The sequence below is a fragment of the Christiangramia fulva genome (assembly GCF_003024155.1).
Classification (GTDB): domain Bacteria; phylum Bacteroidota; class Bacteroidia; order Flavobacteriales; family Flavobacteriaceae; genus Christiangramia; species Christiangramia fulva.
The window spans coordinates 2709046-2824388 of sequence record NZ_CP028136.1 but is presented as its reverse complement, the minus strand read 5'-3'; the positions used below and the strand labels follow the sequence as shown (position 1 = coordinate 2824388).

General features: G+C 41.0%; 78 protein-coding genes and 3 tRNA genes (2 of these 81 only partly in view). 56 read left to right on the top strand and 25 right to left on the bottom strand.

The genetic code is table 11. The annotated features are described in order from the left end of the window. From C7S20_RS12490 to C7S20_RS12470, 5 genes are all read left to right on the top strand, one after another. Positions 1-2104 carry the 3' portion of an efflux RND transporter permease subunit gene (locus C7S20_RS12490; protein WP_107012780.1) on the top strand. Its footprint begins 1121 nt before the window's first position, so the window shows 2104 of its 3225 coding nt (coding positions 1122-3225); its start codon lies beyond the left edge, outside the window; the stop codon is at positions 2102-2104. Between the two features lie 31 nt (positions 2105-2135). Beyond that, positions 2136-2441 carry a hypothetical protein gene (locus C7S20_RS12485; RefSeq protein ID WP_107012779.1) on the top strand — a complete coding sequence of 102 codons (306 nt, stop codon included), beginning with the start codon at positions 2136-2138 and terminating at the stop codon, positions 2439-2441. A 67-nt stretch (positions 2442-2508) separates the two neighbouring features. Then, the gene (locus tag C7S20_RS12480; protein WP_107012778.1) at positions 2509-2694 is read left to right on the top strand and encodes a YgaP family membrane protein; all 186 of its coding nucleotides are present in this window, start codon (positions 2509-2511) and stop codon (positions 2692-2694) included. A 94-nt stretch (positions 2695-2788) separates the two neighbouring features. Then, positions 2789-2869, top strand: a tRNA-Leu gene (locus C7S20_RS12475). A 204-nt stretch (positions 2870-3073) separates the two neighbouring features. Next, positions 3074-3529, top strand: coding sequence for a hypothetical protein (locus C7S20_RS12470; RefSeq protein WP_107012777.1), 456 nt, complete (start codon positions 3074-3076; stop codon positions 3527-3529). A 7-nt stretch (positions 3530-3536) separates the two neighbouring features. On the opposite strand, the gene C7S20_RS12465 is transcribed toward C7S20_RS12470, so the two are convergent. Further along, entirely contained in the window at positions 3537-3950 is a 414-nt protein-coding gene (locus tag C7S20_RS12465; RefSeq protein WP_107012776.1) for a hypothetical protein, read from the bottom strand. 228 nt (positions 3951-4178) lie between these two features. Between C7S20_RS12465 and C7S20_RS12460 the strand changes: the two genes are divergently transcribed. The 8 genes from C7S20_RS12460 (at position 4179) to C7S20_RS12425 (ending at position 11856) form a co-directional block, all read left to right on the top strand. Beyond that, on the top strand, positions 4179-5327 hold the full coding sequence (locus C7S20_RS12460) for an FAD-dependent oxidoreductase (RefSeq protein ID WP_107012775.1): 1149 nt from the start codon (positions 4179-4181) through the stop codon (positions 5325-5327). A gap of 55 nt (positions 5328-5382) precedes the next feature. Further along, complete coding sequence (locus C7S20_RS12455) at positions 5383-6822, top strand: pyridoxal phosphate-dependent decarboxylase family protein (RefSeq protein ID WP_107012774.1); 1440 nt, start codon at positions 5383-5385, stop codon at positions 6820-6822. A 376-nt stretch (positions 6823-7198) separates the two neighbouring features. After that, positions 7199-8344, top strand: coding sequence for a DUF819 family protein (locus tag C7S20_RS12450; RefSeq protein WP_107012773.1), 1146 nt, complete (start codon positions 7199-7201; stop codon positions 8342-8344). 40 nt (positions 8345-8384) lie between these two features. Beyond that, on the top strand, positions 8385-8948 hold the full coding sequence (locus tag C7S20_RS12445; RefSeq protein ID WP_107012772.1) for a sugar O-acetyltransferase: 564 nt from the start codon (positions 8385-8387) through the stop codon (positions 8946-8948). A 157-nt stretch (positions 8949-9105) separates the two neighbouring features. Beyond that, positions 9106-9429, top strand: coding sequence for an EthD family reductase (locus C7S20_RS12440; RefSeq protein WP_107012771.1), 324 nt, complete (start codon positions 9106-9108; stop codon positions 9427-9429). A 135-nt stretch (positions 9430-9564) separates the two neighbouring features. Beyond that, positions 9565-10197, top strand: coding sequence for a class I SAM-dependent DNA methyltransferase (locus C7S20_RS12435; RefSeq protein WP_107012770.1), 633 nt, complete (start codon positions 9565-9567; stop codon positions 10195-10197). Positions 10198-10279: 82 nt separating this feature from the next. After that, the gene (locus C7S20_RS12430) at positions 10280-10990 is read left to right on the top strand and encodes a Bax inhibitor-1/YccA family protein (RefSeq protein WP_107012769.1); all 711 of its coding nucleotides are present in this window, start codon (positions 10280-10282) and stop codon (positions 10988-10990) included. A gap of 77 nt (positions 10991-11067) precedes the next feature. Further along, positions 11068-11856 carry a TrkA C-terminal domain-containing protein gene (locus C7S20_RS12425; RefSeq protein ID WP_107012768.1) on the top strand — a complete coding sequence of 263 codons (789 nt, stop codon included), beginning with the start codon at positions 11068-11070 and terminating at the stop codon, positions 11854-11856. Positions 11857-11872: 16 nt separating this feature from the next. Here the strand turns inward: C7S20_RS12425 and C7S20_RS12420 are convergent, their stop codons facing one another. Further along, positions 11873-12259 (bottom strand): group III truncated hemoglobin, encoded by a 387-nt coding sequence (locus C7S20_RS12420; RefSeq protein WP_107012767.1) that lies wholly within the window; start codon positions 12257-12259, stop codon positions 11873-11875. A gap of 5 nt (positions 12260-12264) precedes the next feature. Continuing rightward, positions 12265-12546: a hypothetical protein gene (locus C7S20_RS12415; protein WP_107012766.1), complete on the bottom strand. Its 282-nt coding sequence runs from the start codon at positions 12544-12546 to the stop codon at positions 12265-12267. 159 nt (positions 12547-12705) lie between these two features. Between C7S20_RS12415 and C7S20_RS12410 the strand changes: the two genes are divergently transcribed. The 10 genes from C7S20_RS12410 (at position 12706) to C7S20_RS12365 (ending at position 21868) form a co-directional block, all read left to right on the top strand. After that, a complete protein-coding gene (locus tag C7S20_RS12410) occupies positions 12706-13296 on the top strand; it encodes a hypothetical protein (protein WP_107012765.1) in 591 nt (196 codons plus the stop codon). Between the two features lie 226 nt (positions 13297-13522). Beyond that, positions 13523-13957: a hypothetical protein gene (locus C7S20_RS12405; protein ID WP_159039923.1), complete on the top strand. Its 435-nt coding sequence runs from the start codon at positions 13523-13525 to the stop codon at positions 13955-13957. Between the two features lie 54 nt (positions 13958-14011). Then, positions 14012-15868 carry a glycoside hydrolase family 2 protein gene (locus C7S20_RS12400; RefSeq protein ID WP_107012763.1) on the top strand — a complete coding sequence of 619 codons (1857 nt, stop codon included), beginning with the start codon at positions 14012-14014 and terminating at the stop codon, positions 15866-15868. Between the two features lie 149 nt (positions 15869-16017). After that, the gene (locus C7S20_RS12395) at positions 16018-17328 is read left to right on the top strand and encodes a PQQ-dependent sugar dehydrogenase (protein ID WP_107012762.1); all 1311 of its coding nucleotides are present in this window, start codon (positions 16018-16020) and stop codon (positions 17326-17328) included. Positions 17329-17338: 10 nt separating this feature from the next. Beyond that, on the top strand, positions 17339-17812 hold the full coding sequence (locus C7S20_RS12390; protein WP_227009006.1) for a c-type cytochrome: 474 nt from the start codon (positions 17339-17341) through the stop codon (positions 17810-17812). Between the two features lie 130 nt (positions 17813-17942). Beyond that, the gene (locus C7S20_RS12385) at positions 17943-18785 is read left to right on the top strand and encodes an ATP cone domain-containing protein (RefSeq protein WP_107012761.1); all 843 of its coding nucleotides are present in this window, start codon (positions 17943-17945) and stop codon (positions 18783-18785) included. Further along, positions 18745-20142 carry an MBL fold metallo-hydrolase RNA specificity domain-containing protein gene (locus C7S20_RS12380; protein ID WP_341476506.1) on the top strand — a complete coding sequence of 466 codons (1398 nt, stop codon included), beginning with the start codon at positions 18745-18747 and terminating at the stop codon, positions 20140-20142. The genes C7S20_RS12385 and C7S20_RS12380 overlap by 41 nt, the downstream gene beginning before the upstream one ends. A 106-nt stretch (positions 20143-20248) precedes the next feature. Further along, entirely contained in the window at positions 20249-20692 is a 444-nt protein-coding gene (locus tag C7S20_RS12375) for an Hsp20/alpha crystallin family protein (protein WP_107012759.1), read from the top strand. A 163-nt stretch (positions 20693-20855) separates the two neighbouring features. Beyond that, complete coding sequence (locus C7S20_RS12370) at positions 20856-21044, top strand: hypothetical protein (protein WP_107012758.1); 189 nt, start codon at positions 20856-20858, stop codon at positions 21042-21044. 140 nt (positions 21045-21184) lie between these two features. Further along, the gene (locus C7S20_RS12365; RefSeq protein ID WP_107012757.1) at positions 21185-21868 is read left to right on the top strand and encodes an aspartate/glutamate racemase family protein; all 684 of its coding nucleotides are present in this window, start codon (positions 21185-21187) and stop codon (positions 21866-21868) included. 16 nt (positions 21869-21884) lie between these two features. Here C7S20_RS12365 and C7S20_RS12360 read toward each other — a convergent pair whose 3' ends face one another. Beyond that, complete coding sequence (locus C7S20_RS12360; protein WP_107012756.1) at positions 21885-23168, bottom strand: ammonium transporter; 1284 nt, start codon at positions 23166-23168, stop codon at positions 21885-21887. Positions 23169-23717: 549 nt separating this feature from the next. Here C7S20_RS12360 and C7S20_RS12350 point away from each other — a divergent pair. The 3 genes from C7S20_RS12350 to C7S20_RS12340 all read left to right on the top strand — a co-directional run bounded on the left by C7S20_RS12350 (position 23718) and on the right by C7S20_RS12340 (position 25343). Beyond that, positions 23718-24452, top strand: a complete 735-nt coding sequence (locus tag C7S20_RS12350; RefSeq protein ID WP_107012754.1) for an energy transducer TonB — start codon at positions 23718-23720, stop codon at positions 24450-24452. Positions 24453-24519: 67 nt separating this feature from the next. After that, positions 24520-24966, top strand: coding sequence for a hypothetical protein (locus tag C7S20_RS12345; RefSeq protein ID WP_107012753.1), 447 nt, complete (start codon positions 24520-24522; stop codon positions 24964-24966). A gap of 11 nt (positions 24967-24977) precedes the next feature. After that, entirely contained in the window at positions 24978-25343 is a 366-nt protein-coding gene (locus C7S20_RS12340; RefSeq protein WP_107012752.1) for an arsenate reductase family protein, read from the top strand. Between the two features lie 20 nt (positions 25344-25363). Here the strand turns inward: C7S20_RS12340 and C7S20_RS12335 are convergent, their stop codons facing one another. Then, complete coding sequence (locus C7S20_RS12335; protein WP_107012751.1) at positions 25364-26335, bottom strand: ATP-dependent 6-phosphofructokinase; 972 nt, start codon at positions 26333-26335, stop codon at positions 25364-25366. A 987-nt stretch (positions 26336-27322) separates the two neighbouring features. On the opposite strand from C7S20_RS12335, the gene C7S20_RS12330 reads away from it, so the two are divergent. Genes C7S20_RS12330 through C7S20_RS12320 form a run of 3 tightly spaced genes read left to right on the top strand, consistent with a single transcriptional unit; the run spans position 27323 to position 67121 of the window. Further along, on the top strand, positions 27323-64189 hold the full coding sequence (locus C7S20_RS12330) for a Calx-beta domain-containing protein (RefSeq protein ID WP_107012750.1): 36867 nt from the start codon (positions 27323-27325) through the stop codon (positions 64187-64189). 40 nt (positions 64190-64229) lie between these two features. After that, positions 64230-65165 carry a PorP/SprF family type IX secretion system membrane protein gene (locus tag C7S20_RS12325; RefSeq protein WP_107012749.1) on the top strand — a complete coding sequence of 312 codons (936 nt, stop codon included), beginning with the start codon at positions 64230-64232 and terminating at the stop codon, positions 65163-65165. Positions 65166-65180: 15 nt separating this feature from the next. Further along, positions 65181-67121, top strand: coding sequence for an OmpA family protein (locus C7S20_RS12320; RefSeq protein WP_107012748.1), 1941 nt, complete (start codon positions 65181-65183; stop codon positions 67119-67121). A 998-nt stretch (positions 67122-68119) separates the two neighbouring features. Here the strand turns inward: C7S20_RS12320 and C7S20_RS12315 are convergent. From C7S20_RS12315 to C7S20_RS12295, 5 genes are all read right to left on the bottom strand, one after another. Next, a complete protein-coding gene (locus C7S20_RS12315; protein ID WP_107014228.1) occupies positions 68120-70753 on the bottom strand; it encodes a carboxypeptidase-like regulatory domain-containing protein in 2634 nt (877 codons plus the stop codon). Between the two features lie 13 nt (positions 70754-70766). Next, positions 70767-71588, bottom strand: a complete 822-nt coding sequence (locus C7S20_RS12310) for a GLPGLI family protein (RefSeq protein ID WP_107012747.1) — start codon at positions 71586-71588, stop codon at positions 70767-70769. After that, positions 71585-72400 carry a GLPGLI family protein gene (locus tag C7S20_RS12305; protein WP_107012746.1) on the bottom strand — a complete coding sequence of 272 codons (816 nt, stop codon included), beginning with the start codon at positions 72398-72400 and terminating at the stop codon, positions 71585-71587. The genes C7S20_RS12310 and C7S20_RS12305 overlap by 4 nt, the downstream gene beginning before the upstream one ends. Positions 72401-72827: 427 nt before the next feature. Continuing rightward, the gene (locus tag C7S20_RS12300) at positions 72828-74033 is read right to left on the bottom strand and encodes a site-specific integrase (RefSeq protein ID WP_107012745.1); all 1206 of its coding nucleotides are present in this window, start codon (positions 74031-74033) and stop codon (positions 72828-72830) included. Positions 74034-74285: 252 nt separating this feature from the next. After that, positions 74286-74359 (bottom strand) — tRNA-Pro (locus C7S20_RS12295). 325 nt (positions 74360-74684) lie between these two features. On the opposite strand from C7S20_RS12295, the gene nadA reads away from it, so the two are divergent. Both nadA and nadB read left to right on the top strand, forming a co-directional pair. Next, on the top strand, positions 74685-75644 hold the full coding sequence (gene nadA, locus C7S20_RS12290; RefSeq protein ID WP_107012744.1) for a quinolinate synthase NadA: 960 nt from the start codon (positions 74685-74687) through the stop codon (positions 75642-75644). A 1-nt stretch (position 75645) separates the two neighbouring features. After that, positions 75646-77196, top strand: a complete 1551-nt coding sequence (nadB, locus tag C7S20_RS12285; protein ID WP_107012743.1) for an L-aspartate oxidase — start codon at positions 75646-75648, stop codon at positions 77194-77196. An 18-nt stretch (positions 77197-77214) separates the two neighbouring features. On the opposite strand, the gene C7S20_RS12280 is transcribed toward nadB, so the two are convergent. Further along, positions 77215-78060 carry an aldo/keto reductase gene (locus C7S20_RS12280; RefSeq protein ID WP_107012742.1) on the bottom strand — a complete coding sequence of 282 codons (846 nt, stop codon included), beginning with the start codon at positions 78058-78060 and terminating at the stop codon, positions 77215-77217. 91 nt (positions 78061-78151) lie between these two features. Here C7S20_RS12280 and C7S20_RS12275 point away from each other — a divergent pair, with 91 nt between their 5' ends. Continuing rightward, positions 78152-80197, top strand: a complete 2046-nt coding sequence (locus C7S20_RS12275) for a M13 family metallopeptidase (protein WP_107012741.1) — start codon at positions 78152-78154, stop codon at positions 80195-80197. 310 nt (positions 80198-80507) lie between these two features. Next, positions 80508-81761, top strand: a complete 1254-nt coding sequence (locus tag C7S20_RS12270) for a YaiO family outer membrane beta-barrel protein (RefSeq protein WP_107012740.1) — start codon at positions 80508-80510, stop codon at positions 81759-81761. Here the strand turns inward: C7S20_RS12270 and C7S20_RS12265 are convergent. The 5 genes from C7S20_RS12265 to C7S20_RS12245 all read right to left on the bottom strand — a co-directional run bounded on the left by C7S20_RS12265 (position 81758) and on the right by C7S20_RS12245 (position 86011). Continuing rightward, on the bottom strand, positions 81758-83209 hold the full coding sequence (locus C7S20_RS12265; RefSeq protein ID WP_107014227.1) for a glycosyltransferase family 2 protein: 1452 nt from the start codon (positions 83207-83209) through the stop codon (positions 81758-81760). The two genes, C7S20_RS12270 and C7S20_RS12265, sit on opposite strands and share 4 nt — an antisense overlap. Further along, positions 83202-84248, bottom strand: a complete 1047-nt coding sequence (locus tag C7S20_RS12260) for a HEAT repeat domain-containing protein (protein WP_107012739.1) — start codon at positions 84246-84248, stop codon at positions 83202-83204. Before C7S20_RS12260 ends, C7S20_RS12265 begins: the two co-directional genes overlap by 8 nt. After that, positions 84248-84601, bottom strand: coding sequence for a DNA-binding transcriptional response regulator (locus C7S20_RS12255; protein WP_107012738.1), 354 nt, complete (start codon positions 84599-84601; stop codon positions 84248-84250). The genes C7S20_RS12260 and C7S20_RS12255 overlap by 1 nt, the downstream gene beginning before the upstream one ends. Before the next feature lie 371 nt (positions 84602-84972). Further along, positions 84973-85683, bottom strand: coding sequence for a VIT1/CCC1 transporter family protein (locus tag C7S20_RS12250; protein WP_107012737.1), 711 nt, complete (start codon positions 85681-85683; stop codon positions 84973-84975). A gap of 253 nt (positions 85684-85936) precedes the next feature. Beyond that, a tRNA-Pro gene (locus tag C7S20_RS12245) sits at positions 85937-86011 on the bottom strand. A 584-nt stretch (positions 86012-86595) separates the two neighbouring features. Between C7S20_RS12245 and C7S20_RS12240 the strand changes: the two genes are divergently transcribed. The 5 genes from C7S20_RS12240 to C7S20_RS12220 all read left to right on the top strand — a co-directional run bounded on the left by C7S20_RS12240 (position 86596) and on the right by C7S20_RS12220 (position 91807). After that, positions 86596-87063: a c-type cytochrome gene (locus C7S20_RS12240; RefSeq protein WP_107012736.1), complete on the top strand. Its 468-nt coding sequence runs from the start codon at positions 86596-86598 to the stop codon at positions 87061-87063. Positions 87064-87317: 254 nt separating this feature from the next. Next, the gene (locus C7S20_RS12235) at positions 87318-88304 is read left to right on the top strand and encodes a hypothetical protein (protein WP_107012735.1); all 987 of its coding nucleotides are present in this window, start codon (positions 87318-87320) and stop codon (positions 88302-88304) included. A 98-nt stretch (positions 88305-88402) separates the two neighbouring features. Beyond that, the gene (locus tag C7S20_RS12230) at positions 88403-89836 is read left to right on the top strand and encodes an MBOAT family O-acyltransferase (RefSeq protein ID WP_107012734.1); all 1434 of its coding nucleotides are present in this window, start codon (positions 88403-88405) and stop codon (positions 89834-89836) included. Between the two features lie 61 nt (positions 89837-89897). Then, positions 89898-90746 carry a hypothetical protein gene (locus C7S20_RS12225; RefSeq protein WP_159039921.1) on the top strand — a complete coding sequence of 283 codons (849 nt, stop codon included), beginning with the start codon at positions 89898-89900 and terminating at the stop codon, positions 90744-90746. A gap of 11 nt (positions 90747-90757) precedes the next feature. Next, the gene (locus C7S20_RS12220; RefSeq protein WP_107012732.1) at positions 90758-91807 is read left to right on the top strand and encodes a glycosyltransferase family 2 protein; all 1050 of its coding nucleotides are present in this window, start codon (positions 90758-90760) and stop codon (positions 91805-91807) included. On the opposite strand, the gene C7S20_RS12215 is transcribed toward C7S20_RS12220, so the two are convergent. Both C7S20_RS12215 and C7S20_RS12210 read right to left on the bottom strand, forming a co-directional pair. Next, on the bottom strand, positions 91804-92604 hold the full coding sequence (locus C7S20_RS12215; protein ID WP_107012731.1) for a glycosyltransferase: 801 nt from the start codon (positions 92602-92604) through the stop codon (positions 91804-91806). The genes C7S20_RS12220 and C7S20_RS12215 overlap by 4 nt on opposite strands. Positions 92605-92607: 3 nt before the next feature. Beyond that, positions 92608-93765: a glycosyltransferase family 4 protein gene (locus tag C7S20_RS12210; RefSeq protein WP_107012730.1), complete on the bottom strand. Its 1158-nt coding sequence runs from the start codon at positions 93763-93765 to the stop codon at positions 92608-92610. Between the two features lie 117 nt (positions 93766-93882). Here C7S20_RS12210 and udk point away from each other — a divergent pair, with 117 nt between their 5' ends. The 12 genes from udk (at position 93883) to C7S20_RS12150 (ending at position 105398) form a co-directional block, all read left to right on the top strand. Further along, positions 93883-94491, top strand: a complete 609-nt coding sequence (udk, locus tag C7S20_RS12205; RefSeq protein ID WP_107012729.1) for a uridine kinase — start codon at positions 93883-93885, stop codon at positions 94489-94491. 19 nt (positions 94492-94510) lie between these two features. Further along, a complete protein-coding gene (locus C7S20_RS12200) occupies positions 94511-94825 on the top strand; it encodes an FtsB family cell division protein (RefSeq protein WP_107012728.1) in 315 nt (104 codons plus the stop codon). Between the two features lie 31 nt (positions 94826-94856). Further along, positions 94857-96242 carry a methylmalonyl-CoA mutase subunit beta gene (locus C7S20_RS12195; protein WP_107012727.1) on the top strand — a complete coding sequence of 462 codons (1386 nt, stop codon included), beginning with the start codon at positions 94857-94859 and terminating at the stop codon, positions 96240-96242. A gap of 9 nt (positions 96243-96251) precedes the next feature. Next, on the top strand, positions 96252-98381 hold the full coding sequence (scpA, locus tag C7S20_RS12190; protein WP_107012726.1) for a methylmalonyl-CoA mutase: 2130 nt from the start codon (positions 96252-96254) through the stop codon (positions 98379-98381). Positions 98382-98392: 11 nt separating this feature from the next. Continuing rightward, complete coding sequence (locus tag C7S20_RS12185; RefSeq protein ID WP_107012725.1) at positions 98393-99061, top strand: class I SAM-dependent methyltransferase; 669 nt, start codon at positions 98393-98395, stop codon at positions 99059-99061. Between the two features lie 4 nt (positions 99062-99065). Next, positions 99066-99947, top strand: a complete 882-nt coding sequence (locus C7S20_RS12180; protein WP_107012724.1) for an SDR family oxidoreductase — start codon at positions 99066-99068, stop codon at positions 99945-99947. 209 nt (positions 99948-100156) lie between these two features. Continuing rightward, positions 100157-100921, top strand: coding sequence for a ParA family protein (locus C7S20_RS12175; protein ID WP_107012723.1), 765 nt, complete (start codon positions 100157-100159; stop codon positions 100919-100921). Between the two features lies 1 nt (position 100922). Next, positions 100923-101828 carry a ParB/RepB/Spo0J family partition protein gene (locus C7S20_RS12170; protein WP_107012722.1) on the top strand — a complete coding sequence of 302 codons (906 nt, stop codon included), beginning with the start codon at positions 100923-100925 and terminating at the stop codon, positions 101826-101828. Next, entirely contained in the window at positions 101818-102396 is a 579-nt protein-coding gene (locus C7S20_RS12165; protein WP_107012721.1) for a DUF5683 domain-containing protein, read from the top strand. Before C7S20_RS12170 ends, C7S20_RS12165 begins: the two co-directional genes overlap by 11 nt. Position 102397: 1 nt before the next feature. Continuing rightward, positions 102398-103114 carry a 4-hydroxy-tetrahydrodipicolinate reductase gene (dapB, locus tag C7S20_RS12160; RefSeq protein ID WP_107012720.1) on the top strand — a complete coding sequence of 239 codons (717 nt, stop codon included), beginning with the start codon at positions 102398-102400 and terminating at the stop codon, positions 103112-103114. A gap of 52 nt (positions 103115-103166) precedes the next feature. Then, positions 103167-104735 (top strand): signal peptidase I, encoded by a 1569-nt coding sequence (gene lepB / locus C7S20_RS12155; protein WP_107012719.1) that lies wholly within the window; start codon positions 103167-103169, stop codon positions 104733-104735. Positions 104736-104747: 12 nt separating this feature from the next. Beyond that, the gene (locus C7S20_RS12150; protein WP_107012718.1) at positions 104748-105398 is read left to right on the top strand and encodes a WbqC family protein; all 651 of its coding nucleotides are present in this window, start codon (positions 104748-104750) and stop codon (positions 105396-105398) included. Here the strand turns inward: C7S20_RS12150 and C7S20_RS12145 are convergent. Continuing rightward, complete coding sequence (locus C7S20_RS12145; protein ID WP_227009005.1) at positions 105378-106202, bottom strand: endonuclease/exonuclease/phosphatase family protein; 825 nt, start codon at positions 106200-106202, stop codon at positions 105378-105380. The genes C7S20_RS12150 and C7S20_RS12145 overlap by 21 nt on opposite strands. 40 nt (positions 106203-106242) lie before the next feature. On the opposite strand from C7S20_RS12145, the gene C7S20_RS19775 reads away from it, so the two are divergent. Further along, positions 106243-106410, top strand: a complete 168-nt coding sequence (locus tag C7S20_RS19775) for a hypothetical protein (RefSeq protein ID WP_227009004.1) — start codon at positions 106243-106245, stop codon at positions 106408-106410. Here the strand turns inward: C7S20_RS19775 and C7S20_RS12140 are convergent. From C7S20_RS12140 to C7S20_RS12115, 6 genes are all read right to left on the bottom strand, one after another. Continuing rightward, on the bottom strand, positions 106407-107318 hold the full coding sequence (locus tag C7S20_RS12140) for a rhomboid family intramembrane serine protease (protein WP_107012716.1): 912 nt from the start codon (positions 107316-107318) through the stop codon (positions 106407-106409). The two genes, C7S20_RS19775 and C7S20_RS12140, sit on opposite strands and share 4 nt — an antisense overlap. After that, positions 107318-108067 (bottom strand): rhomboid family intramembrane serine protease, encoded by a 750-nt coding sequence (locus C7S20_RS12135; protein WP_107012715.1) that lies wholly within the window; start codon positions 108065-108067, stop codon positions 107318-107320. The genes C7S20_RS12140 and C7S20_RS12135 overlap by 1 nt, the downstream gene beginning before the upstream one ends. Then, the gene (gene mutL / locus C7S20_RS12130; RefSeq protein WP_107012714.1) at positions 108068-109927 is read right to left on the bottom strand and encodes a DNA mismatch repair endonuclease MutL; all 1860 of its coding nucleotides are present in this window, start codon (positions 109925-109927) and stop codon (positions 108068-108070) included. It lies immediately after the preceding gene. Then, positions 109928-110221 carry a hypothetical protein gene (locus C7S20_RS12125; protein ID WP_193510767.1) on the bottom strand — a complete coding sequence of 98 codons (294 nt, stop codon included), beginning with the start codon at positions 110219-110221 and terminating at the stop codon, positions 109928-109930. It lies immediately after the preceding gene. 112 nt (positions 110222-110333) lie between these two features. Beyond that, positions 110334-110840 carry a 6,7-dimethyl-8-ribityllumazine synthase gene (gene ribH / locus C7S20_RS12120; protein WP_107012712.1) on the bottom strand — a complete coding sequence of 169 codons (507 nt, stop codon included), beginning with the start codon at positions 110838-110840 and terminating at the stop codon, positions 110334-110336. Positions 110841-110852: 12 nt separating this feature from the next. Then, positions 110853-111617: a tetratricopeptide repeat protein gene (locus tag C7S20_RS12115; protein WP_107012711.1), complete on the bottom strand. Its 765-nt coding sequence runs from the start codon at positions 111615-111617 to the stop codon at positions 110853-110855. A 147-nt stretch (positions 111618-111764) separates the two neighbouring features. Between C7S20_RS12115 and recF the strand changes: the two genes are divergently transcribed. The 5 genes from recF to C7S20_RS12090 form a co-directional block, all read left to right on the top strand. Further along, positions 111765-112844: a DNA replication/repair protein RecF gene (gene recF / locus C7S20_RS12110; RefSeq protein WP_107012710.1), complete on the top strand. Its 1080-nt coding sequence runs from the start codon at positions 111765-111767 to the stop codon at positions 112842-112844. Next, a complete protein-coding gene (locus C7S20_RS12105; protein ID WP_107012709.1) occupies positions 112841-113278 on the top strand; it encodes a lipocalin family protein in 438 nt (145 codons plus the stop codon). The genes recF and C7S20_RS12105 overlap by 4 nt, the downstream gene beginning before the upstream one ends. Then, positions 113259-113555, top strand: a complete 297-nt coding sequence (locus tag C7S20_RS12100) for a DciA family protein (protein ID WP_107012708.1) — start codon at positions 113259-113261, stop codon at positions 113553-113555. The genes C7S20_RS12105 and C7S20_RS12100 overlap by 20 nt, the downstream gene beginning before the upstream one ends. Positions 113556-113701: 146 nt before the next feature. Continuing rightward, on the top strand, positions 113702-114334 hold the full coding sequence (locus C7S20_RS12095; protein WP_227009003.1) for a protein-L-isoaspartate(D-aspartate) O-methyltransferase: 633 nt from the start codon (positions 113702-113704) through the stop codon (positions 114332-114334). Positions 114335-114340: 6 nt separating this feature from the next. Next, a protein-coding gene (locus C7S20_RS12090; protein WP_107012707.1) for a hypothetical protein crosses the window boundary here: on the top strand, positions 114341-115343 show its 5' portion. It continues 137 nt past the right edge of the window; 1003 of the gene's 1140 nt are visible here — the first part of the coding sequence; the start codon lies at positions 114341-114343; the stop codon falls past the right edge of the window.

The window sequence follows — 115343 nt, the reverse complement described above, 5'->3', positions numbered from 1 at the left end:
CGGTCTGGTGGTTTTCCTATCGGTACCTATTACTTTTGCGCTTACGCTCCTCGCCTATTATATGCTGGATTATACGCTCAACAGGATAACCCTTTTCGCTCTTGTGTTCGTAACCGGTATCGTGGTTGATGATTCTATTATCATTGCTGAAAACATGCACCGGCATTTCCGCATGAAGCGTCTTCCTTTTAAACAGGCAGCCCTGTACGCGATCAATGAGGTGGGCAATCCTACTATTTTGGCAACCTTTACCGTTATTGCTTCGGTTTTGCCAATGGCTTTTGTTAGCGGACTTATGGGGCCCTATATGAGCCCAATGCCTATTGGTGCCTCGATAGCGATGATACTTTCCCTTTTTGTGGCACTTACTATTACACCTTATCTCGGATTTATTTTCCTAAGAGAAAAGGAAAAACGCCGAGATGGAAAAGTGATAGAGAAAAAAGAACCGAAACTGGAAGAAAGCTTTATCTATCGCCTCTACAACCGTTTTGAAAGACCCCTGATTGAAAATCCTAAAAAACGCTGGATCTTCCTGGGAATTACCTTCCTGTTGCTCATTGGTTCGATAGCTATGTTTTTTACTGAAAGTGTGGTAGTAAAGATGCTGCCTTTCGATAATAAAAATGAATTCCAGGTGGTTGTTGATATGCCTGAAGGCACTACTCTGGAACGCACAGCAGTGGTAACAAAAGAGATTGGCCAGTATTTGAAAAGCAGGCCTGAAATTGTGAATTATCAAAGTTATGTGGGAACAGCTTCCCCCATTACTTTCAACGGACTCGTTCGTCACTATGACCTGCGCAATGGCAGCAATGTAGCCGATATACAGGTGAACTTTACAAGTAAGGAAGACCGCAGCGACCAGAGCCATGATATGGTCAAGGAACTGAGGCCCGAAATTCATAAGATCGCCGCCAAATATGGAGCGAATGTGAAACTTGTTGAAGTTCCGCCAGGACCACCGGTACTTTCCACCATAGTGGCTGAAGTCTATGGTCCGGATTATAATAAACAGATAGAAGTTGCGGGGGACGTGAAGCAAATTCTTAATAATACCGAGAATGTTGTGGATGTGGACTGGATGGTGGAAGCCGATCAGAAGAAATTTGAATATGAGATCGATAAAGAGAAAGCCATGCGCTATGGTATTGCTCCTCAGCAAATAGTTTATACCATGAAAACTGCTCTTGGAGACCGCGCGATTACGCAACTGTATGATGAAAATGCCACCCAGCCCGTGGGAATCGTTCTGAGCCTTGATGAGAAGGAAAAATCAACGCCATCAGATATTTCAAATATCCAGATCAAATCTCAAAATGGCCAAATGGTGGCAGTAAGTGACCTTGTATCGGTCAAAGAGAAAACGCAGGATAAATCTATTTACAGGAAGAATCAAAAACGGGTGGTGTATGTACTTGCCGATATGGCCGGAAAACTGGAGAGCCCCGTTTACGCTATTCTCGGAATGGAAGAAAAACTGAAAAAAATCGATCTTCCAAAAGGTTATGACATGCAGGAATTATATATAAATCAGCCAAAATATGAAGATGATTATACCGTAAAATGGGATGGTGAATGGCAAATAACCCTGGAGGTTTTCCGAGATCTTGGAATCGCGTTCCTGGGAGTTATCATCATCATTTATATCCTTATCGTAGGCTGGTTCCAGAACTTTAAAGCGCCTATCGTAATGATGGTAGCCATTCCCTTATCACTGGTGGGAATCGTCCTGGGGCACTGGTTACTCGGAGCTTATTTTACAGCTACTTCATTTATTGGAATGATCGCCCTGGCTGGAATCATGGTGAGAAACTCGGTATTGCTTATCGACTTCATAAACTTGCGGCTGGAAGAGGGAACTTCCCTGAAACAGGCAGTTATTGAAGCAGGTGCTGTTAGAACCACGCCCATTCTGCTTACCGCGGGAACAGTAGTAATAGGTGCCTTTGTTATTCTTTTCGACCCGATCTTCCAGGGACTCGCAATTTCGCTGATGGGCGGAACAATTGCTTCCACAGTGCTCACCCTGCTTGTGGTGCCACTGGTGTATTATATGATTGAAAAGAAAAATTATACCGACAGGGAAAAACTGGATAAATAAACCGGCAGTTTATGTCATTAAATATTGAAATATGAAATTAATTATTGTAACGGCGCTGCACGAATTTCAGAAACAGGTGCTGAAGATCTTCCGCGAAGCCAATATCGAAGCCTTTAGCAGCTCTGAAATTGACGGCTATAAAACAACAAATTCCCTGGTAACTACACAAAGCTGGTTCCCGGGGGAGCAGGGTGGCAATGAATCTTCTATGTTCTTTTCTTTTACTGAAGAAGAAAAGGTGAAGAAGTTATTTGAACTTCTCAGAAAATTCAATTCGGGACTAAAAACCGATAATCCCGTAAGGGCTATTGTTCTTAACGTGGAAGAACATATTTAAGAAAAAACATGGCCTGGAATAGTTCGGGCCGTGGTTTTAAAATTAATAACATCAAAAGCTTAAAATTATGAGAAACAGGATCGTAAGAGGCGTTGCAGGCACTTTTATCATTATCAGCTTAATTTTGGCCATTTATGTAAACATAAACTGGCTATGGTTTACAGCATTTGTAGGCGTGAACCTTCTGCAGTCATCAATTACAAGATGGTGCCTGATGGAAGATATTCTGAAAAAATTCGGAATTAGCAGCTAGGTTATTACAGATAAAATTTATCAGTAAAAAGCTGTATTACGCCAATATTTTTCATTTTACTTTAAAAAGTATTTCATAGTTTTGTTCCATCAATGCACACGTGGTGGAACGGTAGACACGCTGTCTTCAGGTGGCAGTGCCGTAAGGTGTGGAGGTTCGAATCCTCTCGTGTGCACAAAGAGGCTATATAAAAAGTGTCATTTATCATTTTGAACGAAGTCGAGAAATCTTTCTTTGTAATCAGAATATATCTTTTTATAAAGCCTCTTTTTCTTTATTTTATCGGTTATTAATTGAAATCTTCCTGTAAAAAAATCGTTATCTTTGTGCCCGCTAAAAAAATCCTGATCCAGGAAAATTAATCGCATAAATTCAAAAAATGTCTGAAGAGGAAATCGGCAAGCAATCCGGGGAAGAATCAGTTGAAGAACTTCAAAATTCAGAAAAAATAGTAGCTGAAGATCTTCCAAAGCTTTATTCCAAAAGAGTTATCTATGCTTTTTCCATCATATTTTCCACCCTTTTTGGTACTATCCTGCTTATGAGTAATCTCAAACAAACTGGCAATAAAAAAGGCTGGTACGAGGTGCTTATTTTTGGTGTTATTTTTACTGCAGGCGTGGTATTCACCGCGGCAAGTTTTAATATAGAAACCAATATCGGGTTGCCCCTGAATTTACTTGGCGCACTCATTCTCAACGAATACTTCTGGAATCGTTACATTGGAAAGGAAACTAAATTCGAGAAGAAAAGCTGGCATAAACCGGCGATCATTTCCCTGGTGATCACCCTTCCGCTTATTTATATTATTCTAACGGCAGGCGCCGGTGTTTAATAAATTTCTACTCATTTTCAATAAGTAAGTCTACCGAATAATCTCTCGCATTGATTTGTGTATTCAATTTGGGAAAAGGGCTCACATCGATCAACTTGAAATGAAGATTATTGATCATGGTATCCTGCTGAAAATTTGGATGTGTATGCAGAGCAAAACTTTTCTTTTCTCCTGCAGACTTTAAAGACAAGTACGCGACCGCATCGCCGGCCCATACACAAGTGGCAGCTTCAGGACATCTTGAATCGCCTATAGAGTCCAAACATAATTGAAAGGGCGTATCCTGAATATCGAAACATTTTCCGTTTTTCAGCATTGAATGCTCCCCTACTTTCAAATCCAGATCACTAATCTGATTGCTTTCTTCCTTATTACAACTCAAAAAAAACAGGGCTACTAAAAATGCAGAAATTACTTTCATATTTTAAATTTAAGAAGTTCTTCTTTTATCAGATGCATTTTAATAAAAAGGTTGCGTTGAACTGGGTAAACAAGATAAGAATCAGATTTGATAGGTAAAAAAATAAACTAAATTATTGACTTTCGGTTCTTTAAAATTAAAAGGATAAATTTTTTGGACCTTCTCAATAAGGAGCCGAAAAGTGCCTTAGAAATTCCGGTTTCCGGTTTATTTCTGTAAATTCCTGTTATGAACCGGGAAGTTATTATTGTGGGAGCCGGACCTGTGGGCCTTTCTCTTGCGGTTCAACTTGGGAAAGAAGGAAAAAGGGTTCTTCTCCTGGAGAAAAAACCTGCTACCAGCGAGCATTCCAAGGCAATTACCATTTGGCCGGCCACGCAAGAAATCCTTCACCAAATGGGAGCTCTCAAGGAGTTTAAGAAACAGGCACTTCATTTTGAAGTGGTTAAACTTTACGATGCCGATAATGATAATTTCATAATTCAATTTCCTCTAAAGGAATTGCAAAAAGAGACACGTTTTCCTGAGCTTTTGATCCTCCCGCAATACCGAACCGAAAAGATTCTGAAGGAAAATGTTGAAAATAATAAGTCAGTTGAACTGCAATTTAATGCCGAGGTTTTTTCTATTAAAGATCAAAAAGAAAAGGTAAAGGTTTCGTACCGAAAAAACAATGAAGAATTTACTGTTTCCGGCCGGTTTCTTATTGGCTGCGATGGCGGGAATAGTTTTGTGAGGGAATCCCTGAAAATTGAACTCAAGGGCAAAACCTTTCCTTTTAAGGCAGGCCTCGCAGACATTAAGCTTAAGACCGATAAAAAATTTCATTCCCCGCGCTTTTCTTCCGGCGATCACCTTTTCATCGCATTTTATATAGGCGATGACCTATGGCGGATCATTTTTCTGAAAAAGCATTCAGTAGAAACAAGAATAGGAGAAAAACTGGAAGAAATCATTCAAAAATTATTTGGCAGCGAAAATTTCGAAAAAATCTGGGAAAGTGAATTTCGCCTGCATAGTCGTACGGCCGAAAAACTTCATTTTGGCAATATCGTTCTTGCCGGAGATGCAGCCCATTTAAACAGTCCAGTAGGCGGCCAGGGAATGAACGCGGGAATTATAGACACTTTAAGATTGAAAGAAGCTTTATTGAAGGCCCTCAATTCTAACCAAAGTAAGCCTTTAACCGATTATGCTGAAAAAAGAAAGAAGGCCATTAAAAATGGGGTAAACAAAAACACCGCTTTTATGACTTCCCTCCTTCTCCGCCAAAATGGACGTTATGCACGCCTTGTTATTAAATCGCTAGCGCTCGCTCTTAAGATCGGCTGGATCCGGCATAAATTCTTACGAAAAATGAGTCTGCTTTCTGCCTAAACTATAAAAATCCCTAACTTCAGCCTTTCGCTAAAATGTCTGATTTAATCTACCCATGAAAGATAAAATAATAGCCCTGGAAAAAATGGCCGTTAGTCTTACTCCAGACGCCGAAACCAGAAATGAATGGAACCGAAAAATACTTGAATTTTCAGATAAATTTCTTGAAGATCTCGAAAAGAAAAAAGCCTATTATGGTTCCGAGCAAAAAGGTCTGGATATTTATAATTTTGATGTGGATGAAGATCCTGTTTCGCTGGAGGAATTGCTCCAATCATTTACTGAAAATATTGAAGAAACCGGAATCAATGCGGCTTCCGGAGGACATTTAGGATATATTCCCGGCGGCGGACTTTATCCCTCGGCGCTTGGAGATTATTTAGCCGCGGTGACCAATCGCTACGCGGGGGTCTTTTTTGCCTCTCCTGGCGCCGTCAGACTTGAAAACATGCTTTTGCGATGGATGTGCAGGCTGGTGGGATTTCCTGAAGATTCTGCTGTTAATTTAACTTCCGGAGGTTCCATTTCTAACCTTATGGCCGTGGTTACTGCCCGCGAAGCAGCCGGATTAAAAGCCAGGAATTATGAAAAAGCAGTAATTTACCTTTCAGAACAGGCACATCATTCCCTACAGAAAGCAATTCGAATCGCCGGACTTTCGGAAGCTCAATTAAGATATATTCCGCTGGATCAAAATCTGAGAATTTCTCCGGAAGAACTTAAAAATGCCATTCATGAAGACATGAAAAATGGCCTGATCCCATTTTTTATAAATGCTTCACTTGGAACTACCAATACGGGCGCCATCGATCCCCTGAGAGAAATTGGTGAAATAGCGCAAACAGAAAAACTTTGGTTTCATATTGATGCCGCCTATGGCGGATTTTTCAAACTCGTCCCCGGGCTGGAAGAAAAATTTCGCGGGGTAGAAATGGCCAATTCCATTACCCTGGACCCTCATAAATCTTTGTTTCTTCCATTCGGAACCGGGGCCATTCTTATAAAAGACAAAAAGGCGGTGCTGAAAGTCCATCATTATCTGGCCGATTATATGCAGGATACACATTCGCTTAATGAAGAAACTTCTCCGGCAGATATTTCGCCTGAACTCACAAAACATTTTAGGGGCTTGCGGCTATGGTTGCCATTAAAACTTTTTGGATTAAAACCTTTCAGGGCAGCACTGGAGGAAAAAATATACCTGTCAAAATACTTTTATCAGGAAATTGGAAATATGAAAAGATTTGAAACCGGACCTGAACCGGAACTTTCTATCGCTATGTTTCGCTATGTGCCGGAAAATGGAAATGCCAATACTTTCAATGAAAATCTGCTTGAAGAAGTACGAAAAGACGGACGTATTTTTCTTTCTTCCACTACTATCAACGGTATTTTCTGGATTCGGGTAGCAATTCTTGTGTACAGGACGCATTTGAAACAAATTCAGCTTCTTTTGGAAATTTTAAAGCATAAAACCGCGGAGTTGGAAGCATAGCAAATAAAATCCCTTCTTTGTATCAAAAGATACCGAGTTTCAGCTTAAACATTTCATAAGTTTCCATGAAAATGGCAAACAGATGAATTTATTATTTTTAAAGGGGAAGTGCGATGGTAAAAATATAAAACACTAAAAACGGCTATTATTAGTAGAGGGCTGCTGGAAAAAAGTTATTGAAGAAGGTACTTATACTCTTTCTTCTCCGGATAATACGCTTGCTGATCATGGGAAATACATTGTGATCTGTCCAAACGAAGGATAAGCCACTTTAAAATCCGATTTATAAAGGAACTTTTTACCCGAAAGCTCCACAGTAATTATCAAAATCCTTATTTATAGTAATTTTTTGATATTTTAGAGGTTATAATTCCCGATGGCCGAAAATCCTCTTTATGTTCTTGGAGTCCTCTGTGCGCTCATTGCACTAAGTGAGTTTCTTTGCAGGTATACTTTTTTAAAACATTTAAGCAGTTCTTTACTGGTAATAATCCTGGGTGCCTTATTTGCCAATTTCGGAATTATCCCCACGGCTTCAAATGCCGGTGAACTCTATGCCATTATTTTCACTTATGTCGCCCCTGCCAGTATTTTCTTCCTATTACTGGGTGTAAATCTCAGAAAAATAAAGGAAGCAGGAATGCCTATGCTCCTCGCCTTTTTTATAGGTGCCCTGGGAACCATGATCGGTGTTTTAGTGGCGCTTCAATTAATAGACTACAAAACAGTTTTTGGAGTGAATTATCAGGCCGTTGCCGGTATGATGACCGGAACTTATGTTGGAGGCAGTGCTAATTTCAACGCGCTGGCCATTCATTATGGAATGTTGAGGGAAGGAGCTGAATATACCGGTCTTGTGGTTGCCGATAATATTGTCACTGCCATTTGGATGCTGGTGACCTTAAGTCTTCCGGTGATCATGAAAAAGATAAAACCTCATCCTGAAAGTATACCGACCACAAAAAAGGCAGTCGTAAGTAAAAAACAGAAAAAGACAGATCCCCTTCAGCTTTCCTTTTTGCTTGCCCTGGCAATTTTTACGTTGATCGTTTCAGATACTCTGGCCGGCTGGAGTGAAAGCCTGGGTTTAGGAATACCCTCTATTCTTATCCTCACCACCATTGCACTTATTTTCGCTCAGTTTAGATATTTTCAAAAACTTGAAGGAGCCAATTTACTGGGAATGTTCAGCATTTATCTTTTCCTAGTAGTGGTAGGTGCGTTTTGTGAGATCGGAGCGCTGCAAAGTGTAGGTGAAAAAGCACCCGATATTCTTATTTTCACTTCGACCATTGTCCTGGTACACGGAGCTTTTTTATTCCTCATCGCGCTGATATTTAAATTTGACTGGGTAGTAGTCGCCATTGCCTCCCAGGCCAATATAGGAGGCGCCAGCACAGCTTTAGCTCTCTCTAAGACTTTTAACAGGAGCGATCTATTGCTGCCAGCCATCCTGGTGGGTTCCCTGGGAACAGGATTAGGTACTTATGTTGGTTTCCTGGTGGCCGGGATGCTGAGCTAAACAAAGAATTATTTAATTTTAATCTCTAAACCCTTTGATTTTGAAGACCGAAAAAGAAAAAATGCTTGCCGGTGAGCTATATAATGCTCTTGATAAGGAACTTTCAAAAGAAAGACTGGAATGCAGAAAATTGCTAAAAGAATTAAATGATTCCGGCCCGGAAGAAATAAAAAAACGAAAAGAAATCCTGAAAAAACTTGTGCCCCATTCAGGCAAAAACCTCTGGCTCGAGCCTCCCTTTTATTGTGATTACGGAAGTAACCTTGAAATTGGGGAAAAGGTTTTCTTCAATTTTAATTGCGTGGTACTTGATGTTGCAAAGGTAAAAATTGGTTCTCGCAGTCTCTTCGGACCAAATGTTCAAATTTATACTGCAACGCACCCGATGGATCATAAGGAAAGAGCGAGTATGCTGGAATCTGCAAAACCGATTGTAATTGGGGAAGACGTGTGGGTTGGCGGAGGTGCAATTATTTGTCCGGGCGTATGTATTGGCGATCGCAGCGTGATTGGTGCAGGAAGTGTAGTAACTAAAAATATTCCTTCTGATGTTTTCGCGGCTGGGAATCCGTGTAAGATCATTAAACCTATATCTGCAAGATAATTAAACAACTCATTTTCTATGACTTAAAGTGAGAAACACCTTTCTGACTTATTTTTTTTCAGGTTCAATAACTCTAAATTTATTCCCTTTATCGAAAAATCTGAAAACAAATCTGTACATTTTCTAAATTCATTTGATCAACCAATACCTTAAAAAAATGAAAAAAGGAATGATCAAATTAAGCGTTCTCTATCCCAATGGGGAAGGAAAGCATTTCGACATCGATTATTATTGCATTAAGCATGTTCCCCTGGTGGGAGAGTTACTTGGAAACGCCATTAAAGCGGCAAGTATCGAAAAGGGAATTGGAGGAATGGAGCCCGATAGTCCGGCACCATATGCAGCCATGGGAAATCTGTATTTTGACTCTATGGATTCTTATGAAAAATCTTTTATAGCCAATATTGAAAAAATATCTGCCGATCTTCCCAATTTCACCAATATTGAACCGATCGTCCAGTTAAGTGAAGTTAAGATTTAGAAAAAGGAAAAAATTTCCATTTCTATTATTCTTGTTACAGGAGAAAACCTAAAATTTTCTTCATATGTGTGGCATTTATTACTTTCCATAAACTGAAAAAATTTAGTTTTTAAATCCTGTTCCAAAATCTCAGCAATGAAGGATAACTTTAAAAATGCAGTGAATATCTTCAATAAATATGCCTCGAGCTATGAAGAAAAGTATATGGATGTTTCACTGTATGAGAACTCTTTGGAAGGGCTGCTTAAAATGTTATCTACAGAAGCCAAAGTGCTGGATTTAGGTTGCGGGCCGGGTAATATCAGTGCATTCTTCCTGAGGCAAAGACCAGGCCTGGAGATAACCTGCGTAGATGCTGCCGAAAAGATGCTCAGGATCGCTAAAAAGAACAATCCCACTGCCGATTGCCGGCTGATGGACATTCGGGAAGTTGAAACTCTGGATAAAAAATTTGATGCGGTAGTCTGCGGCTTTTGTCTTCCCTACCTCACAAGGCAGGAAACCGAAAAATTATTGAAGGATATATCTAAAATTCTGAATAAACACGGGCTCCTTTATTTAAGCACTATGGAAGATTCTTATAGCAATTCGGGTGTGAAGAAATCGAGCTCCGGGGAGGATGAATTGTTCATTTTTTATTATGAAGCCGAATATCTCAAAGATCTTCTGAAGCAGAATGGTTTTAAAATACTTTATGAGGAAATGATTCCGCAGCCTGAAGATCAGCCTTCTTCCGGCCAGGATATTGTACTGATTGCGCGTCAATAAAATCTACAAAGCATTTCTATTTTTTATTATTTTAGTCGGCATAAAAAGCAGGAAATTGATCTCTAACCGCCAAAGTCAACAAATGGAAAATAATTTAGAATCAACAAAAATAATCCGAAGGGAAAATATAAAAGCGGGGCTTTCGACCTTCGTAAATCAGGTTTATAACTGGATGACCCTGGCATTGCTTATTACCGGTCTTACCGCGTATGTGGTTGCAGATACTCCAGCACTGGTAATGGCCATCTTGTCTAATAAATTACTTTTTTATGGGTTGCTTATTGGCGAACTATTACTGGTAGGATATCTTTCAGGGGCCATTAATAAACTCAGTGCTGTCAATGCCACCGCCCTCTTTCTGGTCTATTCCGCGATGAATGGCCTTACGTTTTCGGTAATTTTCCTGATTTATACGGCAGAGTCGCTTGCCGGCACCTTTTTTATTTGTGCAGGAACCTTTGCAGCTATGAGCCTGTATGGATATTATACTAAAAAAGACCTCACCAGCATTGGCAATATTGCTTTCATGCTTTTAATAGGAATTATTATCGCTTCGATCGCTAATTTTTTTATGAATAGTGAAGCTTTATACTGGATCATCACCTACCTGGGCGTTTTTATTTTTATCGGACTCATAGCATATGATACCCAAAAAATTAAGAGAATTTACCACGAAGGTTTTGAAAGTGAAGAAACCGAGAAAAAAGGTGCGATTCTCGGAGCTTTGAGACTATACCTGGATTTTATCAATTTGTTCCTTTTCCTGTTGCGGATATTTGGCAGAAGAAAATAATTGAACTTCTATTATAGAAGAGTTTTTCTGCCGCCGGTTTTATTTTTTAATTTAGGGAAGCAAGAAAATTAAAAGATATGATCGGGATTATTTCTTTGTTATCCATCATTTTGCTCTCCCTGCTTATTACCCGCATTGGAGCAATTGCACTTGTTCATACTGGCCTGTCAAAAGAATCTGCAAACCTGCAGGCAAGATCTGCCTTTACAGGAACGGGATTCACTACCAGGGAATCTGAGCAGGTGGTTAATCATCCCGTTAGAAGAAAAATACTGATGTGGCTTATTTTCCTTGGTAATATTGGAATTATTTCAACAATTTCATCGCTGGTCTTAAGTTTTATTTCGGTGGGAACTTCAGGTATTTTTTCCTGGGAAACCCTTTTGCTTATTGGGGGCCTTATTGGTCTATGGATTTTATCCCGCAGTAGTTTTATAGAGAAAAAACTTGCTATTCTTATAGACTGGGCTCTGAAGAAATACACCAATCTCGACGTTCGCGATTATTCCAGTTTATTGCATTTATCTAACAATTATCGGGTTTCAGAAATTCTTGTGGAAAACCATGACTGGCTAAACAATAAAACCCTGCAGGAAGCGAAATTGCCAGAAGAAGGCATACTTGTTCTGGGGATTAGCAGGGAAAACGGAAAATTCATTGGTGCTCCAAGAGGAAACACGCAAATAAAAACCGGCGATACCATTTTGCTTTATGGCCGCGCCGCGCTTTTAGAATCTTTAGATGAAAGAATGGAAGGTTACAGCGGCAACCAGAGTCACGACGATGCCGTGAAAGAACAGAGTATTCTCTGGGAAGAAGAAGATCGGGAAGAGCGAAAAGAAAAACAGCAGGCCCAGGAAAGCTAATCGTTCAACAGCCTTTTTATCTGAGCCTGTTTTGATATATTTTCAGAAAAAGATGGGTAGACATTTTTCGCGCATTATTCTTCGCACGCTGCGCCAGTTCTCCTTCAAAAAGGGAATCAATAGTTTCAAACCATAAATTAAGCCAGATACCAAAATGATATTCACTAATGGCATTCTGGTTTTGCTCATCCACTTTATTATGAGCTTTTACAGGGTTACCCATATAGCTCCCTTTAAAGAACAGGTTGCTTTCCCAAAAATCTGTTAGTTTTTCAAAATGATGATCCCAATCGTTAATACTGTTATTAAAGAAAAAACCTATTTCTTCGTTTACACGAACTTTTTTATAGAATTCTGAAACCATTAAATAAACATCCTCTCTTGTTTTTATGTCCTGCTTCATTCCTTTTAAAAAAGATTCAAGATAATAAAGGCAGTGCTAACAAGGATGCTTATTATAAAAGAATTAAATACAAATTTTGGTTTCATCTGCGCAAGAACAGATGCATTGAACCACATCGCGACAATCACCACCAAAGAAAGTTCTATCATATTTATCAAGGTGTGGCCATTCATAAGAATTAGCATGGCAGCAATAGATCCTATACAGCTGGAAACTAAAATTCCCGTTGTTGCTCCTGCATAAAAATTCTCTTTAAAGTCAGATAAAGATTTCTCATAAAAATTCATAAGGCTTGTTTTTTAATTTCGATGCTAAAATAAAGGACATTTTTGTCCTAAAATATGATCAAAATCAGTTTATGCCCTTTTTTAGATAAAAAAAGACCGGTAAGCAATTAATTTCCAATAATTCGTATCTTTAAAAAACAACTACATAAAAACAACATTATGAAATACATCTTTTACCTTTTGTTTTTTCTGCTAGCCGTCCCTGCCAGTGCACAAAAGAAAATTCCTTCTCCCGAAAGTCAGATAAACACCGCTATTCTTGCTGCTCCCGAAGATAAAAGGGAGGGTGCCAAAGTTTATGGATATGATCAGGAAGGAAAAATGGTGGTATTGAGGGAAGGAAGCAATAATATGATCTGCCTCGCTGATGATCCTGATAAGGATGGAATAAGTGTCGCCTGTTATTCAAATAAACTAGAGCCTTTTATGGCCCGCGGAAGAGAACTTATAGCCGAAGGAAAATCTGAGCTGGAAAAGAGGGAAATCAGAAAAAAGGAAGTTGAAGCAGGTAAATTAAAAATGCCCGATACTCCCAGTACACTCTATATTTTTAGCGGTGATGAAGAAGATTACGATCCTGCAACAGGAGCCTTAAAAAATGGCAATTTTCGGTATGTGATCTATATGCCATATGCAACCGTCGAATCTACAGGGCTGGCAGATAAACCTGATGTTCCCGGGATGCCATGGCTTATGGAACCAGGCACTTATCGGGCGCATATTATGATCACTCCTCCTAAAAATGAGTAACTTTTAATTCTATTGAAACAATTATTATCATTTCTGATTATAATTGATTTTCGTCATACTTTTTATCCTCTTTTATGGTTATCTTAAAAGAGGATTTTTTATTACCTACTTTCAGAAGAGTCCAAATTGTAATGCCGCATCCTGATTAAAAAGTTGCAGGCAGTTTGCCCCATCTCAACGTAAAGTTGCTTTAATATTTTGTGTTTAATTTTTAATAAAAATGGAGATGAGAACAAAGATTTCTAACTGCTACGGCTGGGAAAGGCCCGAAATCATGCATAAATATTCAGTAATGTGGTGCTCAAGGCTGAATTTTATTTCCAAAGAACAGGAGTTCCTTACCCGAATGCTTAAAGAAAAAGTTTTTTTGATCATGGACTCCGATCTCACTGCCAAAGCAGAAAAACTTATAGAGCAACTTGATCATCTTAAAAAAGAAGCAATTTCACTTTTGCGCCAGGTCAACCTGCACAGGAACGGATTAAGGATTTTATTTGATAAAGTTACCCATGAGGAAGATTGGGATTATAAACATGCCCACAGGAAGTTAATGATTAAAATGCATGAATTCGACAGCAAAAACCAGGCTCTTAAAAAGGAAATTTTCCGCACCATCACCACAGCGATAAAACATCAAAAACAAAAGCGTTTATCTCTTTAAGCGGTAAGTGATTATTCATTTTTATTATAACTTTAGGAATTCAAATAGATTCCTATGTATAATTATTTCACAAGAATATCCCTTTTTTATATCCTTTTCCTACTTACAGCCAATGTTTTTTCTCAAAAAAACCTGATTATCAATACCGAAAATCGGGAACATATTTCCCTGAATGGCCAATGGCACTATCTTATTGATCCTTATGAAAATGGCTTTTATGATTACCGTTGGCAGGAAAGAAATGAAAATGATCCAGAAGCTTACTGGAATAAACCTGTAATAACCGATCCTTCTCAAAGGCGGGAACATCAGTATAAAAATGCGCCTACCTTAAAAGTTCCCGGTGATTGGAATTCCCAGGACTCTATTTTCACCTATTACGAAGGGACGGTTTGGTATCAGAGAAATTTTGACCTTCCAGAGATTTCCGAAGACAAACATTATTATCTCTATTTCGGAGCCGTAAATTATGAAGCTCACGTCTATCTTAACGGAAAAAAATTAGGCTCCCATAAAGGTGGATTCACTCCTTTTGATTTTGAAATTCCCAAAGAAATTTTGAAAAAAAACGACAACTTCCTGGTTGTCAAGGTTGATAATAAAAGGCATCCGGAGGAGATCCCTACTGTGAATACCGACTGGTGGAATTACGGCGGAATAACCCGTGATGTGAAATTACTGGTCCTGCCTGAAAATTTCATCAGCCAGTATTCCCTCCAACTTGATAAAGATCAGGATATACTGAAAGCTATCTCTTCGAAAAAATTTACCGTTAACGGATATCTGAAGCTCAATAATTCAGCAGCTGGCGAAGTTAGCCTTGAAATCCCGGAGCTGAATTTCAGGAAAAAGTTACATCCAGAAGCTGATAGTGTTCATTTCTCATTTCAGCTGAAAAATCTTAAGCTCTGGTCTCCGGAAAACCCTAAACTCTATAAGGTAAAATTGAAGCTCGACGACTCTGTTCTTGAGGATAAAATAGGTTTCCGAAAAATTGAAACTTCAGGAGACGATATTTTGCTAAACGGAAAAAAGATCTTTTTGCGTGGAATAAGTATTCACGAGGAAATTCCACAGGAATCCAGGAGAGCTAACAGCAAAGCAGATGCTGAACAACTTTTTGGATGGGCTCAGCAACTTAACGCCAACATGGTAAGACTGGCGCATTATCCGCACAACGAGTACATGACGCGTACAGCCGATTCCCTTGGAATGCTGGTATGGTCTGAGATTCCCGTTTACTGGACAATAGATTTCAAAAATGAAGAGGTTCTGAAAAAAGCTAAAAAACAGCTAAAAGAAATGATCATAAGGGACCGCAACAAAGCATCTGTGATCATATGGTCAGTGGGAAATGAAACCCCTGTAAGCCCTTCGAGAACTGCATTTATGAAAGAATTGATAGAAACAGGAAAAGAAATGGATGGCAGCCGATTAATGGCCGCGGCTTTAGAAGTAAATTACAATGAAGGCGTGAATTATATTGATGATCCGCTTGGAAAATATACCGATATCATTGCGGTTAATGAATATCTTGGCTGGTATGGTGGCCTACCCGACGCGGCGCAATCGGCGAAATGGAAAACGGCCTATGACAAACCCCTGTTCTTTAGTGAAACCGGTGCAGGCGCCAAAGCAGGATTTCACGCCGACAAACGAACGCGATGGAGTGAGGAATATCAGCAGTGGTATTTTGAAGAAACCATTGATATGATGAAACGTATGCCCGATAATTATACGGGAATGTCTCCATGGATCCTTGCCGATTTCAGATCACCCCGAAGAAATCATCCGGTCTATCAGGAAGGCTGGAACCGCAAAGGTTTGATAAGTAATGAGGGAGAAAAAAAGCTGGCTTTCTATATTCTGCAGGAGTATTATAAAGAAATGGAAGAAAAATATGATAAATAAGACAGTTCATCATTTGCAGAACAAATCTTAAAATAAGCAAAAATAATAGGTGGATTTATATGTTTTTGCAAACTTGAGTATCTTTCCGTATAATTTCCATTTTTAAAAGGAAATTTGGAAAAAACCAACTATAAAATACTTATAATTCTATGATTTTCTTTCAAACCAAAAATTTTACAAATGCTGTTCTTTCAGCAGTTTTGCTGGTCATATTTACTGCCTGCAATAATAATCCAAAAGAACAGGCAAAAGCAGAGAATACGGGAAATGACTCCCCCGTTGCTGTAAAGAATGAAACCGACCTCAAGTTACCTGAAGGTTTTGGAGCAACCGTTTTTGCCGATGATCTTGGCCAGGCCAGGCACCTGGCGGTAAATTCGAATGGAGATGTTTTTGTAAAACTCGCAGATGCCGATGACGGCGGGATAGTGATCCTTACCGATAAGGACAAAGATGGAAAATCAGATTCAAAAGAAACTTTCGGAGATTACGGAGGTACGGGAATAGCAATTAAAAATAACAAACTTTATGCTACCTCTAATTCTGCAATTTTCAGATATGACCTGAATGAAAGCGGTCTTCCTGTAAACAGGGAAAAACCTGATACCGTGGTTTATGGCCTAATTGATCGCAGACAACACAATTCCAAGTCGATCACACTGGACGAAAGTGGCCATATTTATGTGAATATTGGCGCGTATTCCAATGCCTGCCAGGTGAAGGACAGAACGAAAGGTTCTCCCGGAAGACGCCCCTGCCCTATTCTTGATTCCGCCGGTGGAATTTGGAGATTTGAAGCAGATAAGCTTAAGCAAACCTATGACGGGAATTCCAGGTATGCCACCGGACTTCGAAACGTGGTAGGCCTTGACTGGAATTCAAAAGCCAACCAGTTATTCGTAATGCAGCATGGTCGCGATCAGTTGCACGGATTATTTCCTGATCTATACACCGAAGAAGAATCAGCTGTACTTCCGGCCGAAACCATGTATGCCATAGATGAAGGTGATAACGCCGGCTGGCCTTATATTTATTATGATCAGCAAAAAAATAAAAAGCTTGTAAATCCCGAATATGGCGGTGATGGAATAAAAGAAGGCAGTGACGAATATATAGATCCGGTAATGGCCTTTCCCGGACATCTTGCTCCCGACGGATTGCTGTTCTATACCGGCGATATGTTCCCGGAACGTTACAAAAACGGAGCCTTTATCGCGTTTCATGGTTCATGGAATCGTGCACCCCAACCTCAGGAAGGATATTACGTGGTATTTGTTCCTTTCGAGAATGGTAAACCTTCAGGCGACTGGGAAATCTTTGCAGACGGATTTGCCGGAACCGAAAAGATAGAATCTCCAGGCGATGCCAAACACCGTCCGGTAGGCCTTGCACAGGGACCCGATGGAGCTTTATATGTTTCAGATGACGCCAGTGGAACTGTTTTCAGGATCACTCATTAAACTTTAGTCTATGAAAAAAATCATTTTTGTTTTTATTTTTTCAGTAGCCGGGATCGTGTCTTGCAAAAATTCAGAAAAAAAGCAGACTTCTGTTGATGAAATGGATAAGGCCATGGCAGAAGAAAAATCGGCTGCTCCCCGTGATAATGCCGCGCAGGAAGAAGGAAAAGCGATTTTTACCCAATATTGCGTAACCTGTCACCAGGCGAATGGCAGCGGTGTTCCAAATTTGAATCCGCCGCTAAAACAAACCGAATATGTTTTGGGTGAAAAGGACCGGCTGATTGGAATTCTTCTGAACGGATCTTCAGAAGGTCTTGAAATAAAAGGAAAAACCTATTCCAATAATATGCCTTCTTTTGATTATCTAAGTGACCAGCAAATTGCCGATGTTCTTACCTATGTTCGAAGCAATTTTGGAAATGATGCTTCGGCGGTGAGCGCGGCAGAGGTGAAAACCGCAAGGAAAAAAAATAAAAATTAGCTTTTGAGATAAATTCAGAAGGACCAATATTTTTATTTAGAAAACTGCTTTTTTTATCTTTTGCTATTATGATGAAGGTCATAATCTTCTGAAGATTCTTTCCGTAACTTCAGCTACTTAATCATTTGCAATGAACAGGAGTCGGGAAGTCATAAAATCTTCAGGAGAAAAAGCAATTTTTTCACCTGCAAAACTTAAAAGATCCCTTCTGAAAAGCGGGGCCGATGAAAAAACGGCAGGAAGGGTTCTCAGGGAAATATCTGATGAACTCTATCCCGGAATTTCTACCAAAGAAATTTACAACCGCGCATTTTCAATGCTGAAAAAATGCGGGGATTCCTACGCTTCCAGGTACAGTCTCAAAAAAGCCATTTATGAATTAGGCCCTACAGGATTTCCTTTTGAAAAGTTCATTGGGGAAATAATGAAAAGAGAAGGTTTCGAGGTGAAAATAGACCAACTGCTTGAAGGTAATTGCGTCACTCACGAGGTTGATGTAGTGGCTTTTAAAGCTGGAAAAAGGTATTTGGCAGAATGCAAATTCCACAGTGAGGAAGGCAAAAACTGCGATGTGAAGGTCCCTCTGTACATTTATTCCCGGTTTCAGGATATACACGCTGCCGGGAAAAAGAATGGAAAAGCCGAAGGTCAGGGATGGGTTGTCACCAATACCAGGTTTACTGAAGATGCCCTTCAATATGGACGCTGCATGGGATTATACCTTTTAAGCTGGAATTATCCGGAAAAAATGAGCCTTAAAAAGCGCATAGATGACCTGAAGCTTTATCCTGTGACCATTTCAACACTACTTTCTTTGGAAGAAAAGCAGTTTATGCTGGAAAGGGGAATCGTATTGGCGAGTCAGTTGTTAAAAAACGAATATTTACTTGAACATCTGGGAATTTCGGAAAAAAGGAAAAGAAGGATCCTCAGTGAATTCAATAGTATCTGTAATAGCCATGAAAAAGCTTAATATTCAATTTTTGGGCGCGGCGGGCACCGTCACCGGGTCTAAATTTCTTGTAGAAACCGATCATTTAAACATCCTTATCGACTGCGGATTTTTCCAGGGGCTCAAAGAGCTGCGCTTAAAAAACTGGGAAGATCTCCCAGTAAATGTTTCCAAAATTGATTATGTACTTCTTACCCATGGACATCTGGATCATACCGGCTATCTTCCCAGGTTGATATCCCAGGGATTTAAAGGGGTGATCCTGGGGAATGCCCCTACTTTGGAAATAGCTGAGATCATTCTAAAAGATACAGCGCGCATCCAGGAAGAAGAAGCCGAAAAAGCCAATAAAGAAGGTTTTTCCAAACATCATCCCGCGCTTCCGCTTTATACTTTGAAAGATGCAGAGGAGACCCTAACTTTCTTCCGAATTTTTCAAAGCGGGGAATGGAACGAACTCGGCGAAAAGGTAAAATTCAGGCATCGTTTAGGAGGTCATATTTTAGGGGCCGGTTTTATTGAACTGGAGGTGGACGGAAAACTGCTCCTGTTCTCGGGAGACCTGGGACGACAAGAAGACCTGCTTTTAAATGCCCCGGAAAAACCAGAATGGGCAGACTTTCTATTTCTTGAAAGCACCTATGGGGACAGGCTTCATCCTGAAGAAAATGTAGAAAAAATACTTGGTGACAATATACGGGATATGATCTATGAAAATGGCATCATGCTCATTGCCTGTTTTGCCGTGGAGCGGCTCCAGTTAATAAGCTATTTGCTGTGGAAGATGTTTCAAAAAAATCAAATTCCAAATGTCCCGATATATATTGACAGTCCCATGGGCGTGGATGTTACCGAGCTATTCGGCAATTTTCAGCATTTTCATAAAGTGGAAAACTCCGAATTTTCTGCAATGAAAAATCATTTCGAACTGGTAAGTTCTTACAAGCGTACCTGGGAGATCATAGATGAACAAAGACCCAGAATAGTGCTCGCCGGCAGCGGAATGCTTAGCGGTGGCAGAATTTTAACCTACCTCTCCAAATTTATAGATAAACCCAACACCAGGCTGGTTTTAACGGGCTATCAGGCAGAAGGAACACGTGGTCGAAAAATCGAAGAGGGGGCTGAAGAAATCAAGATCTGGGGAAAATATTATGAGGTGAAAGCAAAACTGGTAAAAATTGAAAGTCTCTCAGCGCATGCCGATCAAAAAGAGTTACTGGATTGGAGTAAAAACATTAAAAATATACCGGAGAAAGTGTTTTTAGTGCATGGCGAAAAAAATGCAGCAACTACTTTAAAATCCAGGCTGGAAGTTGAAAATAATTGGAAAGTGAGGATTCCGGAGCTTTACGAAAAAATTAATCTTTTCCCATAATCTTTTTTTGAAAAGCATCTGAAAACTGATAAATATCATTCTTTTTTTTCGGGTAGGAGCCTATATTAGTTAGCTTAATTTGTTTAAATAATTAAAATTGTAGGTTATGTCATTAGTAAAATCTAACAAGAGAAGATTTCCCTGGATGAATGGCGACAGTAAAGCGCCCTGGGGCCTGGAAGATCTTTTTGATGACGACTTCTTCAAAATTAAAAGAAGTTTGCCAGCAATGAATGTTAAGGAACATGAAGACGATTTTGAAATTGAATTTGCCGTCCCCGGTTTCTCAAAAGAAGATTTCGAGGTGAGCATTGAAGATGATCTTCTCTATGTTTCTGCCGAAAAAAGTCAGGAAGAAATTGAGGATGAAGACGATTTCACCAGAAAAGAATTCAGTTATTCCAATTTCCACCGTACCCTCCAGCTTCCAAAAAGTGTAGATGTATCTAAAGAAGTCAAAGCAAACTACAAAGATGGTGTACTTCGATTAAGACTTCTGAAAGAAAAAGAAGCAATTAAAAAAAGCCGAAAACAGATTAAGGTATCATAAAGCTGTTTAGTTAGGTTTTTAAAGGTGGAGACCGCTCAAGCATTCATTTTTTCATTTATTAGTAAAAAGTATTTGAGAAAATTGAAGTTATAGCGGTCTCTTTTTTTTCCGCCACTTATTCTTAAAATTAAAAGCCTTGAAACTTTTTTTGAATTTTCTTTAAATGAGTAAAAGCCTGTATCGTCCACACGAATCGAGGGAAAACACCGTTTTGTTTCCCGCTTTTAAAGAGAGAGTTTCAAAAAATGAATATGATGCTTTAGGCGAGGATTTTGAGAAGAAAGAGCATGTGAAATTTGGCGAGGATGGTTTCGATCATATAGTTACCGAGGTAGCTGAAATTGAAAAGTAGCCGGGATTTTACGATCCTGATCAGTTTACTCCCAAAGCCAGAATGGTTTCTTCAATAAAAATAATCCGCAACTCTTTACTGTAACCATTGTTACTGTTTAATTCAGGCCTTCCGCGTAAATTTGAGAATAAATAATTCTTATGAAAACTTTAGGGCTAATCGGCGGGACTTCCTGGCACTCCAGCATTGTATATTACAGGCTAATTAATGAAATGGTAAGTGAACAAATTGGTTCACAGGCCAATCCCGAGTTAATTCTTTACAGCATCAATATTGAATTAATGAGAGAGCAGAACAGGAATAAAATCAATGCCAAATACCTTGAAGTCTCTTTAAAACTGCAGGAAGCAGGCGCAAAAGCAATTGTTATTTGCGCTAATACACCTCATATGACCTACGCTTATATTCAGCCAAAATTAGACATTCCTGTCCTACACATTGGAGAAGCCATTGGCAGGGAGGCAAAAAAACGGAATTTGAAGAAATTAGGTCTGCTTGGAAATAAACCTACCATTACCGGCAATTTTATACCAGATTATCTGAAAAAAGAATTTGGAATCGAAACCATTATTCCTTCAGAAGAAAATATTCTCCAATCCCATCATTTTGTATCTAAAGAACTTACCCAGGGAAAATTTACCGCGGAAGCTAAAAATTTCTATATCCAACAGATCAATGATCTCAGGAAGCATGGTGCCGATGGAGTGATACTGGGCTGCACCGAGCTGCCAATGCTGCTCGAACAGGAAGAAGTTGAGGTGCCGCTAATCTCCACAACACAACTTCATGCAAAACTGGCAGCCGATTTCATTTTAAATGATTAGTTGAATAGGTACATTATTAATTCAGCCTTTCTCCATGCTGTGAATGGTCCAATCCTAATTCTTCATGTCCTTCTTTTACCCGCAGAGGCAGGATCAAATCGGTGATCTTATACAAAAGAAGGCTTCCGAAGAAGGTAAAAATAGCGACAATGACCAGGGCTAAAAGATGGTATAAAAAGGTTGTGGGATCGCCGTAAATCAATCCCTTGTCTTTGGCAAGTATGCCGGTCAGGATCATTCCCACGATGCCTCCCACACCGTGGCTGGGAAAAACATCCAGGGTATCGTCAATAGTGGTCTTTTTATGAAATCTTATCACCAGGTTACTCACCAGTGCCGCTACAAAACCAATAAAAATACTTTGTCCCAAGGTCACAAAACCAGCCGCGGGAGTGATAGCAACAAGTCCTACCACCGCACCGATACAGGCTCCCATAGCCGACATTTTTCGGTTTAAGAAACGGTCAAAGAAAATCCATGTTAGCATACTGGTAGCCGAAGCAAGATTTGTGTTGGTCAAAGCGATCACCGCATCTTCATTGGCACCAAAAGCAGATCCTGAATTGAATCCGAACCAGCCGAACCAAAGGAGCCCGGTACCAAGTATCACAAAAGGAATATTAGATGGATCATCTGAAATATTCTTCCGTTTCCCCAGATACATTGCGCCTGCCAGTGCAGCAAAACCAGCAGACATATGCACCACCGTTCCGCCGGCAAAATCGAGCACGCCCCATTTGTGAAATAATCCATCAGGATGCCAGGTCATGTGGGCAAGAGGCGAATAAATAAACAGGGAAAATAATACCATAAAAAGAATATAACTTCTAAAGCGGATCCTCTCGGCAAAACTTCCTGTTATAAGCGCAGGCGTTATTATGGCGAATTTCAACTGGAATAAGGCAAATAATAAAAATGGAATGGTCGCGGCAAATTGCGGATTTGGAGAAAGGGAAACATTCCGGAAATTAAAATAGGTAAAAGGATTGCCGATGATTCCATAAATACTATCTCCAAAAGAGAGGCTAAAACCCACCAAAACCCACACTATACTTATTACTCCCAGGGCCACAAAACTTTGCAACATCGTGGAAATGATATTCTTCCGACTTATCATTCCGCCGTAAAAGAACGCCAGCCCAAAGGTCATAATAAGAACAAGTGCGCTGGAAACGATCATCCAGGCCGTATCACCCTTGTCAATTGCATCATGAAATTCGTTTACCTGATAAGGAGAACTAAATACAAGGCTTATTATCACCAGGATAATCAATACGATGAAATTCATCTTTTTGGCCATACCTAAAATATTTTAAGGCAGCTAATTTAAAAAAGACAAGGACTATTTATAGAAAACAGAAGTTTTGTGTCTAAAAAGTTAATAACAAAGCATTTAATTCATCTCTTTAACAAATCAGAAAAAATTTCATTAAAAATATTAGAAGGTCGTTTTACCCGCTTCATAATTTCAAAATCGGAAAAAACAGGAGATAATTTTGCTTTTTACGCAAAAATTCCAGGTTCAAGGTCAATGTTTATAACTTTTTAAGTTTACACCCCCTATTTAAAAGGGTCAAAATTAACTTCAGATAAATATTCAATAATAAAACCCTTATATTAATAGGGTTATTTTGATTATTTCAAATTTCTTATAAACAAAAATTCTGATAAAAATACTTCGATGAAAATGACATTTATCATATTTCTTAAAGGCTTATTTAAATAGCTTTACTACTGCTAAATCCTTTCAGATTCAGGACATAGAAGTCTTCAGTTAATTATTTACAACAGGATTTTCTGATTCCCCGGTCTGATCGCAAGTATTAGCAAACAACTAAAACTTCTTGTCATGGTACCTAAAAAGAATTCCAGGGCAGACCTTTCCCGGAATAGTGTCATCTACTTTCAAATTGGTTTAATAATCGTTCTTTCCATTTCTTATGCAGGATTAGAATGGAATTTTGAACATAAGCAGAATTATGATCTGCAGCAGGTTGAATTTACTGCAGAGAATTCTATTGATGTTCCTGTAACTGAATTGAAACAGTTGCCGCCGCCGCCCCCGCCACCACCCGCACCAGAAATTATTGAAGTGGTGCAGGATAACCTTGAAATTAAGGAAACGGAAATAAAATCTACAGAAACCAGTCAGGACGAGAAAATAGAAGTTGCTGAAGTAGCTGATATTCGGGACGAAGAAATAACTGAAGAAATTGAAGACGTTCCTTTTGTAGCTATCGCTAATGTGCCCTTATACCCTGGATGTGAAAACGAAAAAGACAATGAAGCTAAAAAGAAATGCATGTCAAAAAAAATAGAAGATTTTGTTCAACGGGAGTTCAGAACTGAAATAGGCTCAGAACTCGGGCTTACCGGAATCAACAAGATCTATGTGGTTTTCAGAATAAATGAAAAAGGCATGGTTAGTAATATTCAGGCTCGAGGACCTCATAAAGCCCTGGAAGCCGAAGCCGAAAGGGTTATAAAACTATTGCCCCCAATGATACCCGGAAGACAGCGAAATCACCCTGTGGGTGTGATCTATACGCTACCGATTATTTTTGATGTAAAAGTAGCTATCTAACGATGATTTTTATCATAGCAATTAATCTTTTTCCAGTGTAACTTCATAAAAATTAAACTTTCAAGCCATGTTAGAATTACGCATGAGACCCAAAAACAATTACATCTTTGAAACCGATTGGGATGAATTGTACGTGTTAACCGAACACTGGATGAGCGATTTGCAATTCTATGCAGATGACCTCAGGTTCTTCCGACATCTAATCGATAAATATTTTATCTGGATCAAGGAACAGGAAAACCAGCGCGAGGTAGAAAAAATCCTTTTTTCAGTAATTGAACTTACCGACGCCGCTCAGGACTTATTAAAAAAAACGGCTAAGCACCGGGACCATATCAAAGATATCCTGGAAGAACCTTTCACTTATGATTCCCAAAAATTCAGGGAAGAACATCAAAAGCTGGAAGATGAGATCTCAGATTTCATAAAAAGCTGCAGGAAACAGAGAAAAGAAGTCTTTTCGGTTATAGAGCACGTCATTGATAAAGAAGGACTGCAGGAAATTATCACTTAAAATATAAGATCATGGGCGAAATAGCAACCTCCAGACGCCTCATTACCATTTATTACCATCCCGATTCCATCAGGGCGAAAAAAGCCATTGCCTTTGCCAGGGCTGAAGGTCTGGAATTGCAGGAAGTGAATATTTTAAAAACAAAATTAACAGGAACGCAGATAGCCGAAATTGCTGACAGGCTGCACCTGGAAATCAAAGATTTGATCAATCAGGATCACCTGGCTTATAAGGCAATTTATAAGCCTGCTGATTTATCTTCGGAAGACTGGATAAAACTTATTCAGCACCATCCGGAAATCATGAAACAACCAATCGCCATTAGCGGGAAAAGAACGGTTCTTGTAGAAACACCTTCAGATATCATTAAAATTTAAATTTCTTTCAATAAGCAGATTTAGAAAGTACAAATTTCAAGCATTTCCAGCGCACTACTGCTGATCTTCATCTTTCTCTTTTGCACCTGTGACAAAGGAGTATGTTTTATTTTACCACTTATTGAGCTTACCATCACATTGCTTTTGCCCTCGAGCAGGCTTTGAACTGCCCATACCCCGAATTTTGTGGCCAGGATGCGGTCAAAAGCCGAAGGAGCACCACCTCTCTGGATATAACCCAGAATGGATACCCGAATCTCCCTTTCGGGTATTATTTCTTTCAGTTTTTTACTAACCGAGAATGCGCCCCCAGACTCATCGCCTTCTGCTACCACGATAACCAGCGGTTTCTTCTTTTCTATATGTTTTTGAATTTGACCGGTAAGGTAGACCATATCCATATTAGTTTCGGGGATCAGAATTCCTTCGGCTCCGGTAGCCAGGCCGGTGCCATAGGCAATATATCCTGCATCCCTTCCCATCACTTCAACGATAAAAACCCGATTATGAGAAGTGGCTGTATCGCGAATATTATCGATCGCCCTTACTGCTGTATTTAAAGCAGTATCATAGCCTATGGCGAATTCGGTGCCCGAGATATCATTATCTATGGTTTTGGGGATCCCTATAATGCCTATTTCGGGATATTCTTCTGAAAAAATTTGCGCTCCCGTAAGAGAGCCGTCTCCGCCGAGAATGATCAATTTTTTTACTTCATTTTTTCGTAGGTTTTCGAAAGCCTGTTTCCTGCCCTCTTTGGTCTGAAAAGATTCACTCCTGGAAGTTTTTAAAATAGTACCTCCAAGCGCATTGATATTTCCCAATTCTGAAAGTTTTAAAGGAAAGAAATGATTTTTTACAAGTCCTTCATATCCAGATTCCACCCCCATTATTTCATGGCCATAGAAGGCGGAAGCATGCACAACGGCGTTGATACAGGCGTTTAAACCGGGAGCGTCTCCTCCCGAAGTGAGTACAGCAAACTTATCCATAACTAAAATTTTAAAGCAATGTGTAAACAGTCACTTCTTATTCCTGCTAAGGTTTGGTAACCAGAGAACGCAATGGTGAGTCTCAGGAATAATAAGGCTTATAAAATCATTTTATTGATTTCAGCTGTTTATATGAGTAAATTACTCATTAAAAATATTCTAAAACCACTTGAAAAACAATGATTTAAATCAGTAATAAATTATTTGGATGGAAAATTAATCCTCATTTTCGAATTGAAGTAGATAATCTCAAATACAAAAAAAGGGTAACTATATGATTTACATATAATTACCCTTTATTTTAATTTTTAACCTAAAGGTTAAAAGTCGGGAAGATCCAGAGTTTCTTATTACCCGGCTCCTTTTATTTTATTAAGTACAGAGGATTTTTCAGTATTTCAAATGTTAGTTAAAATCTTCTTCTTTTTTAAGAAGAGACCATTTTTCTTGAGAAAAAAAGTTGGCTGGATTTCCAGGTAGCAGCATTAAATTGTATTAAACTCATAGAGTTTATGGTATCTATAATAGTATAGCATAGAAAATTGAAAGAATATTTTTACCTGTTGGGGTTATTTAAAATCGATTTTTTTTACAAAAATTAATAATCGTTAAGGAGTTTTGATTCGGAATTATTATTATTTCAAAATGTACTCAAACAAAAGTTAAATTTTTACAGATATTTGATATAATTGAAAATCATATTACTTTTTTTCACGTTATTGTTTATCAGAAAGCAATTTAATTTTATGGAGTAATTTTACTTTTCTAACTAACTTTTAAATTTTAATACTTTTAATTCAATTCCCGGATAGTTTCTCTAAATACCGGCGATTACCTGTCTCTAAAAGTTAGATTTGTAGGAAATTTACCCCTGAATATACAGGTTTTGAAAGTCTTCTAAAGGGATGAAGATGGCTTTTTATTCTCTTTATTTCAGCGATCCATAGGAAAAAATGCTTCAAAGAAGTATTGATTATTAAATTTTCTATGAAGACTATCGCTGTATTTTTAAACATACTTGGGAGAAGACTATTCTTTGGTCTGAGTATTTTTCTTTTTTTCCAGTTTTCAAATCTCCAGGCACAAACCAGTACCCAGACTATTCCGGCAGGTTCTTTCGCAGTCAATATGGGAGTTACTCCCCAAACCATTGGCAACGGCCTGAAACCTTATGGAATGTTGTATGATCTTATCAAAAATTACAACGTTCCCATACAATGGGTTATAAATCCTACAAAAGCTAAAGATGGAATTGATTTTACTCATAATGGAGTAACCTATCGCGGAGGAACCTTTATTATAAGATCTGAATACCGCTCTGCCGCGGTAAATGGCAGAATTGCATACTGGCAATCATTAGGAGTTGTGGGAAACACTACTATTTCCAGCCTCTCCTTGCCTGTTTACACTACCTTAACCTCAGTCCCAAGATTTACCCTTGATTTTAAAAACGGTTCTATTGCTGCAGGTTACCTGGCCAATGCCGGAATTCCTACTTCAGCCGCCACTTATAAATATCCTTCTGAATTAACTTCCTGTGACGACATTTTCACAATGCCACACGCCGATCCGGTCTGGTCTACCCACGGAAATCTCTTGTACTGGAATGAAACTTATAAGGGAGCAATTTGGGCTGCATGCCATGCCGTTAGCGCACTTGAAGATATGTTCAATCCGGCAGACCCTTCTCAGCAAACCAATTTCCTTTCAAAAAAGACGCAGCAGGCTTCAGGAACCGGCCCTTATTTTCAGAATGCATTATTGCTTTGGGGAAATCACAGCGATCCCTCTCCTCCTTTTATAACCACCAATCCTACAAGCCCTATAATGCAATTTATGGGCGTCACCGATCCTGCACATTTAAATGGTTCAGAACAGGTTTATTTACCGGTTCCGGGTGGTGGATGGAGAGCAAGCACGAATATTTTTGTTTATGATCCCACGCAGGTAAACGTTCCGGCAAATTCCCCGGGAGAAGCCGCGATCATAGCCTATGGCCCTGCTTTTGGTGATTCGAACAGAGGTAAGGTCATGTACGAATCGGGTCACAATCACAATAAAGGAACTTCAGGTGATGTCGCTGCACAAAGGGCTTACCTGAATTTTGCATTTTTGACCACCCAGGAAAAGAATCCGGTTATTACCACAAGTAATATTCCCAGTATGCCTGAGGGGGGAATAACTTATAACAATCTTACAGCTAATATAACCTCTTCTATTCCATCGGGCCCATATCTTTACGAGTGGACTTCCAGTTGTGGTGGCACTTTCTCTAATCCTTTTGGTGTTACAACAAGCTTTACGCCTTCGCAAGTAACATCAAATACCCCTTGTGTTATCCAGGTAAAAGTTACTGATGCCTGCGGAAGGGTTACCTTTAAATCAGCTGAAGTTACCATAGTCCCCGGACCGCGTCCTCCAATTGCCAATAACGATTCGGCTCAAATTGCTGCAGGATGTTCTTCTGATATTACTCCGGTTTCTATAAATATTCTGGCAAATGATAGCGATCCAGATGGGGATCCGCTTACCACAAGATTAATAAATCCAGGTAATCCGTCTCAGTACGGAACTACCTTTACTACCGGTGAAGGAACCTGGACACAGGTCGCCAACGGACAGGTAACCTTTGAGCCAGCCACAAATTTTGCCGGACAGGCGTCGATTAGTTACCAGGTTTGTGACAATACTCCATCGGGCTCCCCTTATAACGGACCATTATGTTCTATTGCAACAATCACCGTAAGTGTTGGAACTCCTGATGTAAATGGCTGTTATCCTAACAGTGTTTACGGTGTTCAGGAGTCGTCTTTGATCACACTCGATAATTTTGTAAGTGGAACAACCGGAAGTCTTGGAGGTACGGCCTTAGACGATGCTGAAGGCACTTATACCACGGCAAATACCGATTATCTTAACCTCGGAACTAATACCAACAATAACATTATTCTATCCATAGGCAAGACTTTAAGAGCCAAGGATAGAATTATTCTGGATTGGTCAAAAGGAGGTTCAACTTCGTCGTCAATTAAATTAGAATATGGAAGCTCTTCTACCGGTCCATGGACCACTGCGGCAACTTACACGAATACCATCAACGGTACCGGAGCTACTGCAGACCAGGAGAATACTTTTGCTCTTCCCTCAGGAGCTACTGGAGTAACTTATATTAGAATAAGCTATGCCAGCGGGACGGCTGTTTGGTTGGATGCCGTTCGATATGAATATCTTAATTGCGTTCCCAGAATTCCTGCAACAGAGAATGATCAGATTACCGTTCTACAGGATGTCCCAACCAATATTGATGTACTTTCAAACGACACCGATCCTGCTGGTAGTACCCTAACCATAAAAAGAATTATTAGCTATCCTACCTACGGAAAAGTCAGCGTCAATCCTGACAATACTATTACCTATGTCACCAATTCGGGAATTACGAGCACTAGTGATTCGTTCACCTATGAAGTTTGTAATACCGAAGGATATTGCAAGACTTCAACGGTTTCTATAAGTATCAAGCTCCACAATTGCTCACCGGGACAATACAAGACAGCAGATGTATCTGGAACTATTACCAAGTTTTTCCAGTATCAGTTTTCAGGAACAAATGCAGCAACGGCCAATTCCGCAGCTACCAATTTTAGAGATTCTTATTTAAGGAAAGATCAGGCAACTAATAACTTCGGAAAAGTCAATACCATTGAAATTGGTAAGCTCAGTACAGCCAATACAAATAATGCAAGAAGAGGAGTTTTTTATTATAATATTTCAGAAATTCCTACCACTGCAATAATACAATCTGCGTCTTTTTCATTGCTTAAAAACGGGGGTGATTCCAATAGCCAAATCATCAATCTTTATCCGTTAACAAATCCAACAAATATAACTGTTCTACCAACCTGGGAGGAACTACAAACTACCTGGAATATAAGAAAAACAGGAATTAACTGGTCTACCGCCGGTGGTGATTTTACTACTTCTATTTCGAGTAGCACCGAAGTCTTATCCTCCAAAATAAGATACAACTGGAACGTTACAAATATTGTTCAAAATTGGGTGGATGGAACAAGTACAAATTATGGTTTCCTTGCTAAAACCAGCGAGACATTGGATAAAAGACATGTTTTCGCTTCAAAAGAAAATGGAACTATACCTAACAGGCCTTATTTAACAGTAACTTACGTTTTACCGTCAGACTGTAAAGCGTTGGTTAACAGAGCCCCACTGGCAAATCCTGACTTCGCAACTACTACTGCTACAGCTCCCATTTCTATCCCTGTGCTGGCAAATGATTTTGATGTGGATGTAGCTCCGCTTCCTAATACGCTAAGTATTAGTAATCCCTCAGTTTCAATTACCGGAGGAGGAACTGCGGTGAAAGATCCCAATAACCCCAATAGAATATTATACACTCCTAATCCATCGTTTACCGGAACAGCCAAAATAACTTATACCATCACTGATGGTTCCCTGACCGATACTTCGGTTATTTATGTCACAGTTTTAAATTCACCACCTGTAGCTAATGACGGAGCAGTAACCTTATACAACTATCAAAGTGCTACTTTCAATATTACAAATAATGTTAGTGACGCTCAAAATAACCCATTACAAGCTCCGGTTATAACTATAAATGCTCAACATGGTGAAGCTACCATATCGAATGGGATCCTAACCTATACACCAGAGGCCGGATATTTTGGCAGTGATAGTGTTACTTACCAGGTTTGTGAGGCTCCAAACAGTACAGATTGTAATGCTACCCCCCTTTGTGATACAGGTACTGTTACTTTTACCATTCAGAACGCGCCTCCTACCTACACTAATAATATCAGTGTAAGCACTACCCAATGTCAGCCTATCTTAATAGATGTTTTAAGTTTAGGCGGATTCTCAGATCCTGAAGGAGCTCCATTAAAAATCACCAGTGTAAGCAATGTTACAGGCGGAACCATTGTAAATAATAACGGGCAGACGCTTACTTTTAATCCTGCAAGCGGATTTACAGGTACAGCCACCTTTACTTTTACCGTTTGTGACTTAAGCACTCCAAGTGCATGCACAACAGTTACCAGTTCTGTAGTTATCGTACAAAGCGGAACTCCTCAAAACCTGGCACCTGTTGCAAATCCCGATTTTGGAGAACCTGCTTTTATTGGCGATGTATCTTATATTCCTGTCCTTGCGAATGACACAGATCCTGAAGGTTCTGAACTTACACTTTCCCTTCCTTCAAATCTAAACATGGTTCCAGCCAATGCAGGTACTGTGCAAGTATCGGGAAGACAAGTTGTTTTTATCCCAAATTCCGGCTTTACAGGTCAGATTTCTTTTGATTATCAGGTATGTGATCAGGCACCGGAAGTTTCTCCCAACTGCGCTCCATTACCTTCAAAATGTTCAATTGGAAGAGTTACCACGTATATTTTAAATCAGGCGCCATTTGCGAGCGACGACAATTTCAGGGCCGCATACAATTTGCCCTCCACATTTAATGTGCTTAACAATGATCTCGATCCAGACGGACAACCAATTACATTAACTTCATTTGGACCAAATTCAGGAAGTTTAACATCCTCATCTGGAACTGCAACTACTTCGCAGGGCGGAACTATACAATTGGTTAATGGTCAAATTCAATACATCCCGCCCACAAATTTTTCAGGCACCGATAGTTTTGTGTATCAGATATGTGATAATGGATCCCCTTCCTTGTGTTCGTTAGCCACAGTAACAATTCAGGTAGGTCAGCCCATTGACCTATCATTAGCCATGACCGCATCTACCACCACTACAACGGTTGGTGGGCAGGTAACCTTTACCCTTACGGTATCCAACAGTGCTTCTTATGGGCCAGCTACAGGAGTTTCAGTTTTGGCTCAATTACCTTCAGGTTTAAGCTTTGTAAGCACAAACAGTACAGCATATAACTCCTCTACCGGAACCTGGTATATAGGATCTCTGGCTCCGGGAGCGAGCAATACCATTACGGTTACCGCTCAGCTCACTTCAGCCGAAGGCGCAACATTTATTGCGGAAGTTGCTTCTGCCAAAGAAGTAGATGTTGATTCTACTCCTTTTAACCGCGTGGTTACAGAAGACGACTATGCATCGGTAACCATTAGTACTTTAAGCCTTGCCGGTTCGGTCTATAACGATTTGAACGGCCTTTCAAATAATCTGATTGACGGTAGTTTAATTGGATCAGCCGGGACGACTCCCCTATACGTAAGTTTGGTTAATCCTTCAACAAATACTGTAATTCAGACTGTTCCAGTAAGCTCTTCGGGAACTTACCTATTTAATAATCTTACAGCAGGTTCTAATTACACGGTGGTCTTGAACACTTCTTCCACAGGTTCGGCAACCCCTCAATTACCTACAGGATGGATTAATACTGCTGAAGGATCTACGGCAACGGGTGACGGTACACCTAATGGAAGCTACAGCATAACAAATTTCAGCAAAACAACGCCAAATGTCAATTTTGCAATTCAGCAGACTATTGATATTTCCCTTACCAAAACCGTAAGTAATTCGACTCCGCTGGTAGGCGATTTTGTAACATTTACCATAAGAGTTAGTAATGCCGGTCCCGGTAACGCGACCGGAGTAGTTATACAGGATGTGGTACCAAACGGGTATTCCAACATATCGAATATTAGCGCTGGGGGAACATTAACTTCCGGCACTTTAACCTGGAATAATATAAGCGTAAGCAGTGGCACCTTTATGGATCTTACTTTTACTGCACAGGTGACCAGCCCATCAGCTGGAACAAATTATTCGAATACAGCTACTTTCGTAAGCGCATTTCAGGCAGATAGTAATAACACTAACAATTCAGGAACCCAGAATCTTTCACCTAAAACGGCAGATTTAGCCATCACAAAAGTCATAAGTACGTCTTCTCCGCTGGTAGGAAGCACCATTAATTTCACCATAACCGTACAAAATAACGGGCCCGATGCAGCTTCACAAATTGTGGTTTCCGATCAGTTGCCAAATGGTTATACTTATGTTTCTGACAATGGAGGTGGTGCCTATAATAATAGCACGGGAATTTGGAATATTTCGGGACCCATTGCCAACGGAAACAGTATTTCATTAGTAATAACAGCTAAGGTAAACGAACCTTTCTCAGGTGTTAATTACCAGAATAGTGCCTCCATTGCATCACTCAAAGAATATGATCCGTCTGCCGGAAATAATAGTTCATCAGTAACGGCCACTCCGGTATCCAATCCTTCCTGGACACTTTCTAAAGTCAGCACCACAAATCCTTCCACTTTTTCAACAGTGGGAACTACTTTAAATTATACTATTTCACTTACAAATACAGGAAATGTTTCAATTTCGGGAATAGTGGTAAACGATCCTGGAGCCAACAATTCTCCTACTTATGTCTCTGGAGATTTGAACGGAAATAGCAAGCTCGATGTGAATGAAGTTTGGATTTATTCGGCGAGTTATCTCACAACACAGGCCGATTTAAATGCAGGTAAATACAGCAACACGGCTACTGCTTCCGGAACTCCCGCAGGAGGATCATTAAGCAATGCCACTGGCACGTCGACCGTTCTTGCAGAGCAAAAACCTTCATTTACGATCACTAAAATTGCCAATGAAAGCACCTATAATAAAGTAGGTGATATTCTTACTTATTCGTTTGTAATTACCAATACCGGAAATGTAACTTTAAACAATGTTACGGTTACAGATCCGGGCTTATCAGTTTCCGGAAGTCCTATTTCTCTTGCTCCCGGCGAAAATAACTCAACTAACTTTACAGCATCGTATACCATCACCCAAAGTGATCTTGATAATGGTTTACATACTAATACGGCACAGGTTTCAGGAAGTTATACCAATGCCGACAATCAGGTTCAAACGATAACTACCTCCGGTTCAAAAACCGTTAATGCTACCCAGACCATTCGCATCAATGATGTAACTGTTAATGAATCGGCAGGAACAGCAACTTTCTCGGTTACTCTTAGTGGTGGAATTCCCGGTGGTTTTTCTGTACAATATTCCACTGCAGATAACACTGCTTTTAGTGTTTTAGATTATACAACAACCAGTGGTATTCTTAATTTTTCTGGAACTGCGGGAGAGATTCAAACCATTACTGTCCCTATTAAAAGTGATAATATAACTGAGCCTACTGAAAATTTCTTTGTTAATTTATTCAATTCCTCAAGCTCTTTTGTAGTCATCAGCGATCCTCAGGGAATAGGGACCATTACTGATGATGATTCGGCTAGCGTTGCTATTTCTGATGTAACTGTAGCCGAAGGAGGTGGGTTTGCTGTATTTACTGTTACTTTAACAGGAAATATTCAAAATACGTTAACAGTTGATTATTCAACTTCTGATTTCACCGCCCTCTCCGGCAGTGACTATACCGCCACCGGGGGCACCGTGACCTTCCCGGCAGGAAGCATCTCGGGAGCTACCCAGAGCTTTACCGTCAATATTATCAATGATAACCTGGCTGAGCCTACCGAGACCTTTACCGCCACCCTGAGCAATGCCAGCACCCAGGGGACCGCCACCATTACCAGGGCCCAGGGAGTGGCCACCATTACCGATGACGACGCTGCCACTATCAGCATCACCGATATCAGCGTGAACGAAGTCGATGGCACCGCCATCTTTACCGTGACCCTGACCGGGGCTATCCAGGACGGGGTCAGTATGACCTATACCACCGCTGATGGAACTGCCCTGGCAGGCAGTGATTATATCGCTACCACAAGCACCGTCTCCTTCCCGGCAGGCAGTCCTTCCGGAAGCACCCAGACCTTTAGCGTTACCCTTATCAATGACAATATCGCCGAGGCCACCGAAACCTTTAGCGTAAGCCTGACCGATCTGGTCTCCACAGGAGCGGTAAGCTTTAGTGATGCCCAGGCTAGCGCCACCATCACCGATGATGACCAGGCAACTATCAGTATCGCTGGATTTACCATTACCGAATCAGGAGTTACCCAGACCGGAAACTTTATCGTAAGCCTGGATAAAGCAGCACAAAGCGATATCGTCCTAAACTTTAGCACCACCGACGGATCGGCCATTGCCGGGTCTGATTATACCGGCCAAACCACCGTATCCTATACCATTCCTGCAGGAAGCACCACCATCAGTATCCCGGTAAGCATCCTGGGCGATAATATCGCCGAGGCTACCGAGACCTTTACCGGGGCCATCAGCATCAGCCAGGCCAATGGACAAAATATTACTATTGCCACAGCAACCGCCACAGCAATCATCACCGATGATGACAGCGTAAGTGTGGCCATTGCCGATGTGACTGTCAATGAAAATGCAGAGACTGCTACCTTTACTGTCACCCTTACCGGGGATATCCAGGAGGCATTAAGCGTAGACTATGCCACCCTGCCCGGCAGCGCCCTATCCGGCAGTGATTATACCGCCACCACAGGAACCCTCACTTTCCCCGCAGGAAGCACCTCGGGCAGTAAACTGAGCTTTACCGTAACTATTACCGATGATGCCCTGGCCGAGAATACCGAAACCTTCTCTGTTCAACTTTCCAACCTGGTAAGCAACGCAGCGGCAAGCATCAGCGAGGCACAGGCCACCGGGACCATTACCGATAATGACGCGGCCTCCATCTCCATTGACGATGTTACCGTCGATGAAGGAGCAGGATTTGCCAGCTTTAAAGTAACCCTTACCGGAAATATCCAGGAGGCCTTCACGGTGGACTATGCCACCAGCGATGGATCGGCCATCGCAGGTAGCGATTATATCGCCAGCACAGGCACTGTGTCCTTCCCCGCAGGAAGCCTCTCGGGAACCATTCAGACCCTGATGATCCCGATCACCGATGACCTGGTAGGCGAGCCTACAGAAACCTTTAACGTGACCCTGTCCAACCTGATCACCTCTGCCAATGTGAGTATCAGTGACCCACTGGGCACAGCCACCATTACCGATAACGACGCGATCACTATCAGCATCGCAGGATTCAGCGTCATCGAGAGCAACCAGGCACAGACCCAGAACTTCGTGGTAAGCCTGAGCCATCCCGCACAGCAGGATATTACCCTTAGCTTTACCACTACCAATGGCAACGCTACCGCAGGAGCAGACTATACCGCACAAACCAACGTATCCTATACCATCCCCGCCGGTAGTACCAGCCTTTTGATCCCCGTGGAGATCCTGGGAGATCTCATTGCAGAAAGCACCGAGACCTTTACCGCTGCCATCAGCATCACTGATGCGGGAGGACAAAATGTAAGCATCGCTACTTCCACAGCGACGGCTTCCATCCTTGACAATGACACCACCAGCCTGGCCATTAACGACATTAGCGTCAACGAAGCCGCCGGAACAGCTACCTTTACCGTGACCCTGACTGCTGCAGTACAGGGAGGTCTCACCGTGGACTATGCCACCGCCGATGCTTCTGCACTGGCCGGCAGTGATTATACCGCTACCTCCGGAAGCCTCACCTTTACAGGCAACGCCGGGGAAACAAAAACCATTACCGTTACTATCCTTAACGATAACATCGCAGAGACCACCGAGAACTTCCTGGTGACCCTCTCCAACCTGGTAAGCACCGGAAATGTTACCCTCTCCAAAGCCCAGGGAACTGCCACCATTACCGATAACGACGCTGCCACCATCAGCATTGCCGATATCAGCGTCAATGAAGACGGCACCGCCACCCTGACCGTGACCCTCTCCGGAAGCATCCAGGATGCCTTAAGCCTAAGCTATAACACCCTGGACAATACCGCACTGGCAGGCAGCGACTATACCACCACCAGCGGTACCCTGACCTTCCCAGCAGGAAGTACCAACACCACCCTGACCTTTACCGTGGCCATCACCGATGATGCCATCGCCGAGGCTACCAAAGACTTTATGGTCAACCTATCTGATCTGAGCACCCAGGCCAATGTAAGCTTCAGCGATGCGCAGGCCCGTGTGACCATTGTGGATAACGACAGCGCCAGTGTGGCCATCACCAATGTGCAAGTCAGTGAAAGCACCGCCCTGGCCACCTTTACCGTAACCCTCTCCGGAGCGATCCAGGAGGCCCTTACCGTAGACTACGCCACCCTGGCCGGCAGCGCCCTGCCCGGCAGTGACTACGCCACCATCAGTGGTACCCTCACCTTCCCCGCAGGAAGCACCAACGGCACCATCAAAACCTTTAACGTGGTGATCATCAATGACAATATCACAGAGCCTACCGAAACCTTCTCGGTCAACCTCTCCAATATCCAATCCACCGCAAATGCCTCCATCAGCCAGGCCTCCGCTACCGGTACCATCCTCGATGATGACAGCGTGAGCGTATCTATCGCAGATATTACCATCAATGAAGCCGATGGAACCGCCACCTTTACCGTTACCCTCAACGGCAGCATCCAAAGCCCACTATCAGTAGACTATGCCACTGCCGATGGATCCGCTATCGCAGGCAGCGACTATACCACCACCACCGGTACCCTGACCTTCCCCGCAGGAAGCACCAGTGGTACCACCCTGAAATTTACCGTCGATATCCTGAACGATAACATCGCAGAGGCCAGCGAAAACTTCCTGGTGAACCTCTCTAATCTTGTCGCCACAGGTAATGCAAGCATCAGCGACAGCCAGGCTACCGCCACCATCACAGATGATGACCAGGTGAGTATTGCCATCGCAGGATTTACCATTACCGAATCAGGGCTTACCCAAACCGGTAATTTTACGGTCAGCCTCGATAAAGCCGCACAAAACGATATCATCCTGAGCTTTACCACCAGTGATAATACTGCTACTGCAGGTACTGATTATACCCCGCAAAACAGCGTATCCTATACCATCCCCGCCGGAAGCACCACGATCAGCATCCCCGTAAGCATCCTGGGCGATAACACCGCCGAGGCTATTGAGACCTTTACCGCTGCCATCAGCATCAGCGATGCGGGTGGACAAAATATCAACATCGCTACCCCTACAGCCACAGCAACCATCCTTGATGATGACAGCGTCAGTGTGGCTATTGCCGATGTGAGCGTGAATGAATCTGCAGGGACCGCCATCTTTACCGTCACCCTTACCGGAGACATCCAGGGACCGCTTAGCGTAAACTATGCCACTGCCAACGGCACCGCCCTCTCCGGCAGTGACTATACCGCCACCGGGGGCACCGTGACCTTCCCGGCAGGAAGCATCTCGGGAGCTACCCAGAGCTTTACCGTCAATATTATCAATGATAACCTGGCTGAGCCTACCGAGACCTTTACCGCCACCCTGAGCAATGCCAGCACCCAGGGGACCGCCACCATTACCAGGGCCCAGGGAGTGGCCACCATTACCGATGACGACGCTGCCACTATCAGCATCACCGATATCAGCGTGAACGAAGTCGATGGCACCGCCATCTTTACCGTGACCCTGACCGGGGCTATCCAGGACGGGGTCAGTATGACCTATACCACCGCTGATGGAACTGCCCTGGCAGGCAGTGATTATATCGCTACCACAAGCACCGTCTCCTTCCCGGCAGGCAGTCCTTCCGGAAGCACCCAGACCTTTAGCGTTACCCTTATCAATGACAATATCGCCGAGGCCACCGAAACCTTTAGCGTAAGCCTGACCGATCTGGTCTCCACAGGAGCGGTAAGCTTTAGTGATGCCCAGGCTAGCGCCACCATCACCGATGATGACCAGGCAACTATCAGTATCGCTGGATTTACCATTACCGAATCAGGAGTTACCCAGACCGGAAACTTTATCGTAAGCCTGGATAAAGCAGCACAAAGCGATATCGTCCTAAACTTTAGCACCACCGACGGATCGGCCATTGCCGGGTCTGATTATACCGGCCAAACCACCGTATCCTATACCATTCCTGCAGGAAGCACCACCATCAGTATCCCGGTAAGCATCCTGGGCGATAATATCGCCGAGGCTACCGAGACCTTTACCGGGGCCATCAGCATCAGCCAGACCAATGGACAAAATATTACTATCGCTACCTCTTCCGCCACAGCAACCATCACCGATGATGACAGCGTAAGTGTGGCCATTGCTGATGTGAGCGTGAATGAATCTGCAGGTACTGCTACCTTTACCGTCACCCTCACCGGGGATATCCAGGAGGCATTAAGCGTAGACTATGCCACCCTGCCCGGCAGCGCCCTATCCGGCAGTGATTATACCGCCACCACAGGAACCCTCACTTTCCCCGCAGGAAGCACCTCGGGCAGTAAACTGAGCTTTACCGTAACTATTACCGATGATGCCCTGGCCGAGAATACCGAAACCTTCTCTGTTCAACTTTCCAACCTGGTAAGCAACGCAGCGGCAAGCATCAGCGAGGCACAGGCCACCGGGACCATTACCGATAATGACGCGGCCTCCATCTCCATTGACGATGTTACCGTCGATGAAGGAGCAGGATTTGCCAGCTTTAAAGTAACCCTTACCGGAAATATCCAGGAGGCCTTCACGGTGGACTATGCCACCAGCGATGGATCGGCCATCGCAGGTAGCGATTATATCGCCAGCACAGGCACTGTGTCCTTCCCCGCAGGAAGCCTCTCGGGAACCATTCAGACCCTGATGATCCCGATCACCGATGACCTGGTAGGCGAGCCTACAGAAACCTTTAACGTGACCCTGTCCAACCTGATCACCTCTGCCAATGTGAGTATCAGTGACCCACTGGGCACAGCCACCATTACCGATAACGACGCGATCACTATCAGCATCGCAGGATTCAGCGTCATCGAGAGCAACCAGGCACAGACCCAGAACTTCGTGGTAAGCCTGAGCCATCCCGCACAGCAGGATATTACCCTTAGCTTTACCACTACCAATGGCAACGCTACCGCAGGAGCAGACTATACCGCACAAACCAACGTATCCTATACCATCCCCGCCGGTAGTACCAGCCTTTTGATCCCCGTGGAGATCCTGGGAGATCTCATTGCAGAAAGCACCGAGACCTTTACCGCTGCCATCAGCATCACTGATGCGGGAGGACAAAATGTAAGCATCGCTACTTCCACAGCGACGGCTTCCATCCTTGACAATGACACCACCAGCCTGGCCATTAACGACATTAGCGTCAACGAAGCCGCCGGAACAGCTACCTTTACCGTGACCCTGACTGCTGCAGTACAGGGAGGTCTCACCGTGGACTATGCCACCGCCGATGCTTCTGCACTGGCCGGCAGTGATTATACCGCTACCTCCGGAAGCCTCACCTTTACAGGCAACGCCGGGGAAACAAAAACCATTACCGTTACTATCCTTAACGATAACATCGCAGAGACCACCGAGAACTTCCTGGTGACCCTCTCCAACCTGGTAAGCACCGGAAATGTTACCCTCTCCAAAGCCCAGGGAACTGCCACCATTACCGATAACGACGCTGCCACCATCAGCATTGCCGATATCAGCGTCAATGAAGACGGCACCGCCACCCTGACCGTGACCCTCTCCGGAAGCATCCAGGATGCCTTAAGCCTAAGCTATAACACCCTGGACAATACCGCACTGGCAGGCAGCGACTATACCACCACCAGCGGTACCCTGACCTTCCCAGCAGGAAGTACCAACACCACCCTGACCTTTACCGTGGCCATCACCGATGATGCCATCGCCGAGGCTACCAAAGACTTTATGGTCAACCTATCTGATCTGAGCACCCAGGCCAATGTAAGCTTCAGCGATGCGCAGGCCCGTGTGACCATTGTGGATAACGACAGCGCCAGTGTGGCCATCACCAATGTGCAAGTCAGTGAAAGCACCGCCCTGGCCACCTTTACCGTAACCCTCTCCGGAGCGATCCAGGAGGCCCTTACCGTAGACTACGCCACCCTGGCCGGCAGCGCCCTGCCCGGCAGTGACTACGCCACCATCAGTGGTACCCTCACCTTCCCCGCAGGAAGCACCAACGGCACCATCAAAACCTTTAACGTGGTGATCATCAATGACAATATCACAGAGCCTACCGAAACCTTCTCGGTCAACCTCTCCAATATCCAATCCACCGCAAATGCCTCCATCAGCCAGGCCTCCGCTACCGGTACCATCCTCGATGATGACAGCGTGAGCGTATCTATCGCAGATATTACCATCAATGAAGCCGATGGAACCGCCACCTTTACCGTTACCCTCAACGGCAGCATCCAAAGCCCACTATCAGTAGACTATGCCACTGCCGATGGATCCGCTATCGCAGGCAGCGACTATACCACCACCACCGGTACCCTGACCTTCCCCGCAGGAAGCACCAGTGGTACCACCCTGAAATTTACCGTCGATATCCTGAACGATAACATCGCAGAGGCCAGCGAAAACTTCCTGGTGAACCTCTCTAATCTTGTCGCCACAGGTAATGCAAGCATCAGCGACAGCCAGGCTACCGCCACCATCACAGATGATGACCAGGTGAGTATTGCCATCGCAGGATTTACCATTACCGAATCAGGGCTTACCCAAACCGGTAATTTTACGGTCAGCCTCGATAAAGCCGCACAAAACGATATCATCCTGAGCTTTACCACCAGTGATAATACTGCTACTGCAGGTACTGATTATACCCCGCAAAACAGCGTATCCTATACCATCCCCGCCGGAAGCACCACGATCAGCATCCCCGTAAGCATCCTGGGCGATAACACCGCCGAGGCTATTGAGACCTTTACCGCTGCCATCAGCATCAGCGATGCGGGTGGACAAAATATCAACATCGCTACCCCTACAGCCACAGCAACCATCCTTGATGATGACAGCGTCAGTGTGGCTATTGCCGATGTGAGCGTGAATGAATCTGCAGGGACCGCCATCTTTACCGTCACCCTTACCGGAGACATCCAGGGACCGCTTAGCGTAAACTATGCCACTGCCAACGGCACCGCCCTCTCCGGCAGTGACTATACCGCCACCGGGGGCACCGTGACCTTCCCGGCAGGAAGCATCTCGGGAGCTACCCAGAGCTTTACCGTCAATATTATCAATGATAACCTGGCTGAGCCTACCGAGACCTTTACCGCCACCCTGAGCAATGCCAGCACCCAGGGGACCGCCACCATTACCAGGGCCCAGGGAGTGGCCACCATTACCGATGACGACGCTGCCACTATCAGCATCACCGATATCAGCGTGAACGAAGTCGATGGCACCGCCATCTTTACCGTGACCCTGACCGGGGCTATCCAGGACGGGGTCAGTATGACCTATACCACCGCTGATGGAACTGCCCTGGCAGGCAGTGATTATATCGCTACCACAAGCACCGTCTCCTTCCCGGCAGGCAGTCCTTCCGGAAGCACCCAGACCTTTAGCGTTACCCTTATCAATGACAATATCGCCGAGGCCACCGAAACCTTTAGCGTAAGCCTGACCGATCTGGTCTCCACAGGAGCGGTAAGCTTTAGTGATGCCCAGGCTAGCGCCACCATCACCGATGATGACCAGGCAACTATCAGTATCGCTGGATTTACCATTACCGAATCAGGAGTTACCCAGACCGGAAACTTTATCGTAAGCCTGGATAAAGCAGCACAAAGCGATATCGTCCTAAACTTTAGCACCACCGACGGATCGGCCATTGCCGGGTCTGATTATACCGGCCAAACCACCGTATCCTATACCATTCCTGCAGGAAGCACCACCATCAGTATCCCGGTAAGCATCCTGGGCGATAATATCGCCGAGGCTACCGAGACCTTTACCGGGGCCATCAGCATCAGCCAGGCCAATGGACAAAATATTACTATTGCCACAGCAACCGCCACAGCAATCATCACCGATGATGACAGCGTAAGTGTGGCCATTGCCGATGTGACTGTCAATGAAAATGCAGAGACTGCTACCTTTACTGTCACCCTTACCGGGGATATCCAGGAGGCATTAAGCGTAGACTATGCAACCCTGCCCGGCAGCGCCCTATCCGGCAGTGATTATACCGCCACCACAGGAACCCTCACTTTCCCCGCAGGAAGCACCTCGGGCAGTAAACTGAGCTTTACCGTAACTATTACCGATGATGCCCTGGCCGAGAATACCGAAACCTTCTCTGTTCAACTTTCCAACCTGGTAAGCAACGCAGCGGCAAGCATCAGCGAGGCACAGGCCACCGGGACCATTACCGATAATGACGCGGCCTCCATCTCCATTGACGATGTTACCGTCGATGAAGGAGCAGGATTTGCCAGCTTTAAAGTAACCCTTACCGGAAATATCCAGGAGGCCTTCACGGTGGACTATGCCACCAGCGATGGATCGGCCATCGCAGGTAGCGATTATATCGCCAGCACAGGCACTGTGTCCTTCCCCGCAGGAAGCCTCTCGGGAACCATTCAGACCCTGATGATCCCGATCACCGATGACCTGGTAGGCGAGCCTACAGAAACCTTTAACGTGACCCTGTCCAACCTGATCACCTCTGCCAATGTGAGTATCAGTGACCCACTGGGCACAGCCACCATTACCGATAACGACGCGATCACTATCAGCATCGCAGGATTCAGCGTCATCGAGAGCAACCAGGCACAGACCCAGAACTTCGTGGTAAGCCTGAGCCATCCCGCACAGCAGGATATTACCCTTAGCTTTACCACTACCAATGGCAACGCTACCGCAGGAGCAGACTATACCGCACAAACCAACGTATCCTATACCATCCCCGCCGGTAGTACCAGCCTTTTGATCCCCGTGGAGATCCTGGGAGATCTTATTGCAGAAAGCACCGAGACCTTTACCGCTGCCATCAGCATCACTGAGGCGGGAGGACAAAATGTAAGTATTACCAATGCCACAGCGACGGCTTCCATCCTTGACAATGACACCACCAGCCTGGCCATTAACGACATTAGCGTCAACGAAGCCGCCGGAACAGCTACCTTTACCGTGACCCTGACTGCTGCAGTACAGGGAGGTCTCACCGTGGACTATGCCACCGCCGATGCTTCTGCACTGGCAGGTAGTGACTATACCACTACCAGTGGCAGCCTCACCTTTGCAGGCACCGCCGGAGAAACCAAAACCATCACCGTGGCTATCCTTAACGATAATATCGCTGAGACCACAGAGAACTTCCTGGTAACCCTCTCTAACCTCTCGGGCACCGGAAATGTTACCCTCTCCAAAGCCCAGGGAACTGCCACCATTACCGATAACGACGCTGCCACCATCAGCATTGCCGATATCAGCGTCAATGAAGACGGCACCGCCACCCTGACCGTGACCCTCTCCGGAAGCATCCAGGATGCCTTAAGCCTAAGCTATAACACCCTGGACAATACCGCACTGGCAGGCAGCGACTATACCACCACCAGCGGTACCCTGACCTTCCCAGCAGGAAGTACCAACACCACCCTGACCTTTACCGTGGCCATCACCGATGATGCCATCGCCGAGGCTACCAAAGACTTTATGGTCAACCTATCTGATCTGAGCACCCAGGCCAATGTAAGCTTCAGCGATGCGCAGGCCCGTGTGACCATTGTGGATAACGACAGCGCCAGTGTGGCCATCACCAATGTGCAAGTCAGTGAAAGCACCGCCCTGGCCACCTTTACCGTAACCCTCTCCGGAGCGATCCAGGAGGCCCTTACCGTAGACTACGCCACCCTGGCCGGCAGCGCCCTGCCCGGCAGTGACTACGCCACCATCAGTGGTACCCTCACCTTCCCCGCAGGAAGCACCAACGGCACCATCAAAACCTTTAACGTGGTGATCATCAATGACAATATCACAGAGCCTACCGAAACCTTCTCGGTCAACCTCTCCAATATCCAATCCACCGCAAATGCCTCCATCAGCCAGGCCTCCGCTACCGGTACCATCCTCGATGATGACAGCGTGAGCGTATCTATCGCAGATATTACCATCAATGAAGCCGATGGAACCGCCACCTTTACCGTTACCCTCAACGGCAGCATCCAAAGCCCACTATCAGTAGACTATGCCACTGCCGATGGATCCGCTATCGCAGGCAGCGACTATACCACCACCACCGGTACCCTGACCTTCCCCGCAGGAAGCACCAGTGGTACCACCCTGAAATTTACCGTCGATATCCTGAACGATAACATCGCAGAGGCCAGCGAAAACTTCCTGGTGAACCTCTCTAATCTTGTCGCCACAGGTAATGCAAGCATCAGCGACAGCCAGGCTACCGCCACCATCACAGATGATGACCAGGTGAGTATTGCCATCGCAGGATTTACCATTACCGAATCAGGGCTTACCCAAACCGGTAATTTTACGGTCAGCCTCGATAAAGCCGCACAAAACGATATCATCCTGAGCTTTACCACCAGTGATAATACTGCTACTGCAGGTACTGATTATACCCCGCAAAACAGCGTATCCTATACCATCCCCGCCGGAAGCACCACGATCAGCATCCCCGTAAGCATCCTGGGCGATAACACCGCCGAGGCTATTGAGACCTTTACCGCTGCCATCAGCATCAGCGATGCGGGTGGACAAAATATCAACATCGCTACCCCTACAGCCACAGCAACCATCCTTGATGATGACAGCGTCAGTGTGGCTATTGCCGATGTGAGCGTGAATGAATCTGCAGGGACCGCCATCTTTACCGTCACCCTTACCGGAGACATCCAGGGACCGCTTAGCGTAAACTATGCCACTGCCAACGGCACCGCCCTCTCCGGCAGTGACTATACCGCCACCGGGGGCACCGTGACCTTCCCGGCAGGAAGCATCTCGGGAGCTACCCAGAGCTTTACCGTCAATATTATCAATGATAACCTGGCTGAGCCTACCGAGACCTTTACCGCCACCCTGAGCAATGCCAGCACCCAGGGGACCGCCACCATTACCAGGGCCCAGGGAGTGGCCACCATTACCGATGACGACGCTGCCACTATCAGCATCACCGATATCAGCGTGAACGAAGTCGATGGCACCGCCATCTTTACCGTGACCCTGACCGGGGCTATCCAGGACGGGGTCAGTATGACCTATACCACCGCTGATGGAACTGCCCTGGCAGGCAGTGATTATATCGCTACCACAAGCACCGTCTCCTTCCCGGCAGGCAGTCCTTCCGGAAGCACCCAGACCTTTAGCGTTACCCTTATCAATGACAATATCGCCGAGGCCACCGAAACCTTTAGCGTAAGCCTGACCGATCTGGTCTCCACAGGAGCGGTAAGCTTTAGTGATGCCCAGGCTAGCGCCACCATCACCGATGATGACCAGGCAACTATCAGTATCGCTGGATTTACCATTACCGAATCAGGAGTTACCCAGACCGGAAACTTTATCGTAAGCCTGGATAAAGCAGCACAAAGCGATATCGTCCTAAACTTTAGCACCACCGACGGATCGGCCATTGCCGGGTCTGATTATACCGGCCAAACCACCGTATCCTATACCATTCCTGCAGGAAGCACCACCATCAGTATCCCGGTAAGCATCCTGGGCGATAATATCGCCGAGGCTACCGAGACCTTTACCGGGGCCATCAGCATCAGCCAGACCAATGGACAAAATATTACTATCGCTACCTCTTCCGCCACAGCAACCATCACCGATGATGACAGCGTAAGTGTGGCCATTGCTGATGTGAGCGTGAATGAATCTGCAGGTACTGCTACCTTTACCGTCACCCTCACCGGGGATATCCAGGAGGCATTAAGCGTAGACTATGCCACCCTGCCCGGCAGCGCCCTATCCGGCAGTGATTATACCGCCACCACAGGAACCCTCACTTTCCCCGCAGGAAGCACCTCGGGCAGTAAACTGAGCTTTACCGTAACTATTACCGATGATGCCCTGGCCGAGAATACCGAAACCTTCTCTGTTCAACTTTCCAACCTGGTAAGCAACGCAGCGGCAAGCATCAGCGAGGCACAGGCCACCGGGACCATTACCGATAATGACGCGGCCTCCATCTCCATTGACGATGTTACCGTCGATGAAGGAGCAGGATTTGCCAGCTTTAAAGTAACCCTTACCGGAAATATCCAGGAGGCCTTCACGGTGGACTATGCCACCAGCGATGGATCGGCCATCGCAGGTAGCGATTATATCGCCAGCACAGGCACTGTGTCCTTCCCCGCAGGAAGCCTCTCGGGAACCATTCAGACCCTGATGATCCCGATCACCGATGACCTGGTAGGCGAGCCTACAGAAACCTTTAACGTGACCCTGTCCAACCTGATCACCTCTGCCAATGTGAGTATCAGTGACCCACTGGGCACAGCCACCATTACCGATAACGACGCGATCACTATCAGCATCGCAGGATTCAGCGTCATCGAGAGCAACCAGGCACAGACCCAGAACTTCGTGGTAAGCCTGAGCCATCCCGCACAGCAGGATATTACCCTTAGCTTTACCACTACCAATGGCAACGCTACCGCAGGAGCAGACTATACCGCACAAACCAACGTATCCTATACCATCCCCGCCGGTAGTACCAGCCTTTTGATCCCCGTGGAGATCCTGGGAGATCTCATTGCAGAAAGCACCGAGACCTTTACCGCTGCCATCAGCATCACTGATGCGGGAGGACAAAATGTAAGCATCGCTACTTCCACAGCGACGGCTTCCATCCTTGACAATGACACCACCAGCCTGGCCATTAACGACATTAGCGTCAACGAAGCCGCCGGAACAGCTACCTTTACCGTGACCCTGACTGCTGCAGTACAGGGAGGTCTCACCGTGGACTATGCCACCGCCGATGCTTCTGCACTGGCCGGCAGTGATTATACCGCTACCTCCGGAAGCCTCACCTTTACAGGCAACGCCGGGGAAACAAAAACCATTACCGTTACTATCCTTAACGATAACATCGCAGAGACCACCGAGAACTTCCTGGTGACCCTCTCCAACCTGGTAAGCACCGGAAATGTAACCATCTCCAAGGCACAGGGAACTGGAACCATTATCGATAACGACAGCGCAACCATAAGTATCGCCGATATCACCGTCAATGAAAATGCAGGCACCGCTACCCTGACCGTGACCCTCACAGGAAGCATCCAGGATGCCCTAAGCCTAAGCTATAACACCCTTGATAATACCGCACTGGCAGGTAGTGATTATACCGCCACCAGCGGGGTACTGACCTTCCCCGCAGGTAGCACCAATACTACCCTGACCTTTACCGTGAATATCATCGATGATACCGTCACCGGAGGCACCGAAAACTTCCTGGTCAACCTCTCCAACCTGATCACCCAGGCCAATGTGAGCTTCAGCGATGCACAGGCCACCGTGACCATCTTAGACGATGATAGCGCAAGTGTCGCCATTACCGATGTGCAAGTCAATGAAAGCGCAGGCCTTGCCACCTTTACCGTAACCCTCTCCGGAACTATCCAGGAGGCCCTTACCGTAGACTACGCAACCCTGGCCGGTAGCGCCCTGCCAGGAAGTGACTACGCCACCATCAGTGGAACACTTACCTTCCCCGCCGGTAGCACCAACGGCACCACAAGAACCTTTAACGTGGTGATCATCAATGACAATATCACAGAGACTACTGAAACCTTCTCGGTCAACCTCTCTAATATCAATACCACAGGAAGCGCATCCATCAGCCAGGCCTCCGCTACAGGTACTATCCTCGATGATGACAGCGTGAGCGTATCTATCGCAGATATTACCATTAACGAAGCCGATGGAACAGCCACCTTTACCGTTACCCTAAACGGCAGCATCCAAAGCCCACTATCAGTAGACTATGCTACTGCCGATGGATCCGCTATCGCAGGTAGCGACTATACCACAACCAGCGGAACCCTGACCTTCCCCGCAGGTAGTACCAATGGTGCCACCCTGACCTTTACCGTCGATATACTCAATGATAACATCGCAGAGGCCAGCGAAAACTTCCTGGTCAACCTCTCTAATCTTGTCGCCACAGGGAATGCAAGCATCAGTGACAGCCAGGCTACAGCCACCATCACAGATGATGACCAAGTGAGTATTGCCATAAACAGTCTAAGTGTAAATGAAGCCAATGGAACTGTAACATTTAGTGTGGTCTTAACCGGAAATATTCAGGAGCAATTATCTGTAGATTATTCGACCTTCAATAATACCGCTTTAGCAGGAACAGACTATACAGCCGCCACAGGAACAGTAACATTCCCTGCCGGAAGTACCAGCGGATCTGTACAAAGTATTACAATAAATATTACTGACGATCTTGTTTCAGAACCCAGCGAAACTTTCAATGTACAGTTAATAAATATCCAGAGTAATAGCAATGCCATAATCACTCAAGCTACAGGCACTGTAACTATTATTGATAATGATGCTGCCTCCGTATCCATAAATAACGTGACTGTCAACGAAGCTGATGGTGTCGCTGTCTTTAATGTTGTGTTGACAGGTGATATACAAAACGCGCTAAGTGTAGATTACGGAACAGCTAACGGAACAGCAAAAGAATATACCGATTTTGCAGTATCCTCAGGAACTGTGACCTTCCCAGCCGGAAGCATGAGCGGAACAATACAGACTATAAGTATTCCTATACTTAATGATAACATCGCCGAACCCACCGAAACTTTCTTTGTTAATTTAAATAACATACAGAGTGATGGTACTGCAAGTATTGCAAATGCACAGGGAACAGGAACCATTTTAGATGATGACCAGGTTAGTGTCTCGGTAGCCGATGTGAGTGTAAATGAGAATGACAGTGTGGCTATTTTCACCGTAGTTCTTTCCGGTAACATTCAAGACGAATTAACTGTCGATTATGCTACACTGGATAATACCGCTTTAGCAGGAACCGATTTTAATCAAACCACCGGTTTGATTACCTTCCCGGCAGGTAGTACAGATGGTTCCACTTTGACTTTCAGTATACCAATCATTAATGATGACGTTGCTGAAGCAACCGAAACATTCTTTGTTTTACTTTCAAATATCAGCAGCTCTGCAAATGCTGTGATTAATACAGAACAGGTAACAGGAACAATCATAGATAATGATGCAATAAGCATCTCCATAAATGACCTCACCATTAACGAAAATGCCGGTACTGCAAGCTTTACCGTAACACTTTCAGGAAATATTCAGGATGAACTCAGCTTTGATTACACGACTGTAAACACCACAGCGCTGGCCGGAATTGATTATATATCAAACACCGGAAGCGTAACATTCCCAGCCGGAAGTACTAATGGCGCTGTTCAAACAATAACTGTTGACATTCTGAATGACAATGTTTCGGAGTCCACAGAAACATTTAGGGTTTTGCTTAATAACCTAGTAACTAGCACCTCTGCGACTTTTAGTAAAGCTGAGGGCACCGGTACTATTTTGGATGATGATCTGGTAAGTGTTTCTATTAATGACGTTACCGTAAATGAAAGTTCAGGTACCGTTACTCTTACTGTCACCTTAACCGGCGCTATTCAAGATGCATTAAGTGTAGACTTCAGCACCATTCCCGGAACTGCCTTAAGCGGAAGCGATTATACACCACTCAACGGTACGATCACCTTCCCTGCAGGCAGCAGCACAGGAACTACGCAAACGGTTACCATTTCAATAATTGATGATTCCAAAGCTGAACCAGCAGAAAATTTCTATGTACAGCTCACTAATTTGGTGAGTACTGCAAATGCTTCAATAAATAATGATAGCGGAATTGTTACTATCACAGATAATGATGCTGCAAACATTACTATTGCTGATGTAAGTGTAAATGAGCAGGATGGTTTTGCATTCTTCACTGTTACCTTGACCGGAGATATTCAGGATGATTTAAGTTTAGATTTCAGCACTAATCCCGGAACTGCTTTAAGTGGTATCGATTTCACTTCAATTAATGGAACAGTCACTTTCCCTGCAGGTAGTTTAAGTGGTGCAACACAAACAATACAGGTTCCAATAATAAATGATCTGGTTTCAGAACCTACTGAAAACTTCCAGGTTCTATTATCTAACTTACAGTTTTCAGGAACTGCGAATCTGCTTGTTTCTGATGCAACAGGTACCATTACAGATGATGACCAGGTTGAAATAAGCATTAACGATATTCAGGTAATCGAGACTGAAGGAACGCAAACTCAATATTTTGAGGTGACTTTAAGTAAAGCAGGTCAGCAGGATATTGTGCTCAACTTTACAATCGTTGGTCTTTCAGCCCTGGCGAGTTATGATTACACCGTTCAAACCGGAATAGCTTATACTATTCCTGCCGGTACTACCAGCCTGCTCATCCCTGTTGAAATTCTCGGAGATCTAATAGCTGAAAATACCGAAACATTTAATGGAATAATAAGCCTCTCGAATGCTAACGGCCAAAATGCTGTAATTACGAAAGATGCTGGCATTGCGACAATATTTGATAACGACTCTGCTAATCTTGTGATTAATGATATAACCATTAATGAAAACGATGGCATAGCCACCTTTAGGGTGACCCTTACCGCCGATGTTCAGGATGGATTAACTGTTGATTTTGTCACTCAAAATGGTTCAGCTTTAAGTGGAACAGATTTTACCTCAACTTCAGGCACACTTAGCTTCTCCGGATTTGCAGGTGAAACTCTTGTTATTAATGTTCCTATAGTAAACGATAATATTGCAGAAGCTTCAGAAAGTTTCTTTGTGAACCTCAGCAATCTGTTAAGTTCGGGAACTGTTTCCATCGAAAAAGCTCAGGGTACCGCTACCATTCTTGATGATGACCAGGTAAGCATCAGCATAGGTGATGTGACCGTCAACGAGAATGACGGTACCGCAACGTTCGTTGTGACCCTGAATGGTGATTTGGATGAAGTTCTGAGAGCCGATTTCAACACGATGAGTAATTCAGCAATTGGAGGATCTGATTTTGTTGCCACTACAGGAAACGTGATATTCCTTGCCGGAAGTTTAAGCGGAGCAACGCAAAATATTACCGTAAATCTTATTGACGATAATTTTGCTGAAGCCACCGAGACATTCTATGTGAACCTCAACAATATTATGAGCTCTGCCAATGCAGTAATTTCAAATGCTGTTGGAACAGGAACTATTCTGGATGATGATGCAGCAAGTGTTTCCATAAGTGGAATAACTGTTAATGAAAATGATGGCTACGCAATACTAAGTGTTGTTCTAAGCGGAAATATTCAGGATGCGCTTTCAGTTGATTATGTGACGCTGGCAAATACTGCCTTTGGAGGAAATGATTATGTTACAAGCAACGCAAGTATCACCTTCCCTGCCGGAAGCACCGACGGAAGTATTCTGGAGATCTCAATCCCTCTTATTAATGATGCGGTCGCTGAAAACACAGAATCTTTCTTTGTAAACCTCAGCAATCTGCAAACCGCAGGAAATGCAAGTATTTCTAATGCGCAGGCTGAAGTCACCATCCTTGATGATGATGCGGCGAGTGTTGCTATAGACAATGTTTCGGTGAACGAAGCTGATGGTACTGCTACATTTACTGTAAGGCTGACCGGAAATATACAGGAAGCACTTAGTGTTGACTTCTCTACCTTAGATAATACTGCTCTGGCTGGAGCTGACTACTATGCTGTTTCCGGTACGCTGATCTTCCCTGCCGGAAGTGTTAGCGGAGCTACTCAAACCATTACAGTCACTATTATAAACGATAACTTAGCTGAAGCAACTGAAAGCTTCTATGTGAATCTCAATAATCTTGTTAGCTCAGGAAATGCAAGCATTGCGGTTAATCAGGCAGAAGCTACCATTACTGATGACGACCAGGTTAATATTAGTATTTCAGGATTTAGTGTTACAGAAACCAATGCCAGCCAAACAGGTTATTTTACAGTTAGCCTTAATGCTCCGGCACAGGAAGATATAGTAGTCACCTTCTCTACTGCTGACGGAACTGCACTGGCAGGAAGTGATTATGACTCTCAATCTGATGTTACCATCACTATTCCGGCCGGTTCAACTTCAGTAGAAATTCCGGTAACCATTCTTGGAGATCTTGTTTCCGAAGGAATAGAAAGCTTCGAAGGAATAATAAGTATTAAAAATGACAACGGACAGGCAGTTTCTATCACAACTTCTTCTGCTACCGCTACCATTCTGGATAATGATACAGTAAGTGTTTCCCTATCCGGAACAACTGTAAACGAAAGTACGGGCATAGCAGAATTCACTGTGACTCTTAATGGCGATATTCAGGATGCATTGAGCGTAGACTACTTCACCCAAAATAACACTGCGCTATCTGGAAGTGATTATCTATCTGGAAACGGAACCATTACCTTCCCTGCCGGAAGTACCAGTGGTGCAACAATGACCATCAGCATACCTGTGATTAATGACAATATTGCAGAAGCTGAAGAGAATTTCTTCGTCAATATCAATAACATCCAATACACGGGAGATGCCAGTATAGCTGTGAGCACTGCTACGGGAACTATAACCGATGACGATACTGCAAGCGTTTCAGTAGAAAATGTTACCGTAAACGAAAATCATGGTTCACTTACCTTTACTGTTACCCTGAATGGAAGTATCCAGGATGCTTTAACAGTAGACTACAGCAGCCTTGACGGTACGGCCACTGCAGGTACCGATTATACATCGGTTTCCGGAACTCTTACTTTCCCTGCAGGAAGCACCGATGGCACCAGCCTTATTATTAACATTCCGATTCTGGATGATAACAAAGCAGAACCTCAGGAACAATTTACGATCAACCTCAACAATCTTGTTAGCACTGGAAATGCTGTTATTGCGACACCTTCTGCCACAGCCACAATTGTTGATAATGATAGTATCAGCATAGCGATTGGTGATGTAACCGTTAACGAGAATGATGGTACGGCTACATTTGTTGTTACTCTTAATGGAGACAGCCAGGATGCCATTAGCGTAGATTTCGCTACTGCTCCAAATACTGCTCTTGAAGGCTCAGACTTTACTCCTGCAAGCGGAACCATTACCTTCCCTGCCGGAAGTCTGAATAGAGCTATTCAGGTGATCACTATTGATATCGTGGATGACACTGCTGCTGAAAATACCGAGACCTTCTTTGTGAACCTCAGCAATATTGTATCCTCCTCTAATGCTGTGATAGCTGTAGACCAGGGTACCGGATCTATTCTGGATAATGATCAGGTAAGTATTGCCATTGCCGGAGTAACAGTAAATGAAAATGACGGTACTGCTACTTTCGCAGTCACTCTTACCGGCGCGATTTCCGAAGATCTGAGCGTGGATTATTTAACTTCAGATATTTCAGCTCTTGCAGGTGCAGATTATATGGCATCCTCTGGAACTATAACCTTCCCCGCCGGAAGCGCCAGCGGAACAATAATAAATATCACAGTGGATCTTATTGATGATTCAGCTGCAGAAAATACCGAAATCTTTAACGTTCGACTTTCCAATCTTCAAACTTCGCTGAATGCAAGTATTGAGACCGATCAGGCTACAGGTACGATTTTAGACAATGATGCCGCAAGTATTGCCATCAACAACGTATCGGTAAATGAGAATGATGGCTTTGCCGTATTTACAGTAACTCTTACCGGAGATATCCAGGATGACCTAAGTGTGGCTTTTGCAACCAATGGAATTACTGCACTGGCCGGATTTGATTTTGATGCACTAACCGGAACGATTACATTCCCTGCGGGAAGTACCAGTGGCGCCACACAAACGATTCTTGTACCTATAATTAATGATAATATTGCCGAATCTTCAGAAACCTTTGAAGTAACTCTCAGCAATATATCAGGTGCCGGCAATATTACAATTTCAAATGCAACAGGTACAGGAACTATTACAGACGATGATCAGGTAGAGATCTCCATTAACGGATTCAACGTTATTGAATCTGAAGAAAGTCAAACCTCATATTTTGAAGTGACGCTGAACAATGCTGCTCAGGAAGATATTGTTCTTAATTTCAGCACTTCTGACGGAACAGCTACAGCCGGAAGTGATTACACTTCCCAAAGTGCGATGAGCTATACGATTCCAGCGGGCACAACCAACATATTAATTCCTGTAGAAATACTTGGAGATCTTGTAGTTGAAAACACCGAAACCTTTAACGGAACAATTTCAATAACCAACAATAATGGTCAGGATGTTACGATCATAAACGACACGGCAGTTGCTGAAATTTATGATAATGATGCTGCTAATCTTGTTATTAATGATGTCACCGTTAATGAAAATGATGGAACTGCAAGCTTTACTGTAACCTTAACAGGTGCAGTGGCAGGTGGATTCACAGTAGATTATAATACTGCCGATGATACAGCAATTTCAGGATCTGATTATACTGGTACAAATGGAACTTTGAGTTTCAACGGAACACAAGGTGAAACACAGTTTATAACAGTTTCCATAATCGATGACAACGTTGCTGAAACGATCGAGAACTTCTTTGTTAACTTATCAAACGTAAGCTCAACAGGAGTTACAATTACAAGGGATCAGGGAATTGGAACTATTCTGGACAATGATTCTGCAAGTGTAAGTATCGCAGATGCAGTGGTAAACGAAAATGAAGGCACCATTTCCTTTACAGTAACCTTAAACGGGGACATCGCAACCGATCTGACCGTAGATTATACAAGCCTTGCGAATACTGCCCTAGACGGCACCGATTTCGCCTCTGTAAATGGATCTATAACATTCCCTGCAGGAAGCCTTAGTGGAGCTACTCAGCAAATTGTAGTCAACATTGTAGACGATAATATAGCTGAAACCACAGAATCTTTCTATGTACTCCTGAGCAATGCAGTGAGTGATGCTAATGTCAGTATAACTAATGCACAGGCAACAGGAACAATTCTGGATGATGACTCTGCGAGTATTGCCATTAGCGATGTAAGCGTTCAGGAAAATGACGGCTTTGCTATCATTACTGTCACACTTACCGGTAATATTCAGAATGCAATAAGTGTAGATTATGCTACCTTAAATGGCACTGCTGCTACGGGAAGCGATTATATCAATACCCGTGGTACAGTAACTTTCCCTGCAGGAAGCCTGAGTGGAGATACTCAAACTTTTAGCATCCCGATTCTTAACGATGCGTTTGCGGAAGCGACAGAAAACTTCTTTGTAAATATTACCAACCTGCAGTCAGATATCACCGCGACCATCAGTAATCCTCAAGCTACTGTAACTATCCTTGACTATGATTCAGTAAGCCTGTCTATAAATGATGTGACTGTAAATGAAGCTGATGGAACTATGACGTTCACAGTTGTTTTAAATGGTAATACCCAGGAAGACATTTCAGTAGATTATACAACCGCTGATAACACAGCCCTCGCAGGTGTGGATTATATTTCAGAAAGCGGAACAATTGTTTTCCCTGCCGGAAGTGTGAGCGGAGATTCACAAACTATCACTATCACTATTATAGATGATAACATTGCTGAACCTTCCGAAAGTTTCTTTATAAATCTTGGAAATCTTGTTAGCACCGGTGTTGCAACTATTGCTGATAGCCAGGGAGAAGGAACTATTTTGGATAATGATCAGATCTACATCAGTATTGCCGGATTTACCGTAAATGAAACGGAAAGCACTCAATCTGCAAGCTTTGTTATCACTCTTAGTGCAGCTGCACAACAGGATATAGAATTAACTTTCAGCACCGCCGATGGAACTGCAGTTGCAGGAACAGACTATACCGGTCAATCTTTGGTAACCGTAATTATTCCTGCCGGTACAACGATCTATGAAATACCTGTAGAAATTCTGGGTGATCTGAAAGCTGAAAACACAGAAACATTTACCGGCACAATCAGCCTGGTAAATACTAACGGTCAGCAGATTAATATCGCTATCGATACAGCTACAGCCACCATTCTAGATAATGATACTGCGAGTGTTTCAATTGACAGTGTAACTGTAAATGAAAATGATGGTACAGCGGTATTTACTGTTAGCCTTATCGGTGACATTGATCAGGATCTAAGTGTAGATTTTGTAACTTCAGATAATACTGCGGTTTCAGGAATGGATTATACTCCGATTTCCGGAACAATAACCTTCCCTGCCGGAAGTGTAAGTGGTAGTACTCAAACTGTAAATGTTTCAATTATTAGCGATAATATTCCTGAAAATACAGAGACCTTCTTTGTGAATCTGACTAATCTTCAGTCAACAGCGAATGCCTCTATTGTTGAAGGAATTGGCACAGGAACCATTCTGGATACCTATTCAGAAATTACAGTAAGCGTAACTCCAGATGTTACAAGTGTTGGTAATCCCGGTGATGTTATCACATATACCATAACAGTAGAAAACACAGGAAATGTACCGCTTACCAACGTACAAATCGTTTCTGGGGTAACCGGAGAAATCTTTACCATAGGCACTCTTAATCCCGGTGAAACTGCAGTGTTTACAGATACTTACACAGTAACTCCAAATGATATAAATAACGGTCAGATCACTAATACCGTAAATGCATCTGCAGAAGATGGCAATGCAAATACAGTAACAGCCAGCGACCAGGTGGTAACTTTGGTTACACCAAATGTAATTGTCGCGATAAATGATAATGCCGGACCTGTGGATGGAACCTTGGGTGGAACTGCTGTAATCAATGTGTTTGACAATGATACTTACAATGGAGGCGCTCTGGATCCAAATAAAGTTACGCTGACTCTTATTACAGCAGATCCAACCGGAAGCCTGACGCTTAATCCTGATGGAACAGTAGACGTAGCTCCAGGAACTTCGGCTGAAACCTATACCCTGACCTATCAGATCTGCGGAATTGTTAATCCAAATAATTGCTCCACCGCTACTGTTTCAATAACTGTTGAAGTTGCAGAAGGAGAACTTATTGCAAACCCTGATAATGTTGGTCCGATAGTAGGAACTTCGGGAAGCACAAATGCAGGCAATGTTTTGAATAATGACACCTTAAATGGTAATCCGGTTACTGCAGGTGAGGTTACTCTTACTCCTGTGACCGGCGGATTCATTACGATCGCTGCCGATGGAACAATTAGTGTTGCTCCAAATACGCCGGCTGGAACATATACTGTAGATTATACTATTTGTGATGCAAATAATGAATTTAATTGTACTACTGGAACCCTTACCGTAGAAGTAGTTGCGGGTGAATTAGTAGCAAATCCAGATGTTGCAGGACCTGTAAGCGGTTTAGAAGGTAGTGTTAATGCAGGAAATGTACTTAATAACGACTTGTTGAATGGCTTACCTGTTACTCCTGAGGATGTGAATATTACGCCTGTGGTTTCAGGACCAATTACCATTAATGGGGACGGATCTATTACTATTGCTCCATTCACTCCTGAAGGTTTTTACACCGTTGATTACACCGTTTGCGAAAAATTAAATCCTGAGAATTGTTCTACAAGTACTGTAACTATTGCGGTAACAGCCGCGGAACTTGTGGCAAATCCAGATGTTTACGGACCATTTGATAGTGTTACCGGCGCCGATAACGTAGGAAATGTTCTGAACAATGACTTTATAGATGGAAATCCTGTAAGTACTGCTTACGTAAATGTTACTCCAGTAACCAGTGGACCAATCAGTATAGATGCGGACGGTAATGTTAGTGTAGCTCCAAATACTCCTGCCGGAACCTATACTGTCAAATATACAATTTGTGAAGTCCTTAATCCTGATAATTGTGTTACAGGAACGGTGACTATAGAAGTTGCAATAGCTCCCGAAGGATTGGTAGCTAACCCGGATTTCGTTGGACCTGTTGATGGTACAAATGGTCTTGAAAATGCCGGAAATGTATTAGACAATGATACATATAATGGCTCACCACTACAGGCTGGTGATGCCACAGTAACACCTGTCACTGAAGGTCCAATAACCATAGATTCTGATGGTAATATTAGTGTGGCACCGAATACACCAGCCGGAACATATACTGTGGATTATACCATTTGTGAAGTTGCTAATCCGGCTAATTGTCTTACAGGAACTGTGACTGTCGAAGTAATAATTATTCAGACTCCAGATGTTCTGGTGGCTAATCCGGATACGTTCGGACCTATTAGCGGAAACGACGGCACTCAGAATGCAGGAAACGTACTTGATAATGACCTAATAAATGGTGGATCAATTGCTGCAGGAGATGTCACACTTACTCCGGTAACCGTAGGACCTGTAACTGTAAATTCAGATGGTTCTGTAAGTGTAGCTCCAAATACTCCGGCTGGAACTTATGTTGTAGATTATGTAATCTGCAGTGCATCTGATCCTTCAAATTGTGTAACAGGAACAGTAACTATCGAAATAAGTGCAGGAAACCTCGTTGTAAACAATGACGTTGTTGGTCCGGTTAGCGGCCTTGATGGCTCAAGCAATGCCGGCAATGTTCTTGATAATGACCTGTTGAACGGTGTGCCGGTTTCATCTGAGGACGTTACTATTACTCCTGTGACTTCCGGCCCAATAAGTATTGATGAAAATGGAATCATTAGCATAGCTCCTAACACACCTGCAGGAACTTATACCATTGATTATACTGTTTGTGAAATATTAAATCCAGGAAATTGTGCTACAGGTACAGTAATGATAGAAGTTTCTGCTGGCGAAATTGTTGCTAATCCAGATTACTTCGGACCATTCAGTAGTATTGATGGAATTGCCAATGCCGGAAATGTTCTGGATAATGACTTCTTAAACGGCACACCTGTGAATCCTGATGATGTAACAGTGACGCCGGTAACCGAAGGTCCTATAACTCTTAACGAAAATGGAGTAATTAGTGTTGCTCCTAATACACCGGCGGGTACTTATACCCTAACCTACACAATTTGTGAAGTATTGAATCCTTCAAATTGTGCTTCAGCACCAATTACCGTGGAGGTAGTTGTAAATCCTGAAGGCCTTGTGGCAAATCCGGACTTTGCCGGTCCAATACCCACAACTGAGGGAAGTAGTAATGCCGGTAATGTCCTTAACAATGACACCTTTAATGGTCTGCCATTGAATCCTGATGATGTGACCCTTACTCCGGTTATTCAGAATGGGATCACCATAAATGTGGATGGAACTATTACCGTAGCCCCAAATACTCCTGCAGGCACTTATACTTTGGAATACACCATTTGTGAGGTTGCAAATCCTGGAAATTGTGCCACAGGTACAGTTACTGTTGAAATTGCTCCTGCAGGTGTTGTAGCGAACCCAGATGTATTTGGTCCAGTTGGTAGTGTGGAAGGAAGTGCAAATATTGGTAATGTCCTGAGCAATGACTTCTTTAATGGAGAACCTGTTTCTCTAACAGATATTACACTAACTCCTGTAACTGAAGGACCAATAACAATCAATGCAGATGGAACTGTAAGTGTTGCTCCTAATACTCCGGCTGGAACCTATACAGTTGAATACACTATTTGTGGAATCGTAAATACAACAAATTGTGCTACAGGTGTAGTTACTGTAGTTGTAGGATCTACTGAGCTTGTTGCCAATGATGACAATTTTGGTCCGATCAACAGTACTAATGGAATTACAGTTGCCGGCAATGTTCTTACTAACGATTTCTTCGGAGCAACTCCTGTCACCACTGGTGATGTAACGCTGACTCCGGTAACTGACGGACCGATAAGTATTGCTGCAGATGGAACAGTAACTGTAGCGGCAAATGCTCCTGCCGGAACATACGCCGTAGACTATACAATTTGCAGTACTGTGAATCCTGGTAATTGTTCTACTGGCACAGTAATTATAACAGTGGTTACCACTGAAATTGTTGCTAATCCGGATACTTTTGGGCCTATTAGTAGCACAGAAGGAAGTACCAATGCAGGAAACGTTCTGGACAACGACTTCTTTAATGGAGCTCCTGTAGTCCCAGGCGATGTTATACTGGTTCCTGTAACAGAAGGACCTCTAACTGTAAATGCAGATGGCACCGTAACTGTGGCTCCTAATACTCCTGCAGGAACTTACACCATAGATTACACTATTTGTGATGCCAACAATTCTACCGGATGTGCTGTAGGAACTGTAACAGTAACTGTTGTAAATGATACCACAGGATTGCTGGTCGCTAATCCGGACATTATTGGACCTGTATCAGGTTCTGATGGAAGTTCAAATGCCGGAAATGTATTGGATAACGACACCCTAAATGGAGAATTAGTTTCACCATCAGATGTTGTTATAACTCCTGTTACAGAAGGACCTATTACCATTAATGAAAATGGAACAATCATAATAGCACCTAACACTCCTGCCGGTACCTATACCGTAGATTACACCATTTGCGAAGTGGCTAATCCCGGTAATTGTGCAACAGGAACTGTAAGTGTGGAAGTTTCAGGAGGTGGATTGATTCTTGTGCCTGATACCTTCGGACCTGTAAATGGTATTGAAGGCAGCACAAGTGCAGGTAACGTTCTGGATAACGATACTGTGAATGGTGAACCAGCAACTACAGATAATGTAACGGTTACTCCGGTTACTCAGGGACCAATAAGTATTGATGAAAACGGAAATGTTTCCGTAGAACCAAACACTCCTGCCGGTGAATACACTGTGGATTATACTGTTTGTAAAAAACTAAATCCTGAAAATTGTCAAACCGGAACGGTAACCATAATAGTTAGCTCTGGCGACCTGGTTGTCAATCCAGATGAAATCGGTCCGGTAAATGGTTCCGAAGGAAATCCTAATGCAGGTAACGTTCTCGATAACGATACTGTAAACGGTCAACCCGCAACTACTGATAATGTTACTGTAACTCCGGTTACTCAGGGACCAATCAGTATTGATGGAAACGGAAATGTTTCCGTAGAACCAAATACGCCTGCCGGTGAATACACTGTGGATTACACGGTTTGTGAAAAACTTAATCCTGGTAATTGCCAAACCGGAACTGTGACTGTAATAGTAGGAACAGGTGGATTGGTCGTGAATCCAGATGAAATCGGACCGGTAAATGGTTCCGAAGGAAATCCTAATGCAGGTAACGTTCTCGATAACGATACTGTAAACGGTCAACCCGCAACTACTGATAATGTTACTGTAACTCCGATTACTCAGGGACCAATCAGTATTGATGGAAACGGAAATGTTTCCGTAGAACCAAATACGCCTGCCGGTGAATACACTGTGGATTACACGGTTTGTGAAAAAGTTAATCCTGGTAATTGCCAAACCGGAACTGTGACTGTAATAGTAGGAACAGGTGGATTGATAGTGAATCCAGATGAAATCGGACCGGTAAATGGTTCCGAAGGAAATCCTAATGCAGGTAACGTTCTCGACAACGATACGTTAAACGGTCAGCCAGCAACTACTGATAATGTTACTGTAACTCCGGTTACTCAGGGACCAATCAGCATTGATGGAAACGGAAATGTTTCCGTAGAACCAAATACGCCTGCCGGTGAATACACTGTGGATTATACTGTTTGTGAAAAACTCAATCCTGGAAATTGTGAAACTGGTAGTGTTACTGTAATAGTTTCCGGAAATGGAGCTTTAAGCATTGTGAAAACCGCCAATACTCAAAGTTTCGAAAATCCTGGTACAGTGATCACTTATACCATCAGAGTGACAAATACAGGTGATGGAGAACTAACAGGTATTGAGGTAGAAGATCCGCTAACCGGATTTACAGGAACAACCGGTAGCCTGGAAGCAGGAGAAAGTATAAGCTATACTACAACCTATACTGTTACACAACAAGACATAGACAATGGTAGCCTTATGAACACTGCCACTGCCACTGCTCAGGGTACCGATGGCAATGCTCTCAATGCTGAAGGAAGCATAAGCCTTCCAGCCGTTCAAAATCCATTGGTGAGACTTGTTAAGGAAGCTCAACTTGAGAACGATAGTGAATGTGCGAATGAAGGAGATATTGTGAATTATAACTTTAGGGTTATAAATGCCGGTAATGTAAGTCTGGATAATGTACAGTTAAGTGATCCATTGTTTGAAGCACCTAATCCTGTAGTATCTATAGAATTAATTTCAGGTGACGATGACAATGATAATATACTTGATGTTGGTGAAAACTGGACATATTCAGCCGCATATACCATCACTCAGGAGGATATAGAAATAGGCACCGTTGAAAATCAGGCCTTCGTGGAAACTACAGATGTGAATGGAATTCCTGTTGGAGATTTCTCAGGAACAACTGCAGATAATGATGATCCTACAATTATCAATATGTGCCAGGTAGCTTCAATAGCTCTTGAAAAAGTAGGAATCTATAATGACGATGACGACGATGGTAATAGCCAGGTGGGAGAAACAATTACTTACAACTTTAAAATTACCAACACCGGTTCGGTAACGCTGTATAATATCTTTATTGAAGATGCAATGATCGATGTGGAAGGTGAAACAATTACCAGCCTTGCTCCGGGTGAGTCCAGTGAAGTCTTTAGCGGAACTTATACTGTAACTCAACAGGATCTGGCTGCTGGCGAAGTCATTAACCAGGCAACTGTTTATGCCGAAAATGCTCTGGGTATTGTGGTCCAGGATCTCTCTGACGATCCTTTTGAACCAACCGACCGTGACCCAAATGGAGACGGGAATCCAGATGATCCAACATTGCTGATTTTACCACAGGTACTTGATCGAAACTTTGAAGTATTTAATGCGGTAACGCCAGATAATGATGGTCTTAACGACTTCTTCCAAATTAAAGGCATAGAAAAATATCCCGATAATACCGTGATCATTTTCAACCGATGGGGTGTCAAAGTATTTGAAAAAGATCATTATGACAATGACGAGGAAGCATTTAGAGGAGTTTCTGAAGGCAGGGTTACCTTACGAAAAGGTGACAAACTTCCAACAGGCACCTATTTCTATATCATAAGATTTAATGGAGCAGATAATCCGGGCAAAAAGTCCTATTCCGGATACCTGTATGTAGATAACAGATAAAAGTTCAGGATCTTCTTGAGAGATTCAAAATTTAAATGGAATGAAGAAAATTTTAATATTACTGATAATTGGAAGTTTGGGTTCTATTTCTGAAGTCTTTGCTCAGCAGGATCCCCAATACACTCAATATATGTACAATACTGAGATCATAAATCCGGCTTATGCAGGTTCTCGAGAAGCCCTAAGTTTTGCCGGATTATATCGATCCCAGTGGGTGGGCCTGGATGGTGCACCAGATACTTTTACTTTTTCTGTACACTCCCCTATCAAAATTAAAAATGTAGGTTTAGGATTGTCTTTGGTTCATGACGAAATAGGTCCTTCGCAGGAAACTTATGCGAATATTGATTATTCTTACACCATCTGGACTTCTGCCTACGGTCGCCTGGCCTTCGGACTAAAAACCGGTTTCAATGTTGTTAATATCGATTATTCCAAGTTGAACGTAGCCCAGGAAGGTGATATTTTTGATAATAATATCAATAACCGAATCCGTCTACAAATAGGTACGGGAATATATTATTATACCGATAAATTTTATGTTGGCCTTTCGGCTCCCAATCTTATCGAATCAAAATATTTTGATGAAGAAAGTCTTGGAAATCCAGATGCTTACGTTTTTAGCCGTGAAAAGATACATTTATACCTTATGAGCGGATATGTTTTTGACCTCTCCCCTGATGTCAAATTCAAACCTGCGACATTAATGAAAGCTGTGGCCGGTGCTCCACTACAGGTAGATGTTTCTGCTAACTTTCTGATTTACGATAAACTTAGCCTGGGAGCTGCATGGCGATGGAGTGCCGCATTAAGTGCCCTGGTAGGGTTTCAGCTCTCAGATGAACTAATGCTGGGGTTTGCTTATGATCAGGAAACAACAGAATTGGCTAAATACAATAACGGATCTTTTGAATTCTATTTAAGATACGAGATCTTTAAAAGCCGCGAACGCATTTACACACCCCGATTCTTTTAATCAACGAGAATTAGTATGAAAGTATTTATAAAAATAAACCTGTTAATCCTTATTCTAATGTCTTCTTCATTTAGCTATGCCCAGCGGGCAAAAATGAACAAGGCACAAAAAGAATACGACAGGTTTGCCTATATCGATGCACAGAAAATTTATTTGCAAGTCGTTAGTGAAGGTTACAGTTCTCCAGAATTATTTGAAAAGTTAGGAAATACCTATTACTTCAATGGCGATTATGAAAATGCGGCCAGGTGGTATGAAAAACTAATGAAAGAATATCCCGATCAAACAGAACCCAAATACTATTTCAGGGCAGCACAAAGTTTGAAAAGCCTAGGTGATTATAAGGCTTCAGATACTTTAATGAAAGTATTCACCGAAATTGGCTCCCGGGAGCTCGTGATTCAGAATTTCAAAAGCAACCCAGATTATCTTAAGAAAATTAAAGCGAAACCTAAAAAATGGGTGCTGGAACCTGCTGAAATCAATAGTGAGTACACCGATTTTGGTTCAGCCTTCTATGGTAATAAACTCGTTTACGCTTCAGCCAAACCTGACTCCACCGCAAGAAAAGTTCCTATTTATGAATGGAATAACCAGCCATTTTTTGACCTTTTTGAGGCCGAAATGGATGAAAACGGGAAACTGAGTAATCCTAAGCGTCTACCGGGAGAGATAAATAGTAATTTACACGAATCCTCAGCCGTTTTTACGAAAGATGGAAACACAGTGTATTTTACGCGGAACAACTATTTAAACGGGAGAAAAGGAAAAGACCGGGATTATAATATCAGGTTAAAACTTTATAAGGCCACTAAGAAAGATGGAAAATGGAGGGAGATTGTGGAATTGCCCTTTAACGATGCGTCATACTCCACCGCCCATCCTGCTTTAAGCCCTGATGAAACACGGCTTTATTTTTCTTCTGACCGTCCTGGTACTTTTGGAGAGTCAGACCTTTGGTATGTTGATATTCGAGGTGAAAACGAATATGGTGCACCGGTAAATCTCGGGAAGAATATCAATACCGAAGTCCGTGAATCTTTTCCTTTTATAAGTAAGGAAAATGTATTGTATTTTTCATCTAATGGTCGTCCCGGTTTAGGAGGACTGGATATTTTTTATACCCCACTTGATAAAAATGGAATGCCTACAGAAATAATCATTATGGCCGAACCGGTAAATGGAAAAAAAGATGATTTTGCATTTGCGGTCGATCTTGAAAAAGATATCGCCTTTCTATCGTCTAATAGAAATACTTCTGATGCAAATGATAATATTTACCGGGCTACTCATGCCTGCAAAGTGTTATTACGGGGAACGGTGAAAGATGAGATTACAAAACAACTATTGGAAGAAGCAGACCTGGCTCTATTTAATGAGGAAAATGAAAAAATAGATAGTTTAAAAACAGATAAAAACGGTGGCTTCAATTTTAATTTGGATTGCGGAATGCAATATTCTTTAAGAGTAACGAAGGATGATTATGAGTCGGTTGAAAAAATTGTTATCGCACCCGATGATGCTCAAGAAATAGAACTGCCTATTGCTATGAGGAAAATAGGCTGTCCTCCAAATGATCTGGGTTGTCGCCTCAGCCTTCAACCTATATATTTCGATTTTAATAAAGCCAACATAAGACCAGATGCCGAAGTTGAACTTGCTAAAATATGGGCGGCTTTAAAGGAGTATCCAGAATTAGAAATAAAAATAGAATCACATACAGATAGCCGTGGAAGTAAAGAATATAATATGGAACTATCTGAAGCCCGTGCCCAGGCTACACTTGAATGGCTCGTAAATCGCGGAATTAACACGGATCGTCTCACTGCTAAAGGCTATGGCGAAAGTCGACTTATCAATGAATGCAGTGACGGCGCAGATTGTACCGAAGCGGAACATCAACTCAATAGAAGATCTGTTTTCTTAATAAAAGAAGAGGAATCAATTAAAAAGTAAAGGGCATCTTATATAAAGGTGCCTTCTGAATCAAATCCTTTTAATCCTTTAAAACCAAAAAACCCTGGAAATCAAAATGATTTTCAAGGTTTTGGTTTTTCAAGTCGGGATGACTGGACGAATTTAAAATCCGGACAACCCTGTAATTATAGGCTTTCATGTAACCACAAGTTTTAAAACTCACGATTAACTCACAATATCAATAGAACGCATTGAAGTAATTTGATACTTCTGTACCTTTCAAAAATAGTAAAACCCATTTACTTTTTTTATCCTGAGCGTTCTCGCTTTTTTATTTTGGTCGGGAAGAATATTATGAGCAATGGAATTATTATAATACCACTTACTTCTTTCAGAGCCTTCACATTCCCCTTTTTGGCCAAACATATCTTAGATCAGGAATCGGAAAAAGGGGTTATAAATAGGTGCAACCGGCTTTATGCACCCTGCCGATTCCAGATCTATTCCTTTGGCCGAAAAAGGGAATGTGATCTAATTTGTAAAATGATTTATTAATGATATGGACCCAGGCGAATGTAAACTTGTAGCTCTAAAGAAGTTTCATTAAAAGAGAATAATATTTTTCAAGAGGCTACTCGAATTAAGTTTTTTAGTAAAAAAAAACGATTTTACTGGGCTGAGCGCATTTTTTAGTAAAAATAGGTGAAAAGTAAATTTTTGATGAAGTTGTCGGACATTTGATATTGAGGCGACCGAATTCATAATTTTGATTTTTGCATGAAAAATTTACCTGTTTATAGGCTTTTAGGAGGTTTTTCAAGCAAAAACTGATTTTCTTTCAAAGTGTTTAAAACGTAAAGCCCTGAAAACTAAGGGGGAGAAATATACCATAACATGCGCAGCGTGTTATCCTCTTGCTATTCTCCCTTTTCGTAACGTTTGAGCGCACATAACTCTATACGATCGGTGCCAAATTCTTTAGCTTTTAAAGTTTCTTCTATAGATTCAACAAAGGCTGCTTTAATGAAATTATTCATTTAAAGCCTGAATTTTAAAGTAGCCAGCACCTGGGAAGGACGCAAGCGATAACTACTTTGTACGTAATAATATTGATTATTGTAGGCATGGATAAATTCTTCAGTATTCAAAATATTTCGCCAATTAATGTGCAGATCTAATTTGGGTTTTTCAAAAGTAAACTGATAGCCCAGGTTCACAAAATAATTATCCCCATTTTCAGATAAAGAATTCCCATAATATTCACCACTAACCCTTAAATATTGATTATCCTTAGGATAAAAATAAAGATCGAGAATATGTTGATGGGTTTCTATTTTTTGGAAATTCCTATCTTCAAAACCTGAAATATACGTTGAAAATTTTCCTGAATAACTCGCAATTAACCAACTCGAAATATTTGCATCAACACTCCCTCGCAGGTTCAAACTTTGCGTATTCACCTCAGTCAGAATGTTATTTAAAAGCTGCTGCCGCTTGGATAAATTATAAGAGGCATTCAATTTAAGCGTCGTTTTTATTTTCCTAAAGTATTTACTACCGCTAGCGTTAAAGCTATGATTGTCGAAGCTATTATCGCGAGCCACCGCTTCTAAAATTGTTGTTCCGTTTTCACCAATATTAGAACTGTACAATAAATTATTTTCAGAAAAAATATATGAGTAGGAAGCGTTAATAAACAATTGCTTTATCGGATTTCGATAACCTAGGCCTCCCTTATAATTTTGCTGGGTTTCTTCGGAAATAGGGGCATTGTACCGGTTCAAATTTCGATAGCCATTCAGTACAAACCCATAATATAATTGCTGAAGTTCTCCAAAATGATAATTCAATCCTGCTGAAGCATTTGCCTCCCAATAGGCTGAAATTTTTCTCTTCATATAAAAATTAGGTGCAAAAATTATACGATTCAATGCTCTGGTCTCCTCAAAATTATCATCTTCAAAGTGCAAGCTTTTAAATTCAAGCGGTGTGTTTATACGCAAATTCCAGGTTTCATCCTTACTTTCAAATCTGAAAGCGTTTTTAAAATACACTGAAGATTGTATAAATTCGGCTCTGTTTTTAAAAGCGGTACTTGAAACCTCCTCTCCTTCCAGAACAATATCGGTATCTAATTGCTGATTCTGAATCGAAAATCCAAATCTAGGCGAAATGGTAAATTTGCGCAGTGCTTTGGTAAAACCGGCCGAATTATCGGTATATATTCTCCTTGAAGAAACCAGTTGTTGAATTTCGCCATAGGGATCGCCATCATTAAAAATAGCTTCAAATTGTCCCGGATGCACCAATAGATCCTGATTATTTGCGGTAAAACCGGTATTCGAATTAAAAGTAATCAATTGTTTTCCTAGAGTCCGAAGCAAACGTAAGTCGTTTTTAATTCCGAAGAAAGGCTTATCCAGCTGCTGCTTAATTTGTGTATCAGGGCGGTCGATCAATCCGCGATTGGTATTCCAAAATCCTTTAAATTCTATTTGATCCTTCAGGTAATTTTTTTCGGCATTATTTTCTAATGTAAGTTCTCCCTCTAACTTACTTACAAAATTATTGTTATTGGTATTCTCGATCACATCGATCGTATCTGTAGGTGTAAAATAGCGTGTTTGGGTGCGGCCATCCTGTTGCTGATAATCATTGAGATAAGAAATATTCAGCTTAAGGTCCAAATCTCTTTTAACGCGCTGTAAAATGTTTGCTGAACCTAAATGAACATTATTATTCAACCATCGCTCCGAAGAAAATGGAGGTGCTGATATATTCTGAATGGCCAGCCAATCCTCTTGATTTATATCAAAATCGATCCCAGAATATTTGATGGAAAATTTGCGGATCTCATCGGAAACGTCGTTGCCAGTATTATTGCTCTGATAAGTAACAATCGCCTGTCGTTTTTTAGTAAAAATCATAGGCGTAATCTTTGTTTGCCAAAGGAAAGGCGCTCCTCCAATTCCGGCTGTGGCCGTTCCGCTATATGTAATATCTTTTTTAAGCTTGATATTTATAGATGCGCGCTCTGAAAATTCCAAACTATCCAAAGCCTTTATTGGCTGATGATTTTCCAGGATCTCGATTTTGGAAACCGCATCAGCAGAAAGGTTATCATTTGCTAGATTGTATCTTCCCTCCAAAAGATCTAAACCTTGGATATAATATTTTTGAATGGGTTTATCTCTGTAATAAATCTGTCCGCCCGGCCTTATTTCTATTCCGGGCATCTTCCTGAGCACATCCGCAATTACCCGGTCGCTTTTCCCTTTGAATGCCGCTACTGAAAAACTTAAAGTATCGCCACGCTGTTCGATCATTTCGGCGGTTACTATAACTTCTTTAAGCGCTTCAGAAGATTTTCCCAGCCTTATTTTTAACTCCTGGGTTTTATTCGGAATGGACCTTGTGTAAGTTCCGAAACCGATATAAGAAATCTTTAAAAATAGGGAATCAGTCTTTTCGGATAATTTTATTTTGAACTTCCCTTCATTATCAGAAATAGCATACGCGAGTATTGAAGAGACAGAATCTTTACTTATCATCACGGTAGCGCCGCTAAGTTTTTCACCTTGATCGTCAAGAACCTGGCCCGAAATTTCTTTTTGAGAATAACCCGTAAAAGCTACTAATATCAATATCAGGAAAAGGAAAATCTGCCTCAAATCATCCAATTATTTAATTTTTGATCGATGATTTGTTTGACTGAAGCTCAATTGGATTATTACGCTTTTTATATTTTTCGCTTAGTTCTTTCCTTGTTTTAGCTTCATCTTCTTCGCTCCAACCGAATCTTATTCCTGCCTTTTGCATTGTTCCAATGGGATCGCGATTATAATCATCCCGAACCTGATCAAGTTCTTGCTGAGAAACAACTTTATAGCTGTCCAAATTCAATAGCTTATTCGCTGGTTTTTCTAATTTTTGAAATCCCGTTAAGCTAAAATTATATTGTCCCTGAAGGTCGGAGATTTCTAAAATAAGACCCGGCAAACCACTAAACTTATAAGGCCCATCGGAGAATGGTAATTCTGGTGCAAACCAGGCAATATAATTTCTACCTGCAAAATTACCTGTGGCTTTCTGAACGCTAAAGCCTAAAATTTCTTTATTCTCTGGTTGAATTTCCCAATTAATCTGTTTTAGATCCTGTTTATATTTTAATTTATATTGAAAAACCTTTTCTGCCAAAATAAGTTCGTTTTCCTTAAAATTTTTAAAGATCTTGTATTTAAAGTCGGTCATTTGATTGTACTCATCCATCCTCATGGTTTCAGGATTTTCCATATTCTCTAAAGAATCTTTAACCGCTTTACCCAAACTTGAATATCGCGAGTGGTCTTTACCTAAATAAAGTACTCCAATTTCTGATTTTATGGAATTTGTATCGGTAGCATTTTCTTGATATTCTAAACGGTAAGTAGCTTTATAAGGATAAGGTGTTTGTGCCTTCAAATATCCTAAACTCATTAAAAGTGCAAGGATTATAAGTTTTCTCATTTTTGTAGTTCTATTGGATTATTTCGCTTTTCATATTTCTTCCTTAATTCCCGTTTAGCCTCTTCCTGTCCGTCTTTCCATTCAATTGTGATTCCGCTATTTGCCATTGCAGTAAGCGGATCCCTATTATAATCCTTACGCACCTGGTCGAGTTCCTGTTGAGAAACAGCTTTATATTTATCCAAACTCAATAATTTATCTACCGAATATGCTAACTCCTGGAATGCCGTTAACCTAAAATGATAATCATCTTTAAGATCTGATATTTCTAAAATAAGCCCTGGAAGACCATTAAACTTATAAGGCCCATCCGGAAATGGTAATTCAGGAGCAAACCAAACGATATAATTTCTTCCGGCAAAAGCCCCTGTAGCTTTTTGCACCTTATAGCCTAAAATTTCTTTGGTTTCCGGCTGAATATCCCAATCGACCACTTTTAAAGCCTGCTTATACTTCAATTTATCTTTGAAAACCTTTTCGACTAAAATAAGTTCATTCTCCAGGTAGTTCTTGAAAATTTTATAATTAAAATCGGTTTCTGGGGTAAGACTTCTAATTCGATAAAACTCCGCCATGCTTTTATTTGAAGGATCTAACGTTGCTACTAATGAATCTTTAACCGCTTTACCCAAGCTGGAATATCGCGAGTAACCTTTACCTAAATAAAGAACACCTATTTCAGATTTTATTGAGTTTTCATTTGTCGAATCCTTCTGAAATTCTAATCGATAAGTAGCTTTATAAGAATAGGATTTTTGCGCCTGTAAATTTCCTAAACCAAGAAAAATCAAAGCGATTATAAGTTTTCTCATTTCTTTAGTTCTACAATATTAGTGTTTTTCAGCAATTCTGCTTGATTCTTTTTTTAAATCACCTTTCTTCTCATCGCCTTCAAGACAGATTCATATTATGTTAACAGCCTCACCTAAAGATTATTACAAAAACTAACAGGATCTTTTTTGTGATACTTCCTCAATGAACTGAGTGATATAAAGTTGTTGTAGTCCACAATATATAACATTTACTAGGCTTGTTCCAAGGAGGAGAACCAATTTGTTTTCGGATGGTTCTTCATAATTCAACACAAATTCAATCCACAAAATCTTATATTTAATTGGCTTAATTTGAATTGATTCAAATCAATAAAAATGGATTTTTTAGTCCGATGCGGTGTTCTTTCGAAGCTAAGATTTTCAAACATCACTTTTAACGAGCACATGGGTATGAGGCTGCGTATTGTTAACCACTCAACTTTAATCTTAAATTATCTATATCCCTGGAAATTTTAGAGTCTATTACCCTAGCATAGATCTGAGTTGTCGAGAGCTTAGTATGCCCTAAAAGTTTAGATACCGTTTCAATAGGCACTCCATTTGCCAAAGTAACGGTAGTAGCAAAAGTATGTCTGGCGGTATGAAAGCTCAATTTCTTTCTTATTTTCACCTTTTTTGCCACCTCTTTTAAATATTGATTCGTTTTTTGATTGGAATATATTGGTAATAAAGAATTTCTAGTTTCTGCTTTTGGGTGGTCCTGGTAGCGATTTATTATTTCCTCAGCAGGTTTCAGCAATGGAATTCTTACCGGTGTGTTTGTTTTACTCCTGCGAGTATAAATCCATTTTCTACCGTCTATGCCTATTTGTAAATTATTCTTATGCAAAGATTTTACATCAGCATAAGCCAGTCCGGTATAGCATGCAAATATGAATATGTCACGATTGAGTCGTAGGGTAGGATTCTCCAGCTCATGCTCCTTGATTTTCTCAAGCTCCGTTTTTGATAAATAAACCATATCTACTGAATCAAAGCGCAGCTTAAATCTCCTGGTAGGATTTTTCTCGATCCAGTCAAGGTGTTCGGCCAGGCGCATCAGCTTTTTAAAACGTTCCATATGCTTCATCAAACCATTGTTGTGTAAGCCCTCCAAATTATTCAGGTAGCTTTCAAAGCCAAGGGTGAATTCATAATCTATATGCTTGAGATAGGTATCCGATGTTCGGTACTGCACTTTAAGATAATCCAGGAGATAGGTTTCTGTGGTCGTATAATTCTTTAAAGTCCCATATTTTAGAACTTTATTCATTTTAATGCGCTGGTAATCCAGAAGTTGGCACAAGGTTTTATGTTGCTGGTCGGTACCTAAATATCGAGATTTGATCAAATCCACTGTTAGCACTTTATCTTCTTTTAATAAGGCATCGTGGATTTTAAACAACTGGCTCCTGGTTTCATTGATCTTTTTATTAATCTGGAAACTCTCGGAACTGTTCCCGATCATTCTGCAGGAGGTCTGGTTCCACCGATCTACAGGAAGGGTTCTTTTTAAACTAATTTCCTGTTTTTTACCATTTATGGTAATTCGAGCATAGAGGATCCCTAATTCGGGTTGGTTTTTCTTTTTACGAATGAAAAAAGAAATAGCAAAAGTTTGATTTGTACGCATAATGTTGACTTTAAATGAAACAAAATTCTCAGGTACAAAAGTCAAATCAACAATACGCGGATGGGATCATCCAGATTCTATGAAGATACGAAAAAGAAGCTCACGTTTGACTCACGATTTACTCACGAACTCACGCAAAACTCACGATTTCTTTAAGTTTAATTGTGTTAAAATAATAGCATTAAAAAAGGGTAACTACATGATTACCATATAATTACCCTGTTATTTAGTTTTTAACGAAGTGTTAAAAAGTCGGGATGACTGGATTCGAACCAGCGACCCCACGCACCCCATGCGTATACGCTACCAGACTGCGCCACATCCCGAAAAAATTGCGCTCAGAAGAACATTTCAGAAAAGATAGGTTAGACATCTTTTTCTTTGGATATAAGGCCTGCCCTGAGCGAAGACATTTGACCACATCCCGAAATTGGAAGTGCAAATTAAAAGGGTTTATTCCAATTATCAAAGGGAAATTTCAATTTAAACCTGCTTCTGTTTTTTGATAAAATATAAAAACCTGGATCTGGTCAAGAATTGAAACTTTCAGCTTAAGATTCACCTCAAAACTGACATTCGTCATATAATGAGCTTCCTTCAAATCTTATTTTTGTAACCCGATAAAAAAAGGCGAAAAACCGATTCTTTAGAATGTCATTAATGAAAGTACATCCTTCTGAAACTTCAGAATTACAGGAGCAGGTACTCCTGCTTAAGCGGAAAAAAAATGCCGTAATTCTTGCTCATTATTACCAGGAACCGGCAATAAAACGGGTCGCTGATTTCGTGGGTGACAGCCTGGAGCTTGCAAAAAAAGCAGCTCAAAGCAGTGCTGATATCATTGTTTTTGCCGGAGTGCATTTTATGGCTGAAACAGCAAAGATCCTTAATCCGGAGAGGAAAGTGCTATTGCCCGATCTAAATGCGGGATGTTCCCTGGCCGACAGTTGTGAACCTGAAAACTTTAAAAAGTTTATAGATCAGCATCCAGACCATGTAGTGGTTACTTACATAAATTGTTCGGCAGAGATAAAAACCATGAGCGATTTTGTGTGCACTTCTTCAAATGCTGAAAAAGTCATTAACGCCATCCCTTTGGACAAAAAGATCATTTTTGCTCCTGATAAGAATCTTGGAAATTTTCTTATCGAAAAGACCGGACGGGAAATGTTGCTTTGGAATGGTGCCTGTTTGGTTCATGAAGCTTTTTCGATCGATAAATTGCTAACTCTGCACAAAAAATATCCTTCTGCCAGTATCATCGCCCATCCGGAATCGGAAAGCCATATTTTGAAAGTCGCTTCTTACATCGGCTCTACTTCCGGTTTAATAAAACATATAGCTGAAAGCGATAAAAAGAGTTTTATCGTAGCCACTGAAGCGGGTATTCTCTATGATATGCAGGAACAATTTCCGGAAAAGACCATTATTCCCGCTCCAGCAAAAGAAAATAATAGTTGTGCCTGCAGTGAATGTGCCTATATGAAGATGAACAACCTCGAAAAACTGTATAAATGCCTTAAGAATGAGACCCCTGAGATCAAACTGGAAAAGGAAATAATAGAAAAAGCCGCTCTTCCAATTCATCGCATGCTGGAATTATCGAATTAATATGTTGTTTCAAACCGATATTGCCATTATAGGTTCTGGTATCGCCGGACTTTCATTTGCCATAAAATTAGCAGAGAAAAGGCCTGATTTGGAAATTAGCATATTTACCAAAGAAAAAGCCGATTCTGGAAATACCACAAAGGCGCAGGGAGGAATAGCCGTGGTGCTGGACCAAAAGCATGACAGTTATGAATCCCATTTTCAGGACACCATGAAAGCAGGAAAAGGATTTAACGATGCTGAAATCGTTAGAATGGTAGTGCAACAGGCTCCCGAAAGACTTTCTGAACTCCTGGAGTGGGGCAGTAATTTTGATCTCTCTCATACCGGTGAATTCGACCTGGGCCTGGAGGGCGGACATTCTTATAACAGGATCCTTCATAAACAGGATTTTACAGGACTCGAGATCCAAACCAAGCTGCTTGCGAAAGTTGCCACTTTTCCTAATATTCATATTTTTTCGCATTATTTTGTGACCGATCTTCTCATCAAATCTATAGCAGGAATTCCCAATTGCATCGGCCTCAAAGTTCTGGATCTGAATAAGAATATCCTTAGTGAAATTAAAAGCAGGGTGACTTTTCTTGCTACTGGTGGAAGCGGAAAACTTTTCAGTAACAGTACCAATCCGCCGGTTGCCACAGCTGATGGCGTCGCGATGGCCTTTAATGCCGGTGCCGAAATTGCCGATATGAATTTTGTTCAATTTCATCCCACAGCTTTATATGAAGAAAATGGCGGACCTCTTTTCCTGATTTCAGAAGCGGTAAGAGGATTCGGAGCTTATCTTATCAATAAAAAAGGAAAAAGATTTTTATTCGAACATGATGAGCGCGGGGAACTGGCTACTCGGGATATTATTTCTGCTGCCATTTTAAAAGAGTTGTCGAAATCTGGTGAGAAAAGTGTTTTTCTAGATTGCAGTCATCTTGATCAGAAAAAATTCAGGGATCATTTCCCGACTATCGTTAAACACTGTCGGGAAATTGGTATTCATGTAGAAACCGATCCCATACCTGTGATCCCGGCAGCCCATTACCAGTGTGGAGGTATAAAAGTTGACAAAAATGCGCAGACTTCCATAAAAAACCTTTTTGCATCGGGAGAATGCAGCTGTACCGGACTTCACGGTTCAAATCGCTTAGCTTCAAACTCGCTATTGGAAGCCCTTGTTTTCTCCCACCAGGCGGTAAAATTCCTGCTGCCTCGAATTGATGAAATAAAAAAGCAGCTTCAGTCCCCTTCAATTTCTATGGAAAGCAGCAACAGGATTCCTTTAAAAAAAGAAGCAGGCCTTGAATTTCTGAAAAGCCACCTTAAAAAGTTGATGAGCTATGAACTGGTTTATATAAAACCTGTTTCCGATAAAAAAGCGGCAATTCGGGAATTAGAGCAAATACAAAATACCATAGCTGCATTAATGGATGATAATTGTCTCAATATCCAGTATTATGAAATTCGTAACCTGGTAACTGCTGCAAAACTGGTTCTTCTACACGCAATTCTTTTTGAAGAAAAACAGCAGACTAAAAAAGGGGTTTTTCTCAATTGAAATTTTCAAAAATCGGCTTTATTCTCCAAAGTGTCTCATAAATTTATCAGGGTGGGCCCCGGTTCTCTCCTCTTTATCCAGCGATGTAATTAGCTCCATTTCATCTTTAGAAAGTTCAAAGTCGAAGACCCGGGCATTTTCTTCGATCCGTTTTTTGTGTACGCTTTTCGGAATGGTGGCCACTCCCATTTGCAAATCCCACCTGATCACCACCTGAGCAGGAGTTTTTTGGTGCTTTTTTGCAATTTTCTGAATAGTTTGATTTGAAAGTATTTCGGCCCGCATCAATGGTGACCATGCCTGATAAATAATATCGTTTTTATGGCAATACTCAATAAGGTCTTTTTGTACGAGCCTGGGATGGAATTCGTTCTGAACCAGCATCGGCGAAATTCCTCCCAAAGCTTTCAGACTTTCAAGGTGGTGCTCGAGGCAATTGCTCACCCCAATCGCTTTTACTTTACCGCTATCATAAATCTTCTGAATTACTTTCCAGCTCTCCAGATATTTTTCAGGAACCGGCCAGTGAATAAGGTAGAGGTCGATATAATCCAGTTTCAGTCGATCTAAAGATTTATAAAAAGCATTTTCGGTATTATCATTCAGTTGGTCATCGATCCATAATTTTGTGGTAACAAAGATCTCTTCACGGGGAATCCCGCTTTCGCGAATCGCCTCTCCCACTCCTTCTTCATTATGGTAAAAAGTTGCGGTATCTATGAGCCGGTATCCGGCATCCAGCGCGACCTTTACCGCATTTTTAACCTCGTTTCCATCTTTTGCCTTATAGACACCTAAGCCTAAATAAGGGATTTTCACGCCATTGGAAAGTTTCCACCTTCCGCCTATATTGCTGATTTCCATCAAAAATTAAGAATTTAAATATTATTTTAGCCAAAATGTAACATTCTTAAAAAGAAACTACTAACACTTTTATAACATCTTAAAAAAAGATATGAAAAATCTTATAAAACTGTCACTGGCAGTCGCATTTCTTGCCGGCTTTTCTGCCTGCAAGAACGCTGAAAAATCTGATTCTTCCGAAGAAAAGGAACTGGAATCTGGAATTCTCGTCCAAAATATGGACACTACGGTTAGGCCGGGGAATGATTTCCACGCCTATGTAAACGGAAAATGGATCAAAGAAACTGAAATTCCCGCTGATAAAGCCAGTTATGGTGCAGGTTATATGGTGCAGGAACAGGCCGAAGAAGACGTAAAAGAAATTATCCTTTCGGCTGCTGAAGACGATCATCCGGAAGGATCTGCCGAACAAAAAGTTGGAGACCTTTACGCATCTTATATGAATTCCCAGCTTCGCGACTCTTTGGGAATGGAACCATTAAAAGAAGACCTTCAGAAAATAGAAAATATTTCCAGCTATGATGAGCTTGCTTCTTATTTTGCCTATGCGAACCGTTCGGGATTATACGCTCCACTTTCCAGCTTTGTTTATCAGGATTTTAAAGATCCAAGCTTTTATACCGTATATGTTGTTCAAAGCGGGCTCGGGCTACCAGACAGGGAATATTATCTTTCAGAAGACGCACGTTCTAAAGAAATTCGCAAGGCCTATGTAGATCATATACAAAAGATGTTTGAGCTTGCAGGCTGGCAAAACGGGCAAAAATCTGCTAAAAATATCATGTCCCTTGAAACAGAAATGGCGGCAAGCCAGATGAAAAAAGAAGATACGAGAAATATGCAGAAGCTGTACAACATGTACGGTCATGATGAGGCCTTAAAACTGATGCCTGATTTCAATTTCGAAAAATATTTAAGCGGGGCCGGAATTAACCGTGATACGATTGGTATCGCCATGGTTGATTATACCAAAAGCCTGAACGATATCATCAAATCTCATTCGCTGGACACCTGGAAGACCTATTTGAAGTGGGGTTTACTAAATGCGAGCTCTAATGAACTGAACTCTGATATTTATAATGAAGATTTCAATTTCTACAGAAAGGAATTAAGAGGAATTCAGGAGCCAAGAGAACAATGGCGCCGTGGGGTGGCTGTGGTGAATTCTAATCTTGGAGAAGTGGTGGGGAAGGTTTATGTGGAGAAACATTTTCCGCCGGAAGCAAAGAAACGCATGGAAGACCTCGTACAGAACCTTCTGAAAGCTTATGAAGAGAGTATCAAAAATCTTGACTGGATGAGTGAAGACACCAAAAAACAGGCGCTTGACAAATTGAATAATATCAATACCAAAATTGGTTATCCCGATAAATGGAAAGATTATTCCGATCTTAAAATCACTGCAAATGATCTTTACGGAAATATAAAACGCTCTTCCCAATTCCAGTACCAGGTGGAGATCGACAAGCTGGACGGCCCTATTGACCGTGAGGAATGGGGAATGACACCACAAACCGTAAACGCCTATTACAATCCTACAATGAACGAGATCGTATTTCCGGCAGCCATTCTACAGCCTCCGTTTTTTAATCTGGAAGCCGATGATGCCGTTAATTATGGAGCTATTGGAGCAGTGATAGGTCATGAAATAGGTCATGGATTTGATGACCAGGGAAGTAAATTTGACGGCTCCGGCGCGATGCGCAACTGGTGGACCGATGAAGACCGTAAGGAATTTGAAAAAAGAACCGCAAGTCTCACAGATCAATACAATCAATTCGAAGTAATCGACAGCGTTCATGTAAACGGGGAATTTACTCTGGGTGAAAACATTGGAGATCTTGGAGGTTTAAGTATCGCATTAAAAGCCTATAAAAAATCACTTGACGGAAAAGAGGCTAAAGTAATTGACGGCTTTACACCAGAACAACGAGTGTTTTTGGGTTATGGCCAGGCATGGTTACAGAAATCCCGGGAAGAAGCCCTTAGAATGCAGGTAAGCACCGATCCGCATTCTCCGGCAAAATTCCGCGTAAACGGAGTGGTAAGGAACGTTCCTGAATTTTATAAAGCTTTTGATGTAAAACCGGGAGACAGTCTTTATCTGGCAGAAGATCAAAGGGTAAAGATCTGGTAAAAATGAGGCCGCTCTTCGGAGCGGTTTTTTTATGAATTCATTATTCAGAAATTTCGGCGATAAGCATTAATCACAATCATTAATTATCACAAGAGAAATAAATCCCTCGCTGCACTCCAAAAGCTATCATTTCTTTTAAAACGGTTAAACATTAAAATTTTTCGAGATAAATAGAATAAGAGATTAAGTAACTGCCTAATATTCTACCAAAATAAGGAGATGTTTAAGAAATTAATGGTGATACCTTCGTTTGCTTTAAATTATCAATTAAATTTAACCGAAAAATAAGATTAACCTACAAGTATTATTTATGGCTGCCCACCGATACGTGATTCTCCTATTGTTCTTTCTGGGAAGTCTGAATCTTTATTCTCAGGAAATTTCTGAAACAAATACTGATAGCATTTATTTCAAAGCTCTGAACTTATATAAAAATAAAGAATATCCGCTTTCCCTGGATTATACTAACAAAGGTCTCGAACTCGCTAAAGACTATCATGATATTAGAATATTAAGGATCAGAAATGAGTGGGTGCTTCAGAAAATAGACCAGGCGGAAGACGATATTCTCTACCTGATGAAATACGCCAAAGATTATCCAGGGGTAAAAGAACTGGCAGAAAAGCAAATAGGTTTTTATAGCGATGCTTCAGAAAGTCTTTCTTTTATTAACGAGATTGAAATGAACTATGAGGTGGGAGATGAAATAAGAACGCTACAGGCTTCCCTTCTATTAAAGGTTAAGCAGCCAGAAAAGGCTAGGAAGATCGCGCTCGAACTATTCAAAAAACCCGATCTCAATAAAAATTTAAGATATCAGCTTCAAAATATTCTTACCCGCACGGTTTCAGATGAAATAGGATTGAGCTATCAATATGTTAATTTCAGCAAAGGCTATAGTCGCACGAATCCCTGGAATACGATAATCGGGGAATACCTCCACTATTTCAACAGAACTGCTTTGATTGGCCGAATTCATTATACAGACAGGTCTTTCGATAACGGATATCTGTACGAGCTGGAGTCTTATCCCGTCTTTAGCGATAAGTTTTATGCCCAGCTAACAGCTGGTTTTTCAAATGGTGATGTATATCCCGAATTCAGAGGAAGTGCTTCTATATTTCTCAATTTTCTGAAGGTTTTTGAAGCAGAAGCAGGGGGAAGATTGTTACATTTCAGCAACCAGGATTATTTTACCGGAATTATAGGATTAACGGCTTACCAGGGAAAATTCTATTTGAATTTAAGAAGTTTTATCGGTCCAGAGCGACTTAACAAGATTGTTCAAAATTACCAGTTCAACCTAAGATATTATTTTAAGGATATCGATAACTATCTCTTTGCCAGAATTGGCAGCGGTATTTCACCTGATGAAAAAACAATTTTCACCCAGGTTCAGGAAAATCCGGGGCTTGAAGCCTACTACTTCAATATCGGATTAAATAAAAGCCTTGGGATCCACCACCTTTTTCAGTTAAGCGGTGGATATTTGAATGAAGATATTGACCAGAACAATAAAGGAAACCAGTTCCTGGCTTCGCTAAGCTATCGTTTCAGGTTTTAAGATTCCGAAATTTTAAATCCTTTCCTGGTCATCACTCCCCATCCGGATTTAATGCGGAAGAGTTTTTTATAATAGCCTTTCATCTGGCCATATAGGAGCACAGGATGGTAAACAAATGGCTCCAAATAAGCAGCCAGTAACAGTTCTACGATTTGTTTAGGTTTAGTATAATGATCAAAATTTTTCACGTACATGAAAACCGCTGCTGTAGAAAAAATGCACCCAATTAAATAAACCAGCGTAAAAAGCAGAATAGCAGAAGGCCAATTGATCAATCCTAAAATTCCATAAACGAGAATACAAATTAACCCTAGAAATTCAACTAATGGTGCTCCAAATTCAAAAATCAACCAATAGGGATAATATAAAATTCCCATAAATCTAAATTTGGGGTTTAGAAATAATCCCTTGTGAATTTTCATGGTTTCCCAAAGACCTCGAGCCCAACGGTCACGCTGATTTACCAGTACATTAGCATCGGGCGGACCTTCGGTCCAGCAAAGAGTTTCAGGCAAATACACAACCCTATAGGGAAGCTTTAATCTCTCCATATTCTTGCGAAGCCTGATGCAAAGTTCCAGGTCCTCTCCTACTGTTTTTGCATCGAAACCTCCAACTTCAATCACTCTTTTTCGAGGATACATCCCGAAAGCTCCCGAAACCAACATTAAGCCATTAATCTCTCCCCATGCCATTCTTCCGAGTAAAAAAGCCCTGATATATTCCACAACCTGTACCATAGGAATTATACTTTCAGGCAGCCTAAGCTCCTTCAGTGTTCCGTTTCTAATAACCGAATCATTGGCAATACCTATTCCCCCGCCGCAGGCAATTATTTCCCGGTGATCTTCTTCCAAATAAGGCCTTACCATCTTTAAAAGTGCATCTTGTTCAATAATACAGTCGGCATCGGTACATATTACCAATTCAGTAGTAGCGAAATTTATACCGGCATTCAAGGCATCCGCGCGCCCTCCATTATTTTTATCAATGACTGTTAACTGAGTATATTTATGGTTGGTACTTTTATAAATGTGCTTTACCGTGGCTGTAGTAATAGGTTGCGTAATAAATGTCGCGTCCTTTTTCTCGAGATCGAATTCTCTAATTAGTTTTTCCAAAGAATCATCAGTACTTCCATCATTTACCAGAATAAATTTGTAGTAGGGATACTGGATAGAAAGAAGGGATTTAACATTTTCAATAATAGTTAGCCCCTCATTAAAGGCTGGGGCGACCAAGGTTACGGAAGGAATATCGGTAGCACTAACAATGTCTTTTACCTGTAAAAAAGAAGATTTACGAATATTTCTTCTAATAGCAATATTCGCAAGTACTACTCCCGTACAATAAAAACTGGTAAGCGTCGCACCATAAATAAGGAAAAAATAATTCACCGAATTCAAAATGAAATCACTCGTAAAAAAATTCTCAAAACTACTATACATATAATCCATTTTTGGGATATTGTTGATAATAGAATTCCTGAACTTTTTCTTTATAGCCGTTATTCCATAGTATCTCAGCGATTTTCAGTTTTAAATCGTCGTTTCCTTCATAAAGATTCTTCATATAAAAATCTAGGTCAATTTCAGAATTTCCGTGTATATACTCCAGTAATTGAGCTTGTTGGACCGGATTAGAAACAGAATCATAAAGGTGTTTGATGTAATTCATCCGTTCATCAGAAACCGCAAAAGTTTGAATGCAGTAAATAGCTGTCTCCCTTACTTCATAATCTGGATGTTTGAGATGCTGAATAATAAAATCAACCTCTTCATGTAATTGGAACTTTCTGATTATTCTCATAAGAAGCTTTTTACCGAATAGCTTATCCGTTTTATATGCCTTATGAAGCCAGTTCAGTTCTGGAGTTGGATAAAGATCGGCGAGTTTTTCAACAATTTTAATTTGTTGCCAAAGTGTTATTTTCCGTTTTAGATATGGCAGAAATCGGAGCGATTCCCAACCCATAAAAACAACAAGTGCTATTTGTGCCTCCCTTCTTACATAAATATTTCGGTGGTTTCTGAATTTGAAAATATTATCCAGATATTGAGATTGATCCATTTCATAGATCTCTCTGATTCCCTGCGCTTTTTTATACCATCCAATTCCTGAAATCTTTGAAAAAGAAGCTCCATAAGGCTGAATTTGAGCATATAAATTCTTTAACTTATGATAATTCCTTCCTAAAATGGTACGCTGGGTTCTTATCATTAGTCTAATTAGGTATTGGATATTTTTCTTTTCCCCAGGCCTTACTCCCACTTCTTCCAGAGCATGCTGAATTTTTCTTATATCCAGTGGATCATTAGGATCATTGTAAAGATACTGACTAACAATTTCGGCAAAAGTCAACTCAATTTTATGACGGATTTTAAATCGCTTTTTACGATAGAAAAAGCTATACGCAATGGATATCCAGAATATGACCAGAATTATAGAGGCTATTTTAATTAGAAATATTAAAATTTCTTCATTCATTAGTAGGTCTGTATCAAGGCTTCTATTTCATCGAGATCCAAAGGTACAGCATAAAATCCTGCAACTCCACGTACTGCGAAGATCTCCCGTTTTATTTTATTCTGCCCCATATTGGTAACAATGATCATGTCTTTATGCAAAATGATCTCCTTTACTTGCGCAACGAATTCAAGAGGAGCAATACCTTCAAAGAGAATATCAGTGATGATAAGTTGGAAATTTGTTTGCTGATCATCTATTGTTAATTGGTCCAGTGATTGAATAGCTTTACAATCAAAATTGTTTAACTGAACCAGTCTCTCCAGAATTTTAAGGATTATAATATCTTCCTGGATCACCAAGACCTTTTTCATTCCAGCTTATTTTCGCACGAAATATAGTAAATTAAGCTGAAAAATAATCTTCAAAATTTTCGGGATTTGTAGCCTTATCACGAAAGAAGAAAATCTCAAAACTGAAATTTGAAAAAAAATTCGATAATTACTAAAGAAAAAAGCTTCTGTTTTACAGTACGGCTAAGGGAGCCAAAATTGCCCCCGGTTCCTGCGAAATCTTAAAAAGAAGAATAGACTAAAGAAAAAACCAGGCGTAGACGGCAAAATCCTTAACAGAATTATTTAAAAGGTCAAAAACTTCAGCCTGGTCAAATACAAAGTACTAAATGGATAAAAATCAGATCTTATTCTTATCCCACTTCGAAATAGTAATTGTAAAAAAATTAGAGCTATACCGGCATATTCACATCAAAAAGATAACCGATAAAGGCGGTCAGCCCCATGGCAATGGTTCCCCACAAGGTAATTCGAATAATAGCTTTTAATTTACCTGATCCTCCTGTTTTAGCTGATACACCTCCTAAAAGCATTAGAAATAAAATGGAAAAACCGTAAAGAAAATAGCCCATAGATTGCATTGGGAAAAAGATGGTGACCATAAAAGGCAAAATACCACCCACCGTAAAAGCCGCACCTGAAGAAAAAGCTGCCTGTATGGGATTGGGCTGATGCATTTCATGAATTCCAAGCTCGTCCCTCACATGCGCCTGCAGAGCATCCTTTTCAGTTAACTCTTTAGCAACAGTCATTGCAGTACTCTTTTTTAAACCTCTTTCTTCATATATAAGCGCGAGTCGCTGTAGTTCCAGTTCAGGCATTTCCTCAAGTTCCTGCTTTTCCCGTTCGATATCGGCTTTTTCAAGGTCGGTTTGAGAACTTACCGAGACATATTCGCCAGCGGCCATTGATAAAGCTCCGGCCACGAGACCGGCAAGTGTTGCCAGCACTATAGGAGATCGGGTATCACTGGCAGCAGCAACCCCTACTGCAATACTGGCTGTAGAAAGAATTCCGTCATTAGCGCCTAAAACGGCTGCACGAAGCCAATTACTGCGTTGTATATAATGATTATCGAGATAATCATCCAATTGTTCGGACATATTGTAAAGATTGATTGTTAAAGCCAATTTACAATTAAAAGGCTACCGGAATAAAGTTTTTTCAGAATAAAATTTCAGAATTCTTACTTCAGTTCCTTAAAATAAAAAACCTGACAATTTATATGTTATAAGGATTTTTGATAGATAATTAGTCCGGGGGAACAGCCCCGAAGCCTCGGAAGAACCAGCGGCCAATTTCTTTAAATTTGGTACACAAAAAAAGCCTCACACTTTCGTGCAAGGCTTACTTTCGTCGGGGTGGCAGGATTCGAACCTGCGGCCTCCTGCTCCCAAAGCAGGCGCGATAACCGGGCTACGCTACACCCCGAGTAATTTCTTGATCGCGACTCAGCGCGATAACCGGGTGAAGTTTATCCTGAGCAAAATCTCTGAAAGAGTTTTGTCGAAGGGCTACACCCCGAGTAATTTCTTGATCGCGACTCAGCGCGATAACCGGGTGAAGTTTATCCTGAGCAAAATCTCTGAAAGAGTTTTGTCGAAGGGCTACACCCCGAGTAATTTCTTGATCGCGACTCAGCGCGATAACCGGGTGAAGTTTATCCTGAGCAAAATCTCTGAAAGAGTTTTGTCGAAGGGCTACACCCCGAGTAATTTCTTGATCGCGACTCAGCGCGATAACCGGGTGGAGTTTAACCTAAGCAAAAGCTCTGTAAGAGTTTTGTCGAAGGGCTACACCCCGAGTAATTTCTTGATCGCGACTCAGCGCGATAACCGGGTGGAGTTTATCCTAAGCAAAATCTCTATAAGAGTTTTGTCGAAGGGTTACACCCCCAAATTTCCAGCACCGGGCGGCAAATATAATAAATATTCATCTCCAACAATGATGATATTTAATTTTTTATATCTTAGTTTTTTGATAATTGTATAATACCCTTAACCATTATTATTGATATGAAAAAAACACTTCTATTACTGAGCCTTCTTTCCATGATGGCCTGCAAATCTGATAAAAAAGATAATTCCGAAAAAGAAGAAGATTCCTATGTAATATCAGACACCTCTGAGAAAAAACAGGAAGATTCTCCCCTGGCACAAAGTATAGAAAGAGGGAAAAAGATTTACTCAGGACTCTGCGTCACCTGTCATCTCCCTACTGGTAAAGGAATTCCCGGGACTTATCCGCCTCTTGATGGCTCTAACTGGTTAACAGAAAAACGGGAAGCTGCTATAAGAGGTGTAAAATATGGCCTCCAGGGAGAAATTAAGGTGAATGGCGAAACCTACAACAATGTGATGACACCAATGGGTTTAAGCGATCAGGAAGTAGCCGATGCACTTAATTATGTCATGCATTCCTGGAGTAACGAGGTTGATAACATGGTGACCCCCGAAGAAGTTGCTAAAGTAAAGGAAAAGTAAAATTTTATAGTTAACCGAATTTTTAAGCACTTTTTATCGTTTTAACCACCCATTTTTTAAAAAAAATTAATCATTTTTAGAAGAATTTAATACTTACAACTCCTGAAACCCTTATATTTGCAGAACATTTAAGTATATAGAGTTATATAGTTAAAAAAGAATTAATCCAGAAGAGGAATTGCTTGGATGTTCAAAAATAAATTATATTGCACCAACTTTTAGTAAAGCTTTTAAACAATTTAATCATTTCACCTATGAAAAAACTATTATCTATTGTATTCATCAGTACTCTTTTGTTTTCCTGTAGCCAGGATAATGGGATTACGGATGTTCAAGACGAACAAACGGCGCAAGTAGACCTTGAAAAACTGGTTGCCCAGGGAAAATATGATAATTCCCAATACGGAATTTATGAAGGGGTGTTTTCTAGCATTGATGGTAATAGGGCTACGGTCAGGATTGCTATTCAAGAAAAAGGAAATCCCGAAGTTACTTTTAATTTTCCTGATGGAAGTAAAACACAGTTAAAATCCTCAGGATTAACTAAAGCATCCGGTAATACTAATACTTCGAATTTTAGTGGTAAAGATTTTTCATTAGATTTCACGGTAAACAGTGATGGAACAGAACCTTTAATATCTAATGTTACTTACATGGGAAAAAAAGGCGATGTTCTGATTATGAAAGAGACTTCCAAAAACGCTATAACCCCAAGGACCGGAACATATTCTTGTATTTCTGGTTGTGATACACATCCCGATTTAGGTAAAGGAAAAACTCAAACTTTTAATGCTATTATTCAAACATCTACTTCTAGTGGATTGACTTCTTCTGGAGATACTGAAAGTACTGTAGCTGATAATAGTAAAAACGATATTGTGTTTCAAGTACAATTAGCCAGCGAAGTATTTTATATGTATAGTGGCACTCCAACGATGCCACAAAATAATTGCCAGGATAGAACAAGAGATGTTTTTATTCCTGGAGTTGGAACAGTTACTTACAACACCACCCGTTGTGATTTTACCGGCTACATCCAGGGTGGTTCAGGTTTAGCAACCGTAAATGGCACCCATAGGTTTGGAAGGACTACCCAATACAATGGTACTACCACCGATTTTAATTGTTCTGATTTCTTTGGTACTTTCACTTATACCTCGGAATGGTTTGGCACATCGAACATGACCTTCCAATCAGATGATGATCCAGGAAATGACTATTGTTTTCTTTCAAATCCATAAAAAATCATAAACAAAATTTTAAACCCGGGATTCTTCCCGGGTTTTTTACTTAATATTGTTTTATAAAATATCTTGCTATACTTATAAACAAAATTTAATTGCTGTTTAACTCCTTCGAATACGCACTTTTCCTTCCTATAGTATTCATAATATATTGGTTGATCGGGAGCAATAAAATTAAGCTCCAAAATAAACTTTTACTCTTTGGGAGCTACCTGTTTTATGGTTTCTGGGATTGGAGATTTTTAATCTTAATTTTTTTAAGTTCAATTGTAGATTACTTTGCGGCACAGAAAATATACGAGGCCAATTCCCCCGAAAAGAAAAAATTCTATTTATATTTTAGTCTTATCTGGAACCTGGGAGTCCTCTTTGCTTTTAAATATTTTAATTTTTTCACGGAAAGCTTTTTAGATCTTTTTAATTTATCGGAAGAAAAACATTTCATATCTGCTATTAACATCGTTTTACCGGTTGGATTAAGCTTTTACACCTTTCAAACTTTAAGTTATACCATTGACGTTTATAGAAACCAACTCCAGCCTACAAAACAGTTACTGGAGTTTTTATGCTTTGTAAGCTTTTTTCCGCAATTGGTTGCCGGACCTATTGAAAGGACATCGTTTCTACTTCCACAGTTTTTAAAAAAACGAAAATTTTCACTTCAAACATCTAAAGAAGGACTTCGCCAGATTTTATGGGGCCTTTTTAAAAAAATGGTAGTGGCTGATAATTTAGCTTTGGCTGTTAATACAATTTTTGATAAGCCTGGGGATTATCAAAGCTGGGAATTAGTTTATGCTCTTGTTCTATTTTACTTTCAAATTTATGCAGACTTTTCTGGATACGCCGATATTGCTTTGGGTTCAGCTAAATTATTTGGTTTTAAATTACATATTAATTTTAAACTTCCTCATTTTGCCACAAGTATTCCCGATTTCTGGAAAAGATGGAATATTACAGTTAGCCAATGGTTTCGGGATTACGTGCATATTCCTTTCTTGCAGAATCGAAAAAAAACTCTATTTAACCGCCGAATAGCACTTATTCTTACTTTTGGATTAATCGGGCTATGGCATGGAGCCGAATGGACGTTTATTATATTCGGGTTAATTCATGCTTTTTATATGATTGGATATCAGATTTATTATAAGAACTTCAAAGTAAAGACTGGGAAAAATAAAATGTGGATGAATTTGAAGCATCTTTTTTCAATCACTATTTCCTTTTCACTGTTAATTTTATCGATTGTTTTCTTTCGGGCTCCAAATACAGATATTGCTTTTACCTTTCTAGGAAGAATATTTAGTTTTATCCCGGATAATGACTTTGAAAGTATAATTAAGCTGAATGTTTTATTTTTGTTTTTAATGCTTATTCTAGAATTCTTTACTAGAAGCAAAGAATATCCGTTTATAAAAATGGAGGAAAAAATACCTGCCTTCTTAAGATGGACTATTTACTATGTATTCATTTTCTTTATAATAAGATATGGAGGACCAAAAGAATCATTCATTTATTTCCAATTCTAATCTGAGAAAATTCTTAGTTAGAGCAGTAATTTTTTTCTTTCCCGTAGTTATTGGTTACGCAATGGTAGAGTATACCCTTTCTGAGATAAATTTTGCCGAAAAAGTAAGATACAATTATATACAGGAAAATTCAGACGAAATTGAAATATTATTTTTAGGCTCCTCTCAAATTGAAAGAGCCATTAATCCAAAATTCATTGCTGCCGGTGCCATTAACCTGGCAAATTCAAGTCAGACATTATTTGAAGACTTTAAACTATTAAAATTCTTTAATCCTAAACTACCGAAATTAAAACTGGTAGTACTTGAGATTTCATATGATAAACTGGAAAGAGATAAGTCTAATATCCTACCTATTTTAGATCCTAAAAACCTTAAATTTTATGGTGTCAATACTTTCGGAAGAAAGTTAAAACTGCAAGATCATCTTCTCTTTCATTTCAGTCCGAAGTATTTTTCTAAAATATTAAACGAATATATATTTAAGACCTCGAACATTAAACTTAATAAGTTCGGATTCGACGAAAATAAATTTGACGGAGCATATAGCCATGCCAATTATGTACTTATCGAAAATATTCATAATAAGAAGAACTATAAGAAAAATCTTCTTCTTCTAAATGAGATAATAAGTTATTGCAATGAAAACAATTTAAAAATATTTATCTACCATCCCCCCACTCATTACCGGTATAATGAATTACGTGATCCCTCACTGGTGAAAAAGTGGCGGAAACTTATTGATAGTCTAAAATACCAATATCCCAAAATCCATTTTTTTATAGATGACACTAATAGTACATTCACCAGGAAATATTTTGACGATGCCAATCATCTAAATCCATTAGGTGCTGAAAAAGCCACTAAAACACTAGATTCTATTCTTCAAAAATATTATCCTAATTTGTAATATATATTTGAATGACAATGCCTTGGATTTCTATAATTATACCTTTTTACAATAGAAAAAAACTCGTTCTTGAAACTATAGAGTCCATTTTAAGGCAAACTTTTGAGCAGTACGAAGTCCTTTTGATAGACGATCATTCAAATGAGGATGTCACTTTTTCAATCCAAAATCAGGTGAAAAATGACCCAAGATTTAAAATTTTAAGGCGGAAAAGTAGTGTTAAAGGAGCTCCACAATGCAGAAATGAGGGAATTAAAGAAGCTTCAGGTGAATACCTGATGTTTCTTGATTCAGATGACTTAATGTCTCCTACTTGTCTTGAAAAGAGAATGAAGTGTGCCCGGGAAAATAAAGATTATGATTTCCTGGTGTTTAACGTCGCATTATTTAATTCCGGAACCAGGTATTGCGATTACCTCTTTTCTAATCTAAATACTTTAGATGATCTTGATGGATTTATAAAATATACTGGTGGATGGCACACCTCAAGTACAATTTTTAATCGGAATTTTTTAATTGAAAATCATTTAAATTTTGATAACGATGCCTTAAGCTGGCAGGATGTTGAATTTCATATTCGAGTGATATTAAAAAGTAAAAATTACCGTAAATTTCCCTTATCTATACCAGATATTTTTATCAGACTGCACGGTGAGAATCGAATTTCGGATTCAAAATGGTCTTATGAAAAATTATTTTCTCGTATTAAAATTTATCAGAAAATCCAGCAATTAATAGCCACAGAAACGGACCGAGAATACAAAACTGAATTTCTTAAATTATACTTCTTTTTTTTACACATAGCCGGAAGAAAACTTAAAAAAAGAGAGTTTTTAAAAATTTTAAATTTTTGGTATACTCATTATAAATTTAAAAACTACAGAACCTTTATTTTGAAAAAATATTTGAAAATATTAAATTTTTTTTCTAGAATACATTTTCCTTTTTTAGGAGCAATAATTTATCAAATTCCCAAAATTATATTGAGGAACAAATTAAAATATCCACAGAAGAAAGTAAAACTAAACAATCCAATTAACCTAAATAATTTTTTCTATTAAGTTTTCAAAAATCTACTCTTTAACTTTTTAAGCCTAAGAAAAGTATTATTAAGAATTGTTGTAATTTTATTTTGAAAATTTATCCCTTTAAGTCCAAAATCGTCTGGATAAAAATTATTGGTTAGATAATAATTATTTTTAACCTCGTTCACCATATTTTTATCATGGATTACCTCCAGCCAAAGTCGATCACTTTTATATGCTATTATATTAGCGTGATCTGACCATTCATAATGGTGCCTGGATAAAACTGTTTTAAAATTGTCTCCAGTTTCAACAATGGAGATAAAAGGATTATAATATTTAAAATGATTTCTTACTTGAAATGGATCTTTTTGGATATCTATTTGTAAACCGCGAATGAGATCTATCACCGCTTCCGATTTTCCCGATGCAAGCTTCTGAATAGTACTAATAAAATCTTTATGTATTGCATCATCATTATCCAGCCGTGTAGTAATTATAGTCTCAGATTTTATTGAAATTTCCTTCAGAATAAACCTGCTAAGACTCGTTTCTAATTCGCCTATTCCATTTATATATAAAGGGATAAACAAATTATCTTTTGCCAAAAGACCATTAATCTTTTTCTTGAATTTAGTAGGTGTATCAATATCAAAAAAAATAACCCATTTGAAATTTTTATTGGTTTGATTTTTTACGGAAGGAACACAAAATTTTTCAAATAAATAAAATCGACTAGAGAGCCATTTTTTCGTGAGAACTGATTTACCCTTCTTAGTATGAATCCAATCTTCGTTTTTTAAATTAAACCGTGTGCATAGAAAATGCTTCATTCCTTAATTGATTACCTCACTGATTGCACCGAAAATTCCTTTTGCCAATTTCAAGTAGTCAAATTTTTGTTTTGCAAATTCAAGGCTGTTTCGAGACAAAATTGAATACTCTTTTTTCTTAATAGCGGATAATTCAAAAATTAAGTTTTTTAATTCATTGGAATTATTAAATAAAAACCCATTATAATTATTTCGAACTAATTCCGGAAAAGCCCCAGATTTCCTAACAACCACCGGTATTCCACATGAATTAGCTTCTGCTATAGTCCGCCCGAAAGCTTCAAAAGTGGCATTAGAAATTAAAATTTCAAAATTTTCATAGATATCCTCCCTATTCACAAAACCATGATAATTAATATTAGGAGAATTTATTTTTTCAAACCATTTCAAAAAGTTTGGACTACCATGGCCAAAAATTTCCAGCTGAATTCCTAATTCCTTTATTTCTGAGGAATTAAATAATTCTATAATCTCCTTTTGCCCTTTTTGCTTATTTATACGCCCTACTATTCCAAATTTTATCGAATGATTCATAGAAGCAATGGCAAAATTGCTATTATTCTCCATTAATACACTATCATAGAATATCCGGTAATTCTCTTTGCCGAAATTTTTCAGATAATTTTCTTGTAAAAATTTTGAAGTAAAAAGATGTAAATCTACCTCATTATAGTGGGTAATGAATTCATTTTCTTTTTCTAAACAAAAACCATAAATATTATCATTCACGGTTTCTCGATGATGCCAAATAACTTTCTTCTCTAGCTTTTTCCCAACATATAAACCCATAGGACACAAGGAAGAGTTTACATAAATTATATCAGGAGAAAATTTTCTGGCAAAATTCAAATGAGATTTTAACCTTACTTTATTTTTTAAAAACTTTTGCCATTTATTCTTTTCGAACCAAAGTTTATACAAAATAGTTGATTTCTTCTTCCATTTCCTGGCAATTGGTTCTTCATAAAACCAGTTATAATGTTTTATAACTTGGAATGGAATAGACCTCTTCTTTAGCTTACTTTCAATAGGACCTTTATTAGGGATAACAACAAAAATTTCAATTTGAGGATTGATTGTTTTTAAACCAATAATAAGTTCTATGAGGGAACGGTTCGCACCATATAATGTAGATGAATGTGCATAAAAAAGGATCCTCATAAACTTATTTTGATTTGTCAAAAATATCAATTCTTATTGAGTTTTCTTCAATCTACCCTAAAGACAGCAATTTTTGTTTTCAAACTTATAATTACCTTTGCGGAAAATTAATTTCCTATGCTTATTATCGGGATTGCCGGTGGTACCGGAAGCGGAAAAACTACCGTGGTAAATCAGATCATTGAAGAATTAAAAAACGAGGAAGTCGATGTAATTTCGCAGGATTCTTATTACAATGACACCTCCCACCTCTCTTTCGAAGACCGAAAAAAGATCAATTTCGACCATCCCAAATCCATCGATTTTGAATTGATGGCTACCCACCTTCAGGAATTAAGAAGCGGCAGGACCATCCAACAACCGGTTTATTCTTTTAAAGAACACAACCGTACCGGCGAAACCATAGAAATTCAGCCTCGAAAAGTAGTGATCGTGGAAGGAATTTTAATTCTTACCCATCCCGAAATCCGCGATCTTTTTGATATAAAGATTTATGTTCATGCCGACAGTGACGAGCGGCTCATTCGCCGACTTAAACGCGATATCGCTGAACGTGGGCGCGATCTCGAAGAGGTTCTTTGGCGCTATCAAACCACTTTAAAACCTATGCACCAGCAATTCATTGAACCTACTAAAGAATTCGCCGATATCATAATTCCTACGAATCGATATAATACCGTGGCTGTTGATATCGTTCAAACAATTATTAAAGATCGCTTAACCTAAATTTGTATATTTAACGAGTATGAAATTTAAAGACCTGCGAAAAAAGCCCTGGTTCAGGTTTATCAGCAACAAATATGTGCTGATAACCTTGATTTTTGCCGGATGGATGTTTTTCCTGGATACCAATTCCTGGCTTATTCATCATGAATTAAATCAGGAAATTCAGGAATTGCAGGACAATAAAAACTATTATCAAACTCAAATTGCGGAAGATAAAGAGGTGATCAACAAGCTCCATGATTCCACCGAGCTGGAGAAATTTGCCCGCCAGAAGTACTATATGAAGAGGGATGATGAAGATATTTACATCATCGAGTACGACACCATCGACTAAACCTGCTCTTTCGTAAAAAACCAACCCGATAATGAAAGAATTGTTATTTCAGGAATTTGAACAAGTTTCTGCAAAACAATGGAAACAGAAGATACAGGCTGATCTCAAGGGAGCAGATTATAACGAAACCCTTGTCACGCACAGCCTTCATGGCATTGATATTAAGCCATTTTACACTTCAGAAGATGTTCAGGAAACGCTGAAAATTAATAATCCTGCCAATTGGAAGGTCACTGAAAAAATTTATGCAGTTTCTGCGGAAACAGCTTTAAAAAAAGCCCTGAATGCTATTGAAAAAGGGGCCGAAGCGATCTGGTTCACTATTCCTTCTGCTGATATTGAAGCTGAAACTCTGCTGAAAGGACTTCCACAGGAAATTGATCTTTATTTCGATCTCCTTTTTCTTGATCCTGGTTACGCAGCGAAATTAAATAAATACCTGGAAGGCAGAAGCGGAAAATCTTTCCTGCAAACCGATATAATCGGAAAACTTGCCCGCAGCGGTAACTGGTTCGATAACCTGAAAAAAGACCATGAAGATTTGGAGAAAATCGTTCAGAATTCTTCAAATTTCAGTTCGATTATCAGTGTCGATGCTTCACTTTTTCAGAATGCGGGAGCCAATATTCCACAGCAACTCTCCTATTCCATTGCTCAGCTTACCGAATATTTCAATTATTTTTCTGGTAATACTTCGGCCAAGAAAAATCCTGTGCAGTTCAAGGTTTCTGTGGGAGCCGATTATTTTATGGAAATCGCTAAAATCAGGGCGCTTCGCTGGTTGTACAGCACTATAGCAGAAGAATTCGGCTGGAGTGAAACTTGTGAAATCCTGACATTTCCGGGGAAAAGAAATAAGACGATTTACGATTACAATGTGAATTTGCTTCGTACCACAACCGAGTGCATGAGTGCGATACTTGGTGGTGCCGATGCAATTTGTAATTTTCCGTACGACATTGTCTATCATAAAGACAATGAATTTGGAAGCAGAATTGCCCGCAATCAACTGCTTATTCTGAAAAATGAAAGTTATTTTGATAAAGTGGGCAATATTGCGGAAGGTACCTATTATATTGAAAGTCTGACCATACAACTGGCTGAAAAAGCCCTTGAAATTTTTAAGGAAGTTGAAAAAGGTGGTGGCTTTCTGAAAGAATTGAAAGCCGGAACTATTCAGCGAAAAATAAAAGAAAGTGCCAGGGCTGAACAAGAAGCTTTCGATGAGCAGAAGCTGGTATTGATTGGGACCAATAAATTTGAGAATCAGCAGGATCGTATGAAAAATGAACTGGAACTTTTTCCTTTTTTGAAGAAGAAACATCGAAAAACCTTACTGGAACCAATCCTTGAAAAACGACTCAGCGAAGATTATGAAAAACGTCGTTTAGAAACGGAAGAAAATTCGAAAAATTAAAACCGGAATATGTCGCGAAAAGATCTACAGAACATACAATTAGCCGAGAAAAAAGCTAATTCTGAGGAGAATTCCGGAAACAGCGAATTTAAAACTCCGGAAGGGATTGATATAAAAAAACATTATTCTTCAGCCGATTTAAAAGACGCCGAGCACCTGCATTTTGCCGCGGGAATTCCGCCATACCTGCGTGGTCCATACAGCACCATGTATGTTAAAAGGCCCTGGACAATTCGCCAGTACGCCGGATTTTCAACCGCTGAAGAAAGTAACGCATTTTACAGGCGAAACCTGGCTGCCGGACAAAAAGGCCTGAGCGTGGCCTTCGATTTACCAACGCATCGCGGCTATGACAGCGATCACGAACGCGTGGTGGGGGACGTGGGTAAAGCTGGTGTGGCCATTGACTCGGTGGAAGATATGAAGATTCTCTTCGACCAGATTCCGCTTGATAAGATGTCGGTTTCCATGACCATGAACGGGGCCGTTTTGCCAATTATGGCATTTTATATCGTGGCTGCTGAGGAACAGGGCGTAAAACCTGAACAGCTTTCAGGCACCATCCAAAATGATATTTTGAAGGAATTCATGGTGAGGAACACTTACATCTACCCTCCTACTCCTTCCATGAAGATCATTTCTGATATTTTCGAATATGCTTCGAAGCGCATGCCGCGATTCAATAGTATCAGTATTTCAGGTTATCACATGCAGGAAGCCGGTGCGACCTGCGATATTGAACTGGCTTATACCCTGGCTGACGGACTCGAATACATCCGAAAAGGACTCGAAGCCGGAATGGATATCGATAGTTTTGCTCCCAGACTTTCCTTTTTCTGGGCCATAGGAATGAACCATTTTATGGAAATCGCAAAAATGCGTGCCGCACGGATGCTTTGGGCGAAGCTGGTTAAACAGTTCAATCCGAAGAATCCAAAATCGCTTTCCCTTAGAACACATTCCCAAACCAGCGGCTGGAGTTTAACCGAGCAGGATCCGTTCAATAATGTGGCGAGAACCTGTATAGAAGCGGCGGCTGCAGCTTTCGGTGGGACTCAAAGCTTACATACCAATGCCCTTGACGAGGCTATTGCCCTGCCAACCGATTTTTCCGCCAGAATTGCAAGAAATACGCAGCTTTATCTTCAAAATGAGACTAATATTACTAAAACAGTAGATCCCTGGGCGGGTAGTTTTTATGTGGAAAAACTAACGGAAGAGATCGCTCAGAAAGCCTGGAAGCTAATTGAAGAAGTGGAAGAACTTGGCGGAATGACCAAAGCCATTGAATCAGGAATCCCGAAAATGCGAATTGAAGAAGCTGCCGCTAAAAAGCAGGCAAGGATCGATAGCGGTACCGATATTATCGTTGGAGTAAATAAATACCGACTCGAAAAAGAGGAAGAACTCGTCACTCTCGAAGTCGATAATCAAACCGTACGCCGACAACAGATCGCAAGGCTCGAAAAAATAAAATCTGAAAGGGATTCTGAAAAAGTGCATAAAGCTTTGGAAAGACTTACCGAAGCAGCGCGTGAAAAAAATGGCAACTTATTGGAGTTAGCCATAGAAGCTGCCCGGGAAAGAGCCAGTTTGGGTGAGATTAGCGATGCGCTGGAAAAAGTTTATGGGCGCCACAAGGCCAAGGTACAAACCTTTAGCGGTGTATATTCAAAAGAAATGAAAGATAACAGCTCATTTAATAAAGCAAGGGACCTCGCCGATAAATTCGCCGAAATGGAAGGCCGGCGCCCGCGCATCATGATCGCGAAAATGGGACAGGACGGCCATGATCGCGGAGCAAAGGTAGTGGCTACCGGTTACGCCGATCTGGGATTTGATGTGGATATCGGTCCGCTATTCCAGACTCCTGCCGAAGCCGCCCAACAGGCCGTGGAGAATGATGTGCACATTCTGGGAGTTTCTTCGCTTGCTGCGGGACATAAAACTTTGGTGCCACAGGTGATCGAAGAACTGAAGAAAAGAGGCCGCGAAGATATTATGGTGATCGTAGGCGGAGTGATACCTTCTCAGGATTATAAGTTCCTATTTGATGCCGGAGCCGTTGCGGTTTTTGGACCAGGAACAAAAATCAGTGATGCCGCGATCCAGTTATTGGAGATTTTAATTGATGAATAGGAAAAGCTTTTATGATTGATAGTCGTTACATCACCCTAAAAAGAGAGCCATTCTTTCAGATTGCAAAAAATTTAATAAAAGAATCTTACCGGGTTTTAGATATTGGGCCCGGAGACGGCGAATTTGCTTTCTATTGCAATAAAGAAGATATTTATTTATTTGACCGAAATGAAAAAACCGTCAAACATCTAAAGAAAAAATATAAAAATGTTTTTCTTGGAGAACTGCCAAAATTACCTTTTGATTCTCAATTTTTTGATGTAATCCATATTAGCCATGTAATTGAACATTTATATCCACACCAACTATATGAATCTTTAAATGAAATGAACAGATGCTGCAAGCCAGGTGGTTTTATTATCATTTCCACTCCTTTGCTGTGGCACGGTTTCTATAATGACCTTTCACATATTCGCCCCTATAATCCTATGGTTATTGAAAAATATTTATGCAGACAATCCAATAATAATTTTAGCAGAAAAAATATTTCTCATGATTTCACTGTAGAAAGAATTGAATACAGATATATTGAAAAACCGGAGGATCTTAATTTATATAAATTTACTAAAATAGGATGGCTGCTAAAAAGGATTTGGATTTTCTGCCGAAGAAGACTTTTTAAAAAGTATATTAAAACTGGGTATACAATAGTTTTACGGAAAGAATCCAATAACACTTGAAAATATGAATTATAAAGAAAAAATGCTTCGGGACGATGCGCTAAAAGGAAAAAATATTATCGTTACAGGAGGCGGAAGCGGGCTTGGAAAGGCCATGACAAAATATTTTCTGGAATTAGGTGCTAGGGTCGCCATCACTTCCAGAAATATGGAAAAACTGGAAACTGTTAGTAAGGAGCTTTCTGAACAAACAGGTTCAATCTGTTTACCTGTTCAATGCGATGTTAGGCATTACGACCAGGTAGAAGCGATGAGAGATAAGGTTGTTTCAGAATTTGGATCGGTTGATATTCTTCTGAATAACGCAGCGGGAAACTTCATTTCCCCTACCGAACGGCTCAGCGCCAATGCTTTTGACACCATTATCGATATTGTATTAAAAGGCAGCAAAAACTGTACTCTGGCACTGGGAAAACACTGGATCGATAAAAAACAAACCAATAAAACAATTCTGAATATTGTTACCACCTATGCCTGGACGGGTTCTGCCTACGTGGTACCGAGCGCGACCGCCAAAGCCGGGGTTCTGGCCATGACGCGTTCACTCGCCGTAGAATGGGCAAAATATGGAATCCGCTCAAATGCGATTGCACCTGGCCCCTTCCCTACCAAAGGTGCCTGGGATCGTTTACTCCCGGGAGACCTGAAAGAAAAATTCGACCTTTCCAAAAAAGTGCCGTTGAAAAGAGTGGGTGAACACCAGGAACTGGCAAATCTTGCTGCTTACCTCGTTTCCGACTTTTCAGCTTATATCAACGGCGAAGTCATCACCATCGATGGCGGCGAATGGCTTAAAGGTGCCGGACAATTCAATTTACTGGAACAAATTCCCGACGAAATGTGGGATCAGCTGGAAGCAATGATCAAATCGAAGAAATCGACTTAAAATTAATTTTTTCACTCGAATTCGCTTTCAGTGTTTTTCAGAAAATAAATCGAAGAAAACTAAGTTTTTAACAAGCCAGGTTTACAGAAGAACTGTTTAATAGCTCTAATTAGCGCACATACCGGTTTTTCTTTAGAAGCTGTTAACAATTTCATTTTATAAACCTATAATTAATTGTATTTTTACCTTTCAAAAATTGCACACAATTAATGGGTAAAATCATTGCTATTGCTAACCAGAAAGGGGGCGTAGGAAAAACCACAACTTCGGTGAACCTCGCGGCTTCGCTTGGTGTCCTTGAAAAGAAAATTTTATTGATAGATGCCGATCCACAGGCGAATGCCACTTCGGGACTCGGGATCGATGTGGAAGAAGTCGAATTGGGAACTTATCAGTTGCTGGAACACTCTGTAAAAGCGGAAGAAGCCATCAGGGAAACCAGTTCACCTAACCTGGATATTATTCCTGCTCATATCGATCTTGTGGCGATCGAAATCGAACTGGTAGATCAGGAAAAGCGCGAATCCATGCTCAAAACCGCTATAGAACCGCTGCGCGATAAATACGATTTTATCCTGATAGATTGTGCTCCCTCACTGGGATTGCTTACTCTAAATGCCTTAACGGCCGCCGATTCGGTTATCATACCTATACAATGTGAGTATTTTGCGCTGGAAGGTCTTGGAAAACTGTTGAATACTATAAAAAGCGTTCAGAAAATTCATAACAACAAGTTGGATATTGAAGGCTTATTGCTAACAATGTATGATTCCAGGCTTCGGCTTTCCAACCAGGTGGTGGAAGAAGTGAAAAAACATTTCAATGAGATGGTATTTGAGACAATCATTCAACGAAATGTGCGTTTAAGCGAGGCCCCCAGTTACGGTGAAAGTATTATTAATTACGATGCATCGAGTAAAGGAGCCAGCAATTACCTGAGCCTGGCGCATGAAATTATAAAGAAAAACGAATAAGATGGCGAAAGCTACCAGAAAACAAGCATTGGGAAGAGGACTTTCAGCACTACTGAAAGATCCTGAGAATGATATTAAGTCTGCTGAAGATAAAAATGCCGGCAAACTGGTTGGACATATCGTGGAACTGGAACTTTCATCAATTGAAGTGAATCCGTTCCAGCCGCGTACAAGCTTTAATGAAGAGTCTTTAAAAGAACTCGCCTCTTCCATCAACGAATTAGGCGTTATTCAGCCTATTACCGTAAGAAAGCTGGATTTTGACAAGTATCAGCTGGTCTCCGGTGAACGAAGATATCGCGCCTCAAAATTAGTAGGTCTTGAAACCATTCCGGCATTTATCCGCATCGCGAATGATCAGGAATCGCTGGAAATGGCCCTGGTTGAAAATATTCAGCGACAGGATCTTGACCCGATTGAAATTGCTCTTTCTTACCAGCGACTGATCGATGAGATCAGTCTCACCCAGGAACAATTGAGTGACAGGGTGGGTAAAAACCGCTCTACCATTGCTAATTATTTACGTTTACTGAAGCTCGATCCCATCATCCAGACTGGAATGAGGGACGGATTTTTAAGTATGGGCCACGGCCGTGCGCTTATAAATGTTGATGATTCCCAGAAACAACTGGAGATCTATGAAAAAGTTCTCCAGAAATCCCTTTCAGTCAGAGAAACCGAAAAGCTTGTTCGTGAACTGAATGGCGGCGGAAAAGATTCTAAATCTGAAGCCAAAAAAGCGCCGATTGCCAAAATCTATAAGAAAGGCGCGAAGGAATTTTCGGAATACCTGGGTGCAAAAGTCGACGTAAAAGTCACCAAAAAGGGAAGCGGAAAGCTTAGCATTCCTTTTTCTTCGGAAGAAGATTTTGAAAGGATCAAAAAACTAATTCGCGGTGAAGCTTAAATTCGTTCTTTTTCAGTTTTTTTTTCTTCTGGCGGTTTTCGCAACCCATGCACAGCAGGATTCTTTGAGTATTTCTTCAAAAACAACTACAGAAAAGGAAATTCAGCAAAAAGAAAACGAGCCTTATAACGCTCTTGCCCCTTCCAAAGCCGCTTTTTATTCGGCAATCTTACCTGGTCTTGGCCAGGCTTATAATGGCAGTTACTGGAAAATTCCTATCGCGTATGGCGGAATGGCCACCGGTATTTATTTTTATCTCAAAAATGATAGGGAATATAACAAATATCGGGATGCTTATAAGAACAGGCTTGCGGGAAGACCCGACCAGTTCGAGGGACGAATTGCAACGAATGGCCTTATAAGAGCCCAGGAATTTTATCAGAAAAATAAAGAGATTTCTATAATGGTAACGGTTGGTGTATATATTTTAAATATTGTCGACGCCAATGTAGAAGCTCATCTTCGACAGTTCAACGTCAATGAAGATCTAAGCTTCAGACCTAATATGGATTATGATGCCTTACGGGGAAAAACAAATTACGGACTCACTTTAAATTATAGTTTTTAAGATGAATATTGCGATACTGGGATATGGAAAAATGGGAAAAGTGATTGAAGAGATCGCTGAAGAACGAGGGCATGAGATCGTGCTCAAAGTAGATGAAGATATAGAAAATTATCAGCTGGATAAGGCAGAGATCGATGTTGCCATTGATTTTAGTGTTCCCGATGCGGCCTTTAAAAATATCAGCAGCTGTTTTAAAAACAAGATTCCGGTGGTTTGCGGTACCACCGGCTGGCTCGATAAATATGAAAAAGCGAAAAAGATCTGTGAAGAAGAAGGAACTGCTTTTATTTATGCTTCCAACTTCAGCCTTGGCGTAAATGTTTTCTTTGAACTGAATAAAAAACTGGCCGATATGATGAAAGGACTTCCGGAATATTCGGTTGAAATCGAGGAAATCCATCATGTCCAAAAGCTGGATGCGCCAAGCGGTACCGCAATTAGCCTCGCGCAACAGATCATTGAGAAATATCCCGATAAAAAAGGATGGCAGCTTGATCATGCTGATAAAGACGAAATAGTAATCCATGCAAAACGCATTAAAGATGTTCCGGGAATTCATACCGTCACCTACGAATCTGAAATAGACAGCATAGAAATCATCCATTCTGCAAAATCCAGGAAGGGTTTCGCCCTGGGTGCTGTTGTGGCTGCAGAATTTTTACAGGACAAAAAAGGAATTTTTACTATGAAAGATGTTCTTTCAAGCCTTTTTAAATAATATTTGTAACAAAATCGAAAAAATCAGGCCTAACAGGTAAAAAGAAAAAAATATGACACTTACAGAATGGTTTATATTCTTCCTGGTACTTCAGGTAATTCACTTTTTAGGAACCTGGAAGCTTTATCATAGAGCGGGAAGAAAAGCCTGGGAAGCTGCTGTTCCGGTTTATAATGCCGTTGTTTTAATGAAGATCATTAACCGGCCTCGCTGGTGGGTGATTTTGATGTTTATTCCCATTGTAAATCTTATAATCATTCCGGTGATCTGGGTGGAGACCATCAGAAGTTTTGGACGACATTCCACCGCTGAAACCTTTGCTGTTATTCTCACTCTGGGTTTCTACATTTATTATGTCAATTATGCTACAAACGATCCGTATATCGCCGATCGTTCCCTAAAACCACGAACTGAAGCGGGCGAATGGATAAGCTCCATTCTTTTTGCCGTGATCGCTGCGACCATCGTGCATACCTATATCATGCAGCCCTTCACCATCCCAACTTCTTCTTTGGAAAAGACTTTATTAGTTGGGGATTTTTTGTTCGTGAGTAAATTCCATTACGGTGCCCGTGTTCCCGAAACGGCGATAGCTTTCCCTATGGTTCATGATACTATTCCAATTTTGGGAATTAAATCCTATTTAAACAAACCACAGATACCTTATTTCCGCTTTCCGGGATTTGAAAATGTGGAACGAAACGATATTGTGGTTTTTAACTGGCCGGTTGATACGGTGCGTAAGTTTTTTGACCAGTCAAACAAGCATTATATTAAACCTGTTGATAAAAAATCGAATTATGTAAAACGTGCAGTAGGTTTACCCGGGGATTCCCTGAGTGTGATCAATGGATACGTTTATGTAAATGGGGAAAAACTGCAGCTTCCAGGGCGTGCCAAACCTCAATATTCCTATATCGGGAAAACCAACGGCCAGCCATTAAATCCTCGTCTTCTTTATGAGATGTACGATATCACAGATGGGTATTCTTATAATCCGAGCAATAACGTTTTCATCATTCAGTCTATGTCTGACGAGAGTTTTGAGCGTTTTAAAAATAATCCTAATATAGCCTCGGTTCAAAGACTCATCGATTCTGCCGGAGTAAAAAATCTGGGTTTATTTCCCAATAATGGGAAGATGACCTGGAATAATGACAATTTCGGACCGATCTATATCCCGAAAGAAGGAGTGACAGTAGAAATCACCCCGGAAACTCTCCCTTTCTACCGCCGTATCATCGAAGTCTATGAAGGTCGCGAATGGGGTAATGACCGAAAACTTACCATAAATGGGACCCAGGTATATTTGAACGGTGAACCCATCGACGCCTATACCTTTCAGCAGGATTATTACTGGATGATGGGAGATAACAGGGAAAATTCGGAAGACAGCCGTTACTGGGGCTATGTTCCCGAAAACCATATTGTGGGAAAACCTGTTTTCATCTGGATGAGTTGGGATTCCAATGCTTCAGGTTTTGATAAGATAAGATGGGAACGTGTGTTCACCACCGTGAAAGGCGATGAGGAGCCTACTTCTTTCCTGCCTTATTTCCTCATTATTGTGGTGATCTTCTTCGGCTGGAAATACTTTAAGAAAAGACGTGAACAGGCATAAATTCTGAATTTGATGCAAAGTATTCTGGTACATCCTGCCTATTTCGGCCCTATAAGTCAGTGGGTCGCGATGGTGCAGGCACAAAAACTGGTGTTTGAGAATGAAGATAATTATCAGAAACAAACTTATCGAAATCGGCTTTACCTCTATGATTCCAACGGCAAGCTGTCACTTAATATCCCCATAAAGCACAGCTCTTCGCTTGGTCTGGATACCAATGGAAGACAAAAATACAAGGAGGTACAAATTGAAAATGATTTTGACTGGCAAAAACAACACTGGCGCGCTTTTAAGACTGCTTATCAAACCTCTCCATTCTTTGAATTCTATGAAGATGACCTCTACCCTCTTTTCCATACAGAATATAAGTACCTGATGGATTTCAATTATGACTGTATGCAATTTGTGGCAGATTGTCTTCAGATAGAACTCAATTTTGACAAAACCGATGAATATATTCTGAAACCCAGAAAAATTATCGATCTAAGATCTCTGATAAATGCTAAAAGCGACAAGGAATTTGGGCTTTCGGCATACGCGCAGGTGTTTGAAGAAAAACACGGTTTTCTGGAAGATCTTTGCGTGCTTGACCTGCTTTTCAATGAAGGAAATAATTCGCTGAATTATCTCAAAGAACAAAAATTAGAGCTTGATCTTGCTTAAGATCGGGTAGTGATCTGAATAATTGATCTCATATCTGTGAAATTCAGTGGCTTTCAGTTTTTGACCCAAAAGCATAAAATCGATTCGCAAAGGAAAGTAATTGAGATCAAAACTCTTTCCGAATCCATTGCCTTTCTGCATAAAAGCATCATTTAGATCAGCTTCAGTCTTCAGAAGGTTATAGAGATAAGAGAAAGCCGTATTATTAAAATCGCCAACGATCATTTTACGATAAGGAGTGTTTTGCACAACAGGCAGAAGCATTTCAACCTGATCCTGCTGCAGGGAAAATCCGTAGCCGATCCTGCCCAGCAGTTTTTGTGAATCTTCTTTTTGAATATCCTCAATCCCGGGTTTTATATTCAGAGACTGAAAATGCACATTAAAAATGCGTACGGTATCTTTTTTATTGACAAGAATATCGACATAGACGGCATTATTATTACCATCCTGTGGAAAATAGAGGGAATGCTTTTTTAAGATTGGAAATTTTGAAAAAATTGCTGTTCCAAATTCAGAATTCTTTTCTTTGATCTTTATATAATGGTATGGATAGAGTTTGGAAAAATGGGTCGCGCCAATATAAAATTCCTGCATACAGATCACATCCGGATTTTTCTCTTTTACGAAATCTGTAATTAGTTGAGGAATGTCCTTACGTGGAGACCATCCGTATTCATTGAACATCCTTACATTATAGCTCATAATGCTGAAATCAGATTTTTCAGAAGTATCTTTTTCTCCAATTTCAATGAACCGATTCACGTAAGTATATCCGGCAAGTAAAATGATAAAAGAAAGCAAAAACTGACGTTTTAGCCTGAGTATCCAATAAATAAAAAAAATGAAATTTAAAATTATAAGTACCGGCACTCCCAGGCTTAGAACAGAGAGTAACGGAAAACTTTTTGGAGGAATGAACGGAACCAGATACGAGAGCAAAAGGGCCAATGCCGCAATAGAATTCAGGATAAAAATGAATTTATCAAAGATGCCCAGCCTCTTCATCTAATCTTCTTTACCGGCCTGAAACAGGAAATCTTTTTCTGCCTTGGTTAGACTGTCGTATCCGCTTTTGCTTATTTTATCAAGAATAGCATCGATTTTTTTCTGTTTTTCATCCTTATCCAGGTTATTTCCAGAACTGTGTTTCGAAGTTTTTGATTTGGAGGTAGTTTTTTTGTTGCGGTAAACAGTTTTCATTTTCGCCTTTTTCTCCCGAGGTTTAAAAATGGAAGCAAACCAGTCGATAATATTCTCAAACCATTTTCCTATGTCATTACCTTTCTGCAGCTGGGTGGTGTAAAAATACCCCAAAAGCGCACCTCCCAAATGGGCAATATGCCCTCCTGCATTGCTTATGGGAATTTGGACAATATCCACCACCAGAAGAAAAACCGCGATCCACCAGAATTTTACGCTTCCCAAAAGCAATAACCTTATTCGCATGTGCGGAATGTGAGTAGCTATACCTATGAGCACTGCCATCACTCCCGCTGAAGCGCCAATAAGATAAGTTCTTCCCGTTCCGGCGAAGGCAGGGAAAAGATTGTAACTAAGCATAAAGAAAAGAGCTCCAATTATAATTCCCAGAAAATAATAATTCAGGAGCCGCTTTGGCGAGAAATAATTTAGAAAGTAAATCCCTGAAAAATATAAGATGAGCATATTTGACAAAATGTGCCAGACACCGGCATGAAGAAATCCGTATGTAATGATCGACCAGGGTTTAAGTAAAAATTCTCCGGGCTCGTTTGGAAAAACAAACCACTGCATAAGGAAATCTGACTGGAATTTAAACAAAAAAGCTATGGTCCTTGCCAAAAAGAAAATGACAAAAACCAGCACATTCACTGCAATGAGCTTTTCGGTAACGGTAGCCGTTTGAAGTTTATACCTTAATTTATCTGCCGTTCCCATCAATACCAACGGTTATTATTAAACTGATTCTTTTTCCAGTAATACATCATTATAAAGCCAAAAAGTGCTCCCCCTACGTGTGCGAAATGGGCAATTGAACCTCCAAAAAGCGAATATCCGGTAACTCCGGAGAATAAATCCAGAAGAATTAATCCGGGAATAAAATATTTCGCCTTAACCGGAATAGGCACAAATAAAAGAAATAATTCCACATTTGGAAACATCATTCCGAAAGCTACTAAAATTCCATAAATTGCACCTGAGGCACCAACAGCGGGATTGGAAAAAGCCTGAAGCATTCCCCGAATAGTGCCTTCATCAACACCCACAGGAATGCGGAATTGATTGCTGGCAAAGGCCTGATGTATATAGTCATTGATCTCAGCCGGATTCATTCCTGTTGCCGCAAGGGCATCAATTCCATTCTGATAATAGAAAAGATTGACCAGCGTATGCAACAAAGCTGCTCCTATTCCCGCTGAAAAATAGAAGAAAATAAATCGTTTCTGCCCGAGCATTTGCTCAATAGGACTACCAAAAGCCCAAAGAGCGTACATATTAAAAAGAATATGCATAAAACCACCATGCATGAACATATGGGTTATGACCTGCCAGTAATGAAAATTGGGGTTTTTAATAAACCAGAGCGCAAAATATTCGTAGGAAACATCTCCAATGAGCTGGCTCCCAATGAAAAATATTACATTTATGATCAGTAAAACCTTTACGGTTTCAGTTATTCTTCCCATTTAAGCAAATTTTTTATCGAGTTCATCTACCGTGATGGTAGAGAAAACGGTTTTATTGAACGGACTCAACGATGGTTCCTTACAGGCAAAAAGCCGATTAAGAATATGTTGCTGTTCGGCATCATTAAGCAAAGTTCCCGAACGCACCGCCATACTGTTCGCCAGTGATTTCGCCAAAAGATCGGTTTGAGAAAAACCATTATCAGGCACTTCCTTTTCAAAATCGGCCAGCAGTTTTTCCAGTAAAATTTCAACTTCACTTTCTGCAATCAAGGTCGGAATTCCTGTAATTTCCACCTCATCTTTCTCTATTTCAGAAAAAACAAATCCGGTTTGTTCCAGTGATTCCCTGATCTCATGCAGCATTTCTATTTCATGATGATTAAACTGAAGTTTCAAAGGAAACAAAAGTTGCTGACTCACGGCAGCAGAAACAGTAATATTTTTCAGTAGTTCTTCATAAATAATACGAGTATGTGCCCGATGCTGGTCTATAACCAGCAAACCGCTTTTCAATGTGGAGACAATGTATTTTTTATGCAGCTGAAAAGTAGATTTTCCTGATTCATTTTCATCCGAATTAAAAAGATTCCCTGTTACTTCTTCACTTTCAAATTCGATCTGCTTTACATCCAGCGCAGGCTCTGCCTCGTTTTCAATCTGTAATCCTGTGTATATTCCCTCCCAATCACTGTTCCTTTCTTTTCGGAAAGAATGATTCCCGGAAAAATTTGAGGTAATATTTCTCTCATTTTTAAAGGGATTGAAGTTCCTGTCAACTTCTACCTGAGGGGTACTGGCTTCCTTATTTTTATAATTATAAGGGGTGTCAAGATCGGCATCACGCTCAAAATCCAGGAGAGGTGCAACATTGAACTGGCCCAGACTGTGCTTAATGGCGCTTTTCAAGATAGCATAAAGCGAATGTTCATCATCAAACTTAATTTCAGTCTTGGTAGGATGGATATTTATATCGATGGATTTAGGATCTACTTCGAGATAAAGAAAATAACTCGGATAATTCCTTTCTTTCAAAAGTCCTTCAAAAGCCGCCACCACAGCATGATTGAGATAAGGGCTTTTGATAAACCTGTCATTCACGAAGAAGAACTGTTCTCCCCTGCTCTTTTTAGAATACTCTGGTTTACCCACAAAACCTTTAATTTTTACAATTCCCGTTGCTTCTTCAACAGGCACCAGTTTTTCATTGGTTTTTCCGCCGAAAATATTAGTAATACGTTGACGAATATTTGTGGGTGGAAGCTGAAAAAGTTCATTTCCATTATGGGTAAGTGAAAAGCTGATGCCGGGATGAGCAAGGGCTACCCGCTGAAATTCGTCAATTACATGGCGTGTTTCAACATTATCAGATTTAAGAAAATTTCGTCGTGCAGGAATATTATAGAAAAGGTTTTTTACGCTGATACAGGTTCCTTTTGGCATCACGCAGGCTTCCTGAGAGGTAACCTCACTGCCCTCGATTTTGATACAGGTACCCACTTCATCCACTTCGGTTTTGGTTTTCAGCTCCACATGGGCAATTGCAGCGATCGAAGCCAGAGCTTCTCCGCGAAAACCTTTTGTTTTCAAACTAAAAAGGTCATCAGCGATTTTTATTTTGGAGGTAGCATGCCTTTCAAAGCTCATACGGGCATCGGTAAGGCTCATGCCCGTACCATCATCGATGACCTGAATCAGGGTTTTACCGGCATCTTTTATCACCACCTGGATATGCCTGGCATTTGCGTCAATAGAATTTTCTAAAAGTTCTTTTATTACCGATGCAGGACGTTGCACAACTTCACCCGCTGCGATCTGGTTGGCAACATGATCGGGTAACAATTGAATTATATCACTCATCTATCGGGGAATCGTGAAAATGGACAAATCAAAATCTAATATCCACAGGCATAGGAGCACGAGGATAAGAATAATATAAAGCACCGTTCGATTAATTCCCCGGTTTCCACGGGTACGGCTCATTTTACGCGCCTCAGCCCATTGAGAACCAAAATCTATCGCATTGGTGGCATCTTTATATTTTTGAAATTTTGAATCAAAATCATAGATATTGCCGGTATCCTTGCCCTTATAATAGCGAGGAGTATAATTATACCGGTTGTTCTTTCTGACTTTGTAAAAATTGATTTTCAAAACTGTGAAATATTTGCTGTTCCAAATTTACTCAAAATGCTTTAAAATTCCGAAGCATCATTGATTTAATAAGGATTGCAATAACAGTGCCTTAAAAAGAAAAACTAAAAATTTATCCTTTGTAGAATTCAGCGTCTTTTCGTAATTGCGCCATTTTAATCGCGGCGACCGCCGCTTCAGTTCCCTTGTTGCCGTGTTTGCCACCGCTGCGGGCACGTGATTGTTCAATATTGTTATCGGTAAGCACGCAAAAGATCACCGGAATATCTCCCTGAACATTCAGGTCTTTGATTCCCTGAGTGACTCCTTCACAAACAAAATCGAAATGCTTTGTCTCTCCCTGTATCACACTGCCAACTGCAATAATGGCATCGAGCATCTCAAAGGTTTCCTGCATTTTCTTACAGGCATAGATAAGTTCAAAACTTCCCGGCACGTTCCAGCGCACGATATTTTCCTTTAAAACTCCGTTTTCCCTGAAGGCATCAAAAGCTCCCTGGAATAGTCCTTCGGTAATTTCATCGTTCCATTCTGAAACAACAATCCCAAACCGAAAGTCTTTCGCGTTTGGGATTGCATTTTTATCGTATTCTGAAAGGTTTTTACCTTCTGTAGCCATAATTTACTGGTTCTAGCTATTCGCCTGTCCCAGGTAAACAGGGACTTTTTCGGCTTCGGGAGAATCGGGATATTCATCCTCGATCCTGGTAAGATATTCTTCAGCTTTATCATTTTGATTCAACTGAAGCGCAGTGATCGCAGCTTTCAAAAGAAATCTTGGGGTGGTAAATGAATTAGAAGCCATATTCGCGGCCTTTTCATAATATCCCAGGGCTTCTTCCGGTTGTTCAAGTTGTAAGAAGGCATCACCAATCCCTCCTGTGGCCAAAGGTCCCATTATTTCATCATCGCTTGAAAAATCTTCAAGCTGATCGATGGCTTCTTTATATTTTCCGGTACGTAAATAAGCAAATCCCGCGTTGTAATGAGCAAGATTGGCCGCATCGGTACCTCCATAATTATCAATAATATCGAGAAAACCATACTTGCCTTCCCCACCATTAAGTGCCAGATTATATAAGGAATCACTCTGGGCTCCGGTTGCTCTCAATGCTGATGCCATATAGCTTTCGGCTTTTGCCATTTCGTTAGCAGCTTCCTGTTGCTTTGGCGCATGAATGAACCGGGTGTAACCAATATATCCAATCACGGCAACAACGGCGATTCCCAGGATCACGTAGATATATTTTTGATTCTCGGCTACCCAGGTTTCAAACTTACCTGCTCCTTCGTCAAGGCTATTAAAAACCTCAGCTGTTGTTGACTCTTCTTCAGCCGAATTATCTCGATCCTTCTTATTTGAAGGCTTATACCCTCTTTTCTTATACGTGGCCATAAAAACTTTTTAATGCGTCGCAAAAATATAATATTTTGTGAAAATTAAAAGGGAAAATATTTGTATTTTTTGAATAACTTGGCCTTCCTTTACATCACCAGCCGGTATAATTTTTAAGAATATATAATTGCTGAAAATCAGCTTTTTATGCATTTAAGACATCTTCATCTTTTAAATTACAAAAATCTTAATGCGGCCGATTTTGATTTTGATGAAAAGATCAACTGCATTGTTGGAAATAATGGCGTGGGAAAAACCAATGTTCTCGATAGCATTTATCACCTTTCTTTCGGAAAAAGTTACTTCAACCCTGTTACCTCCCAGAATATTAACCATGAAGCCGATTTCTTCGTAGTAGAAGGAGAATTTGTTAAAAATGATCATCCCGAACAGATACTGGTTAGCGCCAAAAAAGGACAGAAGAAAATCATTAAAAGAAATAACAAGGCTTATGACAAGGTAAGCGATCATATAGGGTTTATTCCTACCGTTATTATTTCTCCCGCCGACCGTGACCTTATTATTGAAGGTTCTGAAACCCGACGTAAATTTATGGATGGCGTAATTTCACAAAGTGACCAGGTGTACCTCAAAAAGCTGTTACAATACACCAAAACGGTCTCGCAAAGAAATTCTTTGCTGAAATATTTTGCCGCTAATAACACTTTCGACAGGGATACTTTGGAAATCTATAATGCCCAGATGCATAGTCTTGGAACTGAGCTTTTTCAGAAAAGGCAGGAATTTCTCGAAGAATTTATTCCTATTTTCAATAAGCGATATTCTGATATTACCAACGATAAAGAGTATGTGGAGCTCATTTATAAGAGTCAGTTGTTCGATGCGGACCTGGCGGAATTATTAACCGAAAATCTGCAAAAAGACATGGCCCTGCAGTATACCTCGGTGGGAATTCATAAAGATGATTTGAGTTTTGAGATCGAAGGCCATCCCATTAAGAAATTTGGTTCCCAGGGACAGCAGAAATCCTTTCTCGTGGCACTGAAGCTGGCGCAATTCGACTTTATAAAGGAAATCAGCAAGGTAAATCCTATTCTTCTGCTGGACGATATTTTTGATAAACTGGATGAAAATCGCGTGGCTCATATTGTCGCCCTGGTGGCTACCAATGAACTCGGCCAGATCTTTATAAGTGACACCCATGCCGAACGTACCGAGAAAGTGGTGAAAAGCAGCAATCAAACCTATAAAATCTTCAAGCTTTGAAAAAGTTACTTTTTATAATTGCGGGGTTTTTCCTTTTTTCCTGCGGAAGACAGGATCCTTCAGAAGCTTTAAAAAATATAAACGGATACTGGCAAATAGACCATGTACAAATTCAGAAAGATTCTGTTATAAAATATGGTTTTAGCCAGTACATTGATTATATTAAACTCTCAGACTCCACCGGTTTTCGAAAAAAATTAGAACCCGATTTTTCAGGAAAATTCAGGACTACGCAAAATGCCGAAAAAATAAAACCGGTCATAGAAGATGATAAACTCTTCCTTCACTATTCCACTCCTTATGACCAGTGGAAAGAAGAAGTTCTGGAAGCCGATGAAGATGAGCTGATTTTAAAGAACCGCGACGGAAAGATCTATTATTATAAGAGATATCAACCCATAAGCCTTGAAGAACATGAAGCGAAGAAAGAATGAAGAAATGAAACTCAGCGATCTCCTCAAGAGTTTTGTTGATGAAAATAAACTGGAAAAAGGCCTGAACCAGGTAAAAATTCGCGATGTCTGGAACAATCAAATGGGACCTGCCATTGAAAAATACACCACCGGAATTAAACTTAAACAGGATGTACTTTACGTACAGTTAAGCTCTTCGGTACTTCGCGAAGAACTCAGTTACGGGAAAGAAAAGATCATAAAGATCCTCAATGAAGAAATGGGTGAAGAACTGATATCAAAGATCATACTTCGCTGATTTTAATATTTTTAAAAATATTTTCATATTATTTACCTACACTCTCCAAAACTTAATTTCTTGTTATAAGTCCTGTTATACTTTTTCAAAAAGCGCCAGAATTCTTAACTTAAGGTAAGCTGTTATATTAATACCTAAAACTAAGAATGATGATGACTACCAGGGAAGAAATGATAGAAGAACAGCTGAAAGGACGAGGCATCAAAAATGACAATGTCCTGAAAGCGATGAAAGAAGTAGACCGGGCCCATTTTGTGCCCGATGATGTAAAGGCTCATGCCTATGATGACAGCCCTTTGCCAATTGGAGAAAAACAAACCATTAGCCAGCCGTATATTGTTGCCTATATGGCCGAAAGGCTTAAGCTAACTCATGAAGACACGGTGCTTGAAATAGGTACGGGCTGCGGATATAATGCAGCGGTGCTCTCCAGGCTTTGCCGGCATGTTTATAGCGTTGAATACATAGACAGGCTGGTAGATTTTGCCAGGGAGAATTTTTCGCAAACCGATATCGGTAACGTAAGTATAAAACAAGGTGACGGCTATAAAGGCTGGCCGGAAAAGGCTCCTTTCGATGCCATTATTCTTACTGCCGCTCCGGGTTATATTCCAAAACCGTTAAAAGATCAGTTAAAAATTGGCGGCCGATTACTGGCGCCGGTGGGCAAAAGCAGTCAGCGGCTTATCCTTTTGGAAAAAACAGGAGAAGACGAGTTCAGGGAAGAAAATCTCTTACCGGTCATGTTTGTTCCCATGAAAGGAGAATCTGAAAAATAATAGTTCATGAGCAGCAAAACTTCAGCTATAAAAGTTGAAAAAGCAGCAAGGCTTATGAATGCTTTTTCAGAAAGGACAGGAATAAATGGCAAAAATGATCCTTCCAGACGTTATTTATGGACTGATGCTTTCGCGGTTCAGAATTTCCTCGCGCTTTTTCATTTCACTGAAGAAGGTATCTACAGAGACCGGGCTTTTAAATTAATCCACCTCGTCCATCAGTATTTGGGAAAATATCATCCTCAGGATGAGAGAAATGGATGGATTAGCGAATTTGAAGAGGAAAAAGCGAAATATCATCCTACCGCAGGAGGGCTGAGGATCGGAAAAAAATTGCCTGAACGCAAAGAAAATGAAGATTTTGACGAAAGGCTCGAATGGGAAAGGGATGGCCAGTATTTTCATTATCTCACCCGCTGGCTGAATGCGCTTTTACAAGCCGGTAATGAAGAACCTCATAAAGATTTTTCCCGCTGGGCCCTGGAATTGCTGGAAGCTTCTTCAAAATTTATCACTCCGAAGGGCTCGGGTATGTATTGGAAGATGAGTACAGACCTCAGTCGCCCGCTGGTAAAAAGCATGGGAGCACACGATCCGCTGGAAGGGCTGGTTTGCACCCTTGCGATCTTGGAACGCTTTCCTGATCATTTACCCGAATTTGATTATATGCTAACCGAATTCGAAAAAATGTGCGAGGGTCAAAACTGGAAAACCTATGACAGTCTTGGAATTGGAGGTTTATTACTGAACGCCCTGAGATTGAAATTCTTTAAAGAACATCTGCCTGTGAATATTTCTGCGGAAAAGCTGATGCAAGAGTCGCTGGAAAGCCTGAACTATTATCAGCGGAAATCTGTTGATACAAAAGCTCATCAAAGACTGGCTTTTCGCGAATGCGGAATGTCTTTGGGAATACAGGTAATGAAAGGAATCTATGAAAAATATAATTTTCCGGATATTTCGCACGCGCAAATGAAAAATTATACGATGCTCGCCGAAGAAATAGAAG

Coding starts and splice junctions, on each gene's coding strand:
- C7S20_RS12485 (WP_107012779.1), top strand. CDS start 2,136: ATGAAATTAATTATTGTAACGGCGCTGCACGAATTTCAGAAACAGGTG.
- C7S20_RS12480 (WP_107012778.1), top strand. CDS start 2,509: ATGAGAAACAGGATCGTAAGAGGCGTTGCAGGCACTTTTATCATTATC.
- C7S20_RS12470 (WP_107012777.1), top strand. CDS start 3,074: ATGTCTGAAGAGGAAATCGGCAAGCAATCCGGGGAAGAATCAGTTGAA.
- C7S20_RS12465 (WP_107012776.1), bottom strand. CDS start 3,950: ATGAAAGTAATTTCTGCATTTTTAGTAGCCCTGTTTTTTTTGAGTTGT.
- C7S20_RS12460 (WP_107012775.1), top strand. CDS start 4,179: ATGAACCGGGAAGTTATTATTGTGGGAGCCGGACCTGTGGGCCTTTCT.
- C7S20_RS12455 (WP_107012774.1), top strand. CDS start 5,383: ATGAAAGATAAAATAATAGCCCTGGAAAAAATGGCCGTTAGTCTTACT.
- C7S20_RS12450 (WP_107012773.1), top strand. CDS start 7,199: ATGGCCGAAAATCCTCTTTATGTTCTTGGAGTCCTCTGTGCGCTCATT.
- C7S20_RS12440 (WP_107012771.1), top strand. CDS start 9,106: ATGAAAAAAGGAATGATCAAATTAAGCGTTCTCTATCCCAATGGGGAA.
- C7S20_RS12435 (WP_107012770.1), top strand. CDS start 9,565: ATGAAGGATAACTTTAAAAATGCAGTGAATATCTTCAATAAATATGCC.
- C7S20_RS12430 (WP_107012769.1), top strand. CDS start 10,280: ATGGAAAATAATTTAGAATCAACAAAAATAATCCGAAGGGAAAATATA.
- C7S20_RS12425 (WP_107012768.1), top strand. CDS start 11,068: ATGATCGGGATTATTTCTTTGTTATCCATCATTTTGCTCTCCCTGCTT.
- C7S20_RS12420 (WP_107012767.1), bottom strand. CDS start 12,259: ATGAAGCAGGACATAAAAACAAGAGAGGATGTTTATTTAATGGTTTCA.
- C7S20_RS12415 (WP_107012766.1), bottom strand. CDS start 12,546: ATGAATTTTTATGAGAAATCTTTATCTGACTTTAAAGAGAATTTTTAT.
- C7S20_RS12410 (WP_107012765.1), top strand. CDS start 12,706: ATGAAATACATCTTTTACCTTTTGTTTTTTCTGCTAGCCGTCCCTGCC.
- C7S20_RS12405 (WP_159039923.1), top strand. CDS start 13,523: ATGAGAACAAAGATTTCTAACTGCTACGGCTGGGAAAGGCCCGAAATC.
- C7S20_RS12400 (WP_107012763.1), top strand. CDS start 14,012: ATGTATAATTATTTCACAAGAATATCCCTTTTTTATATCCTTTTCCTA.
- C7S20_RS12395 (WP_107012762.1), top strand. CDS start 16,018: ATGATTTTCTTTCAAACCAAAAATTTTACAAATGCTGTTCTTTCAGCA.
- C7S20_RS12390 (WP_227009006.1), top strand. CDS start 17,339: ATGAAAAAAATCATTTTTGTTTTTATTTTTTCAGTAGCCGGGATCGTG.
- C7S20_RS12385 (WP_107012761.1), top strand. CDS start 17,943: ATGAACAGGAGTCGGGAAGTCATAAAATCTTCAGGAGAAAAAGCAATT.
- C7S20_RS12375 (WP_107012759.1), top strand. CDS start 20,249: ATGTCATTAGTAAAATCTAACAAGAGAAGATTTCCCTGGATGAATGGC.
- C7S20_RS12370 (WP_107012758.1), top strand. CDS start 20,856: ATGAGTAAAAGCCTGTATCGTCCACACGAATCGAGGGAAAACACCGTT.
- C7S20_RS12365 (WP_107012757.1), top strand. CDS start 21,185: ATGAAAACTTTAGGGCTAATCGGCGGGACTTCCTGGCACTCCAGCATT.
- C7S20_RS12360 (WP_107012756.1), bottom strand. CDS start 23,168: ATGGCCAAAAAGATGAATTTCATCGTATTGATTATCCTGGTGATAATA.
- C7S20_RS12350 (WP_107012754.1), top strand. CDS start 23,718: ATGGTACCTAAAAAGAATTCCAGGGCAGACCTTTCCCGGAATAGTGTC.
- C7S20_RS12345 (WP_107012753.1), top strand. CDS start 24,520: ATGTTAGAATTACGCATGAGACCCAAAAACAATTACATCTTTGAAACC.
- C7S20_RS12340 (WP_107012752.1), top strand. CDS start 24,978: ATGGGCGAAATAGCAACCTCCAGACGCCTCATTACCATTTATTACCAT.
- C7S20_RS12335 (WP_107012751.1), bottom strand. CDS start 26,335: ATGGATAAGTTTGCTGTACTCACTTCGGGAGGAGACGCTCCCGGTTTA.
- C7S20_RS12330 (WP_107012750.1), top strand. CDS start 27,323: ATGAAGACTATCGCTGTATTTTTAAACATACTTGGGAGAAGACTATTC.
- C7S20_RS12325 (WP_107012749.1), top strand. CDS start 64,230: ATGAAGAAAATTTTAATATTACTGATAATTGGAAGTTTGGGTTCTATT.
- C7S20_RS12320 (WP_107012748.1), top strand. CDS start 65,181: ATGAAAGTATTTATAAAAATAAACCTGTTAATCCTTATTCTAATGTCT.
- C7S20_RS12310 (WP_107012747.1), bottom strand. CDS start 71,588: ATGAGAAAACTTATAATCCTTGCACTTTTAATGAGTTTAGGATATTTG.
- C7S20_RS12305 (WP_107012746.1), bottom strand. CDS start 72,400: ATGAGAAAACTTATAATCGCTTTGATTTTTCTTGGTTTAGGAAATTTA.
- C7S20_RS12300 (WP_107012745.1), bottom strand. CDS start 74,033: ATGCGTACAAATCAAACTTTTGCTATTTCTTTTTTCATTCGTAAAAAG.
- nadA (WP_107012744.1), top strand. CDS start 74,685: ATGTCATTAATGAAAGTACATCCTTCTGAAACTTCAGAATTACAGGAG.
- nadB (WP_107012743.1), top strand. CDS start 75,646: ATGTTGTTTCAAACCGATATTGCCATTATAGGTTCTGGTATCGCCGGA.
- C7S20_RS12280 (WP_107012742.1), bottom strand. CDS start 78,060: ATGGAAATCAGCAATATAGGCGGAAGGTGGAAACTTTCCAATGGCGTG.
- C7S20_RS12275 (WP_107012741.1), top strand. CDS start 78,152: ATGAAAAATCTTATAAAACTGTCACTGGCAGTCGCATTTCTTGCCGGC.
- C7S20_RS12270 (WP_107012740.1), top strand. CDS start 80,508: ATGGCTGCCCACCGATACGTGATTCTCCTATTGTTCTTTCTGGGAAGT.
- C7S20_RS12265 (WP_107014227.1), bottom strand. CDS start 83,209: ATGTATAGTAGTTTTGAGAATTTTTTTACGAGTGATTTCATTTTGAAT.
- C7S20_RS12260 (WP_107012739.1), bottom strand. CDS start 84,248: ATGAATGAAGAAATTTTAATATTTCTAATTAAAATAGCCTCTATAATT.
- C7S20_RS12255 (WP_107012738.1), bottom strand. CDS start 84,601: ATGAAAAAGGTCTTGGTGATCCAGGAAGATATTATAATCCTTAAAATT.
- C7S20_RS12250 (WP_107012737.1), bottom strand. CDS start 85,683: ATGTCCGAACAATTGGATGATTATCTCGATAATCATTATATACAACGC.
- C7S20_RS12240 (WP_107012736.1), top strand. CDS start 86,596: ATGAAAAAAACACTTCTATTACTGAGCCTTCTTTCCATGATGGCCTGC.
- C7S20_RS12235 (WP_107012735.1), top strand. CDS start 87,318: ATGAAAAAACTATTATCTATTGTATTCATCAGTACTCTTTTGTTTTCC.
- C7S20_RS12225 (WP_159039921.1), top strand. CDS start 89,898: ATGGTAGAGTATACCCTTTCTGAGATAAATTTTGCCGAAAAAGTAAGA.
- C7S20_RS12220 (WP_107012732.1), top strand. CDS start 90,758: ATGACAATGCCTTGGATTTCTATAATTATACCTTTTTACAATAGAAAA.
- C7S20_RS12215 (WP_107012731.1), bottom strand. CDS start 92,604: ATGAAGCATTTTCTATGCACACGGTTTAATTTAAAAAACGAAGATTGG.
- C7S20_RS12210 (WP_107012730.1), bottom strand. CDS start 93,765: ATGAGGATCCTTTTTTATGCACATTCATCTACATTATATGGTGCGAAC.
- udk (WP_107012729.1), top strand. CDS start 93,883: ATGCTTATTATCGGGATTGCCGGTGGTACCGGAAGCGGAAAAACTACC.
- C7S20_RS12200 (WP_107012728.1), top strand. CDS start 94,511: ATGAAATTTAAAGACCTGCGAAAAAAGCCCTGGTTCAGGTTTATCAGC.
- C7S20_RS12195 (WP_107012727.1), top strand. CDS start 94,857: ATGAAAGAATTGTTATTTCAGGAATTTGAACAAGTTTCTGCAAAACAA.
- scpA (WP_107012726.1), top strand. CDS start 96,252: ATGTCGCGAAAAGATCTACAGAACATACAATTAGCCGAGAAAAAAGCT.
- C7S20_RS12185 (WP_107012725.1), top strand. CDS start 98,393: ATGATTGATAGTCGTTACATCACCCTAAAAAGAGAGCCATTCTTTCAG.
- C7S20_RS12180 (WP_107012724.1), top strand. CDS start 99,066: ATGAATTATAAAGAAAAAATGCTTCGGGACGATGCGCTAAAAGGAAAA.
- C7S20_RS12175 (WP_107012723.1), top strand. CDS start 100,157: ATGGGTAAAATCATTGCTATTGCTAACCAGAAAGGGGGCGTAGGAAAA.
- C7S20_RS12170 (WP_107012722.1), top strand. CDS start 100,923: ATGGCGAAAGCTACCAGAAAACAAGCATTGGGAAGAGGACTTTCAGCA.
- dapB (WP_107012720.1), top strand. CDS start 102,398: ATGAATATTGCGATACTGGGATATGGAAAAATGGGAAAAGTGATTGAA.
- lepB (WP_107012719.1), top strand. CDS start 103,167: ATGACACTTACAGAATGGTTTATATTCTTCCTGGTACTTCAGGTAATT.
- C7S20_RS12150 (WP_107012718.1), top strand. CDS start 104,748: ATGCAAAGTATTCTGGTACATCCTGCCTATTTCGGCCCTATAAGTCAG.
- C7S20_RS19775 (WP_227009004.1), top strand. CDS start 106,243: ATGAAATTTAAAATTATAAGTACCGGCACTCCCAGGCTTAGAACAGAG.
- C7S20_RS12140 (WP_107012716.1), bottom strand. CDS start 107,318: ATGGGAACGGCAGATAAATTAAGGTATAAACTTCAAACGGCTACCGTT.
- C7S20_RS12135 (WP_107012715.1), bottom strand. CDS start 108,067: ATGGGAAGAATAACTGAAACCGTAAAGGTTTTACTGATCATAAATGTA.
- mutL (WP_107012714.1), bottom strand. CDS start 109,927: ATGAGTGATATAATTCAATTGTTACCCGATCATGTTGCCAACCAGATC.
- ribH (WP_107012712.1), bottom strand. CDS start 110,840: ATGGCTACAGAAGGTAAAAACCTTTCAGAATACGATAAAAATGCAATC.
- C7S20_RS12115 (WP_107012711.1), bottom strand. CDS start 111,617: ATGGCCACGTATAAGAAAAGAGGGTATAAGCCTTCAAATAAGAAGGAT.
- recF (WP_107012710.1), top strand. CDS start 111,765: ATGCATTTAAGACATCTTCATCTTTTAAATTACAAAAATCTTAATGCG.
- C7S20_RS12100 (WP_107012708.1), top strand. CDS start 113,259: ATGAAGCGAAGAAAGAATGAAGAAATGAAACTCAGCGATCTCCTCAAG.
- C7S20_RS12095 (WP_227009003.1), top strand. CDS start 113,702: ATGATGATGACTACCAGGGAAGAAATGATAGAAGAACAGCTGAAAGGA.